Source organism: Streptomyces poonensis (genome assembly GCF_014650915.1).
Classification (GTDB): Bacteria; Actinomycetota; Actinomycetes; order Streptomycetales; family Streptomycetaceae; genus Streptomyces; species Streptomyces poonensis.
On sequence record NZ_BMVW01000006.1, the window covers coordinates 302,334 to 387,400 of the forward strand.

An 85,067-nucleotide genomic window follows, 5' to 3' on the forward strand; every position below is an offset into this window, starting at 1 on the left:
GGGCCGGCACGTCGACTTCCGAGAGGAGCGCTGAACCGCCGCCATGCGCAAGGGAATCCATCCGGCCTACGGTCCCGTCGTCTTCCGGGACCGCGCCGCGAACCACGCCTTCCTGACCAGGTCGACGATGACGAGCGAGAAGACGATCGTCTGGGAGGACGGCAACACCTACCCCGTGGTCGACGTCGAGATCTCGGACGTCAGCCATCCCTTCTACACGGGTACCGCGCGCGTGCTGGACACGGCGGGCCGCGTCGAGCGGTTCGAGAAGCGCTACGGGAAACGGAGCTGACCGGTGAGTGCCGACGAGCTCTCCGTCGTGATCGTCGGCGGGCTGCACGCCGACGCCCGCCGGGCCGCCGTCGAGCGGCTGCTGGCCGAGGCCCCGGGCAGCGTCGCCCTGCACCACGACCTGTCGACCGCGGTCGGCGGTACGGTCCGGCGTACGGTCCGGGACCGCACCGGGGTGACGGACACGGGCGAGACCCCGCTGGTCAACGACTGCGCGTGCTGTGCGCTGCGCGAGGACCTGGTCCCCGAGCTGGAGCGGCTCGCGGCCGGCGGGCTCACCCGGCTCGCCGTCGTCGAGCTGTGGGACTCGGTCGAGCCGAAGGCGATGGCCGAGGTGGTGGCGGCGAGCGGACTGACGGTCAGCTCGGTGATCACCGCGGTCGACCCCGCGCTGGTGCTGCCGTACCTCGCCAACGGCGACGACCTGGCCGAGCGCGGACTCGCGGCCGCGGCCACCGACCAGCGCACGGTCGCCGACACGTTCGCCCGGCAGCTGGAGTACGCGCCCGTCCTCGCCGTCGCCGACTCCCCGGAGGCCGACGACGAGGACCGCGCCCTGCTGGCCCAGCTCCACCCGACGGCCCGCCGGGTTCCCATCGGGAGCGGCCACCCGGGGAACCCGGCGGGCGCCCCGGCACCGTCAGCGCAGAGCGCCCCCGAAGCCCCGGCACGGGAGACGACCCCCGCGGTCGACGCCGCGACTGACGCGGGTGCCGGCGCCGCGGCCGGGCCCGAGGCGCCACGCTCCCCCCTCCTCGAAGCGGCCTTCGCCGGCTTCGACATCGAGGCCGCGGCCGCCGCCCAGCACCCGGCGTGCGCGCTGCTGCCCGTGGAGGCCGACGAGTGCGGGGTCGCCACGCTCGTCTGGCACGGGCGGCGGCCCTTCCACCCCGAGCGGCTGTACGCGGCGCTGGAGGACCTGACCTGCGCGGCGGCACGCAGCCGGGGGCGGTTCTGGCTCGCCGACCGGCCGGACACGCTGCTGCACTGGGACGCGGCCGGCGGCGCCCTGTGTGTGGAGGCGGCCGGGCCCTGGCTCGCCTCGCTGCCGGACGCGGCCTGGGAGCTGGTCCCGCCGGTGCGCCGGGCCGCCGCCGCGCTCGACTGGCATCCGGAGCACGGGGACCGCTGCCAGCACCTGGTGTTCACCTCGCCCGCGCTGGACCGGGACGGACTCACCCGGCTGCTGGACTACTGCCTGCTCACCGACGCCGAGTACGCCGCCGGGCGCGAGGCCTGGTCGCGCCTCCCGCGTCCCTTCGACACCTTCCTGGAGGTCTGATTTGTCCCGCGGTACCGACCGCCGGCCTGCCAAGAACCGGCCAAATCCGTTGGACGTGGCGGGAGTCACGTACATCGACTACAAGGACGCCGCTCTGCTGCGGAAGTTCATCTCCGACCGGGGCAAGATCCGCAGCCGCCGCGTCACCCGCGTATCCGCTCAGCAGCAGAGACTCCTCGCCCGGGCGATCAAGAACGCCCGTGAGATGGCCCTTCTGCCGTACTCCGCCGCACCCCGCTAGTCACCCCGTCGCACCGCGCGCCCAGTCACATTCCTCACCCTGGCCCCGGAGAGCAGCTGCCCGGCTCTCCGGGGCCTCGCGGTGTCCGTGACCAGGAATGTCACCTCGGGGAGAGTGAACGCAAACGGAATGTCCTACGTCTCTACAGTGCGCGGGGCAACCATGCGACCGTAAAGGCTGTAATCGCGGAACCACCCGGCGTGCACGTGCATCTGTACGTGCATCGGCTCATGCATGGGCACGTGAACGCGGCTATGATCCGAGGCAGTTGACTATTGCATCTATGGCCTCTTCAGCCACTGCACCACCCGGGGAGCGACCTGTGGACCACGACGTGTACGGCGTGGACGACGTGTACAACGGCATGGCGGCGACAGAGCTGACGGAGCGCCACAGCGTGGCCTGGCAGAAGAGCCGCCACAGCAACTCGCAGGGATCCTGTGTGGAGTTCGCGCGCCTGCCGGGCGGTGATGTGGCCGTGCGCAACTCGCGCTTTCCCGACGGGCCCGCGCTCGTCTACACGCGCGCGGAGATCGAGGCCATGCTCCTCGGCGTCAAGGACGGCGAGTTCGACCATCTGGTCGCGGGCGGTTGACGCCGGCGCCCGCCGTCACGGGGACGGTCGGCCGGTCCCGGTGGTGTGACACGCGTAGAACCGCGACGCGGAAGAGCGCCGCGGTACGTCACTGAGGCGCCGCGGGAGCCGAGGGGACCGCCTGGCCCGCCGGAACCGCCGAGGCCGCCGGCTCCGGGCCCAGCCGGAACATGGCCCAGACCACCTTGCCGTTGAGGGTCCCGGCCAGCGGGTGCCAGCCCCAGCTGTCGGCGAAGGACCCGACCAGGAACAGGCCGCGCCCCGACTCCGCGGAGAAGTCCTCCGAGAAGTCCTCCGAGCCGTGCGCGACCGGGCTGTCGTGGCTGGGGTCGCGCACCGCGCACACCAGCCGCTCGGTCCAGCGCATCAAGTGCAGCCGCACATGCGGGTGCTGGGCGGGGAAGCGGGAGGACGCCCCGGGCAGACCGTGTCGCAGCGCGTTGGTGACCAGCTCGGAGACGACGAGACAGATCTCGTCGAACCGGTCGCCCAGATCCCATTGGTCGAGCGTGCCGCGGGTGAACTGCCGGGCCTCGCGCACCGCTTCGTACCGGGAGGGGAGTGCGCAGGACGCCGTCCGTGACGCGGCCGCGGGGTCGAGTGGGGGGAGTCCCTGCCGTAAGGGTTCGAGCATGGTCGATCCGTTCGTTCCCATGCGAGGCACTCCCGGGGTCCGCGGTCGTGACGATGCAGCGGTGGCGCAAGACCATGGTTTCCGATGAGTAAGGCAGATGCAAGGGCAGATGCACGTGCACGCGCCCGGTATGGTGCACGGAGTACCCCTTGCCGATGATTTTTTCTGCCGCCTTCTGCCTACATGTTGTGTCCCGCCTGATCTTTTCCTGTGTCCTCGGTTCTGAGACTTTCCGTTTCTGTAACCGCGCATGTGCGGATCGGAGTGGTTAGTGGCAGACTGCGGCCCCTGAAGACCTTGGGGAGGCTGACGGACCGTGGGCGCCGGTGAATCGAGCGGGTCGGTGGTGAGGCGGATGCTGCTGGGCTCGCATCTCAGGCGGTTGCGCGAGGGACAGGGGATCACGCGCGAGAAGGCCGGCTACTCGATCCGTGCGTCGGAGTCGAAGATCAGCCGCATGGAGCTGGGCCGGGTGAGCTTCAAGGCGCGCGACGTGGAGGACCTGCTGACGCTGTACGGCGTGACGGACGAGAAGGAGCGCACGTCGCTGCTCTCGCTGGCGAAGGAGGCCAACGTCGCGGGCTGGTGGCACAGTTACAGCGACGTCCTGCCCAGCTGGTTCCCCACCTACGTCGGCCTGGAGGGCGCGGCCCACCTCATCCGCTCGTACGAGGTCCAGTTCGTGCACGGCCTGCTGCAGACCGAGGCGTACGCGCACGCGGTCATCTCCAACGGCATGCCGAACGCCGGCGAGGCCGACATCGACCGGCGCGTGGCCCTGCGCCTGGAACGGCAGAAGTACCTGGTCTCCGAGGCTGCCCCGCAGTTCCACTGCGTCCTCGACGAGGCCGCGCTGCGCCGCCCGTACGGCAGCCGTGAGGTGATGCGGGGGCAGCTCCAGCACCTCATCGACATATCGGAGCGGCCGAACGTACGGCTGCAGGTGATGCCGTTCGGCTTCGGCGGGCACTCCGGCGAGAGCGGCTCCTTCACCGTGCTGAGCTTCGCCGAGTCCGACCTGTCCGACGTCGTGTACCTGGAGCAGCTCACCAGCGCGCTGTATCTGGACAAGCGCGAGGACGTCACCCAGTACGAGCGGGCGATGCGGCAGCTCCAGAAGGACAGCCCGTCCCCGGAGGAGAGCCGCGACCTGCTCAGGGGCCTGATCCAGCTCTCCTGAGCTGTCACAGTGTCCACAAACAACCTCACAACTCCCTTGTGCCACACGTACGATGACGTGTGATCACGCCACGGTGTGAACGGGCATCCGCCTAGGCCGCGAGGGATTGAGGGATCACATGTCGTCGTACTTCACCGACCTGGCTCAGCAGTACATCGGCGGCGAGTGGCGCCCGGGCTCGGGGTCGTGGGACATCATCGACTTCAACCCGTACGACGGCGAGAAGCTGGCGTCGATCACCATAGCCACGGCCGACGAGGTGGACGCGGCGTACTGTGCGGCGCGCGACGCCCAGCGGGCCTGGGCGGAGACCAACGCGTACACCCGGCGGGCCGTCTTCGAGAGAGCCCTCCGGCTCGTCGAGGAGCGTGAGCGGGAGATCACCGAGGTGATCATCGCCGAGCTCGGCGGCACCCACACGAAGGCCGCCTTCGAGCTGCACCTCGCCAAGGAGTTCCTGCGCGAGTCGGTCCACCTGGCCCTGCGCCCCGAGGGCCGGATCATCCCCTCGCCGATCGACGGCAAGGAGAACCGGCTCTACCGGGTGCCCGTCGGCGTGGTGGGCGTCATCAGCCCGTTCAACTTCCCGTTCCTGCTGTCGCTGAAGTCCGTGGCGCCCGCCCTGGCCCTCGGCAACGGCGTGGTCCTCAAGCCGCACCAGAACACCCCGATCACCGGCGGCGCCCTGGTCGCGAAGATCTTCGAGGACGCGGGCCTCCCGGCCGGGCTGCTCAACGTCCTGATCACCGACATCGCGGAGATCGGCGACGCGTTCATCGAGCACCCCATACCCAAGGTCATCTCCTTCACCGGCTCCGACCAGGTCGGCCGGCACGTCGCCACCGTCTGCGCCGCCCACTTCAAGCGGTCGATCCTCGAACTCGGCGGCAGCAGCGCGCTGGTGGTGCTCGACGACGCCGACATCGACTACGCGGTGGACGCGGCGGTCTTCAGCCGGTACGTCCACCAGGGCCAGGTCTGCATGGCCGCGAACCGCGTCCTCGTCGACCGCTCCGTGGAGGCGGAGTTCACCGAGAAGTTCGTCGCCAAGGTGAAGACCCTCAAGGTCGGTGACCCACGCGACCCGCAGACGGTCATCGGCCCGGTCATCAACTCCTCCCAGGCGGAGGCGGTGACCGGCGCCGTCGAGCAGGCGATCGCCGAGGGCGCCACGGCGCTCGTGCGCGGCACGGCGACGGAGAACCTGGTCGGGCCGTCCGTCCTGACGGGGCTGCCCACCGACTCCGCCCTCCTCCGGCAGGAGGTCTTCGGCCCGGTCGCCTTCCTGGTCCCCTTCGACGGCGAGGAGGAGGCCGTACGGATCGTCAACGACACCCCGTACGGGCTGAGCGGCGCCGTCCACACGGCGGACGTCGAGCGCGGCGTGCGGTTCGCCAAGCGGATCGACACCGGCATGTTCCACGTGAACGACGGCACCGTGCACGACGAGCCGATCGTCCCCTTCGGCGGCGAGAAGTCCTCCGGGCTGGGCCGGCTGAACGGCGAGTCGACGGTCGAGGCCTTCACCACACAGAAGTGGATCTCGGTGCAGCACGGGCGGAGCGCGTTCCCGTTCTGACGGGCCCGGAACCCCTGGGCCATTGCGGACAGGACCTGACCGCAATGGCCCGTAGCTTCATCGGTGTCAGGGAGAGCCCTCCCAGAACTCCCAGGACCCGATGAAAGGCGGCCGATCATGGTCACTCACGTTCCCGCGGAAGCATGCGTCGACGAGCGCGGAGCGCTGCTCGCCTTCCTCGCCGAGCAGCGCGGCGGCGTCCGCCGGGCGCTGCTCGGGCTGACGGCGGAGCAGGCCACGAGCACGCCCTCGGCCAGCGAGCTGTCGCCGGCCGGGCTGCTCAAGCACTGCGCGGAGGTCGAGCAGTCCTGGGTGGCCCGCGCCAAGGGCGAGGAGCCGGCCGTGCACCGGGACGAGTCGAACTGGCACGAGTGCTTCCGGCTGGCCGGCGACGAGACCGTCGAGTCCCAGCTCGCGTACTACGAAGAGGTCGCCGCCGAGACGGAGGCGTTCCTCCGCTCGGTGCCCAGCCTCGACGACACCTTCGCGCTGCCGGACCAGCCCTGGTTCCAGGGGGCAAAGGACGTCTCGATGCGCTGGCTGGCCCTGCACCTGATCCGCGAGACCGCCCGGCACGCCGGCCACGCCGACATCGTCCGCGAGTCCCTGGACGGTGCCACCGCCTTCGAACTGGTGGCGAAGGAGCAGGGCAGCTCCTGGGGCTGAGCCCGGGGGCCGGGCCCGCGCGCCCTACGCTGGCCCCATGTCAGCGATCCGTCTCCTCGTGCTCGGCGCGGTGCGCCAGCACGGGCGGGCCCATGGCTACCAGGTGCGCAACGACCTGGAGTACTGGGGCGCGCACGAGTGGTCCAACGCCAAGCCCGGCTCGATCTACCACGCCCTCAAGCAGATGGCGAAGCAGGGACTGCTGCACGCCCACGAGATCGCGCCCTCCACGGCCGGCGGCCCGCCCCGCACCGAGTACGAGATCACGGAGGCGGGCGACCGGGAGTACTTCTCGCTGCTGCGCGAGGCCCTCGTCGAGCGGGACCGGCACATCGACACACTGTCCGCGGCGATCGGCTTCATGGTCGAGCTGGAGCGGGACGAGGTGGTGCGGCTGCTGCGGGAGCGGCTGCGCAGGCTGGCGGAGTGGCGCACGTCCGCCACCGAGTACTACACGCCGGAGGCGGGCCCCGAGTCGATCGGTCATATCGGCGAGATCATGCACATGTGGGTCCACGCGTCCGACGGCGAGGCGGAGTGGACCCGCGGCCTCATCGAGCGCATCGAGTCCGGCACGTACACCTTCGCGGGCGAGGGGGAGCCGTTCGTCGGCGTCCTCTCCGCGGGGGAGGCGAACCCGTACGCGACGGGGGAGCGGCACCCGGGGGACGACCGCTGAGTCCGGTGGCGCGGGCGCTTGCACCTCACGCCGCGTGAGGGCTCAGCCTGAGGTGCGTACCGAGAAGGGAGCGGACGCCATGAGCTACTCCGTGGGACAGGTCGCCGGTTTCGCCGGGGTGACGGTGCGCGCACTGCACCACTACGACGAGATCGGGCTGCTGGTGCCGAGCGAGCGCACGCACGCCGGCCACCGGCGCTACGCGGACGCCGACCTCGACCGGCTGCAGCAGATCCTGTTCTACCGGGAGCTCGGCTTCCCGCTCGACGAGGTCGCGGCCCTGCTCGACGACCCGGACGCGGACCCGCGCGCGCATCTGCGCCGCCAGCACGAACTGCTGACCGCCCGGATCGAGAAGCTGCAGCAGATGGCGGCGGCCGTGGAGCACGCCATGGAGGCACGCAGGATGGGTATCAACCTCACGCCGGAGGAAAGGTTCGAGGTGTTCGGGGACCACGACCCCGCGCAGTACGAGGACGAGGTGCGGGAGCGCTGGGGGCACACGGACGCCTACAAGGAGTCGCAGCGCCGTACGGCCTCCTACACCAAGGAGGACTGGAAGCGCGTCAACGAGGAGCTCGACGCGCTCCACGCGCGCGTGGCCGAGCTGATGGATTCCGGGGCCGACGCCGGCTCGGAGGCGGCCATGGACGCGGCGGAGGAGCACCTCCGCTTCATCCAGCGCTCGTACTACGACTGCACGCACGAGCTTCAGGCCAAGATCAGTGAGCTGTACGTCACCGACCCGCGGTTCACGGAGACGTACGACAGGATCCGCCCGGGCCTCGGCCGGTACCTGCGGGACGCGATCGTCGCCAACGCGGCCCGGCACGCGGGCTGACACCGCGGGGATTCAAGTCGGTAAGGGGCGCTCTTCCTTGAGGGCGCCCCTTACACATGCCCACAGGTGCGGCTCAGCCGGGGCACAGTGCATGCTGGGAGGGACGGTGGAACCTGGCGGGATCGGCTGCCGTTGATAGCTTTGGTCAGCCGTACGCCGCACCGCCTCATCTCCTCTCCTCATCCCGACATCCCCACAGGAGCCCGGAACGTGACGACGCTTGCCCTCGGACCAAGCTGGTTGGATCCGAACTACCTGCTCGACACGTTCGGCATCTGGGGCCTGCTCGCGATCGTGTTCGCCGAGTCCGGCCTGCTCATCGGCTTCTTCCTGCCCGGTGACTCGCTGCTGTTCACCGCGGGCATGCTGATCACCTCGAAGACGCTGGACTTCCCGCTCTGGCTGGCCATCGTGCTGATCTGCCTCGCCGCGATCCTCGGCGACCAGGCGGGCTACATGTTCGGCAAGAAGGTGGGCCCCTCGCTGTTCAAGCGCCCCGACTCCCGCCTGTTCAAGCAGGAGAACGTCACCAAGGCGCACGAGTTCTTCGAGAAGCACGGCCCCAAGTCGCTGATCCTCGCCCGCTTCGTGCCCATCGTGCGCACGTTCACGCCGATCATCGCGGGCGTCAGCGGGATGCGGTACCGCTCGTTCCTGACCTTCAACATCATCGGCGGCATCCTGTGGGGCGCGGGCGTCACCCTGCTCGGCTCCTGGCTCGGCAGCATCGCGTTCGTCCGCGACAACATCGAGGCGATGCTGATCCTGATCGTGTTCATCTCGGTGGTCCCGATCATCCTGGAGTTCTGGAAGGCCCGCAGGCAGAAGAAGAACCAGCCGCAGCCTCCGGCGCCCGCCGCGTCTCCCGTGTCCCCCGCCCCGGCGGCACCTCCCGTCATGGACGACGCGACGGCCCAGCTCCGTCGCATCCCGTCGGCCCAGCAGAGCGGGCAGCAGCCGTACGGCAACCAGAACCAGGGCTACGGGAATCAGGGCTACGGGAACCAGGGTCAGCAGTACGGCCACCAGAACCAGCAGTACGGCCACCAGAACCAGCAGTACGGCCACCAGGGCCAGCAGTACGGCCACCAGGGCCAGGGCCAGGGCCACGGGAGCCAGGATCAGGGCTACGGCCAGCAGGGCCAGCCCTACGGCGGCCAGAACCAGAGCTACGGCAACCAGCCCTATCCGCAGCAGCAGCCCCAGCAGTACCCGCAGCAGCACCCCCAGCCGTACGACGACTCCCAGGGCTACGGCCACCCGCAGTACCCCCAGGGTCAGGGCCAGGGTTACCCGTACGGCCAGGGTCAGGGACACCCGCAGAACTGACGACGGGCCGGCCTCCCCCCTTCCGGGGCGCGGCCGCTCAGAAGCCGCGCGTGCGCTTCGCGGCCCGCCGCCCCGCCGCGCTCGCGGCCCCCGGCACCCGCAGGAACAGCCGGGAGATCTCCGATCCCAGGTTCACCCCGATCGCGATGGCCATGGCGAGCGCGACGGCCCTCGTGAGGCTGGCCAGCCCCGCGTCGGCGTCGTTCTGGGCGAACGCGAGCAGCCCGAAATACGTCGCCGAACCGGGGAGCAGCGGGCCGATCGCCGCGGTCGTGTACGGCAGCGCCGACGCGAACCGGTAGCGGGACATCAGCTGCCCGAACAGGCCCACCAGACCCGCCGCGACGGCCGTGGACGCGACCGGCGAGAAGCCGGCCGCGTAGTGCATCGCGCCGTACACCGACCAGGCCACGCCCCCGTTGAGCGTCACCGCGAGCACGGTGGAACGTTCCTGCTGGAGCAGTACCGCGAAGGCCAGCGACAGCAGCATCGACGCGGCGATCTGCGGCAGCGGCCGGTCGGAGCTGCCGAGCGCCGCGTCCGGGCTGAGCTCGGCGCCCAGCTTGACGCCGAAGTACAGGATCAGCAGCACGCCCACGACGATGCCGACGATCAGGTACATGACCTCCAGCAGCCGGGCCGACGCGGTGATGTAGAAGCCGGTCAGCCCGTCCTGCACCCCCGCCACCAGCGCCCGCCCGGGCAGCAGCGCGAACAGCCCACCGGTGATCACCGCGGACGCCTTCACGTCCACGTCCGCCAGCGTCAGCGCCACCCCGAGCGCGGCCGGGGGCATCGCGGCCACCGCGAACTGGTAGAACTCCGGCAGCCCGCGCCCGGCGGCGAGCCAGGCCAGCCGGTCGCCGAGCATCGCGCCCAGCGCGGCCGCCACGAACACCGTCGGGCCACCGCCGACGAGGACGGAGGCCGCGCCCGCGAGCAGCCCGGCGGCGCCGGTCAGCGCCCAGCCGGGGTAGGGGTGGCGGTTGCGGCGGATCTCCGCCAGGCGCCCGTAGGCCTCCTCCAGGGAGAGCTGTGTGTCCGGGTCGCTCAGGTCGTCCACGAGCCGGTAGACGGCCGCCAGACGCGTGTAGTCGGTGCCTCGCCGGCGCACCGTCCGTGACGCCGACACGGGATCCTCCACCAGGGACGGCTGGTGGGTGATCGACAGCAGCGTGAAAGTGACGTTGGGCTCGCAGCGGTCGAGGCCGTAGGAGCGGCACACGGCGAACATCGCCGCCTCCACGTCCTCGGCGTTCTCACCGCCCGCGAGCAGCAGCTCACCGATACGCAGCGTCAGGTCGAGCACGCGGGGGACGGCCGGACCGCCCTCCTCCGCCCGCTGCGCCCGCTCCGGCGCCGGCCGCTCGGCCACCGGCATGCGCAGCATCGTGCGCATCCGGTCCTGCCAGGGGGCGTCCTTGGTCAGGCTGACCGCGGATATGCCGCCCGGAGGAGTGAAGCCGGGCGCGTCCCGGGCGCCGTACGTGCTCGGCGTGCTGAACGCCGACCGCTCGCCCTCGGCGGCGGGCGACTGCGGCGGATCCAGGCCTTCCGGTACGGCGAACTCCGACGTGGCCTCGGACTCCGTACCCGTCCTCGGCACGTCGAGACCGTCGGGGATCGCGAACTCGGATGTCGTGGACGACTCCCCGTCGATGTCCGGACGGGCGAAGGCGCTCGTCGCCTCGTCCGACCGCGGCTTACGGTCCTCCGTCTGCGCTGCCTTCGTCACCCGCTGCTCCCGACCACGTACCTCCCGGCACCGTCCTCCGGCCACCTACCTCCAATACGCCCCAGTATGCGCACTGGAGCGCGAACGGGCCGCGTCACCCCACGAGGGGTCACGCGGCCCGTCGGCCACACAGGGACGAGGTCTCAGTGACCGCCCTGCTCCTTGAGACGCTTGTACGACCGCTCGATCTCGGCCTCGGCCTCGCTGCGGCCCACCCAGTTGGCGCCCTCGACGGACTTGCCGGGCTCCAGGTCCTTGTAGACCTCGAAGAAGTGCTGGATCTCCAGACGGTCGAACTCGGAGACGTGGTGGATGTCCCGCAGGTGCTCCACGCGCGGGTCGGACGCCGGCACGCACAGCAGCTTGTCGTCGCCGCCGGCCTCGTCGGTCATCCGGAACATGCCGATCGCGCGGCACTTGATGAGGCAGCCGGGGAACGTCGGCTCCTCCAGGAGGACCAGCGCGTCCAGCGGGTCGCCGTCCTCGCCGAGCGTGTTCTCGACGAAGCCGTAGTCGGCCGGGTAGCTGGTCGAGGTGAAGAGTCGACGGTCCAGGCGGATACGACCGGTCTCGTGGTCCACCTCGTACTTGTTCCGCGAACCCTTCGGAATCTCGATCGTGACGTCGAACTCCACCGGTGGCTCCTTCATGATCAGCACATAGTTCTGGTGATTAAGTGTCCCTCACGCAGGTGTGTGATCGCGAAAGGGGCTGGTGGTCGTGCCGGAGCCGAGGGTCTGGCGGGCCGCGGGGCCGCATGTGGTGCGGGCCGCGCGCGCCGTGCAAGCACGCGTCGTGCACGTCACGCGGGCCGTGGCCACACGCTCCCCGAGGCTCACGACGCGCCGGCTCATCGCCTCCGCGGCCGGCTTCGGCCTGGTGGTGGCGGCCGGAGCGGCGGTCTCGGCCGGTCCTTGGGACTCCTCCGGTCAGCGTACGGCGGAGCGGGAGTGGGCCGCAGCACAGGTTCGGGAGGGTGGCACAGATCACGGGCGGGACACCGGTGCCGCGTCCGGTGCCGCTCAGGGGGCGCCCGCGCCCGCCCCGAGCGCCCCTGCCGTGCTGGCCGGTCTCGGCGGGACGGGACGCGCGCCAGGCGAGCAGGCCCTCGCGAAGGCCCTGGATCCCCTGCTGGACGGCGACGCGCTGGGCTCCGACCGTACGGCCGCGGTCGTCGACGTCGCGACCGGTAGGACCCTGTACGGCAAGGGCGACGACGCCCTGACCCCGGCGTCCACCACGAAGATCGCCACGGCCACCGCCGTGCTCTCCGCGGCCGGCGCCGACCACCGCATCGAGACGCGGACCGTCCTCCAGCCCGGCTCCGAGGAGGTCGTCCTCGTCGGCGGCGGCGACCCCACCCTGACCGCGCGCAAGGACGTGGAGGGGTACGCGAGCCTGCGCGACCTCGCCGACGAGACGGCCGCCGCGCTGAAGGAACGCCACCTGGACGAGGTCGCGCTCACCTACGACACGTCCCTCTACAAGGGGCCGGTCCTGCACTCCATCGGCCCCAACACCAACCTCGCCCCGGTCACCGCCCTCATGGTCGACGAGGCCCGCCTGGACGACTCGTCCAGCGGACCGGCGGACCGCGGCACCGACCCGGCCAAGGACGCGGCTCGCCGGTTCGAGGAGCTCCTGGAGGACCGGGGCATCACGACGAAGAGCCTCGACCCGGCGAAGGCGAAGAAGGGCGCCAGGACGCTGGGCTCCGTCTCGTCCCCGCCCCTGTCCGTTCTGGTCGAACGCATGCTGACCAACAGTGACAACGACATCGCCGAGGCCCTGGCCCGCCAGACCGCCCTCGCCTCCGGCGCGCCGGCCAGCTTCGAGGGCGCGGGCTCCGCGATCCGCGCCGAGCTGAAGAGGCTCGGCTTCCCGCTGAAGGGCGTCCGGTTCGCCGACGGCAGCGGACTGAGCCGCGACGACCGGCTCACGGCGGGCCTCCTGACCGCGCTCCTCGCCGAGGCGGCCGCACCGGACCGCCCCGAACTCCGCCCGATACTGACGGGCCTGCCGATCGCCGGCTTCACGGGCACGCTCCGCGACCGGTACGCCGGCGAGGCGTCCGGCACCGGCCTCGTCCGCGCCAAGACGGGCACCCTGACCGGGGTGAACTCCCTGGCGGGCACGGTCGTCGACGCGGACGGCCGCCTGCTGGCCTTCGCGTTCCTGACCACCGGGACGACGGACCCGGCAGCCGCTCAGGAGACCCTGGACCGAGCGGCCTCCACGCTGGCGGGCTGCGGCTGCCGCGGGCGGTGAGCCCTCGCTGTGCCCTCGCCGCCCCTGGGCACCACGCCTCACGCGGCCGTGCGGAAGGCGGCACCCCGGCCCCCCGTACGGCCTGCCCCAAGCGGCGGCGCTCCCGTACCGTTGACGCATGACGAGCATCGGTGGTGCGGAGATGGTCGACTGGAACCTCGCGGTGGCGACCGCGACCCGGCTCGTACGGCCGGGCCCCGAGGTGAGCCGCGACGAGGCCAGGGCCGTCGTCGCGGAGCTGCGCCGGCACGCCAAGGCGTCGGAGGCGCACGTCCGGGGCTTCACCCGGATGGGGCCCGAGGAGGCGGACGACACCCCCGTGCTCGTCGTCGACCGCCCGGGCTGGGTCCGGGCGAACGTCGCCGGGTTCCGGGAGATCCTGAAACCGCTGCTGGACAAGATGCAGGAACGTCGCGGCAGCTCTCCCGGCGGTGCGGTCCTCGGCGCCGTCGGCGGCAAGGTGACCGGTGTGGAGCTGGGCATGCTGCTGTCGTTCCTCGCCTCGCGCGTCCTCGGCCAGTACGAGACCTTCGCCCCGGCCACCCGCGAGCTTCCCGCGGGCAGCAACGGCGGCGGACGGCTGCTGCTCGTCGCGCCGAACATCGTCCACGTCGAGCGCGAACTCGACGTCGACCCCCACGACTTCCGCCTCTGGGTCTGCCTGCACGAGGAGACGCACCGCACGCAGTTCACCGCGGTGCCCTGGCTGCGCGATCACCTGGAAGGGGAGATCCAGTCGTTCCTCGGGGAGACCGACGTCGACCCCATGACCGTCCTGGAACGCGTCCGGGAGGCCGCCCAGGCCCTCGTCGGCGGCCGCCCTGAAGGCGAGGAGGACGACGACGGGCGGTCCCTCGTGGACCTGGTGCAGACGCCCGCCCAGCGGGAGATCCTCGGCCGGCTCACCGCCGTCATGTCCCTCCTGGAGGGCCACGCCGACTTCGTGATGGACGGCGTGGGACCGGCCGTGGTGCCCTCCGTCGGCGAGATCCGCGAGAAGTTCCAGCAGCGCCGCGCGCGCGGGGCGTCGCGGCTCGATCTCGCCCTGCGCAAACTGCTCGGCCTGGACGCCAAGCTCCGGCAGTACCGGGACGGCGAGCGGTTCGTACGGGCCGTCGTCGACCAGGTCGGGATGGACGGCTTCAACCGCGTGTGGACCTCGCCCAACACCCTCCCCACCAAGGCGGAGATCGCCAAACCGGCGGACTGGGTCGCGCGGGTGCACCGGAAGTCGGAGGCGTGAACACGGCCGAGCGGTGGTGAAACCGGCTCGTCGGTGGTGAAGCCGGTTCGTCCGACGGCAGGCGCGCGCCCCTTCAATCACCCGTCCGAGGGAGCGTGAGCCATGGGGAGCCGTGCAATGCTCGGGGAACAGCCCGTCTCTGTCACCATCTACGTACTCTGAGTGACCGATCTCGGGGTCACCCCTCGACTCTTTCCATGTGAAGGGAACCGGACCATGGGTCCCCATCCTGCGGTCGCGGCGATACGCCTGGCGGTCCGCCGCGTCCTGCACGACATCCTCACCGAACTCCCGCACGCCTCCGACGGCGGCTCCCGCGCCCCCGTCCCGTCCCTGCCCTCTCCCCAGGGCGCCCGGTGGCAGCCCACGCCCGTCGGCGTGCCACAGTCCGCTCTCACCGCCCCGTACGCGCCCGCCGCGGATTCCCGGCCGCGCCCCGGCGGCGAGACGCCCCCCGCCCCGCCGCTCGTCCTCGTGGCCTGCTCCGGCGGCGCCGACTCCATGGCCCTCGCCTCCGCCCTCGCCTTCGAGGCCCCGCGGCTCGGCGTCCGGGCCGGCGGCATCACCGTCGACCACGGCCTCCAGCCCGGCTCCGACGTCCGCGCCGACGAGGTCGCCGAGCGCCTGCGCGCCCTCGGCCTCGGTCCCGTCGACGCCGTCGCCGTGACCGTCGGCCCCGCATCGGACCGGACGGCGCACGGCGCCCCGTACACCGGTGGCGGCGGGCGGCGGGTGGGGCCCGAGGCCGCCGCGCGTGACGCCCGGTACGCCGCCCTCGACGCCGCCGCCGAACGGCACGGCGCCGCCGCGATCCTGCTCGGCCACACCCGCGACGACCAGGCCGAGACGGTCCTGCTCGGCCTCGCCCGCGGCTCCGGCATCCGCTCCCTGTCCGGCATGGCCGCGGTCTCGGGGGCCGGCGGCCGTTACCGGCGGCCCTTCCTCCAGCTCGACCGGCAGACCGCCCGCAAGGCCTGCCTGGTCCAGTCCCTGCCCGTCTGGGACGACCCCCACAACACCGATCCGGCCTACACCCGCTCCCGGCTGCGCCACGAGGGCCTGCCCGCCCTGGAGAAGGCACTCGGCAAGGGCGTCGTCGAGGCCCTCGCCCGCACCGCCCAGCTGTCCCGTGACGACGCCGACGCCCTCGACGCCTGGGCCCGCCAGGCGGCGGACTCCGTACGGGACGCGGCGGGTCTCCTGGAGTGCGCCAAGCTGTACGCGCTGCCCCCCGCCGTGCGCCGCCGAGTCCTGCGCCGCGCCGCCATCGAGGCCGGCGCCCCGGCGGGCTCGCTCTTCGCCCGGCACATCGAGGAGGTCGACCGGCTGATCACCGGCTGGCGCGGTCAGGGGGCCATCAACCTGCCCGGCAAGGTCGTCGCCCAGCGGCAGGGTGGCAGACTGGTGATTCGGCAAGGCTGACAGTCGCCCCCTGCGGGAGGCGCCCGGCAGCCCCCCTCGCGGGGCGCGCCGGTCAGCCGTACGTGCGGGACGACCGAAAGTGATGCGGGTGGACGCGAAAGACATGGGTGCCGACCTCGAGAAGGTGCTCATCACCAAGGAAGAGATCGACGCGAAGCTGGCCGAGCTGGCCGCGAAGATCGACGCGGAGTACGCGGGCAAGGACCTGCTCATCGTCGGTGTCCTCAAGGGCGCCGTGATGGTCATGGCCGACCTCGCCCGGGCGCTGTCCACCCCCCTCACCATGGACTGGATGGCCGTCTCCTCCTACGGCGCGGGCACGCAGTCCTCCGGCGTCGTACGGATCCTCAAGGACCTCGACACCGACATCAAGGGCAAGCACGTCCTGATCGTCGAGGACATCATCGACTCCGGCCTGACCCTGTCCTGGCTGATCTCCAACCTCGGCTCCCGTGAGCCCGCCTCCCTCAAGGTGTGCACGCTGCTGCGCAAGCCGGAGGCGGCCAAGGTGGCGATCGACGTGGAATGGGTCGGATTCGACATTCCCAACGAATTTGTCGTGGGATACGGCCTCGACTACGCCGAGAAGTACCGCAACCTCCCGTTCGTCGGTACGCTCGCGCCCCACGTGTACGGCGGCTGAACGCCTCCTCGTCGAGGCCCCGGGTCCCTTGTGGCCCAAGGCCCCCAAGACGGTCGGGAACCCCAGCGCGTTTCGCGCCGTTGGAGCATGCAGAGGCGGGATTGTCAGCCGTCCCACGCGGCTTCGGGTGACAATGCTGGGGTACCGTCCGAAGAACAGCCTTTATCAAACTCACTATGGCAGGAGGGACGGGGCGGCACCGCTCCGTATGGATGGACGTGAAGCGATACTTCCGTGGGCCGGTCATGTGGATCGTGCTGGCCGTCCTTGCCGTGGTCGTGTTGATGCAGGTCGTCGGCTCGTCCGGCGGCTACAAGACGGTGGACACCGGCCAGGTCGTCCAGGCGATCAATGAGGACAAGGCCAAGTCGGCCAAGATCACCACCGGCGACGAACAGATCATCAAGGTCGAGCTCAAGGACGGCGAGAAGGTCGAGGGCAGCTCGAAGATCCAGGCGAGCTACATCGACAACCAGGGCGTGGCCCTGGCCACCACGCTGCAGGAGAAGTTCCAGAACAAGCAGATCGAGGACGGCTACACGGTCTCGCCGTCGAAGCAGAACCCCATCGTCGGGATCCTGCTCTCGCTGCTGCCCTTCGTCCTCATCGTGGTCGTCTTCCTGTTCCTGATGAACCAGATGCAGGGCGGCGGCTCCCGCGTCATGAACTTCGGAAAGTCCAAGGCGAAGCTCATCACCAAGGACACCCCGAAGACGACGTTCGCCGACGTCGCCGGTTCGGACGAGGCCGTCGAGGAGCTCCACGAGATCAAGGAGTTCCTCCAGGAGCCCGCCAAGTTCCAGGCCGTCGGCGCCAAGATCCCCAAGGGTGTGCTGCTGTACGGCCCGCCCGGCACCGGCAAGACCCTGCTCGCGCGCGCCGTCGCGGGCGAGGCCGGCGTCCCGTTCTACTCGATCTCCGGTTCCGACTTCGTCGAGATGTTCGTCGGTGTCGGTGCCTCACGTGTCCGTGACCTGTTCGAGCAGGCCAAGGCCAACGCTCCGGCGATCGTCTTCGTCGACGAGATCGACGCGGTCGGCCGCCACCGCGGCGCCGGCCTCGGCGGTGGTCACGACGAGCGCGAGCAGACCCTGAACCAGCTGCTCGTCGAGATGGACGGCTTCGACGTCAAGGGCGGCGTCATCCTCATCGCCGCCACCAACCGGCCCGACATCCTCGACCCGGCCCTCCTGCGCCCCGGCCGCTTCGACCGCCAGATCGCCGTCGACCGCCCCGACATGCAGGGCCGTCTGGAGATCCTCAAGGTCCACCAGAAGGGCAAGCCGGTCGCCCCGGACGTCGACCTGTCCGCGGTCGCCCGCCGTACCCCGGGCTTCACGGGCGCCGACCTGTCGAACGTGCTGAACGAGGCGGCGCTGCTCACGGCCCGCAGCGACAAGAAGCTGATCGACAACCAGATGCTCGACGAGGCCATCGACCGCGTGGTCGCCGGCCCCCAGAAGCGCACCCGGATCATGTCGGACAAGGAAAAGAAGATCACCGCGTACCACGAGGGCGGTCACGCCCTGGTCGCGGCGGCCTCGCCGAACTCCGACCCGGTCCACAAGATCACCATCCTGTCCCGCGGCCGCGCCCTCGGCTACACGATGGTCCTCCCGGACGAGGACAAGTACTCCACGACGCGCAACGAGATGCTGGACCAGCTGGCCTACATGCTGGGCGGCCGCGCGGCCGAGGAGCTCGTCTTCCACGACCCGACCACGGGTGCCGCGAACGACATCGAGAAGGCCACGGCCACCGCCCGCGCGATGGTCACGCAGTACGGCATGACCGAGCGTCTCGGTGCGATCAAGTTCGGCGGCGACAACACCGAGCCGTTCCTCGGCCGGGAGATGGCGCACCAGCGCGACTACTCGGAAGAGGTCGCCGCGCTCGTCGACGAAGAGGTCAAGAAGCTCATCGAGACCGCCCACAACGAAGCGTGGGAGATCCTCGTCGAGAACCGGGACGTCCTCGACAACCTCGTCCTCGCCCTGCTGGAGCGGGAGACGCTCGGCAAGGAGGAGATCGCCGAGATCTTCGCCCCGATCGTCAAGCGCCCGCCGCGGCCGGCCTGGACCGGTTCGTCCCGCCGCACCCCGTCCACCCGTCCGCCGGTGCTCTCCCCCAAGGAGCTCGCCCTGACGAACGGCGTGAACGGCGCGACGCCGGCGATCACCGGTACCGCCGGTACCGCGGAGTCCGTCTCCTCGACGGAGCCCGCCCCGGAGGACCGCCGGGAGAGCTGACCCGTCCCTCACCGGAGCCCCCACCAGGCCCGGAATGATTGCCGCGCCCCCCAGGTTCTAGCCTGGGGGGCGCGGCATCTTTCGTATGCGCGCTCATCAGACGCGTGATCCGTACGCGTCGGAAGGCACAGGATTGAGGCACCAGATGACCGACCCCGTGACGCTGGACGGCGAAGGAACGATCGGCGAGTTCGACGAGAAGCGCGCCGAGAACGCCGTACGGGAGCTGCTGATCGCAGTCGGGGAGGACCCGGACCGGGAGGGCCTGAGGGAGACGCCGGGGAGGGTCGCCCGGGCGTACCGCGAGATATTCGCCGGGCTGTGGCAGAAGCCGGAGGACGTGCTGACGACGACGTTCGACCTCGGGCACGACGAGATGGTGCTCGTCAAGGACATCGAGGTCTTCAGTACCTGTGAGCATCACCTGGTCCCGTTCCGGGGCGTCGCCCACGTCGGCTACATCCCCTCCACCTCGGGGAAGATCACCGGCCTGTCCAAGCTGGCCCGGCTGGTGGACGTGTACGCCCGGCGGCCCCAGGTGCAGGAGCGCCTCACCACGCAGATCGCCGACTCCCTGATGGAGATCCTGGAGCCGCGCGGAGTGATCGTGGTGGTGGAGTGCGAGCACATGTGCATGTCGATGCGCGGCATCCGCAAGCCCGGGGCGAAGACGCTCACGTCCGCCGTGCGTGGGCAGCTGCGGGACGTGGCCACGCGGAACGAGGCGATGAGCCTGATCATGGCTCGCTGAGCCCTCTCGCGGCCCGCTGAGCGATGACGGCCCGATGACGAACGAGGCCGGGGCTGCCGGGCGTGCGATGCGCCTGACAGCCCCGGTTGCCGTTCTGAGCGGCTGCTAGGCGGCCCGGACCGTGCCGTCGCCATTGGTGTCGTCGTCCTCCGGGAGCTTGCAGACGCGCTCCAGGAAGAGGGCGGCCGCTATGACGGCGATGCCCGCGAGGACGGAGAAGCCGGCGTAGATCGCCTGGTCGCGGCGGGCGGGGATCTCCAGGGACTCCAGGAGGAAGACACCCGCGCCGCCGTACATCCCGGCCACCAGGGCCGCGACCAGGGCGCTGGCCTGGCCGAAGACGACCGCGCGGGCCGCGAGCATCGGATCGACGCCCTGGGCGCCCGGGCGGCGCTCGCGCTGGGCTTTCAGCCGGGAGCGCAGCGAGAGCGCCGTGGCGAGCAGGACGACGGCGATCAGGGCGAGCACGATGGGCGCGGCCAGCGGGACGCGGGGCAGCGTGCCCATGGCGTTCCACAGGCGGGCTCCGGCCCAGGACAGCACTCCGGCCACCACGAACACCGCTGCCAGCGTCCTGATGCGCAGCTCTCTCACGATGTCCCTTCGTCGGTCGGTGTCAGCGTCGTCGGGGCGCCGGATGTTTGCGTGTTCGGTAGACCTTAACGACTACTCGGGCAGCCGGAGTTCCAGGTCGGCGCGGGGCGTGACACCGGTCCGGGTGACATCGGCGAGGAGCTCGGCGACCGCGCCGCGGCCGGGCAGCTGGGCCTCGGGGTCCACGTCGAGCCAGGGCGCGAGGACGAAGGCGCGCTCGTGGGCGCGCGGGTGGGGCAGCGTGAGGACGGGGTCGTCGGAGATCAGGTCGGCGTAGGAGACGATGTCGACGTCGATCGTGCGCGCTCCCCACCGCTCGTCCCGTACGCGGTGGAAGGCCTCCTCCACCGCGTGGGCGCGCTCCAGCAGCGAGTCGGGCGGGAGGGTCGTCTTCAGCAGGACGACCGCGTTGAAGTACGAGGGCTGGCTGCCCGGCTCGACGCCCCAGGGCTCGGTCTCGTACACCGGGGAGACCGCCTTGATCCGTACGCCGGGGGTGTCCTCCAGGGCGTCGACGGCGCCCTGGAGGGTCTCCAGGCGGTTGCCGAGGTTGGCGCCCAGGGAGAGGACGGCGCGCTGGGGGTTGTGCAGGGTGCTGTCGGCGGCGTCCACCTTCTCGACGACCGAGGCGGGCACCGGCTGGACGGTCGGGTCGCTGGGACCCTCGGTGAAGGACGCGGTCATGCTCGGCTCCGGGTGATGGTGACGGTCACGTCGTCGAAGGGGACCGTGATCGGCGCCTGCGGCTTGTGGACGCAGACCTCGACCTCCTGGACCCCCTCGTGCTTCAGGCAGACCTGGGCGATGCGCTCGGCGAGCGTCTCGATGAGGTCGACGGGGTCGCCCTCGACGACGGCGACGACCTCTTCCGCCACGATGCCGTAGTGCACGGTTTTCGCCAGGTCGTCGTCGGCCGCGGCCGGTCGGGTGTCCAGGCCGAGGGTCAGGTCCACGATGAAGGTCTGGCCCTCTTCGCGTTCCTTCTGGAACACGCCGTGGTGCCCGCGGGCCCTCAGGCCGCGCAGCGCGACACGATCCACGCGAATCACTCCTGCAATCGTCGGGCGGTGTTTTCCGGGTGCCGGTTCCGGTTCCGGCGGACGGGTACCGGATGCCGCCGGTATGCCGTCGGTACCCGGCCCCACCGAATCTACCTGCGGGCACCGACAGTGCTTGCCCATGAGGGGGTCCGACCTGCCCGTGAGGGGCAAGGTTCACCGGGCGTTTCCGCGGGGGAACACGGCGGCACGGCGGGCCGGAAGCCCGTCCCGCCCGGTCACCGGCCGGTCCGTTCCCGCTCCGTTCGCCGGGGCCGTGATCCTGGCCACTTCCGGGGTGTGGACGTGCCGTCCTCAAGCGGGTGTGTCGTCGCCCTCGTCGCCGTCGGTCTCGGCCAGGACCGGGGAGGCGTGGTGCGACCACAGCTTCCAGCCGTCGGAGGTGCGCCGGAAGACGTTCGTGGCGACGACCAGCTGGCCGACGAGCGGGCCCGGCTCCCCTGCGCCCTCGGGGGCCGGTCCGCCGCTGAGGATGTTCTCGGTGCAGGTCACGAGGGCGGTGTCGCCGGTGACGGACACATGGACGTCCGTGAGGAAGAACTGGATGTAGTCGGTGTTCGCCATGATCAGGGCGTACGACCGCAGGACCTCGCCCCGGCCGGTGAGGACCGGCCAGCCGGGGTGGACGCAGGAGATCACACCGGTGTCCGCCGGGTCGTGGTACTGCTCGTCGACGCCCACGTCTGAGGGGGTCAGCCAGAGCGAGGTGAGGGTTTCGAAGTCACCGCGCTCGATCGCGTCGTAGTAGGCCGTGTTGGCGAGTTCCACCTGCTCGACGTCGATGTGGGGCGTGCTCACCGCTCCCGGGCTCCTTCTACGGCCCGTGCCACGCGTACGGCGTCGGCGGTGGCCCGTACCTCGTGGACGCGGACCGCCCAGGCGCCCTCGTGGGCGGCGAGCGCGGAGACGGCGGCCGTGGCGGCGTCGCGCTCGCGCGCGGGGGGCACGGTGCCCTCGGGGCCGGCCAGGACGCGGCCGAGGAACCGTTTGCGCGAGGCGGCGACGAGCAGGGGGTGGCCGAGCCCGTGCAGGCGGTCGAGGCGGGCGAGGAGGGCGAGGTCGTGTTCGGCGTCCTTGGAGAAGCCGAGCCCGGGGTCGACGATGACGCGGTCGGGGGCTATGCCGCCCTCCAGAACGGCCTCCACGCGCGCGTGCAGTTCGTCGACCACCTCCGAGACGACGTCCTCGTACACGCCCTTGACGTTGCCGCCCTCCAGGAGGCCGCGCCAGTGCATGACGACGAAGGGGGCGCCCGCGGCGGCGACGGCGGGGATCATCGCGGGGTCGGCGAGACCGCCGCTGACGTCGTTGACGAGGGCGGCACCGGCGGCGAGGGCCTGCTCGGCGACGGAGGCGCGCATGGTGTCGACGGAGACGACGACGCCCTCGGAGGCGAGACCGCGGACGACGGGCACGACGCGGCGCAGTTCCTCCGCCTCGTCGACGCGGGTGGCGCCGGGGCGGGTGGACTCGCCGCCGACGTCCACCAGGTCGGCGCCTTCGGCGACGAGGTCGAGACCGTGCTTGATCGCGACGGTGGTGTCGAACCAGCGGCCGCCGTCGGAGAACGAGTCCGGCGTGACGTTGACGACGCCCATGACCGCGCAGCGGTCCCATACGGGCAGCCCCGCCACGTGGGTGCGCTGGTTCTGCTTGCTCATGTGTCCAGCGTAGGCCCCGGGGGCCGGGCCGGTCCGCCCGCACCGGTTTGTGGGCGGTCTTGGTGGTCAGTGGTCGCTGACCGTCTCCAGTTCCACGTCCGCGCGCGGGACGTCCCGCGCGTCCGCCGCCGTGGAGCGGCGCAGCGCCTCGTGCAGCCGGGACGGGGTGAGAACGCCCAGGAAGCGGCCCTCGCCGGCGTTGTCGACGACCGCTATCCAGCCGGCGTCGTGCTGGAGCATCGTCGCGAACGCCTGCTTGAGGGACGCGCCCACGGGCAGCCACGCCTCCATGCGGCGGGCGTGCTCCCGTACGGTGCCGGTGCGCACGCGCGCGTGCTCGGCCGATATCCAGCCGTGGAGGTTGTCGTCCCCGTCCAGCACCACGGCCCAGCGCGCGTCCAGCTCCCTGGGCAGCGGGTCGTCGAGGTGCACCACGGGCGGCTGCTCCAGGTCGCCCTCCTCGATCGGCGTCACGGAGAGCCGCTTCAGGCCCCGGTCGGCGCCGACGAAGCCGGCCACGTACTCGTTCGCGGGCGAGCCCAGCACCGCCGAGGGGGTGTCGAACTGCTCGATGCGGCCGTCCCCGTACACGGCGATGCGGTCGCCGAGCCGTACGGCCTCCTCGATGTCGTGGGTGACGAACAGCACCGTCTTGCGGACGGACTGCTGCAGTCTCAGGAACTCGCTCTGCAGCCGCTCGCGCACGACCGGGTCGACCGCGCCGAACGGTTCGTCCATGAGGAGGACGGGCGGGTCCGCCGCCAGCGCCCTCGCCACGCCGACGCGCTGGCGCTGGCCGCCGGAGAGCTGGTCGGGGTAGCGGTCGCCGTAGACGGAGGGGTCGAGGCCGACCAGGTCGAGGAGTTCGGCGGCGCGCTCACGGGCCTTGGCGCGCTTGACGCCCAGCAGGTGCGGCACGGTCGCGGTGTTGTCGAGCACCGTCCGGTGCGGGAAGAGGCCGACCTGCTGGATGACGTAGCCGATACGGCGCCGCAGCCGCACCGGGTCGACGGCGGAGACGTCCTCCCCGTCCAGCAGGATGCGGCCGCTCGTGGGCTCGATGAGCCGGTTCACCATCTTCATCGTGGTGGTCTTGCCGCAGCCCGACGGGCCGACCAGCGTGACCAGTTCGCCCTCGGCGACCTCGAAGGTCAGGTCGTCGACGGCCGTGGTGCCGTCCGCGTACCGCTTGGTGACGTGCTCGAACCGGATCATGTCTCCCCATTGTGGCCGTCGGTGACCGTGGCCGTGTGAAGGCGGTGTTGCGACTGTGCGGCGACCGCCGGTGATTGTCAGTGGCAGGGGCTAGGGTCACCGGCAAGTCAAGAACACGGGAACTGTTCGGTCCAGCCGCATGTGTTCGACGATTTCGGGGGAGGTGCGGCGGGGTGAGCACTCGGCGGAACTGTCTGGTGGAGAACGACTGGATCTGCGGGGAGTACGTCCGCACCCGCAGCCAGGAGCTGATCGACGCGACGGCGCAGCACATCGGCATCACGGCCGCGTCGGTCGCCCTCGGCGTGCTCGTGGCCTTCCCGCTGGCGCTGCTGGCCCGCCGGCGGCGGGCCGTCGCGGGCGCGGTCCTCGGGCTGACGACCGTGCTCTACACGATCCCGTCGCTGGCGATGTTCTCGCTGCTGCTGCCGTTGTTCGGGCTGTCCGCCGCACTCGTCGTCACCGGGCTCGTGCTGTACTCGCTGACGATCCTGGTGCGCAACATCCTCGCGGGGCTGCGGGCCGTCCCCGACGAGGCCGTCGAGGCCGCGCGCGGGATGGGATACGGGCCGGTACGGCTGCTGTGGGAGGTCGAACTGCCGCTCGCGCTCCCGGCGCTGCTCGCGGGCGTACGGATCGCCACGGTCTCCACGGTGGCGCTGACGACGGTGGGCGCGATCGTCGGCCACGGCGGCCTCGGCACGCTGATCCTCGACGGCCTCGACAGCACCTTCAAGGCGCAGGTGCTCACCGCGTCCGTCCTGTGCGTGCTGCTCGCCGTGGCCGCCGACCTGCTGCTGCTCGGGGCGCAGCGGCTGCTCACGCCCTGGACGCGGGCGCGGCGGCCGGGGAGCGACCGAATACGTGCCCGTGCGGAGAAGGTGGCGGAGCCGGCATGAACGCGATTCCAGGAGCGTGGGACTGGCTCACCACGAGCGCCAACTGGCAGGGCGAGTCGGGCGTCTGGCACCGGCTCGGCGAGCACCTGTACTTCAGCGGGGTCACCCTCGCCGTCGCCTGTCTGCTCGCCCTGCCGCTCGCGCTGTGGCTCGGGCACATCGGCAAGGGCGGCGCGCTCGCGGTGAACGTCTCCAACGTGGGGCGGGCGGTGCCCACGCTGGCGGTGCTGGTGCTGCTGACGCTCACCCCGCTGGGCGAGCACGGTGACCTGCCGACGCTGATCGCACTGGTGCTGTTCGCGGTTCCGCCGCTGCTGACCAATGCCTACATCGGCATGCGCGAGGTGGACCGGTCGGTGGTGGAGGCCGCGCGCGGCATGGGTATGAGCGGCGGGCAGGTCTTCCGCCGGGTCGAGCTTCCGCTCGCGTATCCGCTGGTCATGACGGGGCTCCGGTCGGCCGCCGTCCAGGTGGTCGCCACCGCCACGCTCGCCGCGATGGCCGGCGAGGGCGGGCTCGGGCGGATCATCACGGCCGGGTTCAACCTGCAGAACACGCCGCAGGTCGTGGCGGGCGCCTTCCTGGTGGCGGCTCTCGCGCTGCTGGTCGAGGGGGTGCTGGTGGTGGCGGGGCGGGTATGCGATCCGTCACCGGCCGCGCGACTGGGCGCCGGGGGGCTGGGCCGTGGGCGCGGTGCTTCCTGAGCCGGCTCGCCCGGAGGGCCGGCTGTGTGGGTCGCTCGGTCGAGCTGAAGGACCGGCGGACTGACGGGCCGGCGGGCCGACGGGCCGACGGGCCGGTGGGCTGACGGACTTTCGGATCGGCACGACTTGATCAACTAGCTTGAATTGGGGTGGCGATGCACAGCAGAACGCGCGGACTGCGCCGGATGGCTGTCGCGGCGGTGGCCTTCGGAACGCTCACCGGAATGCTCGCGGCATGCGGTGGGGAGAGCCTGGAGGACAAGGGTTCGGACGGAAAGTCCGTCGGATCCGGGGGTGACAAGGGCGAACTGGTGGTGGGAGCCGCGGGGTTCACCGAGGCGAAGGTCCTGGGGGAGCTCTACAAACAGCTGCTGTCGGACGCCGGTTACGAGGTGACCCTGGCCACCGTCGAGAACCGCGAGATCTACGCGCCCCAGCTGGAGAAGGGCGCCATCGACGTCGTCCCCGAATACGCGGCGACGCTCGCGGAATTCCTCAACACCGATGAGAACGGGCCGGATGCCGAGCCGGTCGCCTCCAGTGATGTCGACGCCACGGTCACCGCGCTGCGGAAACTCGCCGAGCCGCGGGGGCTGAAGGTGCTGCCGCCCGGAGAGGCCGTCGACCAGAACGCGTTCGCGGTGAGCCGGGAATTCGCCGAGAAGCACGACCTGAAAACCCTCTCCGATCTTGGCAAGGCGGGTGTCGAGGTCAGGATCGCGGCCGGTGACGAGTGCGAGACACGGCCGTTCTGCGCGCCGGGCCTGGAGAAGACGTACGGCATCGAGGTCGCCGCGATCGACCCCAAGGGTGTCGGGACGACACAGTCCAAGCAGGCCGTGAAGAACGGCACCGACCAGCTGGTTCTGACCACCACCACGGACGCCACACTGAAGAACTTCGACCTCGTGCTGCTGGAGGACGACAAAAAGCTGCAGAACGCGGACAACGTGCTCCCCGTGGTCAATGCCAAGGACGCGGGTGACCAGGAGATAGCCGATGTGCTCGGCAAGCTGACCGGTGCGCTCACCACAAATGATCTTGTGGAGCTGAACCGGAAGGTCGACGAGGAGCGCCAGAAGGAGGCCGATGTCGCCGCGGAGTATCTGGAGTCGAAGGGATTGATCGAGAAGTAGGGCGAAGCAGGGGGACGGAGGGGCGGCGTCGTGCGAAGCGCGCGGGGCCACGGGACTCTTTTCCGGACACGTGCAGGGCCTCTCCGCCCCCGTACTCGCCGTGCTTCCCGTGCTTCCCTCGCGTACTCGTCGGTCCCTGCCGTGCGGATACTCACCGCACTTGCCTCCGCGCACCCGCGGACGCTTCTGCCGGAGTCTTCCCGGACGTTTCCCGCAACCGATGTGCAAGCGCTTACGGGAACCGATTCGTGCAGCTTGGCGTGCCTGTCGATGTCCGTGACAGTGTGATGGCTCCGAGGTGGCTGTGTTTTTACCTCGGGGGCACCATCATTCGCCTACGCGCGGTAAGTTTCTGGCCATGCCACGTGGACGTCATCGCCATTCACCGCCCTTGCACAGGCTGCTTCCTCCTTCGGCGATCGCCGGCGTCTCGGTCGTCTGCGCCCTGGGGCCCTGGCTGTTCTCGGAGCCGTTTCTGCTCCGGGGACTGGCCGCGGGCGCCGCGGTGACAACGGTCGTGGGCGCGGTTGTCATGCGCCGCTGGGACACGCAGGCGGGCAAACGCGTCGCCGAACTCACGCGCGCGCGGGCGAGCGACGAGTGGCGGTTCGAGGAGCAGGTCGCCGAGCTGGAGTCCGACCTCGAGGAGTCGCGCGAGCTGCGCCACAGGCTGGAGGAGAAGCTGCGCGCCAAGCGGGCCGAACTCGCGGGCCTGCGCAACGAGCACGCCGGCCTGCTGCGCCGGTACGCCACCGCGGAGTCGGAGCGCGCGAGTGCCCTGGAGGGCCGCCGGCTGCTGGCCATAGAGGCATCGGCTCCCGGCACGGCGCGTGCGCTGCCCGCGGGGGCGCCGGTGAGTGAGGGGGCGGGTCCCGAGACGGCTGCCGTTTCCGCTCCGGATGCTTCGGATGGCCCAAATGCTTTTCGTGACGAGGCAGGCGAGGCAGGCGAGGCAGGCAAGGCGGGTGAGGCGGGCGTGGCGGACCGGTCCGCTGAGCGCGATGCCGACGAACCGGTGGAGGCGACCGCTCCCGGGGTGTTCTCCCCGGCCGGCTCCGCGCTCTTCCTGCGTGCCAACTCGGCGCTGAACCGAATCGGCAAGAACGACACCGCGAAGGCGGCGGATGTTGCGAAGGCGGCGGACGCCGGCGGCGTGACCACGGACGTCTGCGGTGCGACCACGGACGCCGGCGGCGTGACCACGGACGCCGACGAGGCGGGCAGCGCCGACGACAAGGGCGAGGCTGAACCCTCGGAGCCTTCCGGAGCCGCCGAGCCTTCCGACGAAGCCGTTCAGACCTCCGGAGCCACCGAGCCTTCCGACGAAGCCGTTCAGACCGCCGGAGCCGCCGAGCCCTCCGAAGCCGTTCAGTCCTCCGGAACCGCCGAGCCCTCCGGGCCCACGGCCACCGCGTCCGGTGACGGCTTCGTCGGTTCCGAGGCGGTCTCCGAGGCGGTCTCCGAGGCGTCGGCGCCCGCACTGCCCGATCGTTCCTCCGGTCACTTCACGGTGCCGACCGCCGTGGCCGTCGTACCGGCGGCCCCCCGTCGGCGCCCGGCGGTCGAGGGCGGGTTCGACTTCTTCGGTACGCAGAAGGGGTCGGCCGACACCGAGTCCGTACAGGATTCTGTACAGAACGAAGATCTCGCGGACGTCGTCGGCGAGGAGGCGCTCGCGCTGCACAAGGCGGAGAACGAGCCCGAGTTCAGGCCCGCGGACGAGGAAGCGCGCAGCGCCGGCCAGGTCATCGACCTGACGGCTCACGACGAGACCGAGCGGATCGATCTGCAGGGGCTGCGCAGCGCGGCGTCCTGACATCCTGAACCTCGACCAGGAGGCGGCCGCACACCTGTGCGGCCGCCTCCTGTCGTCCGGGGCACCGCCCCGAACCGTCGGCCCTCGTCACGCCATCCACCGGTCGGGCCGCGCCTCCCTCCGCCCCGTACGGGACCGGTCCGCCTGGGCCTGCAGCAGTCCGGCCGCCTCGTCCGCGTCCCGGAGGTGGGCCGTCACCGTCTTGTTGGCGCCCGTGTCCACGTGGACGTCCGCGAGTCCCTGGAACCGCTGCCACGGCCCCTGCTCCAGCCGGACGCTCTGCACCTTGGCGTGCGGCACCAGCGCGACGCTCCGGCGCAGCAGCCCGTGCCGCGCCACGAACACATCGTCGGTGACGGCGAGGCCGTACCCGCGCCACCAGAACGGCACGCACCACCCGGCGCGCCGCGGCGGCCGTATCAGGGACGGCGGCACGGTCACTCCGGGCAGCACGCGCGCGACGACCGACTCGGCGATGTCGCGCGGCGCGACCGGCACCAGCACCGAGTTCGACGAGCCCGCCACGTCCAGTTCCACCCGTACCCAGCCGCGCCGCCGCCACAGCAGCGGCTCGACGATCCGTACGGTCTGCACCCGGCCGGGCGGCACCGTCTCGTGCGCGCGGTCGAGGAGCCCGTGGTCGATCCGCACGCCGTCCGGCGACTCGCCCACCGTCCAGTCGTACTCCCCGACGAACCTTCCCACGCTGCTCGCGCCCGCCGCGCCGAACAGCGGCAGTGCCGCGGCGAGAACCGTCCACAGGCTGTGGGTGGCCAGCCACAGCACCGGCGGTACGACGAGCGCGGCGGCCAGCGTGGCCCAGGTGGCACCGGTGAGGAGGACCGACACCGCGAGGACGCCCGCCGGGACGTGCAGCAGCCGGCGTACCGGGGCCTCGCCCACCTCCTGCGCGGTCCCGGGCGCGAAACCGGCCGCGCGGGCGAGGAGTTCCGCCCGCAGGGCGCGGGCCTGCGCCTCGCCGAGATACGCCAGCTCGTCCTTCTTGTCGGTCCCGATGACGTCGAGTCTGAGCTTGGCGACGCCCGCGACCCGGGCCAGCAGCGGCTGGGTCACGTCGACGGCCTGGATCCTTTCCAGCCGAATGTGCGCCGTCCGCCGGAAGATCAGGCCGGTACGGATGCGCAGTTCCGCCGCGGTCACTGCGAAGTGGGTGAACCACCAGGTCAGAAAGCCGTACAGGGCGGCGGTCGGCAGGATCACGGCCAGCCCGAGGAGCAGCGAGGTCGTGGTCAGCCCGGTCAGCTGGCGCTGGGCCTGGTCGGGGTCGTGCACCGCCCAGCCGATGAGGACGGCGACCGGTGCCCAGGCCCGCCGCAGCGGTGTCACGGGGTGCAGCCGGTGCTCGACCACCGATTCCACGGATTTCGCGGAGTCCACGGAGTTCGCGGAGTCCACGGATTCCACCGATTCGCCCGCTCCGGCCGCGCGCGCGGGGACACCGGTTTCCGCGATACCCGCGTTCTCCACGGGCACGGCCGACCACGTGCCCCGGGGCGTGTCCACCGGCCCGTCCGACCACGTGCCCCGGGGCGTGCCCACCGGCCCGTCCGGTGTGTCCACCGGCCCGTCCGGTGTGTTCACAGGCTTGTCCGGCGTGTTCACAGGCCCGCCGATCGTGCCTCGCCCAGCTCGGTGAGCCGGTCGCGCAAACGTTCCGCCTCCGCCGGGTCGAGCCCCGGGATACGCGCGTCCGTGGCGGCCGCGGCCGTGTGGAGCTGTACGCCGGCCAGCCCGAAGTGCCGTTCCACCGGCCCGGAGGTCACCTCGACCAGCTGCATGCGCCCGTACGGGACGACGGTCTCCTGGCGCCACAGCACGCCCCGGCTGATCAGCAGGTCGTCCGCGCGTTCGGCGTAGCGCCACGAGCGCCAGTTGCGGCCCAGCATCGGCCAGGCCCACAGCAGCAGGCCCAGCGGCAACAGGGCGGACACCGCCCAGCCGGGGGCGGCCAGCAGTCCCGGCACCAGAGCCGCGGCGACGGTCAGCGGCACCAGCCACACCACCAGCAGCAGCCGTCGCATCCGCAGCAGTCCGCGCGGCAGCCCGCTCCAGACCGGCTCGTCACGCGGCCCCGCGGAGCCCGTCACCCCACCGCGCTCGATCGCACCGCCTTCGGGGTCGTGCCCCGCGTCGTCCATGGTCCCCGTCTCCATCCCGTCAGCGTACGTACGAGAGACTGTGCCCATGACTCCCACGACGGAGACCACGGTCGGGATCGGCGGCGCCGCCGAGAGCACGGACATGGTGCTCAACATCGGGCCCCAGCATCCGTCCACGCACGGAGTGCTGCGGCTGAGGCTCGTGCTCGACGGCGAGCGCATCCAGCACGCGGAGCCGGTGATCGGCTATATGCACCGCGGCGCCGAGAAGCTCTTCGAGGCGCGTGACTACCGGCAGATCATCATGCTCGCCAACCGTCATGACTGGCTCTCCGCGTTCTCGAACGAACTGGGCGTGGTCCTCGCCGTGGAGCGCATGCTCGGCATGGAGGTGCCGGAGCGCGCGGTCTGGCTGCGTACGTTGCTCGCCGAGCTGAACCGGGTGCTGAACCACCTGATGTTCCTGGGTTCGTACCCGCTGGAGCTCGGGGGCATCACGCCGATGTTCCACGCGTTCCGGGAGCGCGAGGAGCTCCAGAACGTCATGGAGGAGATCTCCGGCGGGCGTATGCACTACATGTTCAACCGCGTGGGCGGCCTCAAGGAGGACCTCCCGGCCGGATGGCCCTCCCGCGCGCGGGAGGCCGTCGCCGCGGTGCGCTCGCGGATGGGTGTCTTCGACGACCTGGTGCTCGGCAACGAGATCTTCCGGGGGCGTACGCGAGGCGTCGGCGTCCTCTCCGCGGAGGCGGTGCACGCGTACGGGGTGAGCGGGCCGATCGCCCGCGCCTCCGGGGTCGACTTCGACCTGCGGCGCGACGAGCCGTACCTCGCGTACGGCGAGCTGACGGACACGCTCCGGGTCGTCACCCGGCAGGAGGGCGACTGCCTGGCCCGCTTCGAGTGCCTGCTGGAGCAGACCCACAACGCGCTCGACCTCGCGGACGCCTGCCTCGACCGGCTCGCCGACCTGCCGCCCGGCCCGGTCAACCAGCGCCTCCCCAAGGTCCTCAAGGCACCCGAGGGCCACACCTACGCCTGGACCGAGAACCCGCTCGGCATCAACGGCTACTACCTGGTCAGCAAGGGCGAGAAGACCCCGTACCGGCTGAAGCTGCGCTCGGCCTCGTACAACAACATCCAGGCGCTCACGGAGCTGCTGCCGGGGACGCTCGTCGCGGACATGGTGGCGATCCTGGGGTCGCTGTTCTTCGTGGTGGGAGACATCGACAAGTAGCGGCAAGCAGCGACGAGCGGGCCGTGGGCGGCGGGCGCCAGGCGCGGGCTAGGCGTCCGGCAGGCCGAGCGTGCCGTGCGGGACGCGCACCGGCTGCAGCAGCCAGCCGAAATCGCCGAGGCCCCCGGGCGCGGTCAACTCGGCCGCCTCGCCCGCGTCCGCCAGCGCGCGTACGTATGCCGTGGGGTCCGTGGCCGCCAGGCTCAGCGGGGGACGGCCGGCGGTGATCCCCAGGGCGTGCAGGGCCGTGCGCTGGGTGACGAGGCGCGCACCCGGCAGCGCGCAGGCGTCCAGCGCCACATGGGCCGTGATGTCGCAGGAGCCGTCCGGCACCGGTGATGTCTCGCGGCCCTCCTTGAATCCGGTGAGCGTCCCGAAGAGCGGGCGGGCCCCCGCGACGTGCGCGTAGTCCACGGCGACGGCGAGCCCCCGGTCGACGCTCGCCACGGCGTCGGCCCACGCGCGGTCCCTGGGCAGCCCGATCTCGGCGCGCATGCCCTCCTCCACGGGCAGCGGCCACCACCGCGCGAGCCACTCGGCCTCCGCCCCCGTCACCGGCTCCCCGAGGCGTTCGGCGCCGTCCCGTCGTACGAGGACACGGCGGGGTACGCCCGCGGCGTCCACCTCGGCGACGTCCGCGGGAACGTTGTCGAGCCACTCGTTGGCGAACAGCAGGCCGGTGACGCCCTGGGGGCGCTCCCGGAGCCACTCGATCCGGTCATCGAGGCTGTCGGGCCGGTCGGCGCGTTCGACGGCGTACGCACGCGCGCGGGAGGCCACTTCCGGGGGCAGCGCCCCGAGGACCCCCGACACCAGCTCGCCCCGGCCCGCCGCCATGTCCACGAAGGCCACCTCGGCGGGCTGCCCGAGCGCAGCGTCCACCCGGCACAGCAGCCGGGCCACGGCCACCGCGAACAGTGGCGAGGCGTGCACCGACGTACGGAAGTGCCCGGCGGGCCCGGGCCCCCCGGGCCGCCGGTAGAAGCCGGAAGGCCCGTACAACGCCTCTTCCGTGGCCTCCCGCCACCCGCGCCACTCGCCGCCCGTCTCACTGGTCACCGGCCCAGGCTAAGCGTCGCGGACAGCGTGGCATCCACCTTGGGGAGTACGCGCACCGACCGGGGATCGGCCCTCCGGTTGACCCCTGCACACACCACGCTTCCCTACTCTGGGTTACGTGCAGCGCCTCTACGACTTCCTCCGCAGGCACCCGACCGGGGTGGACGGCTTCTGGGCCCTCATCCTGTTCGGCATGTCCGTGGTCGGGGGGACGACCCGGCAGGAGGCCACGGGGAGCGATCTCATGGCCGCCGTCGTCCCGATCTCTCTGGCGCTCTGCCTGGTGATCGCCCTGCGGCGCCGTATGCCCGAGAAGATGCTGGTGCTGGCCGCGGCGACGGGCGTCGCACAGCTGATCGTCGACGTACCGCCGCTCCCCGCCGACTTCGGCATGCTCGTGATCATCTACACGGTGGCGGCGACCGGCGTCCGCTGGACCTCCCGGTTCGCCCTGGTCGGTGCCCTCTGCGCGGGGCCGCTGGCACAGCTGCGCTGGCCCACGGAGCCGGCGAGTCCGCTGGGCAGTATGGCGATAGCGGTGTTCCAGACCGTGCCCTTCGCCCTCGCCTGGGTGCTCGGTGACTCGCTGCGCACCCGCCGCGCCTACTTCGCCCAGCTGGAGGAGCGTGCCGCCCGCCTGGAGAAGGAGCGCGAGGCGCAGTCCAAGGTCGCCGTCGCCGCCGAGCGCGCCCGTATCGCGCGCGAGCTGCACGACGTCGTCGCCCACAACGTCTCCGTGATGGTGGTCCAGGCCGACGGTGCCGCGTATGTCCTCGACGCCGCGCCCGACCAGGCGAAGAAGGCCCTGGAGACCATCTCCTCGACCGGCCGCCAGGCCCTCGCCGAGATGCGCCGTCTGCTGGGCGTGCTGCGCACCGGCGAGCACCAGGAGAGCGGCGAGTACGTTCCGCAGCCCGACGTCGAACAGCTCGACGAGCTCATCGAGCAGTGCCGCCGCTCGGGCCTGCCCGTCGACTTCAGGATCGAGGGGACCCCGCGGCCCCTGCCGAGCGGCGTCGAGCTGACCGCCTACCGCATCGTGCAGGAGGCGCTGACCAACACCCGCAAGCACGGCGGCCCCAACGCCGGCGCGAGCGTACGCCTGGTCTACTTCGACGACGGACTGGGGCTGCTGGTGGAGGACGACGGCAAGGGCGCCCCGCAGGAGCTGTACGAGGAAGGCGGGTTCGACGGGCAGGGACACGGCCTGATCGGGATGCGGGAGCGGGTCGGCATGGTCGGCGGCACCCTGGACGCGGGCCCGCGGCCCGGTGGCGGCTTCCGCATCAGCGCCCTGCTGCCGCTCAAACCCGCGCACTGAAACCTTGATGAAACTCATTGACCCGCACGACGACCTGCACGGCCTGAAGTGATGAAAACGGAAGAGGACCCGATGGCGATCCGCGTGATGCTCGTCGACGACCAGGTGCTGCTGCGCACCGGGTTCCGGATGGTGCTCGCCGCCCAGCCGGACATGGAGGTCGTGGCGGAGGCCGGCGACGGTGTCGAAGCCCTCCAGGTGGTGCGGTCCACGCCGGTGGACGTGGTGCTGATGGACGTCCGCATGCCGAAGCTGGACGGCGTGGAGGCCACCCGCCGTATCTGCATGGAGCCCGACCCGCCGAAGGTGCTGATCCTGACCACCTTCGACCTCGACGAGTACGCCTTCTCCGGGCTCAAGGCGGGTGCCTCCGGCTTCATGCTCAAGGACGTGCCGCCCGGTGAGCTCCTCGCCGCCATCCGCTCCGTGCACAGCGGCGACGCGGTCGTCGCCCCCTCCACCACCCGGCGCCTGCTCGACCGCTTCGCGCCGATGCTGCCGAGCACCGGCAGGGAGCCCCGGCACCAGCAGCTGGAGCGGCTCACCGACCGCGAGCGCGAGGTCATGGTGCTCGTGGCGCAGGGCCTGTCGAACGGCGAGATCGCGGCCCGGCTGGTCCTGTCCGAGGCGACCGTGAAGACGCACGTCGGCCGCATCCTCACCAAGCTCGGTCTGCGCGACCGGGTACAGGTGGTCGTCCTCGCGTACGAGACGGGACTGGTCCGGGCCGGCGGGCACGGCTGAGCCCCGTACGGGAGCCGGGGCGGCGGGGATCCACGGATGTGACCCGTGCGTGACCGCAGCCCACTAGGGTCTGCGCATGCTCCTGTGGATCAACGGCCCCTTCGGGGGCGGCAAGACACAGACCGCACACGAGATCCAGCGCAGACTTCCCGGCAGCGTGATCTGCGATCCCGAGCACGCCGGCTTCGGCCTGCGCCGCACGCTGCCGCCGGAACTGCGCGGAGACTTCCAGGACCTCGCGTCATGGCGGCAGGGCGTGGTCGAGGTGCTCGACCTGGCACTGACCCGGCACGAGGGAGTGGTGATCGTCCCCATGACGGTCACCGACTCCGGGTATTTCGCCGAGACTGTCGGACGCCTGCGCGAACTCGACCACGACGTACGCCACTTCACGCTGCTCGCCCAGCGCGAGACCGTGCTGCGGCGACTGCGCGAGCGGCACTTCGGCCGTGTGCTGCGACTGCTCGGCGGGAGGAACGCGGTGCCGCGCCGGGAGAGTTGGGCCGTCACCCAGCTCGACCGCTGTCTGGAACGGCTGCGCGAGCCGGAGTTCGCCGAGCACCTGTGGACCGATCACTCGACCGTGCCGAAGACGGCGGACCGGATCGCCGTGCTGTCCGGGCTGACGCTCACCCCGAACCGGGAGGGCGCTCTGCGGACGCGACTCCGGCAGGTCCGGGTCGGTCTGAAGCACATCCGGTTCGACTGATTCGCTGGAGGCGACCGGTTCGGCCGGTCCGACTGAGCGGCCGGGCGGAGCGCCGCGGGGCCGGGTGCGGCCGTCAGCGCAGGATGCCCTCCAGGAAGTCGCTGCCCAGCCGGGCCACCACGGTCACGTCCAGCTGGTGCAGCACGTACCGGCCGCGGCGCCGCGTCGTGATCAGGCCCGCCTTCTTCAGCACGGCGAGATGGCGGGACACCTCGGGCGCGCTCAGGTCGTTGGCGACCGCCAGCTCACTCGTGGTGTACGGCGACCTGGCTATGTTCCGGCACAGGCGCAGACGTATCGGGTGGGCCAGGGCGTCGAGGCGCAGCTGGATCAGCTCCACCGGGGCGGGGCTCGCCGGCTCCGGGCCGCCGACGGGATACATCACGACGGGGCGCCAGCCGGGGGCGTACAGCACCGTCAGATGCGGCCAGCCGTGGTACGACGGCAGGAACGTGACCCCCGGAGCGATGGCGGGATCCACGGCGGTCGTGGAGCCGTGGACGAGTTTGTCCGCCTCGATCCGCGTCCCGCCCGGGCCCTCGTTCAGGGACAGCGCGGCCGAGACCGCCGTCAGGGCCTCCCGCAGGCCCTTGCGGCGCAGGATCTCGGTCTTGTGGCGGGCGTCGGCGGCCAGCTGGGTGTGCACCCGGCGCCAGGTGTCCGCGAAGAACGCCTCGTGACAGTCCTCCAGCAGTCGGCGAACCCAGGCCCGTACGGTCGGCGGATCCTCCAGCAGCCGCCGGGTGAACCCCAGTTGCTCCGGGCCCCGGCTCGCCGCCACTTCGAGCGCGATGTCGTGGCGGGTCCGGTCGACGAGGGGTGAGGGCAGCACGCCCCCGTACCGGGAGCCGCAGCTGAACTCCAGGGCCGCCCCGACGAACCGCTCGTCGCTGAGCCGGTCCAGGGCGTCGAGCTCCTCCTCGAGCGTCGCCCCGGGGCTGCCGTCCCTGTCCGGGAGCCCCGCGAACGGCAGGAAGATGTCGGAGAATATGTGCCGCCACAGAAAGTCGGCCTGGGTGAGCCGGTCGGCCAGGTCCGGCTTCAGGGACGCGGCGGTCGCGGTCACCCAGCCCTGTATGCCCGGGTGGTGGTCGGGCTCGGCGAGCGCGTGCAGGGTGGTGGCCAGCTCGGCCAGGGGCGACGTCCGGAAGACGATCCTCCCCCAGCTCTCGGCTTCGCTCGAGCCGGGAGGTGCCCCCATGCCGCGCAGCCCGGTGATGTCGATGCTCACGCTCATGTCCTCATGGTGCACCCCGCCACTGACAACGCGTCCGCCGATTGACGACGGCGGTCAATCGGCGCGACGCGAGCCCTGCACGGACGCGACGGTGGGACTTGTGCGGCGGTCACCCAGCTGCCGATCCCCAGCTGTCGATCCCCGGCCCCGACCGCCGAGAGGCGAAAGGAACCGCACCCTTGAGCGTCACCGAGCAGTACCTCCTCGACACCTACCGCGCCCAGCGCCTCGGCGAACGACTGCCTTCCGCGCCCGGCACCCACGACTGGCGGGTCGTGCGGGCGCTGCGCGGCCGCCGCCGGTTCCGCGCCGTCCTCGCGGGCCGGCCGGTACGGAGGGCAGGGACGGCCGGGAGGGCAGGGACGGCCGGGTCGGCGCGCGGGCCGCGCTGACCCGCATGCTGCACATGCGCCCCCCGGCCTGATCACCCCGGAGCATCACCCCCGGATCCCGGACATCACCCCGAGGCCGGGTCCTGCAGCAGCGCGACGAAGTCCGCGACCGCCGCCTTCACGTCCTCCGCCGTCCACTCCAGCCCGGCCGCGCGTACGCCGATCTCGGTGACGGCAAGATCCGGTCCCTTGGCGTCCCAGGAGTGCGCGAACAGCACGGTTCCCGTCTCCTCGCCCTGCCGTATCGCGGCCTCCGAGAGGACGTCGGCGTCGTACGGCAGCCAGACTTGGAACTCGTGGGTGTGCGGCTCGCCCGGGTGGACGCGCGCCCACGGCACCCCGGCCGCCGCGAACCCCTCGCGCAGCGCGGCGGCGACCACGCGCGCGTGAGCCACGTACTCCGGCAGCCGGGGCAGCTCGCGCTCCAGGCCGGCGAGCGCCGACAGCGCGGTCGGGAACTGCTGGTAGATCTGGCCGCCGTACCGGTGCCTCCAGGCCTTCGCCTCGTCGATCAGTGTCCGGGGGCCGGCGAGCGCGGCTCCGCCGAAGCCGTCGAGCGACTTGTAGAACGACACGTAGACGCTGTCCGCCAGATCGGCGATCTCCTCCAGGGGACGCCCGAAGTGGACGGTGGTCTCCCACAGGCGGGCGCCGTCGAAGTGCACCACCGCGTCCCGCTCCCGCGCGGCCTCGGTGGTCGCGCGGAGCTCCTCCCAGGAGGGCAGCACGAAACCGGCGTCCCTGAGGGGCAGTTCGAGCATCAGTGCTCCGAAGGGCTCCTCGAAGCCGCGTACCTCGTCGGCGGTCGGCAGCCGCGGCTCGGCCGTGACACGGACCGTGCGCAAGCCGCTGACCACGCCGAAGGCGTTCCGTTCGTGCACCTCGGGGTGGGCCAGCGCGTGCAGGGCCACGGTCGGGTTCCCGGTACGGCCGGCCCAGCAGCGCAGGGCGACCTGCTGGGCCATCGTGCCCGTCGGGAAGAACGCGGCGGCCTCCTTGCCGAGCAGCCCGGCGACGCGCTCCTCCAGGACCTCGACGATGCCGCTGCCGTAGATGTCCGCCGACTCGTCCAGGTCGTACAGGTCCGGCGCCGTCTCGTGCAGCAGCGCCAGCCGCTCGCGGACCGTCGCCAGGAAGCCGGGACGCTCCAGTACCCGCCGCGCCGCCCGGTGGGCCGCCCGCCGTCGCTCGGACCGCTGTTTCTTGTCACTGGTATCGCTCACCCCGGGATGATGCCGCGCACCCCACGCGCGCGGCACCCGGTTTCCGTTCCCGCGCGGCCCTCGGCTCACATCCCGTTTCCGTCCCCGTGCGGCCCCCCGGCTCACGACCCGCGCGCGGCACCGGTCGTGTGCCGCCGCGACCCGCCTGCCCACAGCCTGTGGACGACCGGCCGGCCCGCGAGGCAATCGCGTTAACATGACGAGAAATCGTCCGGTACCCGGAGCGGACTGGAACGGGAAGGTCACCATCGAGTGAGTACAGTCCAGCAACCAGACCCCAAGGACCGGCCCGCGCGGCTCACCGTGGGCGTCGTCGGCGCAGGCCGGGTGGGCCCCGCGCTGGCGGCGTCGCTGCAGCTCGCGGGGCATCGCCCGGTGGCCGTCTCGGGAGTCTCCGACGCCTCCCGGCGGCGCGCGGCCGACCTTCTGCCCGACGTTCCGCTGGTGACCCCGTCCGAGGTGCTCCAGCGCTCCGAGCTGGTGCTGCTGACGGTGCCCGACGACGCCCTGCCGGGCCTCGTGGAGGGCCTCGCCGAGACCGGTGCCGTACGGCCGGGACAGCTGCTCGTGCACACCTCGGGGCGGTACGGCGCGAAGGTGCTGGACCCCGCGCTGCGGGCCGGGGCGCTGCCGCTGGCGCTGCACCCCGCGATGACGTTCACCGGCACCCCCGTGGACGTGCAGCGACTGGCCGGGTGCCCCTTCGGGGTCACCGCGCCCGAGGAGCTGCGGCTGGCCGCCGAGGCGCTGGTGATCGAGATGGGCGGCGAGCCCGAGTGGATCGCCGAGTCCGCCCGGCCGCTCTACCACGCGGCCCTCGCCCTGGGCGCCAACCACCTGGTCACCCTGGTCGCCCAGGCCATGGAGCTGCTGCGCACGGCGGGCGTCCAGGCCCCCGACCGCATGCTCGGCCCGCTGCTCGGCGCCGCCCTGGACAACGCACTGCGCTCGGGCGACGCGGCCCTCACCGGCCCCGTCGCGCGCGGGGACGCGGGCACGGTCGCCGCGCACGTCGCCGAGCTGCGCGAGCACGCCCCGCAGACCGTCGACGGCTATCTGGCGATGGCCCGCGCGACCGCCGACCGGGCGCTCGCAGGCGGCCTGCTCAAGCCGGAACTCGCCGAGGACCTCCTCGGGGTACTCGCCCATGGCACGAACCTGCCCGAGAACGGGGAAGACCGATGACCCGCCGCACTTTCGAGCTCGTCCCCACGGTCGCCGACCTGAGGCACGCGCAGGACCGCTTCGCGGGGCCGGGCCGCACCGCCGTCGTCATGACCATGGGCGCCCTGCACGAGGGCCACGCCACCCTGATCCGGGCGGCCCGGGAACACGTCGGCGACGAGGGTTTCGTGACGGTCACCGTCTTCGTGAACCCGCTGCAGTTCGGCGCCGGCGAGGACCTCGACCGCTACCCGCGCACCCTCGACGCCGACCTCAAGGTCGCCGAGCAGGCGGGCGCCGACGTGGTCTTCGCACCCTCCGTGGACGAGGTCTACCCCGGCGGCGAGCCCCAGGTGCGCCTGAGCGCGGGCCGCATGGGAGAGCGCCTGGAGGGCGCCTCGCGGCCCGGCCACTTCGACGGCATGCTCACCGTCGTCGCCAAGCTGCTGCACCTCACCCGGCCCGACGTGGCCCTGTTCGGGCAGAAGGACGCCCAGCAGCTGGCCCTCATCCGCCGCATGGTCCGCGATCTGAACTTCGGCATGGACATCGTCGGTGTGCCGACCGTCCGCGAGGCCGACGGCCTGGCCCTGTCCAGCCGCAACCGCTTCCTGTCCACCGCGGAGCGCTGTACGGCCCTCGCGCTGTCCCAGGCGCTGTTCGCGGGCCGCGACCGGCACGCCGCCCAGGAGGCGCTCCGCGCGCGTGCCCGCGAGGTGCCCGCCACACGCGCGCGTGCCGAGGCGCTCAGCGCGATCGGCGAGTCCCGCGCGGCGGCCGACGCGCACGCCGTCGCCAAGGCCGCCCCGGCCGACCGCTCGGGCCCCGCGGCCGTCCGCGCCGCCGCCCGCCTGGTCCTCGACGACGCCGCCAAGCTGACGCCGCCGCTGGAGCTGGACTACCTGGCCCTCGTCGACCCGGCCGACTTCACCGAGATCGCGGACGACCACACCGGAGAGGCCGTCCTGGCCGTCGCCGCCCGGGTCGGCGGCACCCGGCTGATCGACAACATCCCCCTCACCTTCGGAGCCGCCTCGTGACCACCACAGGCATACGACTGCACGCCCCGGCCCCCGGCTGGGCGATCACCGCGGACGTCGTGGTCGTCGGCTCCGGGGTGGCCGGCCTGACCGCCGCGCTGCGCTGCGAGGCCGCCGGCCTGGACACCGTGGTCGTCACCAAGGCCCGTCTCGACGACGGCTCCACCCGCTGGGCCCAGGGCGGCATAGCCGCGGCCCTCGGCGAGGGCGACACCCCCGAGCAGCACCGCGACGACACCCTCGTGGCGGGCGCGGGACTGTGCGACGAGGACGCCGTGCGCCTCCTCGTCACCGAGGGCCCGGACGCGGTCCGCCGCCTGATCGACACGGGCGCCCGCTTCGACGAGTCCTCCGAAGGAGAACTGGAGCTCACCCGGGAGGGCGGCCACCACCGCCGCCGCATCGCGCACGCGGGCGGCGACGCCACCGGTGCCGAGATCTCCCGGGCACTCGTCGAGGCCGTCCGCGCGCGCGGGCTCCGTACCGTCGAGAACGCGCTCGTGCTCGACCTCCTCACCGACGCCGACGGCCGCACCGCGGGCGTCACCCTGCACGTCATGGGCGAGGGCCGGCACGACGGCGTGGGCGCCGTCCACGCGCCCGCCGTGGTCCTCGCCACCGGCGGCATGGGCCAGGTCTTCTCGGCCACCACCAACCCCTCCGTCTCCACCGGCGACGGCGTGGCCCTCGCCCTGCGCGCGGGCGCCGAGGTCAGCGACCTGGAGTTCGTGCAGTTCCACCCGACGGTGCTCTTCCTCGGACCCGAAGCGGAGGGCCAGCAGCCCCTCGTCTCCGAGGCCGTACGGGGAGAGGGCGCCCACCTGGTCGACGCGGACGGCGTGCGCTTCATGACCGGGCAGCACGAACTGGGCGAGCTGGCACCCCGCGACATCGTCGCCAAGGGCATCATGCGCCGCATGCGGGAGCAGGGCACCGAGCACATGTACCTGGACGCCCGGCACTTCGGCGCCCAGATGTGGGAGCAGCGCTTCCCGACGATCCTCGCCGCCTGCCGCGCCCACGGCATCGATCCGGTCACCGAGCCGGTCCCGGTCGCGCCGGCGGCCCACTACGCCTCCGGCGGCGTGCGCACGGACGACCACGGCCGGACGACCGTACCGGGCCTGTACGCCTGCGGCGAGGTCGCCTGCACCGGCGTCCACGGCGCCAACCGGCTCGCCTCCAACTCCCTCCTCGAGGGACTCGTCTACGCCGAGCGCATCGCCGCCGACATCGCCGAGGTCCGGGACGCCGGCGGCCTCCCCGCGCGCGCGGCGCAGCCCGTCGCGCACCCGGAGCAGCCCGCGCACCCGCTGCTCGCCCCGGAGGCCCGCTTCGCCATCCAGCGGATCATGACGAACGGCGCGGGCGTCCTGCGCTCGGCCGCATCCCTGGACGCCGCGGCGGCCGCCCTCGACCGGCTGGACACCGACGCGCGCGACGCCCTCGACGAGAACGGCAAGACCGCCGAGCCCGGCGTCGACAGCTGGGAGACCACCAACCTCCTGTACGTGGCCCGCGTGCTGGTCGCCGCCGCCCGGCTGCGCGAGGAGACCCGCGGCTGCCACTGGCGCGAGGACCACGCCGAGCGCGACGACACGGACTGGCGGCGCCACATCGTCGTACGGCTGAATACCGACCGTGCACTGGCCGTGCACACCACGGACACCCCACACTTCCCAGCGACCCTCCCGCCGGTTCCGGGCCCCGCCCGGCCCGCTGCGGATCCCCACACCCCGGCCCCCGTGCCCTCCCCAGGAGCAGTGACGAAGTGAGTACCCCCGACCTTCCCCTCGCCCAGAGCGGCGGCTGCGGCGACGGCTGCGCCTGCGGCACGGACCAGGACACGGACGCCCTCGAGGCGTACCTGGAGTGCGGGCTCGACCCCGCGCTCGCCGAGCTCCTCGCCGACGCCGGGCTCGACCCCGTGGAGGTCGAGGACATCGCCAACGTGGCCATCCAGGAGGACCTGGACAACGGCGTCGACGTCACCACGGTCGCCACCATCCCGGAGGACGCCCGTGCCACCGCGGACTTCACCGCGCGCGAGGCGGGCGTCGCGGCGGGCCTCAGAGTCGCCGAGGCGGTCCTCTCCGTGGTCTGCACCGACGAGTTCGAGGTCGAGCGGCACGTGGAGGACGGCGACCGCGTCGAGGCCGGCCAGAAGCTGCTGAGCGTCACGACCCGCACCCGCGACCTGCTCACGGCCGAGCGCAGCGCGCTGAACATCCTGTGCCGCCTCTCCGGCATCGCGACGGCCACGCGCGCGTGGGCGGACGCCCTGGACGGCACCAAGGCGAAGGTCCGCGACACCCGGAAGACGACGCCCGGGCTGCGCTCCCTGGAGAAGTACGCCGTCCGCTGCGGCGGCGGGGTCAACCACCGCATGTCCCTGTCGGACGCGGCCCTCGTCAAGGACAACCACGTGGTCGCCGCGGGCGGCGTCGCGCAGGCCTTCAAGGCGGTACGGGAGAGGTTCCCGGACGTGCCGATCGAGGTCGAGGTCGACACCCTGCACCAGCTGCGCGAGGTCGTCGACGCGGGCGCCGACCTGATCCTGCTGGACAACTTCACGCCGGCCGAGTGCGCGGAGGCGGTCGCCCTCGTCGGCGGCCGCGCCCTGCTGGAGGCCTCCGGCCGCCTCACGCTGGACAACGCCCGGGCGTACGCGGACACGGGCGTGGACTTCCTGGCCGTGGGCGCCCTGACCCACTCCTCGCCGATCCTCGACATCGGCCTCGACCTGCGAGCGGCGGAGTAGGAAGCGGGGGTAGGGCCATGCTGCTGACGATCGACGTGGGCAACACCCACACCGTCCTGGGTCTGTTCGACGGCGAGGACATCGTCGAACACTGGCGCATCTCCACGGACGCGCGCCGTACGGCCGACGAGCTGGCGGTGCTGCTCCAGGGCCTGATGGGCATGCACCCGCTCCTCGGCGAGGAGCTCGGCGACGGCATCGACGGCATCGCGATCTGCTCGACGGTGCCGTCCGTCCTGCACGAGCTGCGCGAGGTGACCCGCCGGTACTACGGCGACGTCCCCGCGGTCCTGGTCGAGCCGGGCATCAAGACGGGCGTGCCGATCCTCGTGGACAACCCCAAGGAGGTCGGCGCCGACCGCATCATCAACTCGGTGGCGGCGGTCGAGCTGTACGGCGGTCCCGCGATCGTCGTGGACTTCGGCACGGCGACGACGTTCGACGCGGTGTCCGCGCGCGGGGAGTACGTGGGCGGGGTGATCGCGCCGGGCATCGAGATCTCGGTGGAGGCGCTCGGCATCCGCGGTGCCCAGCTTCGCAAGATCGAACTGGCCCGCCCGCGCGCAGTGATCGGCAAGAACACGGTCGAGGCCATGCAGTCGGGCATCGTCCACGGCTTCGCGGGCCAGGTCGACGGCGTGGTGGGCCGCATGGCCCGGGAACTCGCGGACGACCCCGACGACGTCACGGTCATCGCCACGGGCGGCCTGGCCCCCATCATCCTCGGCGAGGCGTCGGTCATCGACGAGCACGAGCCCTGGCTGACGCTGATCGGCCTGCGCCTGGTGTACGAGCGCAACATCGCCCGCATGTGAACACCGACGTGCCCCTTACGGCACGTGAGGCTTCATGAACACCTCGGAGGGGTGTCCCGCGAAGGTGTTCCGCCGGGGTGCCCGGCGAGCACCCTGGCGCATCGGGACACCCCTCCGTGTTGCCGTGACCACGCCCCGGACCGACGCCCGCCCGGGTGGCTCGGCCGCGCCACGCCCGCCGATCACACCGCTTTTGTCTGATTAGCGCGTATTGTCGCTGCATGCCCACGCCCTACGGATCCCGCGGCGCCATGGCGTTCGGCGCGGAGGAGCTGCGTGTGCTCCGCCGTGCCCTCGCCCTCGCCCTCAATCCCCGCTCCGCCTCAGCCGAGGACGTACACGACTGCCTGCGGCTCGCCGAGTCCGTCGACGAGGCGGCCCGCGAGAGCGCCCGGCTGAGGGCCTTCCTGCTGGCCGACCTCGCCCGGTACCGTGCCGCTCTCCCCGGCACCGCCGCGGGCTACCTGGCACTCCTGGAGGAGGCCCTGGGAGCCGGTCACCAGGCCACCCCGGACGACTTCGCGGCGCTGCGCGCCCTGCGGGGCAACGCCGCCGCGGCCGCTCTGCTGGAGCGCTGCGCGCCCACGCGTCAGAGTCCCGGACAGGGCGACGCCGGGCACCCGGCGACGGCCACCTCCCCCGCTGCCTCCACCGCCGCGGCGCTTCCCGCTGCCGCCGCCGTACCGGCCTCACGTACCCGGCTGACGGCCCTCCCCGGAGGGGTGGCCGCCGGAACGCGCGCGCGGGCCACAGCCGACGCGCCCGGCGGCGCGGGCGGCCCCGCGGACCAGCCGGCCAGGCCCGCCGAGCCCGCGCCGCCCGCCCGGGAACCCGGGGCCTCGCCCCGCCCCCAGGCTCCGAGCCCGGCCCGCCGGCCCATTCCGACCCCCGGCGAGGTCTTCCCGCCCAAGCGCAAGCCGGTCCCGCCGGCGGCCACGTCCCGCCGGCTCGTCGCAGGCTGAGGCCTGCCGCAGCGCGGTCCGGAGCCCGCCCGGGCGGGCGGGCTCCGCGCGCGACCGGGGCGCGAGTCCGACGGCGTCCGACCGAGACCGAAGCGCGACCGGCCGAGACCGAAGCGCGACCGGGATGCAGGCCCGGGAGCGAGCCGGATCGCGGCCGTGGCGGGCCGGGTCCTGTCGAAGCTGCGGCGCGGGTGGCGGCCGTGCACAGGCCGCAGCCCGCCCCGCACAGCCCGAGCCAGGGACGGGCCGGAGCGCGAGTCAGGGACGGGCCGAGGTCCGAGCCAGAAACGGGCCGCAGCGCGAGCCAGGGACGGGCCGGGGCCCGAGTCAAGAACGGACAGAGGTCCGAGCCAGGGACGGACCGAGGCCCGAGCCAGGGACGGCCCGGAGTGCGAGCCGGAGCATGACTCCGCCCGCCTCGCCGGCCCCCACCCGACCGGGACCTACCGGACACCCCTGGCTACCCTGGTTCCATGGACTACGTCTCCGCGCTCCTGCCGCCCGTCGTGATGGCCGTGTTCTTCATCAGCGTCATCCGGGTCATCGTGAAGACCCAGGGGGGCTCCAACAAGGCCAAGGAGGACGCCATCGTCGACGCCGCCCTCGCGCGCGCGGAGAACGTCCGGCAGACCTCCACCGGCGAAGCCAAGGGCTGAGCCCGGCACCTCGCGGCGGGACCCGGAACGAAACCGGACTCCGCACTCCACGGCGTACGACTCATCTGCTTTTCGAGTCGTACGCCCTTTTTGTTCCCCTTCTCCCGCTAAGGTGTTGAGTTGTGCCTCGCCCATTGGGAGAACTCGAAGACGCGGTCATGACGCGGGTGTGGAAGTGGAACCGCCCGGTGACCGTTCGGGAAGTCCTGGAAGACCTTCAACAGGAACGGTCCATCGCATACACCACTGTGATGACCGTTCTGGACAATCTCCATCAGAAGGGCTGGGTGCGCCGCGAGGCGGAAGGCCGGGCCTATCGATATGAGGCGGTCTCCAGCCGCGCCGCCTACGCGGCCGCTCTCATGAACGACGCCTGGTCGCAGAGCGACAACCCCGCGGCCGCGCTCGTCGCCTTCTTCGGCATGATGAGCGAGGAACAGAGACAGGCGCTGCGTGACGCCGTCCGTATCGTGCAAGGCCCCGAGCCCGCCGAAACCGCTGCTGAAACCGCCGTCGAATCACCGGGCGAATCATCCGCGGCCGCCACGGACCGCGATGAGAACCCCGCCTCCCGGCAGGACGGGACCAGGCGATAGCGTCCGCTCATGCCAGCGACGAGTCCCGAAGTCACCGCAAAAGCCATCACGGTCCGGCGGGCCAGGACCGGCGATGTCCCGCACGTCCGGCGCCTGCTTGACGCGTACGTCCGCCAGGGCATCCTGCTCGACAAAGCCACCGTGACGCTTTACGAGGACATCCAGGAGTTCTGGGTCGCCGAACGCGATGACAACGCGCAGGTGGTGGGCTGCGGAGCACTGCACGTGATGTGGGAAGACCTCGCGGAAGTCCGCACTCTCGCGGTGGATCCCGAGGCCAGGGGACTGGGCGTGGGCCACCAGTTGCTGCAGAAGTTGCTGCACACCGCCCGCTGGCTGGGTGTTCGGCGGGTTTTCTGCCTGACCTTCGAAGTGGACTTCTTCGCCAAGCACGGCTTCGTGGAGATCGGCGAGACACCGGTGGACACCGATGTCTACGCGGAGCTGCTGCGTTCCTATGACGAGGGCGTGGCTGAGTTCCTCGGTCTCGAACGAGTGAAACCGAACACCTTGGGCAACAGCCGGATGCTTCTGCATCTGTGATGGCCGGGGATCGCCGCAACGATCGGGCGGGATCGAGGAGGGTCTATTCCGGTAGTCCGCGTTGCCCGGGTTCCCTATGTCCGAAACGCGTACGTTTCCGGTCTTCCCCGGGTGTGCGGTCCTCTCCCGGGGGTTTGTGTTTTTCCAGCAAAAGCGGTTTGCTTTCCGACGTACTGCAGTACTGCATATAACAGGGGACGTGAAACAGCGGCTCCGGCCGCGGACCCTCGGCCCTCAAGTTATCGATGAAAGGAAATCCGGTGGCACAGAAGGTTCAGGTCCTTCTTGTCGACGACCTCGACGGTGGCGAGGCGGACGAGACCGTGACGTTCGCGCTGGACGGCAAGACGTACGAGATCGACCTCACGACCGCCAACGCGGACAAGCTCCGCGGCCTTCTTGAGCCCTACGTGAAGGGCGGTCGTCGTACCGGAGGCCGCGCTTCGGCCGGGCGCGGAAAGACGCGTGCGGCCTCCGGCGGCAGCCAGGACACCGCGCAGATCCGCGCCTGGGCGAAGGAGAACGGTTACGAGGTCAACGACCGCGGCCGGGTCCCCGCGTCCATCCGCGAGGCATACGAGAAGGCCAACGGCTGAGCGCACATCCGCCGCAGCCGGACCCGGTGGCACTCATTGGCCACCGTGTCCACCAGTCGTACGAGGTCGGGAGTGCCCCCGCCGCCCGCCGGCGCCGACAGCGCCGGGAGCGACGCCTCCACCTCGCACCCCGGCTCGGGGGGCCGCAACCACACGGCGGCCTCCCGCGGACCGGACCGGACCGGGGGTGACGGCCGGCCCGGGACCGGAATCCCGGCGCCTCCGCCGGGGAGCGAGGCATCCCGCCCGCCTCCGCCCCGCCACGGGAGCGGGGCCTCCATGCGGCCGCCCGCGCCGAGGACCGCGAGATTCAGCTCGAGGCCTCCCCAGTCCAGCCACTCCAGCAGGCCCGGCAGCTCCTCCGCGCTGCCCGCGGCGACCAGGAACCGCATCCGCCCTCCGTGCAGAGCCACCGGAGAGCCCGCTCCCGCCCCCGGCCCGGTCCGCGGAGGTACCCGCCGCAGCGCCACGACGCCGGCCTCCGCGGGGACGTCGAGCACGTCGAAACGCAGACCCGTCATGAGCCGTACCGGCGATCCGGGCACCGTGGACCAGCCGAGCCCGTCCTCGTACCACCGCCGCACTCCGTCGCCCGGACCGGGCGAACAGCGGGGAAGGGGGACGATGAGTGCCATGTGCGGACCAACCGCCCGTCTCGCCCCGGGGTTACGCTGGGTACGCCGCCATGCGCCGAGAGTGGTGAAAGAGGGGGTGTCCCGGAGTGGGCACCGGCGCAAGGATGTTCGCCCGTAGCGGAGGGAACCGGTGCACGCGGCATGGAGTGTCAGTGCGTACGGGTAAGACATCCCTAGTGGGAGGGGGCGACACGCAGGCAAGGCCGTCTCACGTTCGCCATCGGCGTACTGGTGGTGGGGGTAAGTGCCTGGCCTGCGGGAACATCGTCTCGCACCATCGGGTTGGAGCAGATGTCGGCGTTCGGGGTCAGGAGGCCAAGGACGGTGTCGGCAGTTGGAATGAGCGGTCCCCGCTTGCGGGACTAAGCTGCGGAAGGACAGCGAGGGGAGCGTCCCCTCACTGCCTGACCGCTCTGAGGAGCGATTAACGATGTTCGAGAGGTTCACCGACCGCGCGCGGCGGGTTGTCGTCCTGGCTCAGGAAGAGGCCCGGATGCTCAACCACAACTACATCGGCACTGAGCACATCCTCCTGGGCCTGATCCACGAGGGTGAGGGTGTCGCCGCTAAGGCCCTGGAGAGCCTCGGGATCTCGCTTGAGGCTGTCCGCCAGCAGGTGGAGGAGATCATCGGCCAGGGCCAGCAGGCGCCCTCGGGCCACATCCCCTTCACCCCCCGTGCCAAGAAGGTCCTGGAGCTGTCGCTCCGCGAGGCCCTTCAGCTGGGTCACAACTACATCGGCACGGAGCACATCCTGCTCGGCCTGATCCGTGAGGGCGAGGGCGTCGCCGCCCAGGTCCTGGTCAAGCTGGGCGCCGATCTCAACCGGGTGCGGCAGCAGGTCATCCAGCTGCTCTCCGGTTACCAGGGCAAGGAGACCGCTACCGCCGGCGGTCCTGCCGAGGGCACGCCCTCCACGTCCCTGGTCCTCGACCAGTTCGGCCGGAACCTCACGCAGGCGGCCCGCGAGTCCAAGCTCGACCCGGTCATCGGGCGCGAGAAGGAGATCGAGCGGGTCATGCAGGTGCTGTCCCGCCGTACCAAGAACAACCCGGTGCTGATCGGTGAGCCCGGCGTCGGCAAGACCGCCGTCGTCGAGGGCCTCGCCCAGGCCATCGTCAAGGGCGAGGTGCCCGAGACCCTCAAGGACAAGCACCTCTACACCCTCGACCTCGGTGCCCTGGTCGCCGGCTCCCGCTACCGCGGTGACTTCGAGGAGCGCCTGAAGAAGGTCCTCAAGGAGATCCGCACCCGCGGCGACATCATCCTGTTCATCGACGAGCTCCACACGCTGGTCGGTGCGGGTGCCGCCGAGGGCGCCATCGACGCGGCGAGCATCCTCAAGCCGATGCTGGCCCGTGGCGAGCTGCAGACCATCGGTGCCACCACGCTGGACGAGTACCGCAAGCACCTGGAGAAGGACGCGGCCCTGGAGCGCCGCTTCCAGCCCATCCAGGTCGCGGAGCCCTCGCTCCCGCACACCATCGAGATCCTCAAGGGCCTGCGCGACCGGTACGAGGCGCACCACCGCGTCTCCATCACGGACGAGGCCCTGGTGCAGGCGGCGACGCTCGCCGACCGCTACATCTCGGACCGCTTCCTCCCGGACAAGGCGATCGACCTGATCGACGAGGCCGGCTCCCGGATGCGCATCCGCCGGATGACCGCGCCGCCGGACCTCCGCGAGTTCGACGAGAAGATCGCCGGCGTCCGCCGTGACAAGGAGTCCGCGATCGACTCGCAGGACTTCGAGAAGGCCGCCTCCCTCCGCGACAAGGAGAAGCAGCTCCTGGCCGCCAAGGCCAAGCGGGAGAAGGAGTGGAAGGCCGGCGACATGGACGTCGTCGCCGAGGTCGACGGCGAGCTGATCGCCGAGGTCCTCGCCACGGCCACCGGCATCCCGGTCTTCAAGCTGACCGAGGAGGAGTCCAGCCGCCTGCTCCGCATGGAGGAGGAGCTGCACAAGCGGGTCATCGGCCAGGACGACGCCGTCAAGGCGCTGTCGAAGGCGATCCGCCGTACGCGCGCGGGGCTCAAGGACCCGAAGCGCCCGGGTGGCTCGTTCATCTTCGCCGGCCCGTCCGGTGTCGGTAAGACCGAGCTGTCCAAGGCCCTCGCGGAGTTCCTCTTCGGTGACGAGGACGCGCTGATCTCCCTCGACATGTCGGAGTTCAGTGAGAAGCACACGGTCTCGCGTCTCTTCGGTTCGCCCCCCGGCTACGTGGGCTACGAGGAGGGCGGCCAGCTGACGGAGAAGGTGCGCCGCAAGCCGTTCTCGGTCGTCCTCTTCGACGAGGTCGAGAAGGCCCACCCGGACATCTTCAACTCGCTGCTGCAGATCCTGGAGGACGGTCGCCTGACCGACTCCCAGGGCCGGGTCGTGGACTTCAAGAACACGGTCATCATCATGACGACCAACCTCGGCACCCGGGACATCTCCAAGGGCTTCAACCTCGGCTTCGCCGCCGCGGGTGACACGAAGACCAACTACGAGCGCATGAAGAACAAGGTCTCGGACGAGCTCAAGCAGCACTTCCGGCCCGAGTTCCTCAACCGCGTCGACGACGTGGTCGTCTTCCCGCAGCTGACGCAGGCCGACATCCTCCGGATCGTCGACCTGATGATCAGCAAGGTGGACGAGCGCCTGAAGGACCGGGACATGGGCATCGAGCTCTCCCAGTCCGCCAAGGAGCTGCTCTCCAAGAAGGGCTACGACCCCGTGCTGGGCGCCCGGCCGCTGCGCCGCACCATCCAGCGCGAGATCGAGGACACCCTCTCGGAGAAGATCCTCTTCGGCGAGCTGCGTCCGGGCCACATCGTGGTCGTGGACACCGAGGGCGAGGGCGAGACCAAGACCTTCACCTTCCGCGGTGAGGAGAAGTCGGCCCTGCCGGACGTCCCGCCGATCGAGCAGGCGGCGGGTGGCGGTCCCAACCTGAGCAAGGACGCGTAGGCGCTGCGCTCGGCCTGAGCGGTAGGGGGTGCCCCGGAGTTTCGGCTCCGGGGCACCCCCTTTTTTTGTCTCGCGTTCAGAGCACGACGTCGGTGCTCTCGAGGACCCGGGTGTCGGGAAGAAGTCCGAGGATGTGCTCCGGCACGTCGGTCGTCTCGGATGCGAGGTAGATCTCGACCGTCCGCAGGTTCGGGAAGAGGTGCGGGAGCTTCGACAGGTCCTCGGCGCCCGTGAACCAGTTGAGCCGCAGACGGGTGACGCCCGGCAGCGCGGGGCCCGCCTGCCATCCGGTCGCGTTCCAGATGATGCGCAGTTCCTCCAGGTACGGAAGCCGCGCGATCTCCTCGAAGTCATCGGGAGTGAGCGCCTCCGGTAGCTTGGCGAGGCTCAGCTTGCGCACCGACTCCAGACGGCTCAGGCCGCGCAGCCCGGTGTGCTTCAGTGCGTCCCTGGTGAAGCGGAGGTACTCCAGCGGCAGGCCTGCGGGGAGTGCGGCGTCGACGGACTCGGCGCACAGCGGGATGCCGAGGTCGAGCGACCTCAGAGTGGCCGATGCCGCGAGGCAGTCGAGAGCACCCGGCCGTACCAGTCCGGCGAGGCGGTTCAGCGACAGCCAGGGGAGCGGGAGCTCGGTGAGCGGGGTCAGGTCGGCCAGGCGAGGGCTGCCGTCGAGGTCGAGATGGGCGAGGCGGTCCTGCTCAGCCAGGAAGCTCACGTCCTCGAGGACCTGGTTGTCCCGGACGATGAGCTTGTCCACCTGGCCGGGCAGGAGACCGGCACGGATGTCCGCCGAGCGGATGTCACCGGCCAGCCTCAGGCGGGACCGGCCACCGAGCTCCCGTAGGGCGAGCAGGTGCTCGGCCGAGTGGGCGCTGAAGTAGAGGCCCTCTTCCGGGAGGCGGGCGATGATCTCCTCCGCGTATTGCCGCGTATCGAACCGGTGCCACGTCCAGCCGAGCTGGGCGCGTACGGACAGGTAGGGGTGCGATCGGAAACGGGTCAGCACAGGGAGTGCAGCGTCCGTGCCGACGAGCGACGCCGTGACGACCACCGCCCGCGCCTCCGCGTCCGTCAGGCCCTCCGGCCCCGGCAGCAGCTCCAGCACCAGCGGCCCGCACGCTGCCAGCAGCCGGGCCTCCTCGGCCGTACGCGGAGGGATCAGCGCGGCGGCGCCCCGCTCCACGGCGGCCCGTACCGCCGGATCGAGCTGCGTGGCGTGTTCCAGGCAGGCCAGCGCCAGGAGCCGTACCCGCGCCGAGGCCGCACCGTCCAGCTGCTCGGCCGACTCGTTCATCGCCCCCAGCAGTTCGGCCCGCTCCCGGGGACGGGCGTGGGCGACCGACATCCGGATCACGTCCGCCCACTGCTCGTCCACGGCGTTGCGTACGAGCAGGCCGAAGTCGCCGTCCTCCACGGCGGCCTTCGCGCCCAGGTAGTCCTGGAAGGTGCGGTGGACGAACTCCACCGTCCCCACGGTGGGTTCGCGGAGCAGGCCGCTGCGGACCAGGAGGTGGCGCAGGATCCGCTCGGCGTCGCCCTGGGCCGCCGCGGCGGGCAGTGAGGGCAGGATGTCGGCGACGATGCGCACGGCGCGGTCGCGGTCCATCTCGGTCTGGTGGTTGCGGATGAGCCAGTACGCGAGGCGCTGCAGCAGCTGGACCTGCGGGAGTTCGGTGAGGTGGAGGTCGTCCTCGCCGCTTCCCCGGAACATGTCGCGCTCCTCGTCGCGGCGCGCGAGCAGCATGGAGAGGGCCGCTTCGTACAGCTCGGGCCTGCCGTGCGGGAGGTAGCCGCGGCGGTCGCGGTGGAGGGCGCAGATCAGCCCGCACATCAGGGGGTTCGTGGCGAGGAGGCCGAGGTCGGCCTTGGTGCGGACGGCCTCCAGCAGGGAGCGTTCGTAGCCGTCGAGGCGGTCGGTGTCGGGTGCGTCGAGACGGGCCGCCGTGTGCCAGCGGGCGATGAACGCGGCCACGTCGTTCCGGCTCATCGGCGAGAGGGCCAGCTCGGTGAAGCCCTCCGGGGTGAGCCAGTCCGCGCGGACGGCGGAGGGCCGCGAGGTGACCAGCCACTGGTTGCCGGGATAAACCTGCAGCAGGTCGCGCAGCCAGCGCCGGGTGCGGTCGCGGTCACGTTCGGGGATCTCGTCGATGCCGTCGACCAGGAGCAGGCCCCGGCGGGCGGTGAGCACGCGGTCCGTCCACCCGGCGGGCTGGGCGGCGTGGAAGGGCACGCGGACGGCGGCGAGGAAGGCGTCGGGGGAGGGCGGGCCGCCGGGGTGGCGGACGAGCGTACGGAGGGGGAGGACGAACGGGACGCGGTCACCGCGTTCGCCGCGGGCCGCCGTCACCGCGAGCCACTGCACGAGCGTGGTCTTGCCGGAGCCGGCGACCCCGCGCAGCAGTACGCGGTCGTGGTCGGCCAGGGCCTGTTCGGCGGGCAGGGAGGTGGACGCGATGTGCGCCCCGCCCCGGTCGACGGGCTCGTCGTCCTCCCCCGGGCGCAAAGCCTGGAGGCTCAGATAAGCGGCGTCCAGGGGCCAGCGCTCCGGGGAGTTGACGAGATCGATGCCGTAGATCGTGAGATGGCTGTTCTTCGTGGCCACATACGCCAGGTAGCGCTGCTCGAAGGCCGTGTCGGTGCCGCCGGGCAAGGGCGTCCGGGCGATCAGCTCGTCCACCTTCGCTATCAGTTCGGCCTGTCTGCGGGTCTGCTCCACGAGCGTGCGGGGGACAAAGGTGGAGCGCTGGGTGAAGAAGTGCAGGATGTGCAGACAGGCCGTGTCGAGGACGCGCTGGTAGAAGAGGGTGGCGTCGAGGGAGAGATGGCGGTCGGGGGTGCCGCTCTCCGCGCGCAGGTGCAGGGCGAGGGTCTGCTGTCCCAGCTGCACGGCCTGGACGTCGGTCATGTCGAGGTCGCCCAGGGCGTACAGGGTGGTGGCGAGGGCGTGGACGACGGCGGGTTCCTCGTCGTGGCCCACCGGACGTTCGCCGGCCTTGAGGGCGCGCCGGACCAGTTCGGTCGCGATCCTGGTGAGCTCCTTCTCCGCCAGCGTGCGTTTCTCCCCGCGGAACGAGACGAACTCGGAGACGCGCACCGGTCTGTCGACGAGCCCGGCCCCCGGCCCTTCCGTCACGAAGAGCCTCTTCACGAGCGGTGTCATCACGCTCGACGCCAGCCTCACGCCGATGGCCGCCGGTTCCATGTCGCCTCCCCCGGGAGCACGGTCGCCTGTGCGGGCTCAGCGTACGGTTCGCGGGCGCCCGGAGGACGAGTGGCCCCCGCCACATTCAGGGAAGTCCGCAGCTCTGGCGCCGGTGACATGCGGCACGAGAGGCGTGTCACTTACTAGGGGGAATAGTGATGCGGGATAGATGGGGCGAATAGGACGTTCAGTGTCAGGGGGGCCTATTTTTGGGCTGGCTTTCGGCGCTTCCGCGGGTTGTCCGGGTGGCGGATCGAATGTCAGTGTGTGGGTGGATTTCCAGTGATGTACGGCCTTCCGTCGTAGATCACAGTTCTTGTCACGGATAGGGACCCCAGGTACCAAGGATGAGTCCGTTCGGCAGCCCTGGATGCGCCGGACGGTTCAGTCCCCGGACTTCGTGTCCATGGACGTCATGCCCACCGGGAGCCCCGCCGCCGCGGCGCCGGTGTGTCCTGTCCCCGCATCTGTGAGGTTGTTTGATGTCGAAGGCTGTCCGTTCCCGCCTGTCCCGTTCGTCCCTGCTCCGTCTGCGCTCGGCCGCCGTGGCCGCCGGCCTGGGAGTCGCGGTCGCGGGTGGCGTCGGGGCCGGCATGGCGACCGCGGCGGACACGGCTGCCCCCGCTGCCGCCGCCGCCCCGGCCGCCGCCGCCAAGAAGGCCACCTCCTGGGTCGTCCCCGTCCAGGACTACACGCTCTCCGCCAGCTTCAACCAGGCCGGCAGCATGTGGACCGCCAAGCACAGCGGGCAGGACTTCGCCGTGCCGAGCGGCACGAAGGTCGTGGCCGCGCACGACGGCACCGTCGTCAAGGCCGGCGGCAACGGCGCCGGTGACGGTCCCGCGTACGGCAACGCCATAGTGATCAAGCACGACAACGGCACGTACTCCCAGTACGCCCACCTGTCGCGCATCGACGTGAAGATAGGCCAGACCGTCAAGACCGGTCAGCAGATCGCCCTCTCCGGCAACACCGGTAACTCCAGCGGTCCGCACCTGCACTTCGAGATCCGTACGACCGCCAACTACGGCTCCGCCGTGAACCCGGTCGCCTTCCTGCGGAGCAAGGGCATCACGCTCTGACGCTCGCTGCGAGGCTCGCTCCGACGCTCTGATGTCCTGACGGGCGCAACGCCCTGACGCACAACGCCCTGACGCCATGCGTCAGGGCGTCCTGCGTCAGGAGGGCCGTGTCAGGAGGGCAGGAGGGCTGTACTAGCGGGCTGTGTCAGGAGGGCAGGAGGGCTGTACTAGCGGGCTGTGTCAGGACGGCCGTGTCAGGACGGCCGGTCCTCTCCGGTGCTCCCGTGCGCCTGTGTCACCAAGTCGATCGCGACCTCGAGGACCGCCTTGCGTTTCTCCTCGGGGTCGCCTTCGACCTCCCGGAGGACGAACATCCCGGCGTGCATCGTGAAGAGGGCGCTGATGCAGCGGACCTGGTCGGGCAGGGGCGCGTCCGGGTCCTTGATGATGTCCATCATCCTGATCATGCGGCTCTTGAACGTCTCGCCGACGCTCAGCTCCCGTACCGTCGCCTGGTTCTCCTGCATGAAGCGGAAGAGCGGGGCCGCGCCGGAGAGTGCGTCGCTGTAGCGGCGGAGGACCTCCCGCTTGGTGTCGAGCGTGCGTGGCCGGTTCCCGGCCCACTCGATCAGCTCGTCGATCGGCCTGGTCAGATCCTCGAAGAGGCTGACGAGGATGTCCTCCTTGGTCTTGAAGTGGTAGTAGAGCGCGGCCTTGGTGACGTCGAGCCGCTCCGCGATCTCGCGCAGTGACGTCTTCTCGTAGCCCTGCTCGGCGAAGAGTTCCAGCGCCACGTCCTGGATGCGCTTGCGGGTGTTCCCGCGACGCCGGTGCCCGGTGCCGTCCGTACCGCGCACGCTGCCCTCGCTCTCCGCGCCGCTCACGCCGCCCGTGTCACCCATGGTGCCGCCCATCCTCACCCAAACTTACTTGACGCCCGGCTAGTTACTTGTCTACGTTCCCAGTGTAGTGAACTAGCCGGGCGGCAAGTAAGTGGCCGGGTCGGCTCTACGCGGAGGTCCGAGAGGACCCAGGGGGACGACAGGGGGAGTGAAGGCCATGGCTGACGCGCGTACGGACGCGGCGGGAGCCGCAGCGAGGGAGAGAGCGGCCGAGGGTGGCGCACAGCCGAGGAGCGTGCGGGTCGTTCTGTTAGCCCTCATGATCGCGATGCTGCTCGCGATGCTGGACAACATGATCATCGGTACGGCCATGCCGACGATCGTGGGCGAACTGGGCGGGCTGGAACACCTGTCGTGGGTCGTCACCGCCTATACGCTCGCGACCGCCGCCTCCACCCCGATCTGGGGCAAGGTCGGCGACATGTACGGGCGCAAGGGGGCCTTCCTCACCTCGATCGTGATCTTCCTGATCGGCTCGGCGCTCAGCGGCATGGCCCAGGACATGGGGCAGCTCATCGGGTTCCGGGCGGTGCAGGGGCTGGGCGCCGGCGGGCTGATGGTCGGCGTCATGGCGATCATCGGTGATCTGATACCGCCGCGGGAGCGCGGCCGGTACCAGGGGATGATGGCCGGTGTGATGGCGTTCGCCATGATCGCCGGGCCGCTGGTGGGCGGCACGATCACCGATCACTGGGGCTGGCGCTGGTCGTTCTACATCAATGTGCCGCTGGGCATCGTGGCCCTGGTCGCCGTCACCGCCGTACTGCATCTGCCGAAGAAGGCGGCGAACCGGTCGTGGCGGCGCGTCGACTTCTTCGGGGCCACGCTGCTGACCGTCGGCATCACCGCGATCGTGCTCGTCACCACCTGGGGCGGCACGGAGTACGCGTGGGACTCGCCCGTGATCATGGAGCTGACCGCCATCGGGGTGGCGGCGCTCGTGGGGTTCGTGTTCGTGGAGGCGAAGGCGGCGGAGCCGGTCATGCCGCTGCACATCTTCCGCAACCGCAACTTCTCGCTGATGTCGGTGATCGGGTTCATCACCGGGTTCGTGATGTTCGGGGCCGTCCTCTTCCTGCCGCTGTTCCAGCAGTCCGTGCAGGGGGCGTCCGCGACCAACTCCGGACTGTTGCTGCTGCCGATGCTGGGCGCGATGCTCGCCGTGTCGATGGTGGCGGGGCGGGTGACCACCCAGTCCGGGAAGTACAAGGTGTTCCCGGTCGTGGGCAGTGTGCTGATGGTCGGCGGGCTGTTCCTGCTCGCACAGATGGACACCGGGACGTCCCGGGTGACGTCAGGTATCTACATGGCCGTGCTCGGTGCCGGCATGGGGTGCCTGATGCAGATCACCATGCTGGTCGCGCAGAACAGCGTCGAGATGAAGGACATGGGCGTAGCCTCCTCGTCCACCACCCTGTTCCGTACGCTCGGGTCGTCCTTCGGCGTCGCGATCATGGGAGCGCTGTTCAACCACAAGGTGCAGGACGTGATGGCCGAGCGGGCCGGCGACCTCGGCTCCCAGGTGACCGAGCAGTCCGCGCAGCTCGACGCGGCGAGCCTGGCGAAGCTGCCGGAGGCGGCACGGGAGGCGTACCAGTACGCGGTCGCCGCGGGCACGCACTCCGCCTTCCTGCTGGGGGCCGTGGTGGCCGTCCTGGCGCTGGTGGCGGCGGTGTTCGTCAAGGAAGTGCCGCTGAAGGGGGCCGGGGAGCCCGAGCAGAAGCCGGGGCCGGAGTCCGCGGGGCCCTCGGAGGCGAAGGCGGTCGCCGAGCCGGTGTGACATGAGCCGTGTGCGGGCGGACCGTGTGGAAACGGCTGTGTGCGGGCGGACCGTGTGGGAACGGCTGTGTGCGGGCGGCCACGTGCAGGACGGCCATGTGCGGGCGGACCATGTGTCGGCGCACCGTGTGTGAGCGACCGTGTGCGGGGCCCCGCCCGGCCCCCGTCAGGTCTCCCGGGCGGGCAGCACCACCACCGGATAGCTCCCCGTGCTCGTCGGCGCGTGCTCCGGCAGCCACAGGATCGCCACCGCGCCCTCCGCGGGCGCGTCCTGCGGCGCACCGGCGGGGCGTACGTTGCGGAAGGTCAGCCGGGCACCGAGCACCCGCGCCTGACCGGCCGCGATGGTCAGGCCCAGCCCGTGACCCTGGCCCGCCCGGTCGGACGAGCCCGTACGGAAACGGCGCGGACCGTCGGCGAGGAGGTCCTCGGGGAAGCCGGGACCGTGGTCGCGGACCCGGATCACCCGGCCCTCGACCGTCACCTCGATCGGGGGCCTGCCGTGCCGCGCGGCGTTGGCCAGCAGATTGAACAGGACACGCTCCAGCCGGCGTGGATCCGTCGTCACCTCCGACTCGTGCAGCACACGCACCGTGACGTCCGCGTCCTTGGCGGCCACGCGCCGGGCCACGAACTCGCCGAGCAGGATGTCCTGGAGCTCGGCCCGCTCCGAGGCGCCGTCGAGCCGGGCGACCTCCAGCACGTCCTCGACCAGTGTGCGCATCGCCTGGGCGCGGTCGCGGACCAGTTCCGTGGGGCGGCCCGGCGGCAGCAGCTCCGCCGCTGTCAGCAGACCCGTGACCGGGGTGCGCAGCTCGTGCGCGATGTCCGCCGTCACCCTGCGCTCGGCCTCGATGCGCTGCTGGAGCGCGTCCGCCATGGCGTCCACGGCGCGGGCGAGGTCATCGGTCTCGTCGCGTGCGACACCGCCGATCGCGCCCCCGACGCGTACCTCCGTCTCGCCCTTGGCGACGCGGTTCGCGGCAGCCGCGGCCTTGCGCAGCCGGCGCGACATCCGGCCACCGATGAGGACGCCGAGCGCGCAGCCGCCGAGGACGACCGCGATCGAGCCGATGAGCAGGGCCTGGTCGAGGTCCTTCATCACATCGGTGCTGCGGTCTGTGAAGCGTGTGTGCAGCGACAGCACGCGCCCGTCCTTGAGCGGCACCGCGGCCCAGATGTCCGGCACGCCGTGGGCGCCCTCGGCGACGTATGTGGCGCGCCGGCCCTGTGCGACCTTCGCCATCAGGTCCTTCGGGACGGCCGGGTCGTCGACCTGGACGCCGAAGGCCCCCTGGTTCTGCTGGCGGCCCGACTCGTACATGCGCTGGGCGACCTGGAGGCGCTCGTCGGCCAGGTCGCGTGAGTTGTCGAGCATCGACACGCGCGCCGCGTTGTGCACCACCAGGCTCAGCGCCAGTGCCACCAGCGCGCCGACCAGGGCGATCGCCGCGCTGAGCTTCCAGCGCAGGCCGGTGCGCAGGCCGGTGCGCAGACCGATGCGTGGTCCCGTTCGTGAGCCGGTGCGGGGATTTGTGCGCGGGCCGCCGGTGCGCGGGCCGGTACCGACGTCCGTACCGACGTCCGTACCGACGTCCGTGCCGGGGTCCGTGCGCGGGCCGGTGCGTGGGCCCGAGCCGCCGCGGAGCAGGTGTGCCGTCGGCCGTTTCGTCGGCCTCGGCCGCCGAGTGGTGCCCACCGCTCAGGCCTTCAGCTTGTAGCCGAAGCCGCGGACCGTCTCGATCCGGTCCTGGCCGATCTTCGTGCGCAGCCGCTGCACATGGACGTCCACGACCCGGGTGTCACCGCCCCAGCCGTAGTCCCACACACGTTCCAGCAGCCTGTCGCGGGACAGCACCGTGCCCGGCGCCGAGGAGAACTCCAGCAGCAGCCGCATCTCCGTCGGCGTCAGCGCCACCGGCCGCCCGGACCGCCGTACCTCCATGCCCTCGGTGTCGACCTCCAGGTCGCCGTCACCGAAGGTCAGCAGCCCGTCCGAGGCGCCGGACGCGGAGTCCTCCGCCCGGCCCGCGCCCCCGCTCGCGTGCCCGAACCGCCGCAGCACCGCACGGATGCGCGCCACCAGCACGGCACCGTCGAACGGCTTGGTCACGTAGTCGTCCGCTCCGGCCTCCAGGCCGAGGACGACGTCGATGGAGTCGGCACGCGCCGACAGCATGATCACGGGCACGGTCGACTCGTCCCGGATCCGGCGGCAGAGGCTCACCCCGTCCAGGCCCGGCACCATCACGTCCAGCAGCGCGATGTCGGGCCGGTCGGCACGGAACGCCTCCAGGCCCGACAGTCCGTCGGGCACGGCGGTGACCACGAAGCCGTTCCGCTCCAGCGCGAGCTGGGTGGCTTCGCGGATGACGTCGTCGTCCTCGACGAAGAGGACGTGGGTCTGCTCTGCCATCCCTGTTCCCGGTGCTCTCTTGTTCCTTGTGTTCCTGAGTGCTTGCCTGCTCGCTGTCCGCTCGCGCGGGCCGGCCGGCCCGCCGTTCCCGCCGGCCGGCCGCGTCAGTCCGTGGCGGGGGCCGGGCTGTCCGCGGTGCCCACCGCCTTGCTGAACTCGTTGTGCGTGCGCGACTGCTCCTCGAAGCGGTCCGCCGTCCAGTGGTAGGTGATCACCTCCTCGCTGGAGGGGTACGACACCGGGTCGTCCTTCTCGTACAGCTGCTGGGTGACCACCAGATCACCCCGGTCGATCTCCGCGTACACCGGGGGTTCCTCCGCCCGGAAGACGTTGCGGTACTCGCCGCCGCGCTTCCGGTACACGTACGAGCCCACGCCGACGGCGTCGCCGCACGTCATCACGTTCACCAGGATGTCGTTCGCGGTCCCCCCGGTCAGATCGCCGTACGACACGTCGACCGGGTACTCGTCGGCGACACACGGCTTGAGATCCTGTTTGACCGCCTTGCTGACCTCGGGGTCCGCCTTGACCATCGCGATCACCTCGGTCACGCTGCGGCGGGTCTCGGTGGGTGAGGCGGAGGGCGAGGCGGAGGACGAGGCCGAGGACGAGGCCGAGGACGAGGGAGTGGCCGAGGGCGTGGCGCCGCCCGGCCGCCGGTCGCTGAGCGCCGGTCCCTCGTCGCGGGCGCCGGTGCCGCCTGTGCCGCAGGCGGAGGCGAAAAGCCCGAGGGCGGCGATCCCGGCCACCGCCGTGCTCGCCGCCTTCACCGCCTGCAGGGGCCGGGTACTCAGGCCGCGCAACGCTCCCGCTCCTTAACCGGTCCGAGCACGCGGACACCGCGTTCGTCGCGTGCGCCGTGCTCGCCGCGTTCCTCGCTCTCCCGGCGCTCCAGCTCCTCGCGGAGCCGGGCCAGCGCCCGGTGCAGCGTGCTCTTGACCGTTCCCGACGACATGCCGAGGGCGGCGGCCGTCTCCTCCGTGGACATCTGCTCCCAGTGTCGCAGCACGACGACGCTGCGCTGTTTCGGAGCGAGCACTTTCAGGACGTCCATCAGCAGCGCGCGGTCCGCGTGCTGCTCGGTGGAGTCGTCGACGGTCGCGTCCGGGAGCTGCTCGGTGGGGACCTCCTCCAGCTTCCGGGCACGCCACCACTCGGTCCGAGTGTTGATCATGACGCGGCGCAGATAGGCGTCCGCGAGCCGCTTGTCCGCGATGCCCTCCCAGCGGCCGTACGTACGGGCGAGCGCGGTCTGCAGCAGGTCCTGGGCGTCGACCGGGTCCGGGACCAGCCGGCGGGCGCTGCGCAGCAGCGCGTCCTGCCGGGTGCGGACGTACTCCTCGAACTCGAGCACCTCGCCCTGCGCCATTCCAACCGCCTCCGTTCCCCGTCGGTACGGCACCGAAGCTACGGAGGTGTTGTCACGAGGCTGTGCGGGGCAGCCCGCGGAAAGCGCGCGGCTGTCCGTCGGTTGTGTAACGGAAGTAGGAGCCGGGTAAAGGCGGGTGCCCTTTGGGGCGGATATAGCGGGATTAGTCGGGCGGAGTCTGTGCCGTGGCGTAGAGGCTGCTGTGACGTATGTGTCAGCCGTCAGGTCAGTGGCAGGCGGTACAGGCCTCCCGGCAGGGGCTCCACCAGACCGTCGGAGACCAGGCCGTCCAGAGCGCGGGCGCGCTGCACCGGCTCGTCCCAGACGCGGTCGAGCACCGCCTGCGGCACGGGGGCGACGGCTTCGCGCAGGACGGCGAGGAGCTTGCCGCGGACCTGGCGGTCCGTGCCCGCGTACGTCTGCCCGCGGCGGGCGGGCCCGTCGTGCGCGGGCTTCCCGGCGAGGTGCCAGGAGCACCGGTCGGCGATCGGGCAGCGGTGACACGTCTCGTTCTTCGCCGTGCAGACCAGGGCGCCGAGCTCCATGGAGGCGGCGGCCCACCGGGAGGCGGTGCGCTCGTCCTCGGGCAGCAGGGCGCGGGCGAGCCTGCGCTCGGCGGCGGTGGTGGCGTTGGGCGGGTACTGCACGCCGGTCACCGCGCGGGCGAGGACGCGGCGCACGTTGGTGTCGAGGACGGCGTGCCGCTGCCCGTACGCGAAGGAGGCGACCGCGGCGGCCGTGTACTCGCCGATCCCGGGCAGCGCGAGGAGCTGAGCGTGGTCGGTCGGCACGTCGCCGCCGTGCCGTTCCGTTATGGCGACCGCGGCGCCGTGCAGGCGCAGTGCCCGGCGGGGGTAGCCGAGCCGTCCCCAGGCGCGCACCGCCTCGCCCGGGGGCTCCTTGGCCAGGTCGGCCGGGCGGGGCCAGCGGGCCAGCCACTGCTCGTACACGGGCAGGACACGGCTGACCGGGGTCTGCTGCAACATGAACTCGCTGACCATCACCCCCCACGGGCCGGCCTCCGGCCGCCGCCACGGCAGATCGCGGGCGTGCTCGTCGAACCAGGCGATGACGGGTTCGTGCAGGACGCCTCCGGAAGGGGCCGGGGGCGTTGCGGAGGCGGACGCAGCGGCAGACGCAGCGGCGGACGCGGTGGTGGTGACGGCGGTGGCGGGGACGGTGACGGGGATGGCCGGCGGGGCGGAGACGGCCGACGTGACGGGGGCGGCGGCGCTCGGGGTGTGCGGGGTGTGCGGGGTTGCAGTCATGGCACCGTCGATCCTGCCATGCGGGAGTGGGCGCACGCGGTTATCGGAGGTGGCGGGTCGGGACCGGGGCCGCCGGGATGATGATCCGGAGAAAGTTCGATGCCGGGGCGGCGGGTGGGGCGGGGGAACGCGTCGATCTCTCGTACAGTTTGCGCCGTGGGATCTCTGCGCAATCCGGTCGGGCCGCTTCCCTCCTCCATCTACTGGCGACGGAGGGCCGTACTGCTGTCCGTCGTCGCCCTGTTGGCGCTCCTGGCGGCCTGGGTCCTCACCCGCGGCGGCGGAGACACGGGCAGCAACGCGAACGGGTCCAACGGCAAGAATCCCCTGCCCTCGATCACGGCCGGACCGTCCGGTTCGGGTCCTGCGATCAGTGAAGCCCCGGGCGGCCGCGACGAGTCGGGCGGTGGCGGCTCGTCCGGTTCGGGGGACGGCTCGGACGAGGGCGCGGACGAGGGCGCGGACGGCGGGTCGGCCAGCGGATCGGACGGTGGTTCCGGTGACGGCTCCGGGGACTCCGCAGGTTCCGGGTCCGCCAGTGGTTCCGGGGGCGGTGGCGCCGGCTCGGGCGGCGAGGTCGGTGGCGGCACCGGGCAGCGGCTCCCGGCCGGGTCCGGTCTGCCCGACTGCACCACCGGCGATGTCGAGTTGACCCTCCGCAGTGTCCGGAACACCTATGAGCCCGGCGACAAGCCCACCTTCGAACTGATCGCGAAGAACACCTCCGGCAACGACTGCAAGGTCGACCTCGGTCCGAAGAAGGCCGTGTTGACGATCACGCAGGCGGACGCCGACGACGATCTGTGGTCCTCGGTCGACTGCCCCGAGGGCGCCGGCAGCGTCCTGTTCCGCGTGCCCGCCGAGAGCGGCATCACCCGCACCATCGAGTGGGACCGCAAGCCCAGCGAGCCCAACTGCGCGACCCCCTCCGCGCGTTCGGCGCCCGCGGGCACGTACCTGGTGGAGATCAAGGCGCCGGGCCTGGGCAATGACCGGACGTCCTTCGTGCTGGAGAAGGACTAGGAAGGACCAGGACCAGGACCAGGACCGGGGCCGGCAAGTGGCAGAAGGGGTCAAAAGGGGCCGGAAGGAATCCGAAGACCGGTCCGTCCCGCGCCCCAGCCGTCGGCCGGCTACACGTACCGCTCGAGGATCGACGACTCCGCCAGCCGCGACAGCCCCTCGCGTACGCTCCGGGCGCGAGCCTCACCGACGCCGTCCACGGTCTGGAGGTCGTCGACGCTCGCCGCGAGCAGCTTCTGCAGGCCGCCGAAGTGCTCCACCAGCCGGTCGATGATCGCGCCCGGCAGCCGCGGCACCTTCGCCAGCAGCCGGAAGCCGCGCGGGGACACCGCGGAGTCGAGCGCCTCGGGCGAGCCGGTGTAGCCCAGCGCCCGGGCCACCGTGGACAGTTCGAGCAGCTCGGCCTGGGGGAGCGCGTCCAGTTCGGCGAGCGCCTCGTCGACGGTGCGGGAACGCTTGGCCGTCGGCTCGGGCACGTAGTCGCGGACGACCAGCTCGCGCTCCGGCTCCACCCCGGCGATCAGCTCGTCGAGCTGGAGGGCGAGCAGCCGGCCGTCCGTGCCCAGCTCCACCACGTACTCGGCGATCTCGGTCGCGATCCGCCGCACCATCTCCAGGCGCTGCGCCACCGCCGACACGTCGCGGACGGTCACCAGGTCCTCGATCTCCAGCGCGGAGAGCGTGCCCGCCACCTCGTCGAGGCGGAGCTTGTACCGCTCCAGGGTGGCAAGGGCCTGGTTGGCGCGGGAGAGGATCGCCGCCGAGTCCTCCAGCACGCGGCGCTGGCCGCCGACGTACAGCGCGATCAGGCGCATGGACTGGGAGACGGAGACGACCGGGAAGCGCACCTGTTTGCTGACGCGGTCCGCCGTGCGGTGCCGGGTGCCGGTCTCCTCGGTGGGGATCGTCGGGTCGGGCACGAGCTGCACACCGGCCCGCAGGATCTTGGACCCGTCGGTGGACAGGACGATGCCGCCGTCGAGCTTGCACAGCTCACGCAGCCGGGTCGCGGTGAACTCCACGTCCAGTACGAACCCGCCCGTGCACAGGGACTCGACCGTCTTGTCGGAGCCGAGCACGATGAGCCCGCCGGTGTTGCCGCGGAGCACCCGCTCCAGGCCGTCGCGCAGCGCCGTACCCGGTGCCACGGCGCTCAGAGAGGCGCGCATCAGGCCATCGGCACCGGCACTCCCACCGGACTTTCCGGGAGCTGCTGCCCGGTCGTTGGCTGCCACTGCACTCCTCCGGTCGCAGGTTCTGGGGCGCTCCCGCTTTCGCACACTCGGTTCGTACGGACGGGCGAGACCTGGGCAAAGTCTACCGGCGGTCCTCCGCCTCCCGTGGGGCCTCTCGGCGACGCGAACGCGGCAGGACCCTCAGCGCGTCGCCCATGTCGGCCACTTCCAGCACCTTCATCCCCGGCGGGATCTTCCCGGGATCGGACGGGACCAGGGCGTGCGTGAAGCCCAGGCGGTGTGCCTCGGCGAGCCTGCGCTGCACGCCCGTGACCCGGCGGACCTCGCCGGCGAGCCCCACCTCGCCGATCGCCACCAGGTTCTTGGGCAGGGGGGTGTCGCTCGCGGCCGACGCCAGCGCGAGGGCGACCGCGAGGTCCGCGGCGGGCTCCGACAGCCGTACGCCGCCGACGGTCGCCGAGTAGATGTCCCGCTTGCCGAGTGCCGTGATCCGCCCGCGCTGCTCCAGCACCGCCAGCATCATCGAGACGCGGGAGGTCTCCAGGCCCGAGGTGGTACGGCGCGGGGAGGGGATCTGGGAGTCGACGGTGAGCGCCTGCACCTCGGCCACCAGCGGGCGGCGGCCCTCCAGGGTGACCGTCAGACAGGTGCCCGGCACGGGCTCGTCGCGGCGGGTCAGGAACAGGCCGCTGGGGTCGGCCAGGCCCGTGATGCCCTCGTCGTGCAGCTCGAAGCAGCCGACCTCGTCCGTCGCCCCGTACCGGTTCTTGACGCCCCGTACGAGCCTGAGGCGCGCGTGGCGGTCGCCCTCGAAGTGGAGGACGACGTCCACGAGGTGTTCGAGCAGGCGCGGTCCGGCGATGGCACCGTCCTTGGTGACGTGGCCCACGAGGAGGGTGGCCATGCCGCGTTCCTTGGAGGCGCGGATCAGGGCGCCGGCCACCTCGCGGACCTGGGCCATGCCGCCCGGAGCGCCGTCGATCTCCGGGGAGGCGACGGTCTGCACCGAGTCGAGGATCAGCAGGGAGGGCTTGACCGCGTCCAAGTGGCCGAGCACGGCGGACAGGTCGGTCTCCGCGGCGAGGTACAGATGGTCGTCGATGGCGTTGATGCGGTCCGCGCGCAGGCGCACCTGGCTCGCCGACTCCTCACCGGTGACGTACAGCGTGCGGTGCTCGGAGCTCGCCGCCTTGGCCGCCACGTCCAGCAGCAGCGTGGACTTGCCGACGCCGGGCTCGCCCGCGAGGAGCACGACCGCTCCGGGGACGAGGCCGCCGCCGAGGACGCGGTCCAGCTCGGGCACGCCGGTGGAGCGCGCGGTGGCCTGGCGCCCGTCGACCTGGCCGATCGGCAGCGCGGACGAGGTGACGCGGCCCGGTGCCGTCGTCCGGACGGCGGGCGCGCCATACTCCTCGACGGTCCCCCATGCCTGGCACTCGGGGCAGCGGCCGAGCCACTTGGCCGTCTGCCAGCCGCACTCGGTGCAGCGGTAGGACGGCCGGTCCTTGGTGGTCTTCGTACGGGCAGCCATGCACGAAACCGTATCCGGCCCCACTGACAGCTGGCCTCCGCCCCGATGGCTTCGGCCTACGCGGTACACGGCGGCCGTCCGTGGACGATTCCTGTCTGTTCCCGTCCGAACTGGACATCATTCCTTCGTACCGGCCACGGAACCCCAGCTTCCTGTCCTCTTATGAGGGATCGTTTCACCCGTATGGATTAAAAGTGGGCAACGGGGAGGAAGGGGTCGTCGTGCGCCGCCTACGGTCGCACGGGTGATGACCACCAGCCCGGAGACCTCGCCCCGCACCACCGGCGCACAACAGGCGCACCGGAAGACACACGACCGGGAGGCGCAGGACCGGGCGGCCGCGCAACCGTCGGCGCGACGCCCGGCGGCGCAGCGCCCGCCCACGCGCTACGACCCCTACCTCGACGGTCTGTTCACCTACTGCCTGTCCGTGCTGTGCGATCACGACACGGCGATCGCGGCGCTGGCCGGCGCGCTCCGTCTCGCCGAGCGCCGCCGCGGTCCCGTCGCCCCGGACGACCGCCGCCCCCGGCTGTACGCGCTGGCCCGCTGGGCGTGTCTGCGTGAACTGGCCGGCACGGCCCCGAAGAGACTGAAACGCCGGGGCGCGCCCGCCTCCGGCCGTCCCGGAACCGGCGAACGGCGCGCCCCCGACCCCACGCCCGCCGTCCCCCCGGAGACCCAGGCGCGGCGGCGGCGCGAGCTCGCCCGGCTGGCCTGGCCGGAGGCCGCCGGTACGACACCCGGACAGCGCGAGGCGCTCGAACTCGCCGTGCGCCACCAGCTCACCGCCCACGAGATCGCCGCCGTCCTCCGCACGACGCCCGCCTCCGCGCGCGAGCTGCTGGCCTCCGCCGCCTGCGAGGTGGAACGCACCCGCGCGGCCCTCGCCGTCGTGGAGAGCGGCACCTGCCCCGGTGTCTCCCGGCTCACCCACGACCACCGGCTCATCCTCAGCACCACCCTGCGCCGCGAACTGGTCCGTCACGTCGACGACTGCCCCCGCTGCCGCCGTACCGCCGAACACGTCACCCCGGGACGGTGGCCCGGCACCAGCGTCACGCCTGCCGCGCTGCCTCTCGTCGATGCCCCGCGCGCGGCCCTGCGCACGGCGATGGATCAGCTCACGCGCGCGCGGTGCGGCTCTCCGCGTCTCGACCGGCGCGGTTTCCCCATGGACTTCAATGACCGTGCCGCCCGCCGTGGCCGGCTGCGCACGCGTGCCGTCACGACGACCGTCGTCGCCACCGTCGTCGCGGCGCCCGTCCTCGCCGCCTGGGCCGCCTTCCGGGACGCCCCCTCCGTCGGCGACGGCGCCGACGGCCGCGCGGTCACCGTGCGCGAGGCACACGACGCGGACGGAGCGGACGGAGCCGGCGACGGTGCGGGCGGTACGGGTGGCACGGCCGGCCACGAGCACGCCGACAGCGCCGGCACCGGGCCCGGCCGCACCGGGAAGGACGCGGACGCCTCCGGCGTCGTCTCCACGGTCCCCGGCCCGGGCGCCGGAGAACTCGCCGTGGAAGCGGCCGGCGACGGCGACACCACGCTCATCACCCTGACGGCGTCGGGGCACGCACCGGTCGCCTGGTCCGCGCGGACCGACGCCCACTGGCTCTACTTCAGCCGCTCCTCGGGAACCCTCGCGCCCGGCGCATCGGTGACGATCAAGGTGCACGTCGACCGGCTGCGGGAGCCCGCGGGCCACTGGAGGGCCCAGGTGTCGGTCGCGCCCGCGGGAGCCGTCGTCTCCATCGAGGGCTACGGACCCACCGCCGGGCCGAGCGACCCACGGCCGGACGACGCGCGGCCGAGCGACCCACGACCGGCCTCTCCCGGCCCGCGCCCCGGCTCGACGGCACCGGGCACCCCGCCGTCCACGCCCGCCCCCGAACCCGCGCCCGGCGCCCCGGGCTCCTCCGCCCCGGCACCGACGCCCTCGTCCCCGGCCACCGCGACAACCACGGGCCCCGGCGGACCGGGGCCGCAGACGGGCGGCAACGACAGTCCCGACGGCTCGGAGCGGGCGGACGGCTAGGGCGGACGGTCAGGGCTGAGGACCAGGCCCGATCAGGCCCGATCAGCGTGCCGGATCGGTCGGTTCTGATGATCCCGCTGATCCCGCTGATCCCGCTGATCCCGCTGATCCCGCTGATCCCGCCGGTTACGCCGGTTCCGCTGGTTACACCGGGTTCGTCGGGTCCGCCGGATGCGGTGCCAGCAGCGGCAGCTGCGACGCCAGGCGCTCCTCGCACAGTTCGACCAGCCGGTCGTACCCGGCCTTGCCCATCAGCTCGATCAGCTCCGGCCGGTAGGAGACGTACACCGGCTCGCCCGCGCCGTGCGCCGAGGTCGCCGACGTGCACCACCAGTGCAGGTCGTGGCCGCCCGGACCCCAGCCCCGCCGGTCGTACTCACCGATGGAGACCTGGAGCACGCGTGTGTCGTCGGGGCGGTCGATCCACTCGTACGTGCGCCGGACCGGCAGCTGCCAGCAGACGTCCGGCTTGGTCTCCAGGGGCTCGCGGCCCTCCCGCAGCGCCAGGATGTGCAGCGAACAGCCTGCGCCACCGGCGAAACCGGGCCGGTTCTGGAAGATGCACGACCCCTTGTACGGGCGGGTCTGGCGCTCGCCGTCCTCGTCCTCCGAGACCCAGCCGGACCGGGTGCCCACGTCGTGGAACTGCCAGATCTCCGGAGTGAGCCGCGCCACATGTCCGGCGACCCGCTTCTCGTCGTCCTCGTCCGAGAAATGGGCACCCAGAGTGCAGCAGCCGTCGTCCGCGCGGCCGGCCTGGATGCCCTGGCAGCCGCTGCCGAAGACACAGTTCCAGCGGGAGGTCAGCCATGTCAGATCGCAGCGGAAGACCTGCTCGTCGTCCGCCGGATCAGGGAACTCCACCCACGCGCGCGCGAAGTCGAGCCCCTTCTCATCGGGCTCCGGAGAACGTTTCGCCGGCTTCGCGCGCCCCGTCGCCTCCGCTCCAGCCTCCGCACCAGACCCCGTCCGCGTCCCCGCCTGCGCCTGCGAAGAACGCACGGCGTATTTGGCGTCCTTCGTCGCCTTCGCGGACTTCGCCGCCTTTTCGTCCTTCGCCTTTTTCGTCTTTGGCACCCGTCCAGGGTAGGGCGCCCGGTACTGCTTCCGTGCCTGGTGGCGTACGTACAAGCAGTAGCGTTCCGTACATGAGACTCGGTGTCCTCGATGTGGGTTCGAACACGGTGCATCTGCTGGTGGTGGACGCACACCCGGGCGCACGCCCCCTTCCCGCGTACTCGTACAAGGTGGAGCTGCGGCTCGCCCAGCTCCTCGACGAGGACGGGGCGATAACCGAGCGGGGGGTCGAGAGGCTGGTCGGGGTCGTCCAGGAGGCCCTGCAGGCCGCCGAGGACAAGGGCGTCGAGGATCTGCTGCCGTTCGCGACGTCCGCCGTTCGGGAGGCCGGCAACGCCGACGACGTCCTCGCGCGCGTGCGGGCCGAGACGGGCGTCGAGCTCCAGGTGCTCACCGGCGAGGAGGAGGCCCGGCTCACGTTCCTGGCCGTGCGCCGCTGGTTCGGCTGGTCGGCCGGGAAGCTGCTCGTGCTCGACATCGGCGGCGGCTCCCTGGAGATCGCGTACGGCATGGACGAGGAGCCGGACACCGCGGTGTCGCTGCCGCTGGGCGCGGGCCGGCTGACGGCGGGCTGGCTTCCGGGGGACCCGCCGGACCCGGCCGACGTGAAGGCGCTCCGCCGCCATGTACGCACCGAGATCGCCCGCACTGTGGGGGAGTTCAAGCGGTTCGGCGCCCCCGACCATGTGGTCGCCACCTCGAAGACCTTCAAACAGCTCGCCCGGCTCGCCGGTGCCGCGCGCTCCACCGAGGGCCTCTACGTCCAGCGCGAGCTCAAGCGGGAGTCCCTGGAGGGCTGGGTCCCGCGGCTCGCCGGGATGACCGTCGCCGAGCGCACCGAACTGTCCGGGGTGTCCGTGGCCCGCGCGGGCCAGCTCCTCGCGGGGGCCCTGGTCGCCGAGGGCGCCATGGACCTCTTCGGCGTGGAAGCCCTGGAGATCTGCCCCTGGGCCCTGCGCGAGGGCGTGATCCTGCGCAGCCTGGACCACATGCCGGTGATGTGAGCGGTGCCGGTGATGTGAGGGATGCCGGTGATGTGAGCGCCAGGGGCTCGGCGCGGGGCGGGTGGGCTCGGGGCGGGGTGGGGCGGGGTACGGCGGGGGTGTGCGGCGGCACGGCGGCACGTCCCGCCCCCGGGGCATCTCCCGCCGACGGCGTGATGCCCCGGGCGGCGGGGGCACGCACCATGCGCCGACGGCGTGCCTCCGGCCCTCTACCACCTGCTGTCGGCGTGACATCCACCACCCGGGAACGGCGGGCCGCAGCCGCTCCCGCGTCCGTATGCCCGGGTCAGCCGACGGCCGCCCCCGCACCCTCACGCCGGTGCCACAGCAACCGGCTCCCGGTGCGCAGCGCGGCCCCGTACCCTGTCCCTCGTGGCAGAACCAGCGGTGCGCATCCCGGACGCGAAGGTCGCGCTGTCGACGGCCTCCGTCTATCCGGAGTCGACGGCGACGGCCTTCGAGATCGCCGCGCGCCTCGGTTACGACGGGGTCGAGGTCATGGTGTGGACCGACCCGGTGAGCCAGGACATCGAGGCGCTGCGCAGACTCTCCGACTATCACCAGATCCCCGTCCTGGCCGTCCACGCCCCCTGTCTGCTGATCACTCAGCGCGTGTGGTCCACGGACCCCTGGGTCAAGCTCCAGCGCGCCCGGGCCGCCGCCGAGAAGCTCGGCGCGAGCACCGTCGTCGTCCATCCCCCCTTCCGCTGGCAGCGCCAGTACGCGCGTGACTTCGTCACGGGAATCTGGCGGATGGCGGACGAGACCGATGTGCGATTCGCCGTCGAGAACATGTACCCCTGGCGCTACCGCGACCGCGAGATGCTCGCGTACGCGCCCGACTGGGATGTCACGAAGGACGACTACCGTCACTTCACGATCGATCTCAGCCACACCGCGACCGCCCGTACGGACGCCATACAGATGGTGGACCGCATGGGCGACCGCCTCGGCCACCTCCACCTCGCCGACGGCAACGGCTCCAACAAGGACGAGCACCTGGTCCCGGGCCGCGGCACCCAGCCCTGCGCGGAGGTGTTGGAGCGCCTCGCCCTGAGCGGCTTCGACGGCCATGTCGTCATCGAGGTCAACACCCGTCGCGCGATGTCCAGTGCCGAACGCGAGGCCGACCTCGCGGAGGCCCTGGCTTTCACCCGGCTGCACCTCGCGTCCTCCGCCGCCTCCGCCGCCTCCGCGGCCTCGGCGTCTTCCGCCTCCTCCGCATCCTCCGCGGCGAAGGCGCCCCGGACGTGACCGAGGCCACTCCCCGGCGCAGGGGACGGCCGCCCCGTGCACAGTCGGCCGACCTCCCGGCCGCCCGCGACCGCATCCTCGACGCCGCCCGCGAGGTGTTCTCCGAGCGCGGCTACGACAAGACGTCCGTACGCGGCATCGCCAAGGCCGCCGGTGTCGACCCGGCGCTCGTGCACCACTACTTCGGCAGCAAGGAACAGGTCTTCGAAGCGGCCGTCTCGGTCACCTTCGCACCCGCCATGGACGCCCCGAAGGCGATCGAGGAGGGTCCCCTGGACGGTGTCGGCGAACGCCTGACCCGCTTCGTCCTCGGCGTCTGGGAGGACCCGGTGACCCGTACGCCGCTGCTCGCGGTCGTCCGGTCCGCCGTGAACAACGAGACCGCGGCCGCCGTCTTCCGCCGCATCATCGCCACGCACGTGCTGCGCCGCATCGTCGCCCGGCTGGCGGTCCCGGACGCCGAACTACGCGCGGAACTCGCCGCCGCCCAGCTCGTGGGCATGGTCATGCTGCGGCATGTCATCAAGGTTGAGCCGCTGGCGTCGGCGGACCCGGAGAAGATCATCGCGCGGGTGGCGCCGGTGGTGCAGGGACATCTGACGAGTCCGTGAGCGGGGCCGGTCACGCAGGTCACGCGGGTCACACAGGTCACGCGGGGTCAAGCCGCTGCCTGCGCTGTCCGGCCGGAACACCGCCCCCGCTCCACCGAGACGTACATCCCGCATACCGGACCATCTGTCCGCCCACTGGATGACCGGCGTACGCTCGAAGCAGTCCGATCGACCGGCCGCAGAGCCGGTCCGCCCCGAAGGAGCGAGCGACGATGCCCGAGCTGAGGTCCCGCACAGTCACCCACGGCCGCAACATGGCGGGCGCCCGCGCCCTTATGCGGGCCTCCGGTGTACCGGGCGAGGACATCGGCCGCAAGCCGATCATCGCCATCGCGAACTCCTTCACCGAGTTCGTGCCGGGCCACACCCACCTCCAGCCCGTCGGCAGGATCGTCAGCGAGGCGGTCAAACAGGCGGGCGGTATCCCGCGCGAGTTCAACACGATCGCCGTCGACGACGGCATCGCGATGGGCCACGGCGGCATGCTCTACTCGCTGCCGTCCCGCGACCTGATCGCCGACAGCGTCGAGTACATGGTCGAGGCCCACTGCGCCGACGCCCTGGTCTGCATCTCCAACTGCGACAAGATCACCCCGGGCATGCTGATGGCGGCGCTCCGCCTGAACATCCCGACCGTCTTCGTCTCCGGCGGCCCGATGGAGTCCGGCCGCGCCACCCTCGTCGACGGGACGGTCCGTACGCTCGACCTGGTCGACGCGATCTCCGACGCCGTGAACGACAACATCTCGGACGAGGACATCCTCCGTATCGAGGAGAACGCCTGTCCGACCTGCGGCAGCTGCTCCGGCATGTTCACCGCCAACTCGATGAACTGCCTGACCGAGGCGATCGGCCTCTCCCTCCCCGGCAACGGCTCGGTGCTCGCCACGCACACGGCCCGCCGGGCGCTGTACGAGAACGCGGCGCGCACGGTCATGGACATCACCCGCCGCTACTACGAGCAGGACGACGACACGGTCCTGCCCCGCAACATCGCCACCTTCGCGGCCTTCGAGAACGCGATGGCACTGGACATCGCGATGGGCGGCTCCACCAACACGATCCTGCACCTGCTGGCCGCCGCCCAGGAGGCGGGCGTCCCGTTCGGCCTGGCGGAGATCGACGCGGTGTCGCGCCGCGTGCCCTGCCTGGCGAAGGTCGCCCCGAACGTCACCAAGCGGGGCACGTACTACATGGAGGACGTGCACCGCGCCGGCGGTATCCCCGCCCTGCTGGGCGAGCTGTACCGGGCCGGTCTCCTCAACGAGGACGTGAACTCCGTCCACAGCCCGTCCCTCTCCGACTGGCTGAAGACGTGGGACGTGCGTGGCGGCTCCCCGTCCCCCGAGGCGGTCGAGCTCTGGCACGCGGCCCCCGGCTGCGTCCGCTCCGCCGAGGCCTTCTCCCAGTCCGAGCGCTGGGAGACCCTCGACACCGACGCCGAGAACGGCTGCATCCGCTCCGCCGAGCACGCCTACTCCAAGGACGGCGGCCTCGCGGTCCTCAAGGGCAACCTGGCCGTGGACGGCTGCGTCGTGAAGACGGCCGGCGTCGACGAGTCGATCTGGACGTTCGAGGGCCCGGCGGTGGTCTGCGAGTCGCAGGAGGAGGCCGTCGAGAAGATCCTCAACAAGCGGATCACCCACGGCGACGTCGTCGTCATCCGCTACGAGGGCCCCAAGGGCGGCCCCGGCATGCAGGAGATGCTCCACCCGACGTCCTTCCTCAAGGGCCGCGGCCTGGGCAAGACCTGCGCGCTGGTCACCGACGGCCGCTTCTCCGGCGGCACCTCCGGCCTCTCCATCGGCCACGCCTCCCCCGAGGCGGCCTCCGGCGGCACGATCGCCCTGGTCGAGGACGGTGACCGCATCCGCATCGACATCCCGGGCCGCTCGATCGAGCTGCTGGTGGACGACGCGGAGCTGGCCCGCCGAGAGCAGGCCCTGAACGGCGCGTACGCCCCGAAGAACCGTGACCGCAAGGTCTCCGCCGCCCTGCGCGCCTACGCCGCGATGGCGACGAGCGCCGACAAGGGCGCGGTGCGGGACGTGACGAAGCTGGGCTGAGCCGACTCGCTGACGCAGGACGTTCCCTTACGCATCACGGGTCACGGGGCACGGGACACGGGGCACGGGGCACGGGTCACGCATCACGCATCACGGAATACGGAATCACGGCCGGGGGCCGCTGCCGACGACGACACCGTCTGTCGGCAGCGGCCCCCGGCCGAGTCCGTCCGCCGGTTCCCGGTTCCGCTACCAGCCCGCCGGTTCCCCCGCGCCCACCGCGAACAGCGACCCGTCCGGAGCCCCGGCGTACACCTTTTCCCCGGCCGCGACCGGCGGCGGCAACGAGGAGACCATCGACTCCGAGTCCTCGGCGAGGCGCGGCTTCGTCTGGCCCAGCAGCCTGCCCCGGGCGGTGTCGATGGCGAGAAGCCGTCCGTCGGCGGCGGTGAAGTACAACCGCTGCCCGGCCACGACGGGCGGTGAGGCGAAGCTGACGGATGTCTCCAGCCGCCACAGCTGCCCCCGCCCACCGGCCCGGGTGTCGACGGCGACCAACGAGCCACCGTCCGCCGTCAGGTAGACCGTCTCGTCGTGGACGACGGCCAGCGCGCCGGGAAGCCCGAAGCGCAGTTCGAACCGCCGGACGGTGCGGCTCGCGACGTCGTACCGCACGACGGCGTTCGCGTACGAGTCCGTGTCGGTCGAGGTGAACCAGAGCGTGCCGTCGCGGGCGCCCACCAGGCCCAGCGCCCCGTCCAGCCGTCGCTGCCAGCGTGTGTCGCCCGTCTGCGGGTCCACAGCGGTCACCCGTGTCCCGTCGGTCCCGGACGGGTTCACCGCGTACGCGAGCCCGTCACCGTACGACCGGAAGCTCGGCGACGGCAGCCCCGGGAACGCGCGTCGCCACTTCTCCTCGCCGGTGGCCGCGTCCAGGGCGGTGACCGTCGAGTCGACGCCGCTGAGCAGGACGACTCCGCCCACGTGGGAGACGGGGCCGTCGGACTCCGCCAGGTCACGGCTCCAGCGGGTGCGGCCGGTCGCCGGATCGAGCACGGTGAGCCGTCGGCCGTCCCCGCTCACGACGTGCAGAAGCCCGCCCGAGAGCGTGGGTGCGTCTGGAATCCAGTCGTCCCTCGGCGCCTCGCTCCGTGACCACAGGACCTCGCCGTCGTCCGGGTCCACGGCCGCGGCCAGGACTCCGGGCCGGGAGCAGTAGAGCGCCTGGGGCGTGTACGAGCACCAGGGCATGCCGGTGGCCTCGGCGCCGTGCGCGCCCAGGGTGACGTCCCACGGCCGGAAGGCGCTTCCCGGCGGCTTCCCCTCCCGGGAGTCCGCGGGGGAGTCGGCGCTCGGGTGGAGGACGAAGACCCCGGCGACGGCTGTGAGCACGGCGAGGACGGCGGCGGGAACCCACACCCGACGGGCACGGGCCCTCGTGAGAGACCGGGGACGCTTGCCGGTGGCGGAGGATCCCCCGCCGGTGGCCGAGGAGCTGAGGACAGGCCTTTCAGCGGAATCGTCACTGCGGCCGCCGTCTCCGTCTCCGTCTCCGCCTTCGTCTCCGCCGACACCGTCGGCCGGCAGTCCGCGCGATCGCCGCCGAGCGTGATGGGTGACATCTGACCGGCCGGATCCCGCGGACGGCGCCCAGTCCGTAGCTTCGTCGGCACCCTGCTGCCCGGGTATGAACGTCTGGGTCTCGTACGAGGCCCGCACCGACCTCAGCTCCGCCATCAGCTCGTCAGGGGTGGGCCGCTCCTCGGGCTCCTTCGCCAGACAGCGCGCGACCAGCCCGGACAACTCCTCGGGCACGCCTGTCAAGTCCGGCTCGTCATGAACGACCTGATATGCCACCAGATACGGACTGTCGGAGTCGAAGGGCCCGCTGCCGGTCGCCGCGTGCACGATGACGGACCCGAGAGCGAAGACGTCGGCGGCCGGCCCCACCTCCCGTGGCCTGCGGAACTGCTCCGGCGCCATGAACGGAGGCGTGCCGATCAGCTTGCCGGTCTCGGTGCGCAGTTCGCTGTCGGAGGGCCGGGAGATCCCGAAATCGATGACTTTGGGACCGTCCTCGGCCAGCAGTACGTTGCTGGGCTTGAGATCGCGGTGCACCACGCCGGCCCGGTGGATGTCCCGCAGGGCCTCGGCGAGTCCCGCCATCAGCTGCCGCAGCCGCGCCGGAGGCAGCGAACCGTTCCGCTTCACATGCTGGGCGAGGGTCGGGCCGGGGATGAAGAGGGTCGCCATCCAGGGGCGCCGGGCCTCGGGGTCGGCGTCGACCACGGGGGCGGTGAAAGCACCGCTGACCCGCCGTGCGGCCGCCACCTCCTGCCTGAACCGCCCCCTGAACTCGGGGTCCTCGGCGAAGTCGGCGTGCACGACCTTGACCGCCAGCCGTAGCCCGGACGTCGACCGCGCCAGATGTACGACTCCCATGCCGCCGGAGCCGAGCTCCGCCTCCAGCAGGTACTGACCGGCGTATCGCGGAGACTCCGCTTCCGATTCCGAACCGGCGCTGCGCTGTGGCGGCATCCTCACCCCCGTGTGTTCGGCCGCGTGCGCGTCGCGCAGAGCCTAGTCGATGCCGCGTACGAAACCCCGGTGGCTTGCTAGCCTCGGCGCATCACGTGTGATTGGCGTGAACTATTCAACGGGGCAACGGGGAAAACGGGGAGGCCGCCATGGCCATGGACAACATCGACATCTCGGGTACGAGGGACGACGCGACCGCGACCGAGACCACGACCACAACCGAGACCACCACCGTGGCCGATATGACGGCTGCGACCGACACGACGGCTGCGGAAGAAGCGACCGCCACCGTCCAGGCGGCAGTCCGCCTGTACGCGGTGGCACCGGGCGTGCGCCTCAACGTCCGCAGCGGACCGGGCACGCAGTACGGCGTCGTGCGCACCCTGCCCGAGGGCGCGAGCGTGTCGATCCGCTGCCAGCGACCCGGCACGACCGTCAGTGGCCCGTACGGCACGACGAACATCTGGGACAACATCGCCGGCGGCCAGTTCGTCTCCGACGCGTACGTGTACACGGGCGCCGACGGTTACGTGGCGCCGCGCTGCTCCTAGTACCGGGACCGTGAGGGCGGGGGCCGGGCGGACCGGAGCGATAATCGCCGGGTGAGCGACGAGCAGAACGGCACCCCGGCGGCCCGGACCACGGGCCCCCAGCCCGAACCCATCCGTTTCTTCGGGACGACCTGGCTGAACCACGACGACGGCTACCGGCTGCGCCGCGTGGCCGTCTCCGCCGGTTCGCTCGCCGCGGTCGCCGTCACCTGCCTGGTGCTCCGCTTCGCCTACGAGGGCCTGCAGATCGGAGCGGTGGGCGGCTTCGTCTCCCTCCTGGTCGTCGTCATGTTCGCGGTGTGCAGCGCGCTCGCCTTCGGCCACACCTGGGGCGGCTACGGCAAGCGCCCCGACCCCGAACGCCAGGCTTCGCTGCGCGGACTGCTCACCATCGGCTTCCTCGGCTCCCTTCTCGCCTACTTCTTCCGCTCCCTCACCGAGGCCCCGGGCGAGAAACTGCACCGCGAGGAGTACGAGAAGGCCCGCACCCAGTACGAGCGCCGCACGAACCGCCGTACCGGCAACCCCTCCCGCCGCCGTCCGTAGCAGTCACCCCTCGTCGTCGGCGTGAGCACTCGCCTTGACGCCGCACACCTCCAGGAGCACTGTTCATCACATGATGAATAACTCCCCGAGTCCACCGCACCCCCCAGACCCACCGCACCCCCCAGACCCCCCGGACGCCGCGGACCCCCCGGACCCACCGGCCGCCGTGGACCCGCCGGACGCCCCAGACCCCTCGGCCGCCGCGGACCCGCCAGACACCGCGAATCCCCCGACCGCCACCCCGACCGCCACACCGACCGCCACCCCGGCCGTCCGAGCTCGAGACCTCACTGTCGTCCGCGGCTCCCGCACGGTCCTGCGCTCTCTGGACTTCACCGTCCCGCGCGGCCGGATCACCGGCCTCCTCGGTCCCTCGGGATGCGGCAAGTCGACCCTGATGCGCGCGATCGTCGGCACCCAGGCCAAGGTCACGGGAACCCTGGACATCCTCGGCCACCCGGCGGGCACCGCCCGTCTCCGCTCGTGCATCGGCTACGTCACCCAGGCACCCTCGGTCTACGACGACCTCACCGTGCGCCAGAACCTCGACTACTTCGCCGAGATCCTCGACCCCGGCCGCGGCCGCACGGCCACCGCCCGCCGGGCCGCGAACGTCACCCGCGCCATCGACGACGTCGCCCTCACCACCCACGCCGACGCCCTCGCCGGCAACCTCTCCGGCGGCCAGCGCAGCCGCGTCTCCCTCGCGGTCGCCCTCCTCGGTACGCCCGATCTCCTGGTCCTCGACGAGCCGACCGTCGGCCTCGACCCCGTCCTCCGCCGCGACCTGTGGCACCTCTTCCACCGCATCGCCGCCGACCGGGGCGCCACGCTGCTCGTCTCCTCCCACGTCATGGACGAGGCCGAGCGCTGCCACCACCTCCTCCTGATGCGCGGAGGCCGGCTCCTCGCCGACGACACCCCGGACGCCCTGCGCGCCCGTACCGGAGCGGAGACGGTCGAAGCCGCGTTCCTGCGCCTGGTCGACGAGGCGACCGCGGCGGACACTCCCGGAAGGGAGACGGCAAGAGGGGGCTCCTCATGACCACGCACGCGACCAGCCACCCGCCCACGCTCGAGACCGGGCACGTGCCCGCGCGCGAGACCGGGCACGTGCCCGCGCGAACGATCAGTTACTCCCGTACGACGGCGACGGCCACCCGGGTCCTGCGCCAGCTGGCCCACGACCCCCGCACCATCGCGCTGATGCTGCTGGTCCCGTGCGTGATGCTGATCCTGCTCCGCTACGTCTTCGACGGCAGCCCGCGCACCTTCGACTCCATCGGTGCCTCGCTGCTCGGCATCTTCCCGCTGATCACGATGTTCCTGGTGACGTCGATCGCCACCCTCCGCGAACGCACCTCGGGCACGCTCGAACGCCTCCTCGCCCTGCCCCTCGGCAAGGCCGACCTCATCGCGGGCTACGCCCTCGCCTTCGGCGCCCTGGCGGTCGTCCAGTCCGCGCTGGCCACGGGACTGGCGCTGTGGTTCCTGGACCTGGACGTCATGGGGTCCCCGTGGCTGCTCCTCGTGGTCGCCCTCCTGGACGCCCTGCTCGGCACCGCCCTCGGCCTCTTCGTCTCGGCCTTCGCCGCCTCGGAGTTCCAGGCCGTCCAGTTCATGCCGGCCGTGATCTTCCCCCAGCTCCTCCTCTGCGGCCTCTTCACCCCGCGCCCCGACATGCACCCCGTCCTGGAGGCGATCTCGAACGTCCTCCCGATGTCGTACGCCGTCGACGGCATGAACGAGGTGCTCCACCACACCGAGATGACGGCCGGCTTCGTACGCGACGCCCTGATCGTGGCGGCCTGTGCCCTGCTGGTCCTCGCCCTCGGAGCGGCCACACTCCGCCGCAGAACCTCCTGACCGTGACCGACGACCGGTCACTCCCCCCACCGGACGCCCCCACCCGGCCCGACATCCCGCCCGACATCCCGCCCACCGGACAGCTCACCCCCGCCGGCAGCCCGGGTGCGAGGATGCCCCCAGGACGACGCACTCCCGGAGGGCACCCGCACCATGACCCAGAAAGTCGCAGTCCTCGGCACCGGAAAGATCGGCGAGGCCCTGCTCAGCGGCATGATCCGAGCCGGCTGGGCACCCGGGGACCTCCTGGTCACCGCCCGCCGCCCCGAGCGGGCCGAAGAACTCCGCACCCGCTACGGAGTCACCCCGGTCACCAACGCCGAGGCCGCCAAGACCGCCGACACCCTCATCCTCACGGTCAAGCCTCAGGACATGGCCGCCCTCCTCGACGAACTCGCCCCGCACACCCCCGCCGACCGCCTGGTCATCAGCGGCGCCGCGGGCATCCCCACCGCCTTCTTCGAGGAGCGCCTCGCCCAGGGCACCCCCGTCGTGAGGGTCATGACGAACACCCCCGCCCTCGTCGACGAGGCGATGTCCGTCATCTCCGCCGGCACCCACGCCACCGCCGACCACCTCGCCCACGCAGAGGAGATCTTCGGCGCCGTCGGCAAGACGCTCCGCGTCCCCGAGACCCAGCAGGACGCCTGCACGGCCCTGTCCGGCTCGGGCCCGGCGTACTTCTTCTACCTGGTCGAGGCGATGACCGACGCGGGCATACTCCTCGGCCTGCCCCGCGACAAGGCCCACGACCTCATCGTCCAGTCCGCCATCGGCGCGGCCACCATGCTCCGCGACAGCGGAGAGCACCCCGTCCGGCTCCGCGAGAACGTCACGTCCCCCGCGGGCACCACCATCAGCGCCATCCGCGAACTGGAGAACCACGGCGTACGGGCCGCCCTCATCGCGGCCCTGGAGGCCGCCCGCGACCGCAGCCGCGAACTGGCCTCCGGCAAGAAGGACTGACCCCGCCCGGCAACGCACTCCCGGGGGCGGCAGCTCACCCCGCCGCGGTCACGACCTCCTCCGTCGTCACCACGCGCGCGAAGCCGCCCCCGTGCAGGGACACCGCCGAGGCCCGCGCGAGCTCCTCCGCGCTCCGCCGCCAGCCGAACGGCCCGGCCAGATCGAAGGTGTACGTCGCGTCGTACGCGACCAGCACGTCGTACCCGAGATTCCCGCCCATCCGCGCGGTCGTCTCCACACACATGTTCGTCTGGATCCCCGCCACGACGATCTGCCCGATCCCCTGAGCCCGCAGCCAGGCACCCAGATCCGGCGTGCCGAGGAAGGCCGAGTTCACGGTCTTGGTGAGGAACAGCTCCGGACCGGCGCCCTTCCCGCGCCGCTGCTCCACGTACTCCTTGAGCTCATTGCCGGCGTATCCGGGCCGCAGCGGCGACTGGGGCTTCGGCGAGTCGTGCCGTACGAACACCACCGGCCGCCCCATCGCCTGCCACACGTCGATGAGCGCCGCGATGTTGTCGTCGGCCTCCGGATTGTTCCGCGGTCCCCAGAAGCCGGACTCCTCGAAGCCCTTCTGCACATCCACGACGACCAGCGCGGCGTCCCGCGCGACCTCGACGCCCCCCGCGGTCTTTCCAACCTCTGCGACGGTCTTCGCGACCTCTGCGACGTCCACGGTCTCTGCGGCTTCCACGGTCCCCGCGACACCTGTGTTCTTGTTCTCCATGCCGACGATCCTGCCGCCGCCGGCCCCACCACCCCAGAGGGGGAAAAGTCAGCGATCGATGGTTTACTGCCAGCCGTGGAAAGCTCCGGCCCGCAGGACACCCGCCACGACACCCGCCGCCCGTACCGCGACGCCGGCCGCCCGTACCGCGTCGCCCTCCTCGCCTTCCCCGGCATCCGGGCCTTCGACGTCTCCGTCATCACCGAGGTCTGGGGCACCGACCGCACCGACCGCGGCGCCCCCGCCTTCGACCTGCGCCGTGTCGCCGCCGACCGCGCCACCCCGGTCCCGATGCGCGGCGGCCTCACACTCCTCCCCGACCGCACCCTCACCTGGCTGCCCCGGGCCGACCTGATCCTGGTCCCCGGCCTCGACGACCACCTCACACCCGCCCCAGCGCCCGCCCTCGACGCCCTCCGCCGTGCCCATGCCCGGGGCACCCCCATCGCGGCCCTCTGCGGCGGCGCCTTCACCCTCGCCCAGGCCGGCCTGCTCGACGGCCGCCGCGCCATCACCCACTGGAACCTCGTCGACCTCCTGCGCGCCCACCACCCCCGCGTCACCGTCGTCCCCGACGCCCTGTTCATCGAGGACGACAACATCTGGACCGCGGCCGGCACCGCGGCCGGCATCGATCTCTGCCTCCACCTCGTCCGACGTGCCCACGGAGCCGAGGCCGCGGCCACCATCGCCCGCTCGATGGTCACCGCGCCCTTCCGCACCGGCACCCAGGCACAGTTCATCGAGCACCCCACCCCGCGCGCGGACCGCGACGCCGACGCCCTCGCCGCCGTCCGCGAGCACGCACTGCGCCACCTCCACGAACCGTTGACCGTCGCCGACCTGGCCGCCCACGCCGGTATGTCCCCGCGCTCCTTCGCCCGCCACTTCACCGCGGCGACCGGGACCACCCCGCTCCGCTGGCTTCTCGACCAGCGCGTCGCGGCGGCCCAGAAACTCCTCGAACGCACCGACCTCCCCATGCCCGAGGTCGCCCGCCGCGCGGGGTTCGGCAGCGAGGTCACAATGCGCCAGCACTTCGCAGCGCGCCTCGCCACCAGCCCCCGCGCCTACCGAGCGGCGTTCGGCACAGGCCCGGACACCGACACCGACACCGACACCGACACCTACGCGGACACGGGCGCGCTCACGGGCGGCAGCAGCCCGATCGCCCGATAGGCGGCGTCCACCATCGGCCGGGCCATGCCCCGTGCCTTCTCCGCACCGTCCCGCAGCACCCCTTCCACATACGCGGAATCGGCGCACAGCTCACGGTGCCTCTCCTGTACGGGCCTGAGCAGCTCGACCACGGCCTCCGCGGTGTCCTTCTTCAGAGCGCCGTACGACGCGTACCCACCGCTCAACTTCTCCGGGTCCGCACCCGAGCACGCCGCGAGGATCTCCAGCAGGTTGGCCACCCCCGGCCGCGACTCCCGGTCGTACACGACGTCCTGCCCGCTGTCCGTCACGGCCCGCATGATCTTCTTCCGCACGACATCGGGCTCATCCAGCAGATAGACGATCCCGGGCCCGGAGTCGTCGGACTTCCCCATCTTCGCCGTGGGCTCCTGCAGGTTCATGACCCGGGCCGCCACCGGCGGCAGCGTGGCCTTCGGCACCACGAACGTCTGCCCGTACCGATGGTTGAACCGCACGGCCAGATCCCGCGCGAGCTCCACATGCTGTGCCTGGTCGTCCCCCACCGGCACCTCGGCGGTCCCGTACGCGAGGATGTCCGCAGCCATGAGCACGGGATACGTCAGCAGCGACAGCCGCACACTCCCGCCCCGCTCCCGCTCCCGCGCCGCCTTCTCCTTGTACTGGATCATGCGCCGCATCTCCCCGTCCGTGGCCACGCACTCCAGCACGTACGACAGGCGCGCGTGCTCGTCGACATGACTCTGTACGAAGAGGGTGCACAGGTCCGGGTCGAGCCCGGAGGCCAGCAGCAACGTCGCCGACTGCCGACTCAGCCGGCGCACCCGCGCCGGATCGTGGTCCACGGTCAGCGCGTGCAGATCGACGACGCAGAACAGCGCGTCGGCCCGGTGCTGGTCCACCGTGGCCCACTGGCGCATGGCCCCCAGATAGTTCCCCAGCGTCAGATGCCCGGTCGGCTTGATACCGCTGAAGACCCGTGTCATCTCGTTCTCTCCATCTCTCCGGTGCCCCGCTGTCCGGGTGCTCCGATCGGTCGGAGCCGCCGTGCCCGTCGGCCGGCTCCTCCAGGAGGGAGAAACAAGAACGGCCGCCAAGCGGCGGCCGTCGAGTGCGTACGTGACCAGGCCGCCGTCAGGCGGCCCACCACAGCTGGGTGCACATACGCTTCGTCATCACGTCATCCAGCGTACGCCCCGGGAGTGTCTTCTGGACCGGGGTTGACACGCCGTAGCCCCATCCGTATTGTTCTCCGAGTTGTCCGACGTGAGCGCCGACTCCGGTCGGTCCCCGGACAGCCATTCCGCAGGTACCACCCACTCTCGACGATCAGTCGATCTGTCGTCGCGTCATTGGCGTGGGCATTTGCGAAATGAGGAATCCGCGTTCGAAAGGACGCAGCCCCGATTAGCTCGGGAGCCGGGAATCCGCTAAAGTCTCACCAGTCGGAACGGCCCAACGGCCGGGAAGACGACTCCCGCTGACTGGGAATCAGGCCCGAAAGGATCTGATAGAGTCGGAACCGCCGGAAAGGGAAACGCGA

At 71.7% G+C, this 85,067-nt stretch carries 79 protein-coding genes (1 of these 79 only partly in view); 51 read left to right on the top strand and 28 right to left on the bottom strand.

What is annotated here, in order from left to right:
- The 5 genes from rpmG to IE242_RS18260 all read left to right on the top strand — a co-directional run.
- Nucleotides 1-34 carry the 3' portion of a 50S ribosomal protein L33 gene (gene rpmG / locus IE242_RS18240; protein ID WP_030573688.1) on the top strand. It extends 131 nt beyond the left edge of the window, so only the last 34 of its 165 coding nucleotides appear in the window; the start codon falls outside the window, past its left edge; the stop codon is at nt 32-34.
- Between the two features lie 9 nt (nt 35-43).
- Complete coding sequence (locus tag IE242_RS18245) at nt 44-292, top strand: type B 50S ribosomal protein L31 (protein WP_189860453.1); 249 nt, start codon at nt 44-46, stop codon at nt 290-292.
- A gap of 3 nt (nt 293-295) precedes the next feature.
- On the top strand, nt 296-1,573 hold the full coding sequence (locus tag IE242_RS18250) for a GTP-binding protein (protein WP_229859074.1): 1,278 nt from the start codon (nt 296-298) through the stop codon (nt 1,571-1,573).
- 1 nt (nt 1,574) lies between these two features.
- Nucleotides 1,575-1,814 carry a 30S ribosomal protein S18 gene (rpsR, locus tag IE242_RS18255; protein WP_189860455.1) on the top strand — a complete coding sequence of 80 codons (240 nt, stop codon included), beginning with the start codon at nt 1,575-1,577 and terminating at the stop codon, nt 1,812-1,814.
- 322 nt (nt 1,815-2,136) lie between these two features.
- Nucleotides 2,137-2,409, top strand: coding sequence for a DUF397 domain-containing protein (locus IE242_RS18260; protein ID WP_189860456.1), 273 nt, complete (start codon nt 2,137-2,139; stop codon nt 2,407-2,409).
- Between the two features lie 88 nt (nt 2,410-2,497).
- Here IE242_RS18260 and IE242_RS18265 read toward each other — a convergent pair whose 3' ends face one another.
- Nucleotides 2,498-3,043 (bottom strand): ATP-binding protein, encoded by a 546-nt coding sequence (locus IE242_RS18265; protein WP_229859076.1) that lies wholly within the window; start codon nt 3,041-3,043, stop codon nt 2,498-2,500.
- A gap of 343 nt (nt 3,044-3,386) precedes the next feature.
- Here IE242_RS18265 and IE242_RS18270 point away from each other — a divergent pair, with 343 nt between their 5' ends.
- The 6 genes from IE242_RS18270 (at nt 3,387) to IE242_RS18295 (ending at nt 9,317) form a co-directional block, all read left to right on the top strand.
- On the top strand, nt 3,387-4,223 hold the full coding sequence (locus IE242_RS18270) for a Sco1979 family transcriptional regulator (RefSeq protein ID WP_506417247.1): 837 nt from the start codon (nt 3,387-3,389) through the stop codon (nt 4,221-4,223).
- Nucleotides 4,224-4,341: 118 nt separating this feature from the next.
- Entirely contained in the window at nt 4,342-5,802 is a 1,461-nt protein-coding gene (locus IE242_RS18275; protein WP_189860462.1) for an aldehyde dehydrogenase family protein, read from the top strand.
- A 117-nt stretch (nt 5,803-5,919) separates the two neighbouring features.
- Nucleotides 5,920-6,468: a DinB family protein gene (locus tag IE242_RS18280; protein ID WP_189860463.1), complete on the top strand. Its 549-nt coding sequence runs from the start codon at nt 5,920-5,922 to the stop codon at nt 6,466-6,468.
- Nucleotides 6,469-6,505: 37 nt separating this feature from the next.
- Nucleotides 6,506-7,147 (top strand): PadR family transcriptional regulator, encoded by a 642-nt coding sequence (locus IE242_RS18285; RefSeq protein ID WP_189860465.1) that lies wholly within the window; start codon nt 6,506-6,508, stop codon nt 7,145-7,147.
- A gap of 79 nt (nt 7,148-7,226) precedes the next feature.
- Nucleotides 7,227-7,988 (top strand): MerR family transcriptional regulator, encoded by a 762-nt coding sequence (locus IE242_RS18290; RefSeq protein ID WP_189860467.1) that lies wholly within the window; start codon nt 7,227-7,229, stop codon nt 7,986-7,988.
- 210 nt (nt 7,989-8,198) lie between these two features.
- Nucleotides 8,199-9,317 (top strand): DedA family protein, encoded by a 1,119-nt coding sequence (locus IE242_RS18295; RefSeq protein ID WP_189860469.1) that lies wholly within the window; start codon nt 8,199-8,201, stop codon nt 9,315-9,317.
- 37 nt (nt 9,318-9,354) lie between these two features.
- On the opposite strand, the gene IE242_RS18300 is transcribed toward IE242_RS18295, so the two are convergent.
- Together IE242_RS18300 and IE242_RS18305 are read right to left on the bottom strand one after the other, a co-directional pair.
- Complete coding sequence (locus IE242_RS18300; RefSeq protein WP_189860471.1) at nt 9,355-11,052, bottom strand: threonine/serine exporter family protein; 1,698 nt, start codon at nt 11,050-11,052, stop codon at nt 9,355-9,357.
- A gap of 143 nt (nt 11,053-11,195) precedes the next feature.
- A complete protein-coding gene (locus tag IE242_RS18305; protein ID WP_189860472.1) occupies nt 11,196-11,687 on the bottom strand; it encodes an inorganic diphosphatase in 492 nt (163 codons plus the stop codon).
- 79 nt (nt 11,688-11,766) lie between these two features.
- Between IE242_RS18305 and dacB the strand changes: the two genes are divergently transcribed.
- From dacB to folE, 6 genes are all read left to right on the top strand, one after another.
- A complete protein-coding gene (gene dacB / locus IE242_RS18310; protein WP_189860481.1) occupies nt 11,767-13,320 on the top strand; it encodes a D-alanyl-D-alanine carboxypeptidase/D-alanyl-D-alanine endopeptidase in 1,554 nt (517 codons plus the stop codon).
- Between the two features lie 118 nt (nt 13,321-13,438).
- Nucleotides 13,439-14,563, top strand: a complete 1,125-nt coding sequence (locus IE242_RS18315; protein ID WP_189860483.1) for an Rv3626c family coenzyme F420 biosynthesis-associated protein — start codon at nt 13,439-13,441, stop codon at nt 14,561-14,563.
- 216 nt (nt 14,564-14,779) lie between these two features.
- Nucleotides 14,780-15,985 (top strand): tRNA lysidine(34) synthetase TilS, encoded by a 1,206-nt coding sequence (gene tilS / locus IE242_RS18320; RefSeq protein ID WP_189860489.1) that lies wholly within the window; start codon nt 14,780-14,782, stop codon nt 15,983-15,985.
- Nucleotides 15,986-16,067: 82 nt separating this feature from the next.
- Complete coding sequence (hpt, locus tag IE242_RS18325; protein ID WP_189860491.1) at nt 16,068-16,628, top strand: hypoxanthine phosphoribosyltransferase; 561 nt, start codon at nt 16,068-16,070, stop codon at nt 16,626-16,628.
- A gap of 212 nt (nt 16,629-16,840) precedes the next feature.
- The gene (gene ftsH, locus IE242_RS18330; protein ID WP_189860497.1) at nt 16,841-18,877 is read left to right on the top strand and encodes an ATP-dependent zinc metalloprotease FtsH; all 2,037 of its coding nucleotides are present in this window, start codon (nt 16,841-16,843) and stop codon (nt 18,875-18,877) included.
- Between the two features lie 145 nt (nt 18,878-19,022).
- The gene (folE, locus tag IE242_RS18335) at nt 19,023-19,628 is read left to right on the top strand and encodes a GTP cyclohydrolase I FolE (RefSeq protein ID WP_189860499.1); all 606 of its coding nucleotides are present in this window, start codon (nt 19,023-19,025) and stop codon (nt 19,626-19,628) included.
- 105 nt (nt 19,629-19,733) lie between these two features.
- Here the strand turns inward: folE and IE242_RS18340 are convergent, their stop codons facing one another.
- From IE242_RS18340 to IE242_RS18365, 6 genes are all read right to left on the bottom strand, one after another.
- On the bottom strand, nt 19,734-20,222 hold the full coding sequence (locus tag IE242_RS18340) for a DUF3180 domain-containing protein (protein ID WP_189860501.1): 489 nt from the start codon (nt 20,220-20,222) through the stop codon (nt 19,734-19,736).
- A 72-nt stretch (nt 20,223-20,294) separates the two neighbouring features.
- Complete coding sequence (gene folK / locus IE242_RS18345; protein WP_189860503.1) at nt 20,295-20,906, bottom strand: 2-amino-4-hydroxy-6-hydroxymethyldihydropteridine diphosphokinase; 612 nt, start codon at nt 20,904-20,906, stop codon at nt 20,295-20,297.
- Nucleotides 20,903-21,262 carry a dihydroneopterin aldolase gene (gene folB / locus IE242_RS18350; protein WP_189860505.1) on the bottom strand — a complete coding sequence of 120 codons (360 nt, stop codon included), beginning with the start codon at nt 21,260-21,262 and terminating at the stop codon, nt 20,903-20,905. The genes folK and folB overlap by 4 nt, the downstream gene beginning before the upstream one ends.
- A gap of 312 nt (nt 21,263-21,574) precedes the next feature.
- Entirely contained in the window at nt 21,575-22,078 is a 504-nt protein-coding gene (locus tag IE242_RS18355) for a nuclear transport factor 2 family protein (RefSeq protein WP_189860507.1), read from the bottom strand.
- Nucleotides 22,075-22,941 carry a dihydropteroate synthase gene (folP, locus tag IE242_RS18360; protein WP_189860509.1) on the bottom strand — a complete coding sequence of 289 codons (867 nt, stop codon included), beginning with the start codon at nt 22,939-22,941 and terminating at the stop codon, nt 22,075-22,077. The genes IE242_RS18355 and folP overlap by 4 nt, the downstream gene beginning before the upstream one ends.
- Before the next feature lie 66 nt (nt 22,942-23,007).
- Nucleotides 23,008-24,156, bottom strand: a complete 1,149-nt coding sequence (locus IE242_RS18365; RefSeq protein WP_189860511.1) for an ABC transporter ATP-binding protein — start codon at nt 24,154-24,156, stop codon at nt 23,008-23,010.
- Nucleotides 24,157-24,329: 173 nt separating this feature from the next.
- Here IE242_RS18365 and IE242_RS18370 point away from each other — a divergent pair, with 173 nt between their 5' ends.
- The 4 genes from IE242_RS18370 (at nt 24,330) to IE242_RS18385 (ending at nt 28,711) form a co-directional block, all read left to right on the top strand.
- On the top strand, nt 24,330-25,055 hold the full coding sequence (locus tag IE242_RS18370) for an ABC transporter permease (RefSeq protein WP_189860513.1): 726 nt from the start codon (nt 24,330-24,332) through the stop codon (nt 25,053-25,055).
- Nucleotides 25,052-25,759, top strand: coding sequence for an ABC transporter permease (locus IE242_RS18375; RefSeq protein WP_189860515.1), 708 nt, complete (start codon nt 25,052-25,054; stop codon nt 25,757-25,759). The genes IE242_RS18370 and IE242_RS18375 overlap by 4 nt, the downstream gene beginning before the upstream one ends.
- Nucleotides 25,760-25,914: 155 nt before the next feature.
- Nucleotides 25,915-26,895 carry an ABC transporter substrate-binding protein gene (locus IE242_RS18380; RefSeq protein WP_189860517.1) on the top strand — a complete coding sequence of 327 codons (981 nt, stop codon included), beginning with the start codon at nt 25,915-25,917 and terminating at the stop codon, nt 26,893-26,895.
- Between the two features lie 358 nt (nt 26,896-27,253).
- Complete coding sequence (locus IE242_RS18385) at nt 27,254-28,711, top strand: hypothetical protein (protein WP_189860519.1); 1,458 nt, start codon at nt 27,254-27,256, stop codon at nt 28,709-28,711.
- A gap of 87 nt (nt 28,712-28,798) precedes the next feature.
- On the opposite strand, the gene IE242_RS18390 is transcribed toward IE242_RS18385, so the two are convergent.
- Together IE242_RS18390 and IE242_RS18395 are read right to left on the bottom strand one after the other, a co-directional pair.
- On the bottom strand, nt 28,799-30,136 hold the full coding sequence (locus IE242_RS18390; protein ID WP_189860667.1) for a PH domain-containing protein: 1,338 nt from the start codon (nt 30,134-30,136) through the stop codon (nt 28,799-28,801).
- A gap of 194 nt (nt 30,137-30,330) precedes the next feature.
- Nucleotides 30,331-30,885 (bottom strand): PH domain-containing protein, encoded by a 555-nt coding sequence (locus IE242_RS18395; protein WP_189860528.1) that lies wholly within the window; start codon nt 30,883-30,885, stop codon nt 30,331-30,333.
- A gap of 31 nt (nt 30,886-30,916) precedes the next feature.
- On the opposite strand from IE242_RS18395, the gene IE242_RS18400 reads away from it, so the two are divergent.
- Nucleotides 30,917-32,068 carry an NADH-quinone oxidoreductase subunit D gene (locus IE242_RS18400; protein WP_189860530.1) on the top strand — a complete coding sequence of 384 codons (1,152 nt, stop codon included), beginning with the start codon at nt 30,917-30,919 and terminating at the stop codon, nt 32,066-32,068.
- 48 nt (nt 32,069-32,116) lie between these two features.
- Here the strand turns inward: IE242_RS18400 and IE242_RS18405 are convergent, their stop codons facing one another.
- Nucleotides 32,117-33,127 carry an SAM-dependent methyltransferase gene (locus IE242_RS18405; protein ID WP_189860532.1) on the bottom strand — a complete coding sequence of 337 codons (1,011 nt, stop codon included), beginning with the start codon at nt 33,125-33,127 and terminating at the stop codon, nt 32,117-32,119.
- Nucleotides 33,128-33,245: 118 nt separating this feature from the next.
- Between IE242_RS18405 and IE242_RS18410 the strand changes: the two genes are divergently transcribed.
- The 3 genes from IE242_RS18410 (at nt 33,246) to IE242_RS18420 (ending at nt 35,901) form a co-directional block, all read left to right on the top strand.
- A complete protein-coding gene (locus tag IE242_RS18410) occupies nt 33,246-34,448 on the top strand; it encodes a sensor histidine kinase (RefSeq protein WP_189860534.1) in 1,203 nt (400 codons plus the stop codon).
- Between the two features lie 72 nt (nt 34,449-34,520).
- Entirely contained in the window at nt 34,521-35,192 is a 672-nt protein-coding gene (locus IE242_RS18415; RefSeq protein WP_189860669.1) for a response regulator, read from the top strand.
- Between the two features lie 76 nt (nt 35,193-35,268).
- Nucleotides 35,269-35,901 (top strand): AAA family ATPase, encoded by a 633-nt coding sequence (locus tag IE242_RS18420; RefSeq protein WP_189860535.1) that lies wholly within the window; start codon nt 35,269-35,271, stop codon nt 35,899-35,901.
- Nucleotides 35,902-35,974: 73 nt separating this feature from the next.
- Here the strand turns inward: IE242_RS18420 and IE242_RS18425 are convergent, their stop codons facing one another.
- Nucleotides 35,975-37,138 (bottom strand): DUF5937 family protein, encoded by a 1,164-nt coding sequence (locus IE242_RS18425; RefSeq protein ID WP_189860537.1) that lies wholly within the window; start codon nt 37,136-37,138, stop codon nt 35,975-35,977.
- Between the two features lie 179 nt (nt 37,139-37,317).
- On the opposite strand from IE242_RS18425, the gene IE242_RS18430 reads away from it, so the two are divergent.
- Entirely contained in the window at nt 37,318-37,530 is a 213-nt protein-coding gene (locus IE242_RS18430; RefSeq protein WP_189860539.1) for a hypothetical protein, read from the top strand.
- 65 nt (nt 37,531-37,595) lie between these two features.
- Here IE242_RS18430 and IE242_RS18435 read toward each other — a convergent pair whose 3' ends face one another.
- A complete protein-coding gene (locus IE242_RS18435; RefSeq protein ID WP_229859078.1) occupies nt 37,596-38,753 on the bottom strand; it encodes a threonine aldolase family protein in 1,158 nt (385 codons plus the stop codon).
- 252 nt (nt 38,754-39,005) lie between these two features.
- Here IE242_RS18435 and IE242_RS18440 point away from each other — a divergent pair, with 252 nt between their 5' ends.
- The 10 genes from IE242_RS18440 to IE242_RS18485 all read left to right on the top strand — a co-directional run bounded on the left by IE242_RS18440 (nt 39,006) and on the right by IE242_RS18485 (nt 47,886).
- Nucleotides 39,006-39,938 carry a Rossmann-like and DUF2520 domain-containing protein gene (locus tag IE242_RS18440; RefSeq protein WP_189860543.1) on the top strand — a complete coding sequence of 311 codons (933 nt, stop codon included), beginning with the start codon at nt 39,006-39,008 and terminating at the stop codon, nt 39,936-39,938.
- On the top strand, nt 39,935-40,957 hold the full coding sequence (gene panC / locus IE242_RS18445; protein WP_189860545.1) for a pantoate--beta-alanine ligase: 1,023 nt from the start codon (nt 39,935-39,937) through the stop codon (nt 40,955-40,957). Before IE242_RS18440 ends, panC begins: the two co-directional genes overlap by 4 nt.
- Entirely contained in the window at nt 40,954-42,732 is a 1,779-nt protein-coding gene (locus tag IE242_RS18450; protein WP_189860547.1) for an L-aspartate oxidase, read from the top strand. The genes panC and IE242_RS18450 overlap by 4 nt, the downstream gene beginning before the upstream one ends.
- A complete protein-coding gene (nadC, locus tag IE242_RS18455) occupies nt 42,729-43,718 on the top strand; it encodes a carboxylating nicotinate-nucleotide diphosphorylase (protein ID WP_189860549.1) in 990 nt (329 codons plus the stop codon). Before IE242_RS18450 ends, nadC begins: the two co-directional genes overlap by 4 nt.
- A gap of 17 nt (nt 43,719-43,735) precedes the next feature.
- Nucleotides 43,736-44,533, top strand: a complete 798-nt coding sequence (locus IE242_RS18460) for a type III pantothenate kinase (RefSeq protein WP_189860551.1) — start codon at nt 43,736-43,738, stop codon at nt 44,531-44,533.
- Between the two features lie 221 nt (nt 44,534-44,754).
- Nucleotides 44,755-45,495 (top strand): hypothetical protein, encoded by a 741-nt coding sequence (locus IE242_RS18465; protein ID WP_229859080.1) that lies wholly within the window; start codon nt 44,755-44,757, stop codon nt 45,493-45,495.
- 473 nt (nt 45,496-45,968) lie between these two features.
- Nucleotides 45,969-46,151, top strand: a complete 183-nt coding sequence (locus IE242_RS18470) for a hypothetical protein (RefSeq protein WP_189860553.1) — start codon at nt 45,969-45,971, stop codon at nt 46,149-46,151.
- Between the two features lie 158 nt (nt 46,152-46,309).
- Nucleotides 46,310-46,747, top strand: a complete 438-nt coding sequence (locus tag IE242_RS18475; RefSeq protein WP_229859115.1) for a BlaI/MecI/CopY family transcriptional regulator — start codon at nt 46,310-46,312, stop codon at nt 46,745-46,747.
- 9 nt (nt 46,748-46,756) lie between these two features.
- Entirely contained in the window at nt 46,757-47,290 is a 534-nt protein-coding gene (locus IE242_RS18480) for an amino-acid N-acetyltransferase (RefSeq protein ID WP_189860556.1), read from the top strand.
- A 260-nt stretch (nt 47,291-47,550) separates the two neighbouring features.
- A complete protein-coding gene (locus tag IE242_RS18485) occupies nt 47,551-47,886 on the top strand; it encodes a histone-like nucleoid-structuring protein Lsr2 (protein ID WP_189860558.1) in 336 nt (111 codons plus the stop codon).
- On the opposite strand, the gene IE242_RS18490 is transcribed toward IE242_RS18485, so the two are convergent.
- The gene (locus IE242_RS18490) at nt 47,817-48,692 is read right to left on the bottom strand and encodes an SCO3374 family protein (protein ID WP_506417248.1); all 876 of its coding nucleotides are present in this window, start codon (nt 48,690-48,692) and stop codon (nt 47,817-47,819) included. The two genes, IE242_RS18485 and IE242_RS18490, sit on opposite strands and share 70 nt — an antisense overlap.
- A 259-nt stretch (nt 48,693-48,951) precedes the next feature.
- On the opposite strand from IE242_RS18490, the gene IE242_RS18495 reads away from it, so the two are divergent.
- Nucleotides 48,952-51,474, top strand: coding sequence for an ATP-dependent Clp protease ATP-binding subunit (locus IE242_RS18495; RefSeq protein WP_189860562.1), 2,523 nt, complete (start codon nt 48,952-48,954; stop codon nt 51,472-51,474).
- Nucleotides 51,475-51,550: 76 nt separating this feature from the next.
- Here the strand turns inward: IE242_RS18495 and IE242_RS18500 are convergent, their stop codons facing one another.
- Nucleotides 51,551-54,676 (bottom strand): NACHT domain-containing protein, encoded by a 3,126-nt coding sequence (locus IE242_RS18500; protein ID WP_189860564.1) that lies wholly within the window; start codon nt 54,674-54,676, stop codon nt 51,551-51,553.
- Between the two features lie 482 nt (nt 54,677-55,158).
- Here IE242_RS18500 and IE242_RS18505 point away from each other — a divergent pair, with 482 nt between their 5' ends.
- Complete coding sequence (locus tag IE242_RS18505) at nt 55,159-55,758, top strand: M23 family metallopeptidase (protein ID WP_189860566.1); 600 nt, start codon at nt 55,159-55,161, stop codon at nt 55,756-55,758.
- A 194-nt stretch (nt 55,759-55,952) separates the two neighbouring features.
- Here IE242_RS18505 and IE242_RS18510 read toward each other — a convergent pair whose 3' ends face one another.
- Nucleotides 55,953-56,600, bottom strand: coding sequence for a TetR/AcrR family transcriptional regulator (locus tag IE242_RS18510; protein ID WP_189860568.1), 648 nt, complete (start codon nt 56,598-56,600; stop codon nt 55,953-55,955).
- Between the two features lie 157 nt (nt 56,601-56,757).
- Here IE242_RS18510 and IE242_RS18515 point away from each other — a divergent pair, with 157 nt between their 5' ends.
- Entirely contained in the window at nt 56,758-58,380 is a 1,623-nt protein-coding gene (locus IE242_RS18515; RefSeq protein ID WP_189860570.1) for an MDR family MFS transporter, read from the top strand.
- Nucleotides 58,381-58,545: 165 nt separating this feature from the next.
- On the opposite strand, the gene cseC is transcribed toward IE242_RS18515, so the two are convergent.
- The 5 genes from cseC to IE242_RS18540 all read right to left on the bottom strand — a co-directional run bounded on the left by cseC (nt 58,546) and on the right by IE242_RS18540 (nt 63,432).
- A complete protein-coding gene (gene cseC / locus IE242_RS18520; protein ID WP_229859118.1) occupies nt 58,546-59,880 on the bottom strand; it encodes a two-component system sensor histidine kinase CseC in 1,335 nt (444 codons plus the stop codon).
- Between the two features lie 201 nt (nt 59,881-60,081).
- The gene (cseB, locus tag IE242_RS18525; RefSeq protein ID WP_189860572.1) at nt 60,082-60,795 is read right to left on the bottom strand and encodes a two-component system response regulator CseB; all 714 of its coding nucleotides are present in this window, start codon (nt 60,793-60,795) and stop codon (nt 60,082-60,084) included.
- 104 nt (nt 60,796-60,899) lie between these two features.
- Nucleotides 60,900-61,598 carry a hypothetical protein gene (locus tag IE242_RS18530; protein WP_189860574.1) on the bottom strand — a complete coding sequence of 233 codons (699 nt, stop codon included), beginning with the start codon at nt 61,596-61,598 and terminating at the stop codon, nt 60,900-60,902.
- A complete protein-coding gene (locus IE242_RS18535; protein ID WP_189860576.1) occupies nt 61,586-62,164 on the bottom strand; it encodes a SigE family RNA polymerase sigma factor in 579 nt (192 codons plus the stop codon). Before IE242_RS18535 ends, IE242_RS18530 begins: the two co-directional genes overlap by 13 nt.
- A 221-nt stretch (nt 62,165-62,385) precedes the next feature.
- Nucleotides 62,386-63,432 carry an HhH-GPD family protein gene (locus IE242_RS18540; protein ID WP_229859083.1) on the bottom strand — a complete coding sequence of 349 codons (1,047 nt, stop codon included), beginning with the start codon at nt 63,430-63,432 and terminating at the stop codon, nt 62,386-62,388.
- A 156-nt stretch (nt 63,433-63,588) separates the two neighbouring features.
- Between IE242_RS18540 and IE242_RS18545 the strand changes: the two genes are divergently transcribed.
- On the top strand, nt 63,589-64,455 hold the full coding sequence (locus IE242_RS18545) for a hypothetical protein (protein WP_189860578.1): 867 nt from the start codon (nt 63,589-63,591) through the stop codon (nt 64,453-64,455).
- Nucleotides 64,456-64,565: 110 nt separating this feature from the next.
- Here IE242_RS18545 and disA read toward each other — a convergent pair whose 3' ends face one another.
- Nucleotides 64,566-65,690, bottom strand: coding sequence for a DNA integrity scanning diadenylate cyclase DisA (gene disA / locus IE242_RS18550; RefSeq protein ID WP_189860580.1), 1,125 nt, complete (start codon nt 65,688-65,690; stop codon nt 64,566-64,568).
- An 82-nt stretch (nt 65,691-65,772) separates the two neighbouring features.
- Complete coding sequence (gene radA / locus IE242_RS18555; RefSeq protein ID WP_189860582.1) at nt 65,773-67,182, bottom strand: DNA repair protein RadA; 1,410 nt, start codon at nt 67,180-67,182, stop codon at nt 65,773-65,775.
- Nucleotides 67,183-67,429: 247 nt separating this feature from the next.
- Between radA and IE242_RS18560 the strand changes: the two genes are divergently transcribed.
- The gene (locus IE242_RS18560; RefSeq protein ID WP_229859084.1) at nt 67,430-69,220 is read left to right on the top strand and encodes a BACON domain-containing protein; all 1,791 of its coding nucleotides are present in this window, start codon (nt 67,430-67,432) and stop codon (nt 69,218-69,220) included.
- 144 nt (nt 69,221-69,364) lie between these two features.
- Here the strand turns inward: IE242_RS18560 and IE242_RS18565 are convergent, their stop codons facing one another.
- Nucleotides 69,365-70,297 (bottom strand): DUF3109 family protein, encoded by a 933-nt coding sequence (locus IE242_RS18565; RefSeq protein ID WP_189860585.1) that lies wholly within the window; start codon nt 70,295-70,297, stop codon nt 69,365-69,367.
- A 71-nt stretch (nt 70,298-70,368) separates the two neighbouring features.
- On the opposite strand from IE242_RS18565, the gene IE242_RS18570 reads away from it, so the two are divergent.
- The 4 genes from IE242_RS18570 to ilvD all read left to right on the top strand — a co-directional run bounded on the left by IE242_RS18570 (nt 70,369) and on the right by ilvD (nt 75,232).
- Nucleotides 70,369-71,301, top strand: a complete 933-nt coding sequence (locus IE242_RS18570) for a Ppx/GppA family phosphatase (RefSeq protein ID WP_189860587.1) — start codon at nt 70,369-70,371, stop codon at nt 71,299-71,301.
- 372 nt (nt 71,302-71,673) lie between these two features.
- The gene (locus IE242_RS18575) at nt 71,674-72,555 is read left to right on the top strand and encodes a sugar phosphate isomerase/epimerase family protein (RefSeq protein WP_189860589.1); all 882 of its coding nucleotides are present in this window, start codon (nt 71,674-71,676) and stop codon (nt 72,553-72,555) included.
- Complete coding sequence (locus IE242_RS18580) at nt 72,552-73,166, top strand: TetR/AcrR family transcriptional regulator (RefSeq protein WP_189860591.1); 615 nt, start codon at nt 72,552-72,554, stop codon at nt 73,164-73,166. The genes IE242_RS18575 and IE242_RS18580 overlap by 4 nt, the downstream gene beginning before the upstream one ends.
- 212 nt (nt 73,167-73,378) lie before the next feature.
- Nucleotides 73,379-75,232, top strand: coding sequence for a dihydroxy-acid dehydratase (gene ilvD / locus IE242_RS18585; RefSeq protein WP_189860593.1), 1,854 nt, complete (start codon nt 73,379-73,381; stop codon nt 75,230-75,232).
- A gap of 189 nt (nt 75,233-75,421) precedes the next feature.
- Here ilvD and IE242_RS18590 read toward each other — a convergent pair whose 3' ends face one another.
- Nucleotides 75,422-77,710, bottom strand: a complete 2,289-nt coding sequence (locus tag IE242_RS18590; protein WP_189860595.1) for a serine/threonine-protein kinase — start codon at nt 77,708-77,710, stop codon at nt 75,422-75,424.
- 242 nt (nt 77,711-77,952) lie between these two features.
- On the opposite strand from IE242_RS18590, the gene IE242_RS18595 reads away from it, so the two are divergent.
- The 5 genes from IE242_RS18595 to proC all read left to right on the top strand — a co-directional run bounded on the left by IE242_RS18595 (nt 77,953) and on the right by proC (nt 81,639).
- Complete coding sequence (locus IE242_RS18595) at nt 77,953-78,261, top strand: SH3 domain-containing protein (RefSeq protein WP_229859120.1); 309 nt, start codon at nt 77,953-77,955, stop codon at nt 78,259-78,261.
- Nucleotides 78,262-78,312: 51 nt separating this feature from the next.
- On the top strand, nt 78,313-78,807 hold the full coding sequence (locus IE242_RS18600; RefSeq protein WP_189860597.1) for an EamA/RhaT family transporter: 495 nt from the start codon (nt 78,313-78,315) through the stop codon (nt 78,805-78,807).
- Nucleotides 78,808-78,973: 166 nt separating this feature from the next.
- Nucleotides 78,974-79,852, top strand: coding sequence for an ABC transporter ATP-binding protein (locus IE242_RS18605; RefSeq protein WP_189860599.1), 879 nt, complete (start codon nt 78,974-78,976; stop codon nt 79,850-79,852).
- A complete protein-coding gene (locus IE242_RS18610; RefSeq protein ID WP_229859086.1) occupies nt 79,849-80,673 on the top strand; it encodes an ABC transporter permease in 825 nt (274 codons plus the stop codon). Before IE242_RS18605 ends, IE242_RS18610 begins: the two co-directional genes overlap by 4 nt.
- A 153-nt stretch (nt 80,674-80,826) precedes the next feature.
- Nucleotides 80,827-81,639: a pyrroline-5-carboxylate reductase gene (gene proC / locus IE242_RS18615; RefSeq protein WP_189860601.1), complete on the top strand. Its 813-nt coding sequence runs from the start codon at nt 80,827-80,829 to the stop codon at nt 81,637-81,639.
- Between the two features lie 34 nt (nt 81,640-81,673).
- Here the strand turns inward: proC and IE242_RS18620 are convergent, their stop codons facing one another.
- Nucleotides 81,674-82,366, bottom strand: a complete 693-nt coding sequence (locus IE242_RS18620; protein ID WP_189860603.1) for a cysteine hydrolase family protein — start codon at nt 82,364-82,366, stop codon at nt 81,674-81,676.
- 174 nt (nt 82,367-82,540) lie between these two features.
- On the opposite strand from IE242_RS18620, the gene IE242_RS18625 reads away from it, so the two are divergent.
- Nucleotides 82,541-83,545, top strand: coding sequence for a GlxA family transcriptional regulator (locus IE242_RS18625; RefSeq protein ID WP_189860683.1), 1,005 nt, complete (start codon nt 82,541-82,543; stop codon nt 83,543-83,545).
- Here the strand turns inward: IE242_RS18625 and trpS are convergent.
- Nucleotides 83,494-84,510 carry a tryptophan--tRNA ligase gene (gene trpS / locus IE242_RS18630; protein ID WP_189860605.1) on the bottom strand — a complete coding sequence of 339 codons (1,017 nt, stop codon included), beginning with the start codon at nt 84,508-84,510 and terminating at the stop codon, nt 83,494-83,496. The two genes, IE242_RS18625 and trpS, sit on opposite strands and share 52 nt — an antisense overlap.
- Nucleotides 84,511-85,067: the final 557 nt, after the last annotated feature.

What these genes read in the sequence shown, in the direction of transcription:
- IE242_RS18475 (WP_229859115.1), top strand. Translation starts at nt 46,310, where the DNA reads ATGACGCGGGTGTGGAAGTGGAACCGCCCGGTGACCGTTCGGGAAGTC.
- IE242_RS18470 (WP_189860553.1), top strand. Translation starts at nt 45,969, where the DNA reads ATGGACTACGTCTCCGCGCTCCTGCCGCCCGTCGTGATGGCCGTGTTC.
- IE242_RS18460 (WP_189860551.1), top strand. Translation starts at nt 43,736, where the DNA reads ATGCTGCTGACGATCGACGTGGGCAACACCCACACCGTCCTGGGTCTG.
- IE242_RS18620 (WP_189860603.1), bottom strand. Translation starts at nt 82,366, where the DNA reads ATGGAGAACAAGAACACAGGTGTCGCGGGGACCGTGGAAGCCGCAGAG.
- IE242_RS18495 (WP_189860562.1), top strand. Translation starts at nt 48,952, where the DNA reads ATGTTCGAGAGGTTCACCGACCGCGCGCGGCGGGTTGTCGTCCTGGCT.
- IE242_RS18280 (WP_189860463.1), top strand. Translation starts at nt 5,920, where the DNA reads ATGGTCACTCACGTTCCCGCGGAAGCATGCGTCGACGAGCGCGGAGCG.
- panC (WP_189860545.1), top strand. Translation starts at nt 39,935, where the DNA reads ATGACCCGCCGCACTTTCGAGCTCGTCCCCACGGTCGCCGACCTGAGG.
- IE242_RS18465 (WP_229859080.1), top strand. Translation starts at nt 44,755, where the DNA reads ATGCCCACGCCCTACGGATCCCGCGGCGCCATGGCGTTCGGCGCGGAG.
- IE242_RS18595 (WP_229859120.1), top strand. Translation starts at nt 77,953, where the DNA reads ATGACGGCTGCGACCGACACGACGGCTGCGGAAGAAGCGACCGCCACC.
- IE242_RS18610 (WP_229859086.1), top strand. Translation starts at nt 79,849, where the DNA reads ATGACCACGCACGCGACCAGCCACCCGCCCACGCTCGAGACCGGGCAC.
- trpS (WP_189860605.1), bottom strand. Translation starts at nt 84,510, where the DNA reads ATGACACGGGTCTTCAGCGGTATCAAGCCGACCGGGCATCTGACGCTG.
- IE242_RS18315 (WP_189860483.1), top strand. Translation starts at nt 13,439, where the DNA reads ATGACGAGCATCGGTGGTGCGGAGATGGTCGACTGGAACCTCGCGGTG.
- IE242_RS18375 (WP_189860515.1), top strand. Translation starts at nt 25,052, where the DNA reads ATGAACGCGATTCCAGGAGCGTGGGACTGGCTCACCACGAGCGCCAAC.
- IE242_RS18290 (WP_189860467.1), top strand. Translation starts at nt 7,227, where the DNA reads ATGAGCTACTCCGTGGGACAGGTCGCCGGTTTCGCCGGGGTGACGGTG.
- IE242_RS18560 (WP_229859084.1), top strand. Translation starts at nt 67,430, where the DNA reads ATGACCACCAGCCCGGAGACCTCGCCCCGCACCACCGGCGCACAACAG.
- tilS (WP_189860489.1), top strand. Translation starts at nt 14,780, where the DNA reads ATGGGTCCCCATCCTGCGGTCGCGGCGATACGCCTGGCGGTCCGCCGC.
- IE242_RS18480 (WP_189860556.1), top strand. Translation starts at nt 46,757, where the DNA reads ATGCCAGCGACGAGTCCCGAAGTCACCGCAAAAGCCATCACGGTCCGG.
- IE242_RS18500 (WP_189860564.1), bottom strand. Translation starts at nt 54,676, where the DNA reads ATGGAACCGGCGGCCATCGGCGTGAGGCTGGCGTCGAGCGTGATGACA.
- IE242_RS18285 (WP_189860465.1), top strand. Translation starts at nt 6,506, where the DNA reads ATGTCAGCGATCCGTCTCCTCGTGCTCGGCGCGGTGCGCCAGCACGGG.
- IE242_RS18535 (WP_189860576.1), bottom strand. Translation starts at nt 62,164, where the DNA reads ATGGCGCAGGGCGAGGTGCTCGAGTTCGAGGAGTACGTCCGCACCCGG.
- IE242_RS18490 (WP_506417248.1), bottom strand. Translation starts at nt 48,692, where the DNA reads ATGTCTTACCCGTACGCACTGACACTCCATGCCGCGTGCACCGGTTCC.
- proC (WP_189860601.1), top strand. Translation starts at nt 80,827, where the DNA reads ATGACCCAGAAAGTCGCAGTCCTCGGCACCGGAAAGATCGGCGAGGCC.
- IE242_RS18245 (WP_189860453.1), top strand. Translation starts at nt 44, where the DNA reads ATGCGCAAGGGAATCCATCCGGCCTACGGTCCCGTCGTCTTCCGGGAC.
- IE242_RS18540 (WP_229859083.1), bottom strand. Translation starts at nt 63,432, where the DNA reads ATGACTGCAACCCCGCACACCCCGCACACCCCGAGCGCCGCCGCCCCC.
- IE242_RS18275 (WP_189860462.1), top strand. Translation starts at nt 4,342, where the DNA reads ATGTCGTCGTACTTCACCGACCTGGCTCAGCAGTACATCGGCGGCGAG.
- IE242_RS18515 (WP_189860570.1), top strand. Translation starts at nt 56,758, where the DNA reads ATGGCTGACGCGCGTACGGACGCGGCGGGAGCCGCAGCGAGGGAGAGA.
- IE242_RS18385 (WP_189860519.1), top strand. Translation starts at nt 27,254, where the DNA reads ATGCCACGTGGACGTCATCGCCATTCACCGCCCTTGCACAGGCTGCTT.
- IE242_RS18420 (WP_189860535.1), top strand. Translation starts at nt 35,269, where the DNA reads ATGCTCCTGTGGATCAACGGCCCCTTCGGGGGCGGCAAGACACAGACC.
- IE242_RS18590 (WP_189860595.1), bottom strand. Translation starts at nt 77,710, where the DNA reads ATGCCGCCACAGCGCAGCGCCGGTTCGGAATCGGAAGCGGAGTCTCCG.
- hpt (WP_189860491.1), top strand. Translation starts at nt 16,068, where the DNA reads ATGCGGGTGGACGCGAAAGACATGGGTGCCGACCTCGAGAAGGTGCTC.
- ilvD (WP_189860593.1), top strand. Translation starts at nt 73,379, where the DNA reads ATGCCCGAGCTGAGGTCCCGCACAGTCACCCACGGCCGCAACATGGCG.
- IE242_RS18505 (WP_189860566.1), top strand. Translation starts at nt 55,159, where the DNA reads ATGTCGAAGGCTGTCCGTTCCCGCCTGTCCCGTTCGTCCCTGCTCCGT.
- IE242_RS18265 (WP_229859076.1), bottom strand. Translation starts at nt 3,043, where the DNA reads ATGCTCGAACCCTTACGGCAGGGACTCCCCCCACTCGACCCCGCGGCC.
- IE242_RS18380 (WP_189860517.1), top strand. Translation starts at nt 25,915, where the DNA reads ATGCACAGCAGAACGCGCGGACTGCGCCGGATGGCTGTCGCGGCGGTG.
- IE242_RS18415 (WP_189860669.1), top strand. Translation starts at nt 34,521, where the DNA reads ATGGCGATCCGCGTGATGCTCGTCGACGACCAGGTGCTGCTGCGCACC.
- folP (WP_189860509.1), bottom strand. Translation starts at nt 22,941, where the DNA reads ATGAGCAAGCAGAACCAGCGCACCCACGTGGCGGGGCTGCCCGTATGG.
- IE242_RS18395 (WP_189860528.1), bottom strand. Translation starts at nt 30,885, where the DNA reads ATGGAGACGGGGACCATGGACGACGCGGGGCACGACCCCGAAGGCGGT.
- IE242_RS18510 (WP_189860568.1), bottom strand. Translation starts at nt 56,600, where the DNA reads ATGGGTGACACGGGCGGCGTGAGCGGCGCGGAGAGCGAGGGCAGCGTG.
- IE242_RS18425 (WP_189860537.1), bottom strand. Translation starts at nt 37,138, where the DNA reads ATGAGCGTGAGCATCGACATCACCGGGCTGCGCGGCATGGGGGCACCT.
- radA (WP_189860582.1), bottom strand. Translation starts at nt 67,182, where the DNA reads ATGGCTGCCCGTACGAAGACCACCAAGGACCGGCCGTCCTACCGCTGC.
- cseB (WP_189860572.1), bottom strand. Translation starts at nt 60,795, where the DNA reads ATGGCAGAGCAGACCCACGTCCTCTTCGTCGAGGACGACGACGTCATC.
- IE242_RS18365 (WP_189860511.1), bottom strand. Translation starts at nt 24,156, where the DNA reads ATGATCCGGTTCGAGCACGTCACCAAGCGGTACGCGGACGGCACCACG.
- folE (WP_189860499.1), top strand. Translation starts at nt 19,023, where the DNA reads ATGACCGACCCCGTGACGCTGGACGGCGAAGGAACGATCGGCGAGTTC.
- IE242_RS18400 (WP_189860530.1), top strand. Translation starts at nt 30,917, where the DNA reads ATGACTCCCACGACGGAGACCACGGTCGGGATCGGCGGCGCCGCCGAG.
- folK (WP_189860503.1), bottom strand. Translation starts at nt 20,906, where the DNA reads ATGACCGCGTCCTTCACCGAGGGTCCCAGCGACCCGACCGTCCAGCCG.
- IE242_RS18570 (WP_189860587.1), top strand. Translation starts at nt 70,369, where the DNA reads ATGAGACTCGGTGTCCTCGATGTGGGTTCGAACACGGTGCATCTGCTG.
- ftsH (WP_189860497.1), top strand. Translation starts at nt 16,841, where the DNA reads ATGGACGTGAAGCGATACTTCCGTGGGCCGGTCATGTGGATCGTGCTG.